General features: G+C 65.5%; 98 protein-coding genes and 2 pseudogenes (1 of these 100 running past the window's edge). 42 read left to right on the top strand and 58 right to left on the bottom strand.

Going from position 1 to position 115,343, the window contains the following annotated elements; translation table 11 throughout:
* Positions 1-487, top strand: partial view of a multifunctional CCA addition/repair protein gene (locus ABD002_RS12610; RefSeq protein WP_343791613.1) — the end only. 752 nt of this gene lie to the left of the window's left edge; the window shows 487 of its 1,239 coding nt (coding positions 753-1,239); its start codon lies beyond the left edge, outside the window; the stop codon is at positions 485-487.
* On the opposite strand, the gene ABD002_RS12605 is transcribed toward ABD002_RS12610, so the two are convergent.
* The gene (locus ABD002_RS12605) at positions 484-1,260 is read right to left on the bottom strand and encodes a YdcF family protein (protein ID WP_343791611.1); all 777 of its coding nucleotides are present in this window, start codon (positions 1,258-1,260) and stop codon (positions 484-486) included. The two genes, ABD002_RS12610 and ABD002_RS12605, sit on opposite strands and share 4 nt — an antisense overlap.
* A gap of 13 nt (positions 1,261-1,273) precedes the next feature.
* On the bottom strand, positions 1,274-2,452 hold the full coding sequence (locus ABD002_RS12600; RefSeq protein WP_343791609.1) for a class I SAM-dependent methyltransferase: 1,179 nt from the start codon (positions 2,450-2,452) through the stop codon (positions 1,274-1,276).
* Between the two features lie 81 nt (positions 2,453-2,533).
* Here ABD002_RS12600 and ABD002_RS12595 point away from each other — a divergent pair, with 81 nt between their 5' ends.
* Positions 2,534-3,280, top strand: a complete 747-nt coding sequence (locus tag ABD002_RS12595; RefSeq protein WP_343791607.1) for a pteridine reductase — start codon at positions 2,534-2,536, stop codon at positions 3,278-3,280.
* A gap of 30 nt (positions 3,281-3,310) precedes the next feature.
* Here ABD002_RS12595 and ABD002_RS12590 read toward each other — a convergent pair whose 3' ends face one another.
* The 3 genes from ABD002_RS12590 to folB are packed head-to-tail and all read right to left on the bottom strand — an operon-like array spanning position 3,311 to position 5,088.
* Positions 3,311-4,153, bottom strand: coding sequence for a DUF6159 family protein (locus ABD002_RS12590; protein ID WP_343791605.1), 843 nt, complete (start codon positions 4,151-4,153; stop codon positions 3,311-3,313).
* Positions 4,154-4,200: 47 nt separating this feature from the next.
* Positions 4,201-4,689: a 2-amino-4-hydroxy-6-hydroxymethyldihydropteridine diphosphokinase gene (gene folK, locus ABD002_RS12585; RefSeq protein WP_343791603.1), complete on the bottom strand. Its 489-nt coding sequence runs from the start codon at positions 4,687-4,689 to the stop codon at positions 4,201-4,203.
* 45 nt (positions 4,690-4,734) lie between these two features.
* On the bottom strand, positions 4,735-5,088 hold the full coding sequence (gene folB, locus ABD002_RS12580) for a dihydroneopterin aldolase (protein ID WP_343791601.1): 354 nt from the start codon (positions 5,086-5,088) through the stop codon (positions 4,735-4,737).
* A gap of 159 nt (positions 5,089-5,247) precedes the next feature.
* Between folB and ABD002_RS12575 the strand changes: the two genes are divergently transcribed.
* Positions 5,248-5,601 (top strand): hypothetical protein, encoded by a 354-nt coding sequence (locus ABD002_RS12575; protein ID WP_343791599.1) that lies wholly within the window; start codon positions 5,248-5,250, stop codon positions 5,599-5,601.
* Between the two features lie 377 nt (positions 5,602-5,978).
* On the opposite strand, the gene tsaD is transcribed toward ABD002_RS12575, so the two are convergent.
* Positions 5,979-7,064, bottom strand: a complete 1,086-nt coding sequence (gene tsaD, locus ABD002_RS12570; RefSeq protein WP_343791597.1) for a tRNA (adenosine(37)-N6)-threonylcarbamoyltransferase complex transferase subunit TsaD — start codon at positions 7,062-7,064, stop codon at positions 5,979-5,981.
* Between the two features lie 57 nt (positions 7,065-7,121).
* Here tsaD and rpsU point away from each other — a divergent pair, with 57 nt between their 5' ends.
* Positions 7,122-7,337 (top strand): 30S ribosomal protein S21, encoded by a 216-nt coding sequence (gene rpsU, locus ABD002_RS12565; RefSeq protein WP_131996031.1) that lies wholly within the window; start codon positions 7,122-7,124, stop codon positions 7,335-7,337.
* Positions 7,338-7,594: 257 nt separating this feature from the next.
* On the opposite strand, the gene ABD002_RS12560 is transcribed toward rpsU, so the two are convergent.
* A complete protein-coding gene (locus ABD002_RS12560) occupies positions 7,595-8,296 on the bottom strand; it encodes a YceI family protein (RefSeq protein WP_343791595.1) in 702 nt (233 codons plus the stop codon).
* 225 nt (positions 8,297-8,521) lie between these two features.
* Between ABD002_RS12560 and ABD002_RS12555 the strand changes: the two genes are divergently transcribed.
* From ABD002_RS12555 to ABD002_RS12535, 5 genes are all read left to right on the top strand, one after another.
* The gene (locus ABD002_RS12555; protein WP_343791593.1) at positions 8,522-9,496 is read left to right on the top strand and encodes a winged helix-turn-helix domain-containing protein; all 975 of its coding nucleotides are present in this window, start codon (positions 8,522-8,524) and stop codon (positions 9,494-9,496) included.
* 30 nt (positions 9,497-9,526) lie between these two features.
* Entirely contained in the window at positions 9,527-9,973 is a 447-nt protein-coding gene (locus ABD002_RS12550; protein WP_343791591.1) for a GatB/YqeY domain-containing protein, read from the top strand.
* Between the two features lie 17 nt (positions 9,974-9,990).
* Positions 9,991-10,482: a GNAT family N-acetyltransferase gene (locus ABD002_RS12545; protein ID WP_343791688.1), complete on the top strand. Its 492-nt coding sequence runs from the start codon at positions 9,991-9,993 to the stop codon at positions 10,480-10,482.
* Positions 10,483-10,505: 23 nt separating this feature from the next.
* Positions 10,506-12,338 (top strand): DNA primase, encoded by a 1,833-nt coding sequence (locus ABD002_RS12540; RefSeq protein ID WP_343791589.1) that lies wholly within the window; start codon positions 10,506-10,508, stop codon positions 12,336-12,338.
* Positions 12,339-12,822: 484 nt separating this feature from the next.
* Complete coding sequence (locus ABD002_RS12535; RefSeq protein ID WP_343791587.1) at positions 12,823-16,218, top strand: S8 family serine peptidase; 3,396 nt, start codon at positions 12,823-12,825, stop codon at positions 16,216-16,218.
* 368 nt (positions 16,219-16,586) lie between these two features.
* Here the strand turns inward: ABD002_RS12535 and ABD002_RS12530 are convergent, their stop codons facing one another.
* The gene (locus ABD002_RS12530; RefSeq protein WP_343791585.1) at positions 16,587-18,533 is read right to left on the bottom strand and encodes a hypothetical protein; all 1,947 of its coding nucleotides are present in this window, start codon (positions 18,531-18,533) and stop codon (positions 16,587-16,589) included.
* 192 nt (positions 18,534-18,725) lie between these two features.
* Positions 18,726-19,004: pseudogene (locus ABD002_RS19715) on the bottom strand (winged helix-turn-helix domain-containing protein); the annotation flags it as partial.
* Positions 19,005-19,560: 556 nt separating this feature from the next.
* Between ABD002_RS19715 and ABD002_RS12525 the strand changes: the two are divergent.
* The 3 genes from ABD002_RS12525 to ABD002_RS12515 all read left to right on the top strand — a co-directional run bounded on the left by ABD002_RS12525 (position 19,561) and on the right by ABD002_RS12515 (position 20,597).
* A complete protein-coding gene (locus ABD002_RS12525; protein WP_343791583.1) occupies positions 19,561-19,770 on the top strand; it encodes a cold-shock protein in 210 nt (69 codons plus the stop codon).
* Positions 19,771-19,931: 161 nt separating this feature from the next.
* Positions 19,932-20,114 carry a hypothetical protein gene (locus tag ABD002_RS12520; protein ID WP_343791581.1) on the top strand — a complete coding sequence of 61 codons (183 nt, stop codon included), beginning with the start codon at positions 19,932-19,934 and terminating at the stop codon, positions 20,112-20,114.
* Positions 20,115-20,147: 33 nt separating this feature from the next.
* Positions 20,148-20,597 (top strand): MarR family winged helix-turn-helix transcriptional regulator, encoded by a 450-nt coding sequence (locus ABD002_RS12515; RefSeq protein ID WP_343791579.1) that lies wholly within the window; start codon positions 20,148-20,150, stop codon positions 20,595-20,597.
* Between the two features lie 44 nt (positions 20,598-20,641).
* Here ABD002_RS12515 and ABD002_RS12510 read toward each other — a convergent pair whose 3' ends face one another.
* Both ABD002_RS12510 and ABD002_RS12505 read right to left on the bottom strand, forming a co-directional pair.
* A complete protein-coding gene (locus ABD002_RS12510; RefSeq protein WP_343791577.1) occupies positions 20,642-22,252 on the bottom strand; it encodes a phytoene desaturase family protein in 1,611 nt (536 codons plus the stop codon).
* 115 nt (positions 22,253-22,367) lie between these two features.
* A complete protein-coding gene (locus ABD002_RS12505; RefSeq protein WP_343791575.1) occupies positions 22,368-23,648 on the bottom strand; it encodes an MFS transporter in 1,281 nt (426 codons plus the stop codon).
* Positions 23,649-23,780: 132 nt separating this feature from the next.
* Between ABD002_RS12505 and ABD002_RS12500 the strand changes: the two genes are divergently transcribed.
* Positions 23,781-24,311: a protein tyrosine phosphatase family protein gene (locus ABD002_RS12500; protein WP_343791573.1), complete on the top strand. Its 531-nt coding sequence runs from the start codon at positions 23,781-23,783 to the stop codon at positions 24,309-24,311.
* A gap of 66 nt (positions 24,312-24,377) precedes the next feature.
* Here ABD002_RS12500 and ABD002_RS12495 read toward each other — a convergent pair whose 3' ends face one another.
* A complete protein-coding gene (locus ABD002_RS12495; protein ID WP_343791571.1) occupies positions 24,378-24,857 on the bottom strand; it encodes a glutathione peroxidase in 480 nt (159 codons plus the stop codon).
* A 136-nt stretch (positions 24,858-24,993) separates the two neighbouring features.
* Between ABD002_RS12495 and ABD002_RS12490 the strand changes: the two genes are divergently transcribed.
* On the top strand, positions 24,994-26,949 hold the full coding sequence (locus ABD002_RS12490; RefSeq protein WP_343791569.1) for a S9 family peptidase: 1,956 nt from the start codon (positions 24,994-24,996) through the stop codon (positions 26,947-26,949).
* A gap of 16 nt (positions 26,950-26,965) precedes the next feature.
* On the opposite strand, the gene cyoE is transcribed toward ABD002_RS12490, so the two are convergent.
* The 4 genes from cyoE to ABD002_RS12470 are packed head-to-tail and all read right to left on the bottom strand — an operon-like array spanning position 26,966 to position 30,376.
* Positions 26,966-27,880, bottom strand: coding sequence for a heme o synthase (cyoE, locus tag ABD002_RS12485; protein WP_343791567.1), 915 nt, complete (start codon positions 27,878-27,880; stop codon positions 26,966-26,968).
* On the bottom strand, positions 27,877-29,091 hold the full coding sequence (locus ABD002_RS12480; protein ID WP_343791565.1) for a COX15/CtaA family protein: 1,215 nt from the start codon (positions 29,089-29,091) through the stop codon (positions 27,877-27,879). The genes cyoE and ABD002_RS12480 overlap by 4 nt, the downstream gene beginning before the upstream one ends.
* Positions 29,088-29,639 (bottom strand): hypothetical protein, encoded by a 552-nt coding sequence (locus tag ABD002_RS12475; RefSeq protein ID WP_343791563.1) that lies wholly within the window; start codon positions 29,637-29,639, stop codon positions 29,088-29,090. The genes ABD002_RS12480 and ABD002_RS12475 overlap by 4 nt, the downstream gene beginning before the upstream one ends.
* A complete protein-coding gene (locus ABD002_RS12470) occupies positions 29,636-30,376 on the bottom strand; it encodes an SURF1 family protein (RefSeq protein WP_343791561.1) in 741 nt (246 codons plus the stop codon). Before ABD002_RS12470 ends, ABD002_RS12475 begins: the two co-directional genes overlap by 4 nt.
* Positions 30,377-30,438: 62 nt before the next feature.
* On the opposite strand from ABD002_RS12470, the gene ABD002_RS12465 reads away from it, so the two are divergent.
* Positions 30,439-30,648: a twin transmembrane helix small protein gene (locus ABD002_RS12465; RefSeq protein WP_343791559.1), complete on the top strand. Its 210-nt coding sequence runs from the start codon at positions 30,439-30,441 to the stop codon at positions 30,646-30,648.
* A gap of 141 nt (positions 30,649-30,789) precedes the next feature.
* On the opposite strand, the gene ABD002_RS12460 is transcribed toward ABD002_RS12465, so the two are convergent.
* From ABD002_RS12460 to coxB, 5 genes are all read right to left on the bottom strand, one after another.
* Entirely contained in the window at positions 30,790-31,659 is an 870-nt protein-coding gene (locus tag ABD002_RS12460; protein WP_343791557.1) for a cytochrome c oxidase subunit 3, read from the bottom strand.
* Between the two features lie 152 nt (positions 31,660-31,811).
* Positions 31,812-32,393: a cytochrome c oxidase assembly protein gene (locus ABD002_RS12455; RefSeq protein ID WP_343791555.1), complete on the bottom strand. Its 582-nt coding sequence runs from the start codon at positions 32,391-32,393 to the stop codon at positions 31,812-31,814.
* Positions 32,390-32,521 carry a hypothetical protein gene (locus ABD002_RS12450; protein WP_343791553.1) on the bottom strand — a complete coding sequence of 44 codons (132 nt, stop codon included), beginning with the start codon at positions 32,519-32,521 and terminating at the stop codon, positions 32,390-32,392. Before ABD002_RS12450 ends, ABD002_RS12455 begins: the two co-directional genes overlap by 4 nt.
* A 139-nt stretch (positions 32,522-32,660) precedes the next feature.
* Positions 32,661-34,268: a cytochrome c oxidase subunit I gene (ctaD, locus tag ABD002_RS12445; RefSeq protein ID WP_379989282.1), complete on the bottom strand. Its 1,608-nt coding sequence runs from the start codon at positions 34,266-34,268 to the stop codon at positions 32,661-32,663.
* Between the two features lie 308 nt (positions 34,269-34,576).
* Positions 34,577-35,485, bottom strand: a complete 909-nt coding sequence (gene coxB / locus ABD002_RS12440) for a cytochrome c oxidase subunit II (RefSeq protein ID WP_343791549.1) — start codon at positions 35,483-35,485, stop codon at positions 34,577-34,579.
* A gap of 318 nt (positions 35,486-35,803) precedes the next feature.
* On the opposite strand from coxB, the gene putA reads away from it, so the two are divergent.
* Positions 35,804-38,986: a bifunctional proline dehydrogenase/L-glutamate gamma-semialdehyde dehydrogenase PutA gene (putA, locus tag ABD002_RS12435; protein WP_343791547.1), complete on the top strand. Its 3,183-nt coding sequence runs from the start codon at positions 35,804-35,806 to the stop codon at positions 38,984-38,986.
* A 33-nt stretch (positions 38,987-39,019) separates the two neighbouring features.
* On the opposite strand, the gene ABD002_RS12430 is transcribed toward putA, so the two are convergent.
* The gene (locus ABD002_RS12430) at positions 39,020-40,048 is read right to left on the bottom strand and encodes a TolB family protein (protein ID WP_343791545.1); all 1,029 of its coding nucleotides are present in this window, start codon (positions 40,046-40,048) and stop codon (positions 39,020-39,022) included.
* 56 nt (positions 40,049-40,104) lie between these two features.
* Positions 40,105-41,160, bottom strand: coding sequence for an arginase family protein (locus tag ABD002_RS12425; protein WP_343791543.1), 1,056 nt, complete (start codon positions 41,158-41,160; stop codon positions 40,105-40,107).
* A 93-nt stretch (positions 41,161-41,253) separates the two neighbouring features.
* Between ABD002_RS12425 and ABD002_RS12420 the strand changes: the two genes are divergently transcribed.
* The gene (locus tag ABD002_RS12420) at positions 41,254-41,874 is read left to right on the top strand and encodes a CGNR zinc finger domain-containing protein (RefSeq protein WP_343791541.1); all 621 of its coding nucleotides are present in this window, start codon (positions 41,254-41,256) and stop codon (positions 41,872-41,874) included.
* 103 nt (positions 41,875-41,977) lie between these two features.
* Here the strand turns inward: ABD002_RS12420 and ABD002_RS12415 are convergent, their stop codons facing one another.
* Complete coding sequence (locus tag ABD002_RS12415) at positions 41,978-43,315, bottom strand: OmpP1/FadL family transporter (protein WP_343791540.1); 1,338 nt, start codon at positions 43,313-43,315, stop codon at positions 41,978-41,980.
* 236 nt (positions 43,316-43,551) lie between these two features.
* On the opposite strand from ABD002_RS12415, the gene ABD002_RS12410 reads away from it, so the two are divergent.
* Positions 43,552-44,442 carry a CE1 family esterase gene (locus ABD002_RS12410; protein WP_343791538.1) on the top strand — a complete coding sequence of 297 codons (891 nt, stop codon included), beginning with the start codon at positions 43,552-43,554 and terminating at the stop codon, positions 44,440-44,442.
* A gap of 21 nt (positions 44,443-44,463) precedes the next feature.
* On the opposite strand, the gene ABD002_RS12405 is transcribed toward ABD002_RS12410, so the two are convergent.
* The 5 genes from ABD002_RS12405 to ABD002_RS12385 form a co-directional block, all read right to left on the bottom strand.
* A complete protein-coding gene (locus tag ABD002_RS12405) occupies positions 44,464-44,697 on the bottom strand; it encodes a formate dehydrogenase subunit delta (protein WP_343791536.1) in 234 nt (77 codons plus the stop codon).
* Positions 44,694-45,542, bottom strand: coding sequence for a formate dehydrogenase accessory sulfurtransferase FdhD (gene fdhD, locus ABD002_RS12400; RefSeq protein ID WP_343791534.1), 849 nt, complete (start codon positions 45,540-45,542; stop codon positions 44,694-44,696). The genes ABD002_RS12405 and fdhD overlap by 4 nt, the downstream gene beginning before the upstream one ends.
* 1 nt (position 45,543) lies before the next feature.
* Entirely contained in the window at positions 45,544-48,519 is a 2,976-nt protein-coding gene (fdhF, locus tag ABD002_RS12395; protein ID WP_343791533.1) for a formate dehydrogenase subunit alpha, read from the bottom strand.
* A gap of 76 nt (positions 48,520-48,595) precedes the next feature.
* Positions 48,596-50,140 carry a formate dehydrogenase beta subunit gene (locus ABD002_RS12390; RefSeq protein WP_343791531.1) on the bottom strand — a complete coding sequence of 515 codons (1,545 nt, stop codon included), beginning with the start codon at positions 50,138-50,140 and terminating at the stop codon, positions 48,596-48,598.
* Positions 50,137-50,658: a formate dehydrogenase subunit gamma gene (locus tag ABD002_RS12385; protein ID WP_343791529.1), complete on the bottom strand. Its 522-nt coding sequence runs from the start codon at positions 50,656-50,658 to the stop codon at positions 50,137-50,139. Before ABD002_RS12385 ends, ABD002_RS12390 begins: the two co-directional genes overlap by 4 nt.
* Positions 50,659-50,840: 182 nt before the next feature.
* On the opposite strand from ABD002_RS12385, the gene ABD002_RS12380 reads away from it, so the two are divergent.
* From ABD002_RS12380 to ABD002_RS12365, 4 genes are all read left to right on the top strand, one after another.
* Positions 50,841-52,391 carry an alkaline phosphatase D family protein gene (locus ABD002_RS12380; protein WP_343791527.1) on the top strand — a complete coding sequence of 517 codons (1,551 nt, stop codon included), beginning with the start codon at positions 50,841-50,843 and terminating at the stop codon, positions 52,389-52,391.
* A gap of 95 nt (positions 52,392-52,486) precedes the next feature.
* Positions 52,487-53,632, top strand: coding sequence for a glycosyltransferase (locus tag ABD002_RS12375; protein WP_343791525.1), 1,146 nt, complete (start codon positions 52,487-52,489; stop codon positions 53,630-53,632).
* The gene (gene gpgD, locus ABD002_RS12370; protein WP_343791523.1) at positions 53,629-54,366 is read left to right on the top strand and encodes an N-acetylglucosaminyl phosphatidylglycerol deacetylase; all 738 of its coding nucleotides are present in this window, start codon (positions 53,629-53,631) and stop codon (positions 54,364-54,366) included. The genes ABD002_RS12375 and gpgD overlap by 4 nt, the downstream gene beginning before the upstream one ends.
* A complete protein-coding gene (locus ABD002_RS12365; RefSeq protein ID WP_343791521.1) occupies positions 54,363-55,364 on the top strand; it encodes a lysylphosphatidylglycerol synthase transmembrane domain-containing protein in 1,002 nt (333 codons plus the stop codon). Before gpgD ends, ABD002_RS12365 begins: the two co-directional genes overlap by 4 nt.
* A 76-nt stretch (positions 55,365-55,440) precedes the next feature.
* On the opposite strand, the gene ABD002_RS12360 is transcribed toward ABD002_RS12365, so the two are convergent.
* Entirely contained in the window at positions 55,441-57,222 is a 1,782-nt protein-coding gene (locus ABD002_RS12360) for a CocE/NonD family hydrolase (protein WP_343791519.1), read from the bottom strand.
* Between the two features lie 207 nt (positions 57,223-57,429).
* Between ABD002_RS12360 and ABD002_RS12355 the strand changes: the two genes are divergently transcribed.
* Entirely contained in the window at positions 57,430-58,026 is a 597-nt protein-coding gene (locus ABD002_RS12355) for a class I SAM-dependent DNA methyltransferase (protein ID WP_343791517.1), read from the top strand.
* A gap of 4 nt (positions 58,027-58,030) precedes the next feature.
* Here ABD002_RS12355 and ABD002_RS12350 read toward each other — a convergent pair whose 3' ends face one another.
* The 3 genes from ABD002_RS12350 to glk all read right to left on the bottom strand — a co-directional run bounded on the left by ABD002_RS12350 (position 58,031) and on the right by glk (position 64,736).
* Positions 58,031-60,412, bottom strand: a complete 2,382-nt coding sequence (locus ABD002_RS12350) for a family 20 glycosylhydrolase (protein ID WP_343791515.1) — start codon at positions 60,410-60,412, stop codon at positions 58,031-58,033.
* A gap of 437 nt (positions 60,413-60,849) precedes the next feature.
* Positions 60,850-63,606, bottom strand: coding sequence for a TonB-dependent receptor (locus ABD002_RS12345; protein WP_343791513.1), 2,757 nt, complete (start codon positions 63,604-63,606; stop codon positions 60,850-60,852).
* Positions 63,607-63,698: 92 nt separating this feature from the next.
* A complete protein-coding gene (glk, locus tag ABD002_RS12340) occupies positions 63,699-64,736 on the bottom strand; it encodes a glucokinase (protein WP_343791512.1) in 1,038 nt (345 codons plus the stop codon).
* A gap of 311 nt (positions 64,737-65,047) precedes the next feature.
* On the opposite strand from glk, the gene ABD002_RS12335 reads away from it, so the two are divergent.
* The 8 genes from ABD002_RS12335 to ABD002_RS12300 all read left to right on the top strand — a co-directional run bounded on the left by ABD002_RS12335 (position 65,048) and on the right by ABD002_RS12300 (position 72,416).
* Positions 65,048-66,334 carry a sugar MFS transporter gene (locus tag ABD002_RS12335; RefSeq protein WP_343791510.1) on the top strand — a complete coding sequence of 429 codons (1,287 nt, stop codon included), beginning with the start codon at positions 65,048-65,050 and terminating at the stop codon, positions 66,332-66,334.
* 65 nt (positions 66,335-66,399) lie between these two features.
* Entirely contained in the window at positions 66,400-67,437 is a 1,038-nt protein-coding gene (locus ABD002_RS12330) for a LacI family DNA-binding transcriptional regulator (protein WP_343791508.1), read from the top strand.
* 16 nt (positions 67,438-67,453) lie between these two features.
* On the top strand, positions 67,454-68,506 hold the full coding sequence (locus tag ABD002_RS12325) for an SIS domain-containing protein (protein ID WP_343791506.1): 1,053 nt from the start codon (positions 67,454-67,456) through the stop codon (positions 68,504-68,506).
* A complete protein-coding gene (gene nagA, locus ABD002_RS12320) occupies positions 68,506-69,648 on the top strand; it encodes an N-acetylglucosamine-6-phosphate deacetylase (protein ID WP_343791504.1) in 1,143 nt (380 codons plus the stop codon). The genes ABD002_RS12325 and nagA overlap by 1 nt, the downstream gene beginning before the upstream one ends.
* 146 nt (positions 69,649-69,794) lie before the next feature.
* Complete coding sequence (locus tag ABD002_RS12315) at positions 69,795-70,004, top strand: twin transmembrane helix small protein (RefSeq protein ID WP_343791502.1); 210 nt, start codon at positions 69,795-69,797, stop codon at positions 70,002-70,004.
* A gap of 43 nt (positions 70,005-70,047) precedes the next feature.
* Positions 70,048-70,785, top strand: a complete 738-nt coding sequence (locus ABD002_RS12310; RefSeq protein WP_343791500.1) for a c-type cytochrome — start codon at positions 70,048-70,050, stop codon at positions 70,783-70,785.
* Complete coding sequence (locus ABD002_RS12305) at positions 70,782-72,071, top strand: c-type cytochrome (protein WP_343791493.1); 1,290 nt, start codon at positions 70,782-70,784, stop codon at positions 72,069-72,071. The genes ABD002_RS12310 and ABD002_RS12305 overlap by 4 nt, the downstream gene beginning before the upstream one ends.
* A 30-nt stretch (positions 72,072-72,101) precedes the next feature.
* Complete coding sequence (locus ABD002_RS12300) at positions 72,102-72,416, top strand: hypothetical protein (protein WP_343791491.1); 315 nt, start codon at positions 72,102-72,104, stop codon at positions 72,414-72,416.
* A 542-nt stretch (positions 72,417-72,958) separates the two neighbouring features.
* On the opposite strand, the gene ABD002_RS12295 is transcribed toward ABD002_RS12300, so the two are convergent.
* The 9 genes from ABD002_RS12295 to ABD002_RS12255 form a co-directional block, all read right to left on the bottom strand.
* Complete coding sequence (locus ABD002_RS12295) at positions 72,959-74,206, bottom strand: cupredoxin domain-containing protein (protein ID WP_343791489.1); 1,248 nt, start codon at positions 74,204-74,206, stop codon at positions 72,959-72,961.
* A gap of 441 nt (positions 74,207-74,647) precedes the next feature.
* Positions 74,648-80,197: a beta strand repeat-containing protein gene (locus ABD002_RS12290; protein ID WP_343791487.1), complete on the bottom strand. Its 5,550-nt coding sequence runs from the start codon at positions 80,195-80,197 to the stop codon at positions 74,648-74,650.
* Positions 80,198-80,319: 122 nt separating this feature from the next.
* Complete coding sequence (locus ABD002_RS12285) at positions 80,320-80,619, bottom strand: DUF6916 family protein (protein WP_343791485.1); 300 nt, start codon at positions 80,617-80,619, stop codon at positions 80,320-80,322.
* Positions 80,609-81,088: a GNAT family N-acetyltransferase gene (locus ABD002_RS12280; protein ID WP_343791483.1), complete on the bottom strand. Its 480-nt coding sequence runs from the start codon at positions 81,086-81,088 to the stop codon at positions 80,609-80,611. The genes ABD002_RS12285 and ABD002_RS12280 overlap by 11 nt, the downstream gene beginning before the upstream one ends.
* A 13-nt stretch (positions 81,089-81,101) precedes the next feature.
* A complete protein-coding gene (locus ABD002_RS12275; protein WP_343791481.1) occupies positions 81,102-81,617 on the bottom strand; it encodes a phage tail protein in 516 nt (171 codons plus the stop codon).
* 8 nt (positions 81,618-81,625) lie between these two features.
* Positions 81,626-82,123, bottom strand: coding sequence for a phage tail protein (locus tag ABD002_RS12270; protein WP_343791479.1), 498 nt, complete (start codon positions 82,121-82,123; stop codon positions 81,626-81,628).
* Positions 82,124-82,137: 14 nt separating this feature from the next.
* Positions 82,138-82,650, bottom strand: coding sequence for a phage tail protein (locus ABD002_RS12265; RefSeq protein ID WP_343791477.1), 513 nt, complete (start codon positions 82,648-82,650; stop codon positions 82,138-82,140).
* A gap of 66 nt (positions 82,651-82,716) precedes the next feature.
* Positions 82,717-83,139: a hypothetical protein gene (locus tag ABD002_RS12260; protein ID WP_343791475.1), complete on the bottom strand. Its 423-nt coding sequence runs from the start codon at positions 83,137-83,139 to the stop codon at positions 82,717-82,719.
* 372 nt (positions 83,140-83,511) lie between these two features.
* Positions 83,512-84,606 (bottom strand): glycosyltransferase, encoded by a 1,095-nt coding sequence (locus tag ABD002_RS12255; RefSeq protein WP_343791473.1) that lies wholly within the window; start codon positions 84,604-84,606, stop codon positions 83,512-83,514.
* A 432-nt stretch (positions 84,607-85,038) separates the two neighbouring features.
* Between ABD002_RS12255 and bla the strand changes: the two genes are divergently transcribed.
* Complete coding sequence (gene bla, locus ABD002_RS12250; protein WP_343791471.1) at positions 85,039-86,064, top strand: class A beta-lactamase; 1,026 nt, start codon at positions 85,039-85,041, stop codon at positions 86,062-86,064.
* A 108-nt stretch (positions 86,065-86,172) separates the two neighbouring features.
* Here the strand turns inward: bla and ABD002_RS12245 are convergent, their stop codons facing one another.
* Entirely contained in the window at positions 86,173-87,489 is a 1,317-nt protein-coding gene (locus tag ABD002_RS12245; RefSeq protein WP_343791469.1) for a hypothetical protein, read from the bottom strand.
* Between the two features lie 578 nt (positions 87,490-88,067).
* Here ABD002_RS12245 and ABD002_RS12240 point away from each other — a divergent pair.
* Positions 88,068-89,318, top strand: coding sequence for an RCC1 domain-containing protein (locus tag ABD002_RS12240; RefSeq protein ID WP_343791467.1), 1,251 nt, complete (start codon positions 88,068-88,070; stop codon positions 89,316-89,318).
* Here the strand turns inward: ABD002_RS12240 and ABD002_RS19710 are convergent.
* Together ABD002_RS19710 and ABD002_RS12230 are read right to left on the bottom strand one after the other, a co-directional pair.
* Entirely contained in the window at positions 89,249-89,476 is a 228-nt protein-coding gene (locus ABD002_RS19710) for a sigma 54-interacting transcriptional regulator (protein WP_379989284.1), read from the bottom strand. The two genes, ABD002_RS12240 and ABD002_RS19710, sit on opposite strands and share 70 nt — an antisense overlap.
* Positions 89,477-89,615: 139 nt before the next feature.
* Positions 89,616-89,801, bottom strand: a complete 186-nt coding sequence (locus ABD002_RS12230; protein ID WP_343791465.1) for a hypothetical protein — start codon at positions 89,799-89,801, stop codon at positions 89,616-89,618.
* A 43-nt stretch (positions 89,802-89,844) separates the two neighbouring features.
* Here ABD002_RS12230 and ABD002_RS12225 point away from each other — a divergent pair, with 43 nt between their 5' ends.
* Together ABD002_RS12225 and ABD002_RS12220 are read left to right on the top strand one after the other, a co-directional pair.
* Positions 89,845-90,603, top strand: coding sequence for an SDR family oxidoreductase (locus tag ABD002_RS12225; protein WP_343791463.1), 759 nt, complete (start codon positions 89,845-89,847; stop codon positions 90,601-90,603).
* Positions 90,600-91,535, top strand: a complete 936-nt coding sequence (locus tag ABD002_RS12220; RefSeq protein ID WP_343791461.1) for a sigma-70 family RNA polymerase sigma factor — start codon at positions 90,600-90,602, stop codon at positions 91,533-91,535. Before ABD002_RS12225 ends, ABD002_RS12220 begins: the two co-directional genes overlap by 4 nt.
* Before the next feature lie 84 nt (positions 91,536-91,619).
* Here the strand turns inward: ABD002_RS12220 and ABD002_RS12215 are convergent, their stop codons facing one another.
* A complete protein-coding gene (locus ABD002_RS12215) occupies positions 91,620-92,348 on the bottom strand; it encodes a LytR/AlgR family response regulator transcription factor (RefSeq protein ID WP_343791459.1) in 729 nt (242 codons plus the stop codon).
* A 4-nt stretch (positions 92,349-92,352) separates the two neighbouring features.
* The gene (locus ABD002_RS12210) at positions 92,353-93,435 is read right to left on the bottom strand and encodes a sensor histidine kinase (RefSeq protein WP_343791457.1); all 1,083 of its coding nucleotides are present in this window, start codon (positions 93,433-93,435) and stop codon (positions 92,353-92,355) included.
* A 131-nt stretch (positions 93,436-93,566) separates the two neighbouring features.
* Between ABD002_RS12210 and ABD002_RS12205 the strand changes: the two genes are divergently transcribed.
* Together ABD002_RS12205 and ABD002_RS12200 are read left to right on the top strand one after the other, a co-directional pair.
* A complete protein-coding gene (locus tag ABD002_RS12205) occupies positions 93,567-94,643 on the top strand; it encodes a GlxA family transcriptional regulator (RefSeq protein ID WP_343791455.1) in 1,077 nt (358 codons plus the stop codon).
* An 84-nt stretch (positions 94,644-94,727) separates the two neighbouring features.
* Positions 94,728-95,126 carry a hypothetical protein gene (locus tag ABD002_RS12200; protein ID WP_343791453.1) on the top strand — a complete coding sequence of 133 codons (399 nt, stop codon included), beginning with the start codon at positions 94,728-94,730 and terminating at the stop codon, positions 95,124-95,126.
* Positions 95,127-95,249: 123 nt separating this feature from the next.
* On the opposite strand, the gene pdxR is transcribed toward ABD002_RS12200, so the two are convergent.
* Together pdxR and ABD002_RS12190 are read right to left on the bottom strand one after the other, a co-directional pair.
* Positions 95,250-96,725: a MocR-like pyridoxine biosynthesis transcription factor PdxR gene (gene pdxR / locus ABD002_RS12195; protein ID WP_343791451.1), complete on the bottom strand. Its 1,476-nt coding sequence runs from the start codon at positions 96,723-96,725 to the stop codon at positions 95,250-95,252.
* Between the two features lie 376 nt (positions 96,726-97,101).
* On the bottom strand, positions 97,102-99,795 hold the full coding sequence (locus ABD002_RS12190) for a beta strand repeat-containing protein (RefSeq protein WP_343791449.1): 2,694 nt from the start codon (positions 99,793-99,795) through the stop codon (positions 97,102-97,104).
* Between the two features lie 499 nt (positions 99,796-100,294).
* Here ABD002_RS12190 and ABD002_RS12185 point away from each other — a divergent pair, with 499 nt between their 5' ends.
* On the top strand, positions 100,295-100,930 hold the full coding sequence (locus tag ABD002_RS12185) for a hypothetical protein (RefSeq protein ID WP_343791447.1): 636 nt from the start codon (positions 100,295-100,297) through the stop codon (positions 100,928-100,930).
* Positions 100,931-101,230: 300 nt separating this feature from the next.
* Entirely contained in the window at positions 101,231-101,509 is a 279-nt protein-coding gene (locus ABD002_RS12180; protein ID WP_343791445.1) for a carboxypeptidase regulatory-like domain-containing protein, read from the top strand.
* Between the two features lie 289 nt (positions 101,510-101,798).
* Here ABD002_RS12180 and ABD002_RS12175 read toward each other — a convergent pair.
* From ABD002_RS12175 to ABD002_RS12145, 7 genes and pseudogenes are all read right to left on the bottom strand, one after another.
* Positions 101,799-102,050: pseudogene (locus tag ABD002_RS12175) on the bottom strand (hypothetical protein); the annotation flags it as partial.
* A gap of 455 nt (positions 102,051-102,505) precedes the next feature.
* Positions 102,506-103,600, bottom strand: coding sequence for a S41 family peptidase (locus tag ABD002_RS12170; protein WP_343791443.1), 1,095 nt, complete (start codon positions 103,598-103,600; stop codon positions 102,506-102,508).
* A 104-nt stretch (positions 103,601-103,704) separates the two neighbouring features.
* Positions 103,705-105,207 carry a M56 family metallopeptidase gene (locus ABD002_RS12165; protein WP_343791441.1) on the bottom strand — a complete coding sequence of 501 codons (1,503 nt, stop codon included), beginning with the start codon at positions 105,205-105,207 and terminating at the stop codon, positions 103,705-103,707.
* 5 nt (positions 105,208-105,212) lie between these two features.
* Entirely contained in the window at positions 105,213-105,596 is a 384-nt protein-coding gene (locus ABD002_RS12160) for a BlaI/MecI/CopY family transcriptional regulator (RefSeq protein ID WP_343791439.1), read from the bottom strand.
* 58 nt (positions 105,597-105,654) lie between these two features.
* Positions 105,655-106,047, bottom strand: a complete 393-nt coding sequence (locus ABD002_RS19705) for a DUF4158 domain-containing protein (RefSeq protein WP_425545129.1) — start codon at positions 106,045-106,047, stop codon at positions 105,655-105,657.
* Positions 106,048-106,375: 328 nt separating this feature from the next.
* Positions 106,376-108,715: a protein kinase domain-containing protein gene (locus ABD002_RS12150; RefSeq protein WP_343791437.1), complete on the bottom strand. Its 2,340-nt coding sequence runs from the start codon at positions 108,713-108,715 to the stop codon at positions 106,376-106,378.
* On the bottom strand, positions 108,712-109,344 hold the full coding sequence (locus tag ABD002_RS12145; RefSeq protein ID WP_343791435.1) for an ECF-type sigma factor: 633 nt from the start codon (positions 109,342-109,344) through the stop codon (positions 108,712-108,714). Before ABD002_RS12145 ends, ABD002_RS12150 begins: the two co-directional genes overlap by 4 nt.
* Before the next feature lie 230 nt (positions 109,345-109,574).
* Here ABD002_RS12145 and ABD002_RS12140 point away from each other — a divergent pair, with 230 nt between their 5' ends.
* The 3 genes from ABD002_RS12140 (at position 109,575) to ABD002_RS12130 (ending at position 113,895) form a co-directional block, all read left to right on the top strand.
* Positions 109,575-110,600 (top strand): Vgb family protein, encoded by a 1,026-nt coding sequence (locus ABD002_RS12140; RefSeq protein ID WP_343791433.1) that lies wholly within the window; start codon positions 109,575-109,577, stop codon positions 110,598-110,600.
* A gap of 920 nt (positions 110,601-111,520) precedes the next feature.
* The gene (locus ABD002_RS12135) at positions 111,521-112,573 is read left to right on the top strand and encodes a hypothetical protein (protein WP_343791431.1); all 1,053 of its coding nucleotides are present in this window, start codon (positions 111,521-111,523) and stop codon (positions 112,571-112,573) included.
* Positions 112,574-112,893: 320 nt separating this feature from the next.
* Complete coding sequence (locus ABD002_RS12130) at positions 112,894-113,895, top strand: hypothetical protein (protein ID WP_343791429.1); 1,002 nt, start codon at positions 112,894-112,896, stop codon at positions 113,893-113,895.
* An 85-nt stretch (positions 113,896-113,980) separates the two neighbouring features.
* Here the strand turns inward: ABD002_RS12130 and ABD002_RS12125 are convergent, their stop codons facing one another.
* Together ABD002_RS12125 and ABD002_RS12120 are read right to left on the bottom strand one after the other, a co-directional pair.
* Entirely contained in the window at positions 113,981-114,541 is a 561-nt protein-coding gene (locus tag ABD002_RS12125) for a hypothetical protein (protein WP_343791427.1), read from the bottom strand.
* 65 nt (positions 114,542-114,606) lie between these two features.
* Positions 114,607-115,197: a hypothetical protein gene (locus tag ABD002_RS12120; RefSeq protein ID WP_343791425.1), complete on the bottom strand. Its 591-nt coding sequence runs from the start codon at positions 115,195-115,197 to the stop codon at positions 114,607-114,609.
* Between the last annotated feature and the right edge of the window lie 146 nt (positions 115,198-115,343).

The raw sequence follows: 115,343 nt of genomic DNA, 5'->3' as shown, positions 1-115,343 counted from the left end.
GTGCGCACTTACCCACGATCTCGGCAAGGCGCTGACGCCGAAGGACGAACTGCCGCGCCATCACCGCCATGAGCACAACGGTATGGCGCCGGTACGCGCGCTGTCCGCGCGGCTGAGGGTGCCGGCCGAGCATGCGGCGCTCGCGGAGCTGGTCTGCCGCTGCCACCTCGATGCGCATCGTGCACTCGAGCTGCGCCCGGCCACCGTGCTCGAACTGCTGGAACGCCTCGACAGTTTTCGCCGCCCCGAGCGCCTGCACCGTTTCCTGCTCGCCTGCGAAGCCGACAAGCGCGGCCGCCTCGGGTTTTCCGACAGCGCGTATCCGCAGGCGGATTTCCTGCACTCGGCGCATGCGGCCGCGGTCGCGATCGACGCAGCCCCCTTCGTCACCCAAGGCCTCACCGGAACCGCGATCGGCTCGGCGATGCGCGAGGCGCGCGTGCGCGCGATCGCCGCGCTGCGCGCGCAACGCGTCGAAAACTCCTAGTCACCCACAGCGCTTCCGTACGCGGCGCGCCAGCGATATGCGATCTCGCCGGCCAGTTCGTGCAGCGCCGCCTCGCTGGCCGCGATCGCACCACCACGCGGCAGCAGGTCGGCGAATTCGCGGAACGGCGCCGCGCGGAAATCGACCGGGTGGGCGCAGGGCACGAAGCCGACGGCACGGAACGCGACCAGCGCGCGCGGCATGTGCAGTGCCGAGGTCACCAGCCAGATCCGCTCGGGGGCGGCGGGAGCGAGCGCGCGCACGTGCTGCGCGTTCTGCCAGGTCGTGCGCGAGCCGGTTTCGATGCGAATCGACACAGGCGGCACGCCGAGCCGGCGCGCGAGCGCGGCCATCAGCGTGCTCTCGGCGACATCGTCACCGGGGCGTATGCCGCCGCTGATCACGAGCTCCGTTCCCGGCGTGGCCAGTACCAAGGCCGCCGCGTCGATGGTGCGCTGCACGCTGGCCGCGTTCAGCGCGCCGACGTCGTCGGCATCGTGGGGCGGCCTCCGCACGCCACCGGCGAGCAGCACGACCGTGGCCGGCGCGGGCGCCGCACAGGCGATCGCCGGCGGCGCGCGCCGTTCCTCGAGTGCGACCAGCGCGTTGGCGCCGAGCGGCGCGGCGAGCAGCAGACAGAGCGCCTCGAGCGCGAATCCGGCGTACCAGAGTCCTCGCGACAGCCGGCGGCGCCCGAGCCACAGCGCCAGCGCCAGCAGCAGGCCGAAGCCGAGCGGCGAAAGCACGGCATCGATGAGTCGGGTCAGCGGCATGCCGTGCCCGACTTCACAGGCGCCGCGACAGATCGAACGCGCGCAGACCGGGCAGCGCCTCGGTCACGCCGCGTGCGAACGCGATCGCCTGGAAGCGCTCGCCCATATCGCCGGGCAAGGTCAGCCGCTTCGCCTCGGCGACGACACGCAGGCGTTCGACTTCGGGCAGATCCTGCGTGGCCTCGATCAGTTCGGGCAGGCCGCTGGCGAGCAGGAACTGCCCTTGCGGTGCGTAGCCGACGAAGTCGAGCCCGGCGCCGACGCCGGCCTCGGCGAGCGCTGTGAAATCGACGAACGCGGTGATATCCGCGAGGCCGGGCCAGTGCAACGGGTCGGCGTGCGCGCGATGCCGGTAGTGGCAGACCAGGGTGCCGTCGCTGCGTTCGGGCAGGTAGAACTCGCGACGCGGATAGCCGTAGTCGACGAACAGCGCGACGCCGGCTTCGAGCGAAGCGGTGACCGCCTGGATCCAGTACGGCAGCTGCGGCAGGACCTCCGAGCGGTAGCCGTCCGCGAATGGCGCCTCGAGCGAGCGCTCGACATGGCGCACCGCGTTCGCGACCAGCGTGTCGGCTGGCCGATCCACGCGCACGAAACGCGTAGCATCGAGCGTGATGTGTTCCTCGAACACCTCGCCCTCATGAACGGCGAAGCGCGTGGTCGGCAACGCATCGACCACCTCGTTCGCGAACAGCACGCCGCGCCAGTTCTGCTCCGGCGGACGCGAAACCCATTCGGCGCGCGCAGCGAGTTCAGGCGGCAGTTCGGCATGCACGCGCGTGCGCTGGCGTTCGCGCAGGTCGGCGCTGGGTTCGAGGATCTTGTAGCGCCGCGGCAGCGCACCAAGCGCGGCCAGCTCGCGCAACGCCGCGACCGCGAACGCGCCGCTGCCGCCGCCGAGTTCGAGGAAATCCGCGTCCGCGCCCAGTTCACGCAACGCTGGCGCGAGCGCACGCGCGACGCAACGCGCGAACAGGTCGCCGAGTTCCGATGCGGTCACGAAATCGCCGGCGGCGCCAAATTTGGTGCGGCCGGCGCTGTAGTAGCCGAGGCCGGGCGCATACAGCGCAAGTTCCATGAACCGCGCGAACGGCATCTCGCCGGTCGCGGCGATCTCGTTGCGGATGAGCGCGGCGAGTTCGTCGGAATGCGCGCGCTCGGCGGCGTCTGGTTCGGGCAGGGCGGTGTTCAAGGCTGGTTTGGCGCGCGCTTCTGCGGCACTCTGGGCAAGGGCAATGGCCGTCCAGCATAGCGCGACAGGGAGGGCACCACGATGACGAACGTGACCGAACGACCGGTCGTGCTGATCACCGGCGCCGCACGCCGGGTCGGCGCGACGATCGCGCGCACCTTGCATGCGGCAGGCTACGACCTCGCCCTGCACTGCTGGCGTTCGCGCAGGGAGCTCGATGCGCTCGTCGCAGAACTCGAACGCGCGCGCCCGCGCAGCACGCTCGGGCTGCAGGCCAACCTCGCCGATCTCGCACGCATGCCGGAGCTGGTGCTGAACACGCTGCTACATTTCCAACGCCTCGACGGCCTGGTGAACAACGCATCGGCGTTCCATCCGACCCCGATCGGCGCGATCACGCCGACGCAATGGGACGAACTGTTCGCGACCAACGCGCGCGCGCCGCTGTTTCTCGCGCAGGCAGCGGCGCCGCACCTGGCCGCGCGCCACGGCGCGATCGTCAACCTCATCGACATCTACGCCGAACGGCCGCTGCCGCGGCACAGTGTCTATTGCATGGCCAAGGCCGCGCTGGTGATGGCCACCAAGGCATTGGCACAGGAACTCGCGCCGGCGGTGCGCGTAAATGGCGTCGCACCGGGCGCGGTGCTCTGGCCAGAGGCCGGCAAGACCTATGCGGACCAGCAGGAACTGATCGCGCGCACGCCGCTCAAACGCAGCGGCACACCGGACGACGTCGCCGGCGCGGTGCTCTGGCTGCTGCGCGACGCGCCGTTCGTGACCGGACAGATCATCCGCGTCGACGGCGGGCGCTCGCTGGCGATGTGAGCGACGCCAGCGAGCGCAATCCGCGCGCGCTCAGGCCTTGATGCGGAACGCGTCGGCGACCAGCGCGCGCTCGAAGCCGACGCCGGCGTCGCCGGTTTCAGCATAGCGATGCAGCGCTGCCGCGTAGACGCCCTGCAGCGCACTTTGCACGAGGCTGAGCAGCAGGACGCCGAGCACCGCGAGCGCGCCGATGGCGAACACCAGGACGACAGCGTGCGCCTGCGCGGCAACGAACAGCAGCCCGCCCATGCCCAGCACCCAGGCGAGGAAGATCAGGCCGAACACGAAACCCATGCCGACATTGCCGACCAGGTTTTCGCCCCAGGTGCGCTTGAGCAGTTCCGTGCTGCGCTTGATCGCATCGACTGGACCGATGTTCTCGTTGACCAGCACCGGCACGGCGAGGAACGTCGCGACGGTCCAGGCGAGGCCAAGCAGGCCGGCGACCCAGCGCCCGATCAGGCCCGCGCGTTCCTGGATCGCGCGCAACACCATGCCGACCGTCGCCGCGATCGCCGCGTAACCGAGGATCTGCGGCCAGCGTGCCGCGGCGATGCGGAAGCCGTCGGCCAAAGTCGGATTGCCGCCATCGAGGCGGATCCGCGCGGCACCGACCAGCGCCGCGTTGAAGAAGAAGATCACGAAGTATTGACTGAGGTAGAACAGGAAGACGAGCGGCCACAGCCAGGCCGGTGTCGGACCGTCGTCGAGCTGCGCGAACGCGCCACCGAACGCGAGCGGCGCGATGAACGTGGCCGCGACGAGCAGCGTGCCGATAGCCGCCAGCAGCGGAAACACCAGTAATTCCCGATCCGAGCGCAGCACCGCAGCGCTCGCCTTGACCAAGGCCCAACTGCGTGCAAAACAACCCATGCTGACTCTCCCCTCGAGACCAGCGTCTGTTTTAGCACCGACGCGACTCAGACGTCGAGATCGACCCGTTCGTACTCGGCTGTCGCCGTCGGCGAAGCCGCCCGCAATTCGGCGAGCGTGCGTGCCGACTGCGGCTCGCGCACGTCCGGCGCGATCTCGGCCAGCGGCTTCAGCACGAACGCCTCGGCGAGTTCCTTGCGTGGCACCTGCAGGTTGCCGGGGCCGCTCAGCACGAGATCGTCGAACAGCACGATATCGACATCCAGCGTACGGCTGGAATAGCGGGGCACGTCGCGACGACGGCCGTGGCGATCCTCGAGCGCATGCAGCCAGTCATTCAATGCGAACGCATCGAGATCGGTATCAAGACCGATCGCGAGATTCAGGAAGTCCGGCCCGTCGAAGCCGACCGCGGGAAAGCGGTAGACCGGCGACACGATCAGCGCACCGAAGCTCGCGCGCAGCTCCGCGAGGGCCGCGCGCAGATGGCGCTCGGGTTCAAGATTGGAGCCGAGGCTGAGCCAGGCGCGGTGCATCGGAATGGGGATTGTTGGCCGGTAACGACGGGTACTTCTTTGCCCTCACCGCTCACCGCGTTCGATGACCACACCGACCGCACGCGCGCCAGTCACCGCGCCGGGCTTGGACAGCTTCAGGCGCAGCCAGCGCACATCGAACTCCACGCGGAGGATCTCGGCACAACGCTCGGCCAACGTCTCGACCAGCTCGAAATGCGAGGCCTCGACGAACGCGATCAGACGCTTGGACACCGCCTTGTAGTTCAGCGTGTCCTCGATGCGGTCCGTCGCAGCCGGCTTCGTGTTGTCGAATGCCATCTCGACATCCAGCGCGACGATCTGGCGCGTGGTGCGCTCCCAGTCGTAGATGCCGATGATCGTCTCGATGCGCAGGTCTTCTATGAAAACGAGATCCATGCAAAACCGATCAGTAAGGGGAGGGCGATCCGCAGCGGCGGTGGCGAAGTCGCGCGCTCATCGTCGCTGGATACGCGCAAGCGCATGGCGGCGCGAACGCCGAGTCTACCAGCTCACTTACCGGCGGATCAGGGACCGCACACTCCCATTGCACACACATTGCTGACGCAGTCCGAACTCGCAAAGCACATCTTTCCCGCGGTGCATTTCGAGCAGGTGGGTCCACCGCAATCGATATCGGTTTCCCCTCCGTTCTTGACGCCGTCAAAACACGTTGGGGCGGCGCAGGTTCCCGCAGTGCAGACGTGGCTCTGGCAATCGTTACCGACATTGCAACCTTTGCCGATGGCGCATGCCGCACAGGTGGGGCCGCCGCAATCGACGTCTGTTTCGTTTCCGTTCTTCACTCCATCGGAACAGCTTGCAGGCTGGCAAGTTCCCGCGCTGCAAACCCGGTTCTGGCAGTCGTTGCCGCTGGCGCAGATTTTCCCGTCCGCACACGGCTTGCAGTAATTGCCGCCGCAGTCGACATCCGTTTCGGTGAAGTTGACGCTGCCGTCGAAGCAGCTCGCGCATGGTCCCGCCGCGGGTTTCTCGTAACCATCGGCGAACAGATCGCAGATCGGCGTTGCGGTGTTGGCTACGGCGGTGTCGGGCGTGGTGGCCTCCCAGAGCAGACCGCGCGCAGCGCACGGCTCGGCGAGAAGGGCAGCCACGAAAATCAACGCGGTCGCAATCGGCAGACGCATGACATACCCCCGTAGGCAATCGCATTTCGTTATCCGGAATCGCGATGCGGATCCGGACTGACTCAGCGGCAGCTCGTGCACCATACATCGGGCGATGCGTCGCCGATAGCACAAGACCGGTTCAATCCGATCAGATCCGGATCACCCGACACCTGCGATGGGCACGCCAAGCGGTGGCAGGCTGGCCAAATCCCAGCGCGGCCGCACCAGGATTGCCGGCGTCTCATGCTCGCCGGCCTGCAGACGCAGCGCGCCGGCCAGCGCGATCATCGCGCCGTTGTCGGTGCAGAACTCCAGGCGCGGGAAGTGCGCACGGAAGCCCTCGCGCGCGCCGGCTTCGGCAAGCTGCGCGCGCAGGCGCCGGTTAGCGCCGACGCCGCCGGCGACGACCAGCGTGCGCGCGCCGGTCGCGGCCAGCGCGCGCCGGCACTTGATCGTCAGCGTATCGACGATCGCCTCCTCGAACGCGCGTGCGATGTCGGCCTTGGTCTGGTTGGACCTGTCGCTGGCCTGCCAGGCCAGCAGTACCTGCGTCTTCAGGCCCGAGAAGCTGAAATCGAGGCCGGGCCGGTCGGTCATCGGCCGCGCGAAGCGGAACGTGCCAGGGCGCCCCTGTTCGGCCAGCTTCGCCAGTGCCGGGCCGCCCGGATACGGCAGGTCCATCAGCTTGGCCGTCTTGTCGAACGCCTCGCCGGCGGCATCGTCGAGGGTGTCGCCGAGCAGCGTGTAGCGGCCGATCGCGGCGACCTCGATCAGCATCGAGTGACCGCCCGAGACCAGCAGCGCGACGAACGGCGGTTCCGGGGGGTCGGGCTCCAGCAGCGGCGCGAGCAGATGGCCTTCCATGTGATGCACGCCGATCGCCGGCAGTTCCAGCGCCCAGGCCAGCGAGCGCACGGCGGTCGCGCCGACCAGCAAGGCGCCAACCAGGCCCGGGCCGGCCGTATAGGCGACCCCACCGAGGTCGGCGACACGCAGTCCGGCCTGCGCCAGGGTCTCGCGGACCAGCGGCAGCAGCTTGCGCACGTGATCGCGCGAGGCCAGTTCCGGTACCACGCCGCCGTAGTCGGCGTGCATGCGGATCTGGCTGTACAGCGTGTGCGCCAGCAGGCCGCCGGCCGCGTCGCCGCGCGCCGGATCGAAGATGGCCACGCCGGTCTCGTCGCACGAGGTCTCGACCCCAAGCACCGGTCCGGTTGATGCCTGCTTTGCAAATGACGGATTCATCGCGATAGAATACACGGCTCGCCCGACAGCCCCGGGTGATTTTGCATTGGAGAGTTTATGCCCAGCGTCAAAGTTCGCGAAAACGAACCGTTCGAGTTTGCCCTGCGTCGCTTCAAGCGCACCTGTGAAAAGGCCGGCGTGCTGGCCGAAGTGCGCAAGCGCGAGTTCTACGAAAAGCCGACCCAGGAGCGCAAGCGCAAGCGCGCCGCCGCGGTCAAGCGTCACCTGCGCCGCGTTTCGCGCGATGTGACGAAGCGTCAAAGACTGTATTGATCGGCTGCGGACCTTCGGGTCCGCGCTGGATGACGGGCTGTTCATCGGCCGGCAGCGCGCAAGCGCTGCCGGCTTTTTGCGTTTGATCGGACCAATGCCGGGAAAGAAGCCGTGTCAGCCATTCCCGCCGCGCCAAGTCCTGCATGTCCGACCCGGTTTCGACGAAGCGAACGCTCGCGCTCGCTTCGTGCGAAGCATCGTGCAACACCTTGCCTTGCTGCAGGTCGATTCTATCCAGTCATTGAACGCCAGCGAGGTCAGTTCTTCGCTGCTTCCTTGACCGCCGGGGCTTTCATCGCCGCGGCCTCGACGACCGCCGCCTCATCCGCCGCTCTTTTGGCATCGACGGCTGCCGCCGCCGCGTTGGCTTTCAGGTGCTGCACATACGCTTTCGCTTCGTCCGCCTGGCAGGTCACGTGAACCTGGATCTCGTCGCTGACCTGGGGCACGTAGTTGCCGAGGCCAAATTCGGAACGCCTGAGCGTCGTCGTGGCCTCGAAGCCGATCGACGGCACGTTGTTCCTCGGGTTGACGCCGATCTTGTTGAGGGTGACATCGAGCACGACCGGCTTCGTTACGCCGTGCACGCTGAAGTCGCCGGTGACCTTGAGCTGGCCCGATGCACCGCCTTTCTCGACCTTGGTGCTCTTGAACGTCGCGGTCGGAAACTTGGGGACATCGAAAAAGTTGGCCGAACGGAAGTCGTCGTCGAGGTCGGGCAGGCCGCTGCTCATGCTGGTCAATGGAATCGCAACCGTCACGGATGACTTGGTCGGATCGGCCGGGTCGAATTCGAGGGTGCCTTCCACCTGGGTGAACTGCGCAGTCGGATTCGAGAAGCCCAGATGGCTCCAGCGGATCACCCCCTGGGTATGGTGCACTTCAAACGCGTAGGTGGTGGCATGGAGCGGGGCGGACGCGAGAGCGAAGGCGGCGGCAAAAGCGAAGCGGCAAAACATGGCATGACTCCTGTGGGGATGGCGCGGTCACAGTGCCCGAGCAGGGCCAGGAAAGTCCTGAAGCCGCTCTGAAACCCTCTGAAACGCGCCGAATACTTCTGAAAAGTGCACCGGGCCGAAGGCCGGGAGGCTCGGCCGGCGAGGCGCGGTCGTCGCTGGTTGCGCATATCGCTACAATCGATGCCCGCTATTCACCCTGAAAGACACCGTCGCCGTCAGCCACGTATGGACGAGCCCCTCGCAACACCGCTGCGCATCGGCGACTGGTGCGTGAATCCGATGTCGAGCGAGATATCTCGAGCCGGAGAGATCGTTCGGGTGGAGGTCCGCACCATGCGGCTGCTCCTGCATCTCGCTGCGCGCGCTGGCGAAGTCGTCAGCATCGACGAGTTGCTGACCCGGGTCTGGTCGGGCGTGATCGTCACGCCGGATTCGGTCTATCAGGCCGTGACTTCGCTGCGGCGTTCGCTCGGAGACGACCCTAGGCAGCCTGCTTATATCGCGACGGTGCCGCGGCTCGGGTATCGCATGGTGGCAGCGGTCAGCCGCTGGGACGACCGGGCTCCCATGCAAGCGCGGATTTCGCCGTCGTTGACCGGCACGAGGCGAGACGTGCCGGATATCAGTCTGCCGACGCTTGGCTCAAGCGGGAGATCGAGCGCCGTGATCGGCGCCGTCGCCGCGCTGATCCTGTTGCTGGTTGCGGGTTATTGGGTCTACGGCAATTTCGCGACGGGCCGATACGCCCACGCGGACGCCAGCGTGTCGGTTTCCCCCCAATCCATTGGCGTGCTGCCTTTTCTCGATCTGACCACGCAGGAGATGAACGAGGAATACTTCGCCGACGGCATGACCGAGGAACTCATCGATCACATGAGCAGGATCCTGGGGGTTCGGGTTCCGGGCCCCACATCGTCGTTCTACTACAAGGGCAAGCAGCTGCCGGTTGCCGACATCGCACGGAATCTCGGTGTCGCCTACCTGCTGGATGGAAGCGTGCGCAAATCCGCCGCCACGTTTCGCGTCGCGACCCGGCTGATCCGGGCACGTGACGGCTACGTCGTCTGGTCGGAAACCTACGATCGGCCTCTTGGGGACATCTTGACGATCCAGAAAGACATCGCGGCGCAGATGACGACGTCCCTGCGCGCGTCCATCGATGGCCTCTCTTCCGAGGCTTTGCCAAATACTGCCCGCTGAGCACTCGCTACCGGGCCTCAGGAGTTATTGATGTCACTCAAAGAACGACTCACCGAAGACATGAAGGCTGCGATGAAGGGCGGCGACAAGGACCGCCTCGGCGTGATCCGCCTGGTCAACGCCGCGATCAAGCAGCGTGAAGTCGACGAACGCATCATGCTCGACGACACGCAGGTGCTCAGCGTGATCGAGAAGATGCTCAAACAGCGCCGCGACTCGATCACGCAGTTCCGCGCCGCCGGTCGCGAGGATCTCGCGACCAAGGAGGAGTTCGAGGTCGGCGTGATCCAGGCCTATATGCCCGCGCAGCTCTCGGCGGCCGAGATCGAGGCGATCGTCGTGAAGGCTATCGCGGACGCCGGCGCGAGCAGCGCGAAGGACATGGGCAAGGTCGTCGGCCTGATCAAGCCGCAGGTCGCCGGACGCGCCGACATGGGCCAGGTGTCCGCGCTGGTCAAGCAGAAGCTCGGCGGCTGAGCGTGACCGCCCCCGGCATGCGCCTGCGCGCGGCAACGCGCGCGGACGCCGCATTGATCCTCGCATTGATCCGTGAACTGGCCGCGTACGAACACCTCTCACACGAAGTCGTCGCTGATGAAGCCATGCTTGCGGAACAATTGTTCGGCGAGCACCCGATCGCCGAGGTCGTGATCGCCGACGTCGACGGCGAGCCGGCCGGATTCGCGCTGTACTTCCACAACTTTTCCACCTTCGCCGGACGGCGCGGCCTCTACCTCGAGGACCTGTACGTGCGCCCGGCGTTTCGCGGCAATGGCGTCGGGCGGCGCCTGATGGCCTATCTCGCGAAACTTGCCGTGGAGCGCGGCTGCGGCCGCTTCGAGTGGTGGGTGCTGGACTGGAACAAGCCGGCGATCGACTTCTACCGCAGCCTCGGCGCGGTCGGCATGGACGACTGGACCGTGCAACGCGTCAGCGGTTCCGCGCTCGCTGCGCTTGCGGCGCAATGCACGGACACGGCGGGCTGAGCCGGCCGGTATCCTAGCGCTCCATGGCCGGCCGCATCCCCGAAAAATTCATCGACGACCTCCTGGCGCGCATCGACATCGTCGACGTGATCCAGGAGCGTGTGCCGTTGAAGAAGGCCGGGCGCGACTGGTCCGCGCGCTGCCCGTTCCACGACGAACGCTCACCGTCGTTCACGGTCAGTCCGGCCAAGCAGTTCTACCACTGCTTCGGTTGCGGTGCGCACGGCAGCGCGATCGGTTTCCTGATGAACTACGACCGCCTGGAATTTCCGGACGCGGTTGAGGAACTCGCGAACCGCGCCGGCCTCAAGGTGCCCTACGAAGGCGGCCGCGAGGCGCCGCGCGAGGATGCGAGCGACCTCTACAACCTGCTCGATGCGGCCGCGAAGTTCTATCGGCGCCAGCTGGGCGAGAACGAAACCGCTCGCGCGTATTTCGCAAACCGCGGCCTCGACGAGGCGATCCTCGCGCGCTTCAATCTTGGCTACGCGCCGGATGCCTGGGATGCGTTGAAGAACGCGCTCGGCACCAGCGCGCCGCGCATCGCGCTGCTCGAGAAGGCCGGCATGCTGACCAGCGGTGAGCGCGGCAGCAAGTACGACCGCTTCCGCGATCGCGTGATGTTTCCGATCCTCGACCGCCGCGGCCGCACGATCGCGTTTGGCGGGAGGATATTGACCAAACCGGCGGCAAAGTCGGCTCCTGCTCCCGTTGAAAAGTCCGGCGAAGGATCGCCGGTTCTTGATCCTCGCGTGCAGGACGCGCGGAAGGACAAATCCGACGGACCGAAATACCTCAACTCGCCGGAAACGCCGCTGTTCCACAAGGGCCGCGAACTGTTCGGTCTGTGGCAGGTGCGCGAGGCGCACGCGAAGATTCCGCGCCTGATCGTCGTCGAAGGCTACATGGACGTGATCAGCCTGCATCAATTCGGCGTCAACCAGGCGGTCGCCACGCTCGGCACGGCGACCACGCGCGATCACGCGGAAATTCTGTTTCGCCAATGTGCGGACGTTTACTTTTGCTTCGACGGCGATCGCGCCGGCCGCCAGGCCGGGTGGCGCGCGGTCGAATCCGTGTTGCCGCGCATGCGTGACGGTCGCCAGGCGTTGTTCCTGTTCCTGCCCGAGGGCGAGGATCCGGATTCGCTGATCCGCAAGGAAGGTCTCGATGGCTTCGAGCAGCGCCTGAAGGACGCGACGCCGCTCAGCGAATTCTTCTTCTCGGAACTCGGCAAGGACGTGAACCTCACGAGTCTCGACGGCAAGGCGCGCCTCGCCGAACGCGCGCGCCCGCTCCTCGCGCAGATTCCCGACGGCGCATTCCGCGACCTGATGCTGGCCGAGCTCGACAAGTTGACCGGCGTGCGCATACAGGTCGCCGCTTCGCCGGCCGAGCCCCAACAACCGCGCGCACGTCCGCAGCAACGCTCGCTGGTGCGCGCCGCGATCACGCTGCTAGTGCAGCGTCCCACGCTGGCATCCGCCATCGAACCGCCCTGGATGTTCGCAGAACTGCGTCAGCCGGGCATACCGCTGCTGATCGAGCTGATCGGCCTGTGCCGCGCTCGCCCGGACATCCTGACCGGAGCGCTGCTCGAGCATTTCGCCGAACGCGAGGAAGCGAAGGCGCTGCAGAAACTTGCCGTACTGGACTTTCCGGGCGGCGAGGACGAAGCACGCGCCGAGTTCCTCGACGCGATTCGACAACTCGATCGCCAGACCGAATCGCAGCGCCGCCTGGACCTGCAGCAGCGCCTGAAGGATCTCGAAGCGAAGGGTGCGACGGGGCTCACCGAGGAAGAGCGCAACGAGCTGCGCCAGCTGCTCGCCGTGAAGGGAACGCGGCCGCGATAACCACCGCCTAGGCCCCACCGCCGCCGTCGACCGATCAGGTCCTGATCCGACTTGCAGGCCATTCCGCTGTCCTGACGCTCAGGTGCGGACCAGCAATCTCTCCGCCCCCTCTTTGCTTCGCCCCCGCAGGCCCATGGCGGGCAGCCGGGGCAACAAAACGATCACCAAACGCGTTGCTTACGGTGACGGTTCGATGACGTCTTCGGCTCGGCGTTGCGTCATCGCGCGGTGATCCATTCCGAATGGGGAAAAGACATCGACGTGCCAAAGATTGCCGCTGCGTCCGTGTTCGTGTGTCGGCCTTTGCATGGTCGTAGCAGCGAGAGAGTTCACGCGGTCGTAATCAGGGGACGGCGGTCACTCAGCGTACCGAATGGCGGCGGCCTTGTGCGTTCGAGGCGGGGGCTTCACGCACGCAAGAGCGCCGACCATTTCGTTCCTCCATTCCATCGCGGATTTTCTACATCGAGAGGACTTCAGCGTTATGACATGCAAGATTCGACCATTGGCCCTGCACATCGGCCTCGCCCTGTCGATGGCGGCCAGCACCGCCACGCACGCCGTCGTCACGCCCAGCAACGACGTATCGCCCCTGAACGCCGACGCATCGCAACAGGATGCCGACGGGCGGCTGCGCTATATCGTGCTGCTGGAGCAACCGCCGGCCGCGCTCTACGACGGCAGCGATTCCCATTTCGCAGCCATTCCTCGCGTTATGCATAGAGAGAGTGCCGGCACCGGGGAGAGTGCCGGCACCGCCACCCGACAGCGCATCGATTTCAGCGGCGCTCAGGCCGAGGCCTATGTGGGGTATCTCGCGGCCGAACAGACCACCCTGCTGAACGCGATGGGTCAGCGCATCGCACGCCGGCTCACCCCGGTGTTCGCGCTGCAGCACGCACTCAATGCGCTGGTGCTCGATCTCACGCCGGAGGAAGCCGAAGCGATCCGTTCCCTGCCCAAGGTCGCTTCCGTCGCGCCGGATCAGACCCGCCAGCTCACCACCGAATACAGCACGGCGCTGATCGGCGCGCAGGGGATCGGACCCACGGTCCCGGCCGATGCGGTGTTCATCGACGGCTTCGATGGTTCGTCGACGCCGCGGTCCGTCCTGGGCGAGGGCACCGTTCTCGGTGTTCTCGATACCGGGATCAACCCCGCCAACGCTTCGTTCGCCGCCGTGGACGAATCCGGTTATCGCCACGTCAATCCGCTCGGGGCAGGCACCTACCGAGGCCTGTGCGCGCCGGGCCAGTCCCTGGCCGGGCGCTGCAACGACAAGCTGATCGGCATCTACGATACGAGCAGGACGCCGGTCGGCCTCGACGACCACGGCCACGGTTCGCACACCGCGAGCACGGCCGCCGGCAACAACCGCAAGGCCAAGTACTTCGGCTGGGACACGCATGTCACCGGTGTGGCGCCCCATGCCAACATCATCGCGTACAAAGTCTGCGTCGGTGGCGGCTGCGATGAATCCGCCATCGTTGCCGCGACCGACCAGGCGGTCCGCGACGGCGTGGTCGACAGTATCAACTTCTCCATCAGCGGCGGATTCACGCCCTGGAGCGACGCGACGTCCCAGGGCTTTCTGTCGGCGACCAATGCGGGCATCTTCGTCGCCGCCGCGGCCGGCAACACGAACGCGTATGCGAAAGAGGCCCTCGAAGGAACCGCCAATCATCTGGAGCCCTGGGTGACGACCGTCGCCGCGACGACGAGCGATCACGGCGTGGCCGGCATTTCGCTGCAAGCCACAGGCGGCGCCACCCCATTGCCGGGATTCGCGGTGCATATCGCCAGTGGAGTGGCCGATCCGGTGCCGGCGTCGGTGCCGCAGCTACCGTTGGCGATCAGCCCCAGCTATGGCACGGTCGGGGACGGCTGCACGGCGTTCGCCGCCCAGCTTTTCCAGGGCAAGGCGGCCCTCTTGAAAACGAGTTCCGGCACGGGTAGCTGCTATGCCTCGACCATGATCGACAATGCACACAACGCCGGCGCCGGCGTGGTCCTGATCGAGTCGGCAAATGCCACATCCTTCGGGAGCATCAGTGCCACCGGCAATGTGCTGGCGTTCGATCTGAAAGGCAACGACGGCGCAGCGCTGAAGCAGTACGGCGACGCGAATCCGGGCGCGCTCGTCCAGGTCAGCGCCGCATCGGGACGCAGCACAACCGAGCCCGATCACATGGCGTGGTTCAGCTTGCGCGGACCGGCGCCCTACGGCTTCGGCAAGCCGGATCTCGCCATGCCGGGCGTGGATATCCTCGCTGCCTACAGGGACGGCAGCGGCACCAATCCCGACGCCATTACGTTCATGAGCGGCACCTCGATGGCGACGCCGCATGCCGCGGGCGCGGGCCTGCTGCTGCGGGCGAAGCATCCGGACTGGACGCCGCTGGAAATCAAGTCCGCATTGATGATGACCGCCAAGGAGGGAGTGCTTGAATCCACCTCGAGCACTCCGGCCAATACCAATGCGCGGGGATCGGGGCGAGTGCAAGTGCCTGCCGCGGCGAGCGCCGGGCTCGTGCTCAATGAAACCGGCGCCCATTTCACAGCCGCGAACCCCTATCCGCTGCAGTCCTCGGTCGCGGCCGGCGATCCATCGACACTGAACCTCGCGCAGATCGCCATCCCGAACTGCGTCACCGTCGACCGGGTCGCGCGGACCAGTACGAAGAGCTGCAGCGTCAGCCGTGACTTCCGCAGCACGCAGAGCCACCCGGTGACCTGGACGCCGAGCGTGGCGGGCTCCGTCAACGGCGGCGTGCAATTCAATCCGGCCCAGCTGACGGTCGCCGGCGGCGCCAGCCAGCGCCTCACCGTCACCTTCGACAGCACGGCCTGGACCGGCCCGCAGAACGCAACGCTGGTACTGACACCCGATGATGCGAGCTTGTCGAAATTGCATCTGCCGATCACGGTCGACCTGCCCGTGCAGGACATCAGCGCCACACCGAGACAGCTCACGGTCGCTGCGGTGAACAACCAGGTCACCCGTGCAAGCCTGAAGATCGCCAACAGCGGCGGTGCCGATCTGGTCGTGAACAACACCAGCCTGGCCGATGGGAGCACCTACGCAGCGAGCCTGATCGACCAGAAACCATATCTCGGCTTCGGGCTGCAAGCGATGTACAGGGCGCCCTATGGCTATTTCTCCACTCCGATCCCCTTGCAGAGTTTTGTCGTCGACGCACCGGAACCGCTGGCGAAGATCGAAACCTATCTGGTGCGCGCCAAAGGGCTCTACTCAGCCTTGTTGGGCACACCCCAGAAGGTCAATTACTGGATCGTGCCGGACGTCAGCGGTCAACCCGCCAACCCGCTGCAAACACCGGCGAACGCGCTGTGGGCCAACGAGATCACCGAAGGATCGTCGGGATTGAGCATCGCCGGCAACAACGTGTTCGCGACCGACACGCTGGATTTCACCGCCAGCGGGGCGATCGCCGGTCCGACCTTGGCGCCGGGCAAGTATTGGCTCGGTATGGGGCGTGAGGGCGGTGGGCTGTATTCAATGTTCGGCCTCAGTGACAACACCTTGTGGCGGCCGACGCCGACCGGCAACGGGACCACGCCCTACACCATGACCAACAGGGCGGTGAGCGCAGAAAGCGGAACCGCCGGAGTCGCGCTGCGCATCGACCAGAAGGTGACGTGCAACGCGACACCCGCCTGGCTCAGCGTCGATCCCGCGTTCGCGTCGGTCACGGTCTCGGGGGGTCTTGTCGGCAGCTATGCCAAGTCCGTCGACGTGCTGGTGGATCCCTCGCAGTTCCCTGCCGGGGCGACCAGCGCAACAGGCTCGCTGTGCCTGCGCAGCAATGATCCCAACAATCCGGTCTACCGCGTGGTTGTGCACGCGACCCGGAGCTGACGTGTAGTTCCTGCCGGATCGGACCTCGTGGTCCGATCCGGCTTGAACTCCGAGCATCGATTTCACCGCTCGTCATGCCTGTCCGCAAGGGCTGTACGAGCCGTCCATTTCGCCGAAGCGTCGGCTCAGGGGCTTGCATGCAAGGTCAACCCTGCGCCGATACCGATGGCTCCCGAATCTCCAGCACCGTCACGTCCTTACGGAGCGGCCCCTTCGAAGGCGGCGACTTCTCATGCTGAGGCGACACCACCCCAAGAGCGCCCGGGGCGGTGCTGGAGACCTGTTCGACAGGCTGCCGAACGACACGGTACGAAGCCGATGCAGGCGCTGAAACGGCAGCGCACGCAGGCGACGGCAAGCTTCGAGGGTCAGACCGGCGGCAGCGGGCTCGGCCAGCTCGGCGCTTTTCTTTCGCCGAGCAGTGCGTTCATGCGCTTGCGTGCTTCGCGCGCTGCATCACCCTCGCCAAGCGCATCGTAGAAGCGGGCCTGCAGCAGCTGAGCGCTCGGGCTCTGCTCACCGAAGCGCGCCGAAACACCGACGATACTCTTGGCCTGCAGCACGCGACCCCGATCGATCAAGGTGTTGCCGTACGACACGGCGATGTCCACGATCGCGCTCGGCACGGCCGCCGTCTCGGCGATGTCGAAAGCCTGCGCGTAGAAGCGTAGCGACGTTTCCACGTCGCCGCGCACACCTGCCTGCTCGGCCTCGGCCAGCGTGGCATAGGCGCGCCCACCCGAGCCTGCATCGGTATCGCTCCACTGCACCAGCTGAGCGACCTGCTCGTCGACCTGTGCCGTTTGTCCGCTCGCCCGCAACGCGCCTATCAGATACAACCATGCCAAGGCACGCTCTCGCGCCACGAATGGCCGGCCGAATCGGGCAATGGCGCGACGCGCGTGCTCCTGGACGGCGGCATCGTCACCCCGCTCGGAGGCCAGCATCGCGCGCAGAAGATTGAGCTGCGTGTCGTCCTCGGCATCCTCGCCGCGAACCTGTTCGGCGTCGACGTGTTCGATCAGGTCGCTTGCCGCCTTGATTTGCCCCAGGCCCAGCAGAGCTCTCACACGGGCGCGCTCCAGCCCGTTGCGCGATCCGATCATGGCGACACGGAAACGCTCCGGCCATACCTCGTCGATCGCGGCGAGCGCTTCCCTCGGCTTCAATTGATCGAGATTCGCCTCGGCAAGATAGGCCTGGGCATTGATCACGTTGTCATAGGCGCCGAACTGGCGAAATCGCGGGACGGCATTCCGGAGCAGCTCGGAGGCCTCGATATAGTGCCCTTCCAATGCCGCCACCACGCCCTGGTTCGCCTCGACGCGCGCCAGCACGAAGCGGTCGCTCGCCAGCGTGGCGTCGACACGCGCCGCCGCCAGGTCGGCACGCGCCCCGTCGAGGTCCATTTCCCCCGACCGCACGATCGCACGCCGCAGGCGGACGTGCGCCAGCCCGGACCAGTCGCCGGCTTTCTCGTGCAACGCGATCGCAACGTCGTACAGATGCTCGAACTCGGCGTGGTTGCCCTTGGCCAGTTCCACCAAAGCCACGCCGATGGTTGCAAGGGCTTCGAGACCCGGGCGGTCGTCCGCCAGGCGCATGTTCAGTACACGTCGATAGCGGGCTTCGGCTTCGACGAGATTGCCGGATTCGCGCTCCGCGTCGGCGAGTGCGATCTGCACGCGTGGCGCTTCGCGCTGCTCGGGCGGAGCGGCTTCGATGATCTGCCGGACCTTGGCGTGGCCTTCATTTTCGTGGGCCGCGTAAATGCGCCCGGTCAGTTCCTCGATCGCCAGGTCCTGGCTATCCGGGTGGCGAGCAGTGACCGGCTTGCCTCTGATCAGCAGAATCCTGTCTGCTGCGCGCCTGCCGGCGTCGATGACGTTGTCGGAGACCGCTTCGAGTTTGCGTGTGGGTTTATCCGTCGAATCGAGGTTGACGGTCACGACCCATCCGGCTGCCGTCTTGCGCACGTAGACGTGCACCAGGTTGTCCGCACCCAAGGTCTCGCGCACTGCTGCGTCGGGAAGGGCCGGATCCTTGGCCGCCAGCATCAAGACATTCTTCGTCGGCACGACGGCCACACCGCCCTGGCGCAGCTGCGATGCAACGATCTCCATGAGGCCGATTTCCATCCAGGCCCAATCCTTGTCGAGCAGCTGCACGTCGACGGGCAGCACGGCGAAGGTATCCGCCGTATCCGGCGCCGTGGCCTTGGCGGGCAGACCATCGCCGCAGGTCGTGCAGGTCTGATGCCCCGTCAGCCACAACGCGGCCACGATGACGAGCACGAGCGCCGCGACGACGACCACAGGAGCAAACCGAGCGCGGCGCCGATTGCGTGCCTTCGCCGATGTCGCCGTTGCCGCGGGTGCAGATACCGGCTGCACGGCCGACTCGCGCTCGGGAACTGCGGCATCCCGCTCTGTCGCGTCCTGCTGCGGCGGCGCGCGCTCATCGGTTGCCGCTTCCTCGTGCACCGCGGCGACCCAGCGATAGCCGAAACGAGGCAGCGTCAGGATGACATCGCTGTCGCCGCTTGCATCAAGGATGCGACGAGCGCGCAGTATGGTCTGTGCGACCTGGCTGTCGCCGGCTGAGACGCGCCCCCAGACGGCAGCGACCAGCTCGTCCTTGCCGACGGCCCTCTCACGATTCTCGATCAGATAGACGATGCACTCGAACACCTTCGGCGGAATGCGGACCGCTGTCCCCGAGCGGCGCAGCTCACGCAGTGCAGGATCGATGCAGAACTCGCCGAATCGATAGGTCGGCCGCTTCATGTGCGTGCGCACGCCGGCCGGTTCATTCATGTTACTGGGCGGCTACCGAAGAGACACGCGAGCAAATACACCCCCGCACACCTGTGCAACCGATCTCAAACTGAAATCCAGTCCCCTGCTGAAGCACGACGGCATCCATCTTTAGCAGTAAAGATGGCTAATCATAGCAGAGCCGAAGTCTTCAGCCTGCCAGGACTGCTCTCCACAGGCGGAATGCGCTGCTCGCGATCCACCCATCCGAATCCTTCCTCCCAGACGAGGGCGATGCGGAGGCGGCCGCGTCAGAGTCCGGCCGCTGCGATCGCCGAGGGTGACTCCCAGGTCAAAACAACGTTGACTTCCGGGCCCGTTCAGCTACGGATTCGCTTTGCGCCCGATTCCCGTGTACAGTGCGCGTACTGTGTTTGCAGGGTCACTGTGAATCGTGACCTGATGCGGTCGATCTTCCGATTTGCTCCATCGCCTCACCTCGCTTTCTCCTTGCCAACCTCAGTCTCGGCCCGGGATGTCCTCGCGGCCGCGAATTTCTTGTTTTCGAGTTGCAGGAGTCAAAGTCATGGCAAATCGCCAGAACGGTACCGTCAAGTGGTTCAACGATGCGAAGGGTTTCGGTTTCATCACGCCGGAGAGCGGCCCCGACCTTTTCGTGCACTTCCGCTCCATCCAGGGCGCGGGTTTCAAGAGCCTGGCCGAAGGCCAGCGCGTGAGCTTCATCGCCGTGCAGGGCCAGAAGGGCATGCAGGCCGACGAAGTGCAGCTGGCGTAAGCCACGTCGCGCAACAGCGTCAAACGAACCCCGGGCGGCAACGCCCGGGGTTTTTTTGTTGATCGTTTCTGCCATCGTCCCTGATGGTGAAGACAGACCGGCCTTGCTGGCCGGATTTCTCATGAACAGTCCGGCGCACCATGGCGCCGACGGAGAACGCGATGGCCATCAAGCCCAACTACAAGTTCGACAAGCGCCAGCGCGATCTGGCCAAGAAGAAGCAGCAGGACGAGAAGCGCCTGAAGAAGCAGTCGAAGACCGAAGTGAAGGGCACCGGCGACGCCGGCCCGACCGCACCGGCGCAGACTTCCGGCGGCCCGGAGGCCGAAAACGCAGGTCCATGAAGTGCACTCCGCCGGTGATCGCCCGCGCGCGCCATGCGCGAACGCCCGGAACTGGATGTCTCGCCCATGGCGGTTGTTGGCCGGATTCTCAACCTGGGGCGAGCCCTTGAAGCCAGGGCGAACAACTCGTTGAAGGGAACGGGCCTGAACTACACCGACCTCGACGTTCTGGCGACGCTGCGACGCACGGGCTCGCCCCACGAGCTTGCTCCAACGGCCTTGAGGCGGTCGGTTCTGATTACGTCCGGCGCGATGACCGCCTGCCTCAATCGCCTTGAGAAGGCTGGTTTGATCTCGCGCAGGCCGGAGGACAACGATCGTCGTTCGCTCATGGCGGCGCTCACGCCGAAGGGACGCGCACTGATCGACAAGGCCATCGGCATCCGGTTCGCGGAGGCGCACGAAGTGGTCTCCGGACTAAGCCGGGCCGAGCAGGCCCAGCTTGCGGAACTGCTGAAGAATCTCGGCGCTTCCTTGAAATGACGGGCTCGCGCTGTCGCGGCCAAGGCTTGTACGGGTAGCGCGACTTAACGCAAGTCGCGGATCAGCACCTGTGCCGCGTTATGCCCCGGCGCGCCGGTCACGCCGCCGCCCGGGTGAGTGCCGGCGCCGCACAGGTACAGGCCCGGCAGCGCGCCGCGGTAGTCGGCCTGACCGAGCATCGGACGCGCGCTGAAGAGCTGGTTGAGCGAAAGCGCGCCGTGGAAGATGTCGCCGCCGAGCAAACCGAAATCGCGTTCGAGGTCGAGCGGGCTCTTGATCTGGCGGCCGAGCACCGAGGCCTTGAACCCCGGCGCCCAGCGGTCGACGGTCGCGATCATCAGGTCGGCGACCTCGTCACGATGGTCATCCCACGACCGTCCCTGCGGCAAAGTCGGCGCGACGTGCTGGCAGAACAGGCTGGCGACGTGCTGCCCCTTCGGCGCGAGCGAATCGTCGAGCGTCGACGGAATCAGCATCTCGACGATCGGCTCGCGCGACCAGCCGTGCGCACGCGCATCCGCGTACGCGCGATCCATGTAGTCGAGGCTCGGCGCGATGATGATGCCGGCGGTCAGGTGATCACCCGGTTCGGGCAACGCGCTGAACCGCGGCAATTCGCTCAGCGCGACATTCATGCGGAACGTGCCGGAACCGCAGCGCCAGTTCGCCATGCGTTCGCGCGTCGGCGCCGGCACCACGGCCGGATCGAGCAGGCGCTCGTAGAGCAATTTCGGATTCACGTTCGCGACAACGCTGCGCGCGCGCAGCACCTCGCCCTTCTCGGTGACGACGCCGACGGCGCGGCCCGGCTTTCCATGGGAATGTTCGACAATGATCTCGCGCACGCCGCAACCGGTGCGGATCTCGACGCCAGCTGCCGCCGCCGACTTCGCCATCGCCTGCGTGATCGCGCCCATGCCGCCGAGCGCATGGCCCCAGGCGCCCTTCACACCGTTCACTTCGCCGAACACGTGGTGCAGCAGGACATACGCGCTGCCCGGCGTGTATGGGCTTGCGTAATTGCCGACCACGCCGTCGAAGCCGAACACCGCCTTGATCGGTTCGCTCTCGAAGAAGCGGTCGAGATATTCCGCGGCGGAAATCGCGAACAGATCGAGCAGGTCCGTGCGTAGCGTCGCGTCCAGTGATTTCACGCGCTTGCCGAGCCGGCCCGCGCGCAGCAGTTCCGGCAAGGCCTTCAGCCAGCCGCCATCGGTCAGGTTCGGCGGTGGCTCCAGCGCGAGCGCACGCAGCACGTCGGCGATCGCGTCGAGGCGACGCTCATACTCAGGCAGGCGCTCCGCGTCGCGGCGCGAGAACTTCGCGACCTCGGCCTGCGTGCGCCCCGCGCCGATCGCAAGGTATCGGTGGTCCGGCAGCGGCAGGAAGTTGTTGAGCCGGCGCTGCACGATCTTCAGGCCGTGTGCGGCCAGATCGAGATCGCGGATCACTTTCGGCTGCAGCAGCGATACCGTGTACGCCGCGACCGAGTTGCGGAATCCCGGATGGAATTCCTCGGTCACCGCCGCGCCGCCGACCACGTCGCGGCGTTCGAGCACGGTGACTTTCAATCCGGCCTTCGCGAGGTAAGCCGCACAGACGAGGCCGTTGTGGCCGCCGCCGATCAGGATCGCGTCGCGCATGTCTTGGCTCATCCGGCGATTATCGCGGGACACCCGACACCGCGCCATCGCTCACGGAGCGCGATAACCTTCGCGCACGGCCCCTCCGCCGATGCGCTCCAAGTCGACGGGATGGCGCAGGTCGAACTCAGGCAATCGCCGTGCGGCGGGTCGCGAACGCGACCACGACGCCGAGCACGCACAGCGCGGCAACATAGTGCGCCGGTGCAAGCGGCTGCACCTTCATGAGCACGGTCACGAACAACGGCGTGAGGCCGCCAAAGATCGCATAGGCCACGTTGTACGCGAATGAGATGCCGGAGAAGCGCACCGGCGGCGGAAATGCGCGCACGAGCAGCACCGGGATCACGCCGACCACACCGACACAGAAACCGGCGACCGCGTACAGCGCGAACAACGCATCGGGCATGCGCGCGAGACCGAGGTACAACGCATACGTGGCCAGCAACAGCGCGACGCAGCCGATCTTCAGCGCGCGCAGCGCACCGATGCGGTCGGCGAGCACGCCGAATACGACGCAACCGATCGAAAGGAACAGCGTCGCGACGCTGTTCGCCGCGAGCGCACGCGCCGGCGCAATCGCAAACAGCTTTTGGATCAGGGTCGGCGTCATCAGGATCACGACCACGATCGCCGCGGTCAGCAACCACGTCAGCAACATCGAGAAGACAACCGCACGGCCGTATCCGGCCAGCACGACTTTCAACGGCAGACCGCGCACGAGTTCGTGCCGACGGCGCATTTCCTCGAACACCGGCGTCTCACTGAGCAGGCGGCGCAGGAACACCGCGAGAAAGCCGAACACGCCGCCGACCAGGAACGGGATGCGCCAGCCGAACGCGAGCACCTCGTCCGCGCTGAAATGCGTATTGATCGCGGTCGCGATCAGCGAGCCGAGCAGGATGCCGGCGGTCAGGCCCGCGGTCAGCGTGCCGCAGGCGAAACCGACCCGCCGATCCGGCACATGTTCGGCGACGAAGGTCCAGGCGCCCGGCACCTCACCGCCGACCGCCGCGCCCTGCAGGATGCGCAGGCCGAGCAACGCGAGCGGCGCCGCGTAGCCGATGCTCGCCCAGGTCGGCAGCAGGCCGATCAGCAGGGTCGGGATCGCCATCATGAACACGCTCAGCGTGAACATGCGCTTGCGTCCGCTGCGGTCGCCGAAGTGCGCCATCAGGATGCCGCCCAGCGGACGTGCCAGATAACCGGCCGCGAACAACCCGAACGCCTGCAGCTGGCGCAGCCAGTCCGGTGTGTCGGGCGGGAAGAACAGCTGCCCGATCGCGTTGGTGAAGAACACGAAGATGATGAAGTCGTAGAACTCGAGCGCGCCGCCGAGCGCGGAAAGCGCGAGCGTGCGCAGGTCGCTGCGAACCAGGGAGGTGCGGGGAATCGCTGCTGCGTTCATGGAGCGCGGGAATGTCGATGCGGATCGCGCAGATATACCATCCGCGCGCGCCGCCGCCTACGGTGCTTGCCGCTGCTCGGAAGCGGCGGCGATATTGCACGCCTTGCGCTCGACACCCACAGGTTCTCCCGTATGTCGCACAGCCTGCGCGTCCTCTTGATGCTGCTCGCAACCCTCGCCGTGCTGCCATCGGCGCAGGCGGACGAACATGCGCCGTTCGCGCAGCCACGTGCCGGCCTCTACACCGGCGGTCAACCGGATGCGCAGCAACTCGAGGCGCTCGCCACGGAAGGCTTGCGCACCGTGATCGACCTGCGCAAGCCGGACGAGACGCGTGGTTATGACGAAGTCGCGCTCGCCGCGCGGCTCGGCCTGCACTATGTCGCCCCGCCGATCGCCGACGCGGCGGCGCTGACGCCGGCGAATGCCGCTGCGCTCAAGCGCGCACTCGCTGCCGGCGAAGGACCGGTGCTGCTGCACTGCGCGTCCGGCAACCGCGTCGGCGCGCTGCTCGCGCTGATGGCGGCGGATCAGGAGGGCATGCCGCCGCAGGCGGCGCTCGACCTCGGCAAACGCGCCGGGCTGAAGTCGCTGGAGCCGGTCGTGCGCAAGCAGCTCGGGCTGGAGGCCGCGGCGATGCCCGCGCCGGAGCGGGCGCACTGACGTTCGCGCGCCACGGCGACATGGACGATACGCAATCGCGCCTGCCCGCCGACGCGGGCGCGGGCGCTAAAGCTGCGCGGCGAGATCCTTGCCGATCGCCTCGGGCGTATCGGTGGGCGCGTAGCGCTTGATGACGTCGCCACTCTTCGCGACGAGGAACTTGGTGAAGTTCCACTTGATCGCCTCGCTGCCGAGCAATCCCTTGGCCTCGTGCTTGAGGTACTTGTACAGCGGATGCGTGTTCGCGCCGTTGACCTCGATCTTCGCGAACAGCGGGAACTTCACGTCGTAGTTCAGCGAGCAGAAGTTCTTGATCTCGGCTTCGTCGCCCGGCTCCTGATGCCCGAACTGGTCGCAGGGAAACCCGAGCACGACCAAGCCCTGCCCTTGGTATTTTTCGTAGAGCGCCTCGAGACCGGTGTACTGCGGCGTGAATCCGCATTTCGAGGCGACGTTGACGATCAGCATCGTTTTGCCGCGGTAGGCATCGAGCTTCTGGTCCGCACCGTCGATGGTCTTCGCACTGAAGTCATAGACACTGGCCATATCCGCCTCCGGGGTTGTGGGGCGTCTACGGTAATGCGGGTCACCGGCGCAGGGAAGCGGATCGTGACTTTTCGGCCGTGCCGTCGCACCCTGTTGCGCTAACCTCCCGGACCAACCCCGATTTCGGAGAGTCTCCGTGCGCTCGATTCCGCTCGCCGCCGCCGTCTGCTTCCTCGCGCCATTCTTTGCGGTTGCCTCCGAGGTGCAGCGCATCGAAGCCGACAATCGCATCAGCGAGAACATTCCGGAGGCTCCGGCAGCACTGACCGACTCACTGCAGCGCTACGCGAACACGCGTGGCGCCGCGCTCGGCGGCTGGATCGCGGACGGCTCGGGCCTGCTGATCACCACGCGCTTTGCGAATACCGCGCAGGTACATCGCGTGAAGATGCCCGGCGGCGCGCGCGAACAGTTGACCTTCTACGACGAACCGATCGCGGGCCTCGCCGCGAATCCGAAGCGCAACGGCTTCGTGTTCGGCAAGGATGTCGGCGGCTCGGAGTTCTGGCAGCTGTACTGGTTCGATCTCGCCACGCGCGAAACGAAATTGCTGACTGACGGCAAGTCGCGCAATGAGAACCCGCTGTGGTCGCACGATGGCACCAAGCTCGCCTACAGCAGCACCGAACGCAACGGCAAGGATACCGACATCTGGGTGCTCGATCCCGCCAGCGGCGCGAAGAAGGCGGTCGTGACGCTCGGCGGCAGCTGGGACGCGAATGATTTTTCGCCGGATGGCAGCCAGTTGCTTGTCGCGCAGTACGTGTCGATCAACGAAACGCATCCGGCGGTGGTCGATCTCGCCAGCGGCAAGGTTCGCCGACTCGACGACGGCAAGCGCAAGATCGCGTTCGGTGACTTCCGCTTCGCGCACGACGGCAAGGGCGCGTACTACGTCTCCGACGAGAGTGGCGAGTTCCGCGAGCTGCGCTACCACGATTTCGCGAGCGACCGCATCACCCGCCTCAGCGCGCGGATTCCATGGGACATCGAGGAGTTCGCGCTATCCGATGACGGCACGCGCCTGGCCTTCGTGGCCAACGAGGACGGCTTCGGCACACTGCATCTGCTGGACACCGCGACGCGTGGGGAAATCGCGCTGCCTGTGCTGCCGAAAGGCGTGCTGTCCGGCGTCGCGTTCAGTCCGGACGGACGGCGTCTCGCGTTCGCAGTGAATTGGGCGACCTCGCCGAGCGATGTGTACTCGATCGATCTCGCCGCCGGCGAGTCCGGCCAGCCGGCGCTTGCGCGCTGGACCGAGAGCGAGGTCGGCGGCCTCGATGCCTCGAGGTTCGCCGCACCGGAACTCGTTCGCTTTCCGACCTTCGACAAGGTCAACGGCAAGCCGCGCACGATCCCGGCGTTCTACTACAAGCCCGCCGGCGCCGGTCCGCATCCGGTCGTGATCCAGATCCATGGCGGCCCGGAATCGCAGGCACGCCCGGTGTTCAGTGCCGAGACCCAGTATCTGGTCGACCGGCTCGGCATCGCGGTGCTGGTGCCGAACGTGCGCGGCTCGGCCGGCTACGGCAAGAGCTATCTGCTGCTCGACAACGGCTTCAAGCGTGAGGATTCGGTCAAGGACATCGGCGCCCTGCTCGACTGGATCGGCACGCGGCCTGAACTCGATGCGAAGCGCGTCGCGGTCTACGGCGGTTCCTACGGCGGCTACATGGTGCTGGCCGCGATGACGCGCTACAAAGCGCGTCTGCGTGCCGGCATCGACATCGTCGGCATCTCGAACTTCGTGACCTTCCTGACCCACACCGAGAGCTACCGCCGCGACCTGCGCCGCGCCGAATACGGCGACGAGCGCGAGCCGAAAATGCGTGCGTTCCTCGAGAAGATCTCGCCGACCACGAACGCGAAGAGCATCTCGATCCCGCTGTTCGTCGCCGCGGGCGCGAACGATCCGCGCGTACCGGCATCGGAAGGCCAGCAGATCGCGAACACCGTGCGCGGCAACGGCGGCGATGTCTGGTTTCTCGAGTTCAGGGACGAGGGCCACGGCTTCCGCAAGAAGCCGAACGTCGACTATTTCCGCGCCGCGACGATGCGGTTCTGGCAGAAGTACCTGCTTGGCGAATCGTAGGCCGGCAGTCGCGCGCCTAACCGACCTTTTGCAGGACCAGGCCACCCGGCTCGAATGCGGCCGGCAGCAGGTAGTGGTCGACCAGCAGGAACGCGAACAGCGCCATCAGGTAGATGATCGAGTAGTTGAACACGCGCATCGCGAAGAACTCGTCGGGCGGATTCAACAGGCGGATCGCGTAATACAGGAATGCGCCGCCGAGCACGAGCGCACCGCCGAGATAGAACAGGCCGCTCATGCCGGTCAGCCAGGGCAGTACGGTGATCACCAACAGCAGCACCGTGTAGAACAGCACGTGCCAGCGCGTGTATTCCACGCCATGCGTGACCGGCAGCATCGGCACCTGCGCACGCGAGTAGTCGTCGCGGCGGAAGATCGCCAGCGCCCAGAAGTGTGGCGGCGTCCAGATGAAGATGATCAGGAACAGCAGCAGCGCGTACGGATGCACATGACCGGTCACCGCGGCCCAGCCGAGCACCGGCGGTGCGGCACCGGCGGCGCCGCCGATCACGATGTTCTGCGGCGTCGCGCGCTTCAGATACGCGGTGTAGACCACCGCGTAGCCGATCAGCGAGGCGAACGTCAGCGCCGCGGTCAGCGGGTTGACCAGCGCGATCAGGATCGCCATCGACAAGGTGCCGAGGATCAGCGCGAACGCGAGCACCTGGGTCGGCGTCAGCGCGCCGGTCGCGAGCGGCCGCTGCGACGTGCGCGCCATCATCTTGTCGATGCGCTGGTCGATCAGGTGGTTCAATGCGGCAGCCGAAGCCGCGGCGAGCCAGATGCCGACGCAACCGGCCACGGCTTGGCGCAACGGCGGCAGGCCCGGCACCGCGAGGAACATGCCGATGACCGCGGTGAACACGATCAGCGCGACCACGCGCGGTTTCGTGAGCTCGAAATACTGGCTGGCCAGGGAACGTTCTTTCACGGCGTCACACTATCCGAGCCGTCATTCCGGCGATAGCCGGAAGCGCTTCGCCGGAATGACGAAATGTCCGGTTGATCGTCGCCGTGCGGCGGCTGCGTGCGCACCAGCAGCGCGATCAACGACAGCAGCAGCAGCGCGGCGACGCCGTTGTGAGCGGTCGCGAGCGGCAGCGGCAGCAACAGCTTGACGTTGGCGATGCCGAGCGCGACCTGCGTGCAGACCAGCACGCCCGCCAGCACGCCGGGCATGCGCAGGCCGCGGCGCCACGCGAGCACGGCGGTCGCGAGGATGTGGCCGAACACGACGACCGCGCCGATCCGGTGCGTGATCTGGATCGCCGCACGCGCGGCCGCGTCGAGCACGCCGCCTTCGTAGTTCACCCCGATGCCGCGCCACAGCACGAACGCCTCACGGAAGTCGGTCATCGGCCACCACGAACCGGCGCACTTCGGGAAATCCACGCCGCAGGCGAGCGCCGCATAGTTCGCGCTGGTCCAACCGCCGAGCGCGATCTGGATCGCCAGCAGCACGAGCGCGACGATGACCATCGGTTGCAGGCTCCGCTGGTCTGCGGTCGGCACGCGTGTATCCGTCAGACGCAGCGCGACATAGCCGAGCAGGGAGAACGTCAGCAGACCACCGAGCAGATGGCCCATGACGACCACCGGCTTCAGCAGCAGCGTGACCGTCCACATGCCGAGCATGGCCTGGAAGATCACGACCGCGAACGCGACGACCGCGATGCGCCACGGCCCGCCGCGATCGAGCCGCAGCGCCGCGAACAGCGGCAGCGCGATCGCGACCAGGGAGAGCGCGGCCGACGCCGCGTAGGCGCCCTTGATGTAGAGAAACACGCCGAACGCCGCGGCGACCGCGGCGGTGAGCAGCATCGCCGGCAGCCGACGGCGCCGCCCTACCGCGACCAGCGCGAGCGCGAACACCAGCACGCCGAGCGTGCCGGCGATCATCCGATGCACCTGTTCGCGCCACGCCTTGTGCGTCTCGAACGGGCGCTCCGGAAATGCCTCGTTCGCGCGCGCGATGTCCTGCTCATGGCCGGGCCAGGTCGCCTTGCCGTAGCAAGTCGGCCAGTCCGGACAGGACAGTCCCGCGTTCGAAAGGCGCACGAACGCGCCGAACACGATCACCAGGAACGCGAATACGGTCGCGAACACGGCGAGGCGTGCTGGAGTGAGGCGTATGGGGTTCATCCCTTCACCAGCTTGGCGAGATCCTTGCGCAGCTTGTTGGCGTCGTAACCGACCGCATAGCGCAGCACGAGGAAGCCGTGCGGATCGGCGAACGCGACCGCGACCTGGTCGGCCGCGGTCGGACGCAGGCCGGCGAGCTTCGCATCGGCATCGCGCGCGACCTCGACCGGGCTCAACGCCGCCAGCGTCGCCGCCGGCAGGCTGTCGTCCAGCACGACCACGCGCACGCGATAGGCATTCTGGTTCAGCGTCAGCCGCGCGCGACGCAGCTCGTCGATGCGCGCGATGCATTGCTGCGCACAGCCGGGGCCGGTCAGCGCGAAAACGGTCCACGACCAGTCGGCATCTTTCCATTGCAGCGGCCTGCCATCGGCGAGCACGAAGCGCGCGGCGGTCAGGTCTTGCGGCGGTTCGATCATCTCGCCGTAGTTGCGCGTGCCGGCCGGACGCCAGCCGACCGCGTTCAACACGTACGCGGTGAGCAGCGGCGCGGCGAACAGCAGCATGATCAGGACCAGGCCGATGCGCTTGCGGGTGTCAGGGGTCATTTCCGGATTTCTTCCTTGCGCCAATGCCGTATCACGAAGATCGCCACCGCAACGGCGGCGAACATGAACCAGGTGAACGCGTAGCCGTAGTGGCGCTCGGGAGGGAACACCTCGGGGCGCCATTCGCGCACGAAGGCGCTGCCGGGCACGCCGTTGTCCCCGGGCACCAGCAGCAGCACGCGTGGGTCGAGACGGCGGCCGAGGTCGGCCGCAACCTCACCGAGGTCGATGTAGATGCTGGTCTTCGGCCAGGTCTTCTGGCGGGGCAACGCGTTGCCGCCGAGATGCAGGCCGGAACCGGGCGGTGGCGCATACAGCGCGGTCACGGTCTGCTCGCCCGATGGCGGCGGTGGAATCGGCGGCGGCTCGCCGCGCGCGTCGCGAGCGAGGAAGCCGCGGTTCGCGAGCAGCGGCGTGCTGCCGTCGGACGGTTCGAACACATCGAACACCATCACGCCGGGGCGGCCTTCGCGCACCTGGTTGTCGAGGACGTAGGCGTGGTCGGGGTCATAGCGGCCGCCGACGCGGACCCGCGGATAACGCGCCGGATCCGCTTCGCGGCGCGCCTGCTCGAGCGCGATCGGCTCTTGGGCAGCGGCGGCATCGAACGCGGCGAATAGCTGCAGCTTCTCGTGCGCGCGTCGGACTTGCCAGGTGCCGAGCCAGACGAACAGTGCGACACCGGCGAGCGTCAGTACGATCGCGAACGCGCCCGGGCGATGCCAGCGCCTAGCCACGGCGGCGCGGCGATATACTCGCCCGTGCCGCCGGCCGGCCGCACCCTTGGGGACGATTGCACATGCTCAGCACGGTCCTGATCCTGGTCTTCTTCGCAGCGATCATCTACAACCTCGGCGCCGGCCTCTACTTCATGATGACCGACAAGGGCGGCACCGACCGCACGCTGAAGGCGCTGACACGGCGCATCGCGCTGTCGGTGCTGCTGATCCTGCTGGTCATCATCGGCATCTGGACCGGGATCATCCGGCCGCATGGGATCGGCGGCTGACGCTGCAGGGAATCGGGAATGGTGAATCGGGAATAGTCCGAAGCCGCATCCGCAGCGCGCGCATACCCGACCCCATTCCAAGCCCGTGGAAAGCGTCGCCGCTTCCCGCTTTTACGATTCCCTACTCCCGATTCCCGGCTCTCAAAGCACGTACACGAACAGGAACAGGCCGAGCCAGACCACGTCGACGAAGTGCCAGTACCAGGCGACCGCTTCGAACGCGAAGTGGTGATCCTTGGTGAAGTGGCCCTTCGCGCAGCGCAGCCAGATGATCGTCAGCATGATCGCACCGAGCGTGACGTGCAGGCCGTGGAAGCCGGTCAGCATGAAGAACGTGCTGCCGTAGACGCCGCTGCCGAGGGTCAGATTCAGGTGCTCGTAGGCTTCGATGTACTCGTGCGCCTGGAACGTGAGGAAGGTTACGCCGAGCAGCACGGTCGCGGCGAGGAAGATCAGCAGCTGGGTGCGATGGCCGGCGCGCAGCGCATGGTGCGCGATCGTGACCGTGACGCCGGACGACAGCAGCAGCAGCGTGTTGAGCAGCGGGATGCCCCACGCCGACATCGTCGAGAACGCGCCACCGACGGCGCCGGGACCGTTGGTCGGCCACGCCGGCGAGAAATGCGGCCACAGGAAATAGTTGGTCAACGCGCCATGGCCTTCACCACCCAGCCACGGCACCGACAGCGCGCGCGCATAGAACAGCGCGCCGAAGAACGCGCCGAAGAACATGACCTCGGAGAAGATGAACCACAGCATCCCCATGCGGAACGAGGTGTCGACCTGCTTGTTGTAGGCGCCACTCAGGGATTCGCGGATGACCGTGCGGAACCAGCCGAACATCATGAACAGGAGCAGCGCGACGCCGATCGCCATGATCGGCTTGCCGATGGTGTCAGCCTCGTTCAGCCAGAGTCCGGCGCCGCCGACCGTGCCGATCAGGCCGAACGAACCGATGATCGGCCAGTGGCTGCCGTGGGGGACGTAGTAAGCACCTTGTGTTTGCGCCATGGCGGCTGATCTCTTTGGTCGTCATCGCAAAACCGGGCATCCTGCCCCGGTTTGCTTACACATGGTCGCGGCACAGCCGCGCCACCTTTGTCGTGCCACACGCTCGCGCGCATGTCACGGCGGCGCATCCATGCGCCGGGGTGCAGTTTGAATCAGCTCGCCGGTGGCACGGGCGAGCCGGTTTCGGAAAGACGCCGGGTAGCGACGTCGTTCGCGTAGAAAGTGTAGGACAACGTGAGCTCACGGACGTCTTTCGGCAAGCGCGGATCGACGAAGAACCGTACCGGCATGCGCCGCGATTCGCCCGCCTTCAGCACCTGCTCGGTAAAGCAGAAGCATTCGGTCTTGTTGAAGTACGGCGAGGCATTGCTCGGCGCGATGCTCGGCACCGCATTGCCGACGATCGCCTCGCCGCCGTGGTTGGTGGCATCGAACCAGGCCTCGGTCAGCTTTCCCGGATGCACGTCGATACGGGTCGCCTCCGGCGCGAACGCCCAAGGCAACTTGCTGTTGACGTTGCTGACGAACTGCACGGTGATGGTGCGGCTGTCGTCCTCGACCATCCCGGCGACCGCGCTCTGGTCGACCGCGCCCTGCGCGAGCTTGATGCCGAGTACGTGTTCGCAGACGATCCGATAGACCGGCACCATCGCGAAGCCGAACAGGAACGCGCAGGCGCAGACGATCGCGCCGACCTTCAGCACACCGAGATTGCGGTTCACCGGATCGCTCATCGCCTCAGCACGACCTCGAGGATCGACACCAGGTAGATCACGAGCGCGATGCCGCCGACGACCCACGCCGTGCGCCGCGCAATCGCGCGGTGGGCGTTCTGGTCGTTGCTGGCGGAGTGTTCTTTCATCAGTTCTCGTGGACTACATGGAACATGTGCTGTTGGTGGGAAGTGCGACCATGGATGGTCGCTTCTGGTGCAGCAACAGCGGCGAACTCCGGATGATCGCTCCTTACATCGAAGCAACGATCAAGGACGATCGCACAGGTCAGTGCGTCACGTCGCCATGCGCCAGCATGCTCGAGGTGATGACCGGCGGCACCGTGAACGTGTGATGCGGCGCCGGCGACGGCAGCGTCCACTCGAGGCCATGCGCACCTTCCCAGACCTGGCTGGTCGCGCGCTGCTTCGAGTAGTACACGGCATGGATGATCACGCCGACGAAGATGAGCTGGCTCGCACCGAACCAGAAGCCGCCGATCGAGCTGATCATGTTGAAGTCCGCGAACGCGACGTTGTAGTCGGGAATGCGGCGCGGCATGCCGGCCAGACCGAGGAAGTGCTGCGGGAAGAACAGCACGTTGACCGAGATCACGCTCGACCAGAAGTGGATCTTGCCCCACTTCTCCGAGTACATGTTGCCCGACCACTTCGGCAGCCAGTAGTACACCGCAGCCATGACCGCGAAGATCGCGCCGGTCACCAGCACGTAGTGGAAGTGCGCGACGACGAAGTAGGTGTCCTGGTACTGGAAGTCGGCCGGCACGATCGCGCACATCACGCCGGAGAAACCGCCGATCGTGAACAGGATCACGAACGCGACCGCGAACAGCATCGGCGTCTCGAACGTCATCGAACCGCCCCACATCGTCGAGACCCAGTTGAACACCTTCACGCCGGTCGGGATCGCGATCAGCATCGTCGCGTACATGAAGAACAGCTCGCCGCCGAGCGGCATGCCGACCGTGAACATGTGGTGCGCCCAGACGATGAACGACAGGAACGCGATCGAGGCCAGCGCGTAGACCATCGCCTGGTAGCCGAACAGCGGCTTGCGGCTGAAGGTCGGGATGATCTCCGAGATGATGCCGAACGCCGGCAGGATCATGATGTAGACCTCGGGATGCCCGAAGAACCAGAAGATGTGCTGGTACATCACCGGGTCGCCACCGCCGGCCGCGTTGAAGAAGCTGGTGCCGAAGAACTTGTCGGTGAGCAGCATGGTGACCGCGCCGGCCAGCACCGGCATCACCGCGATCAGCAGGAACGCGGTGATCAGCCAGCTCCACACGAACACCGGCATCTTCAGCAGGTCCATGCCGGGCGCGCGCATGTTGAGGATCGTCGCGATGATGTTGATCGCGCCCATGATCGAGCTGATGCCCATCAGGTGAATCGAGAAGATCATGAAGGCGACGTTGTTGCCGCCCTCGACCGCGAGCGGCGGGTACATCGTCCAGCCGCCCTGCGGGCCGCCGCCGGGCATGAAGATCTCGGAGATCAGCAGGAGGAACGCGAACGGCAGGATCCAGAACGACCAGTTGTTCATGCGCGGCAGCGCCATGTCCGGCGCGCCGATCATCATCGGGATCATCCAGTTGGCGAGACCAACGAACGACGGCATGACCGCGCCGAAGATCATGATCAGCGCGTGCATCGTGGTCATTTCGTTGAAGAACTCCGGCTGCACGAGCTGCAGGCCCGGCTTGAAGAGTTCGGCGCGGATGACCATCGCGAAGCTGCCGCCGATCAGGAACATCGTCAGCGAGAAGATCAGGTACAGCGTACCGATGTCCTTGTGATTCGTCGTGAACAGCCAGCGATGCAGGAAGCCTTCCGGCTTGTGATCGTGGTCGTCGTGCGCGTCGTGATCGATGGCGGGATTGACTGCGGCCATGGCCTTGGAACCTCGGTAATTGAAAAGTGCGGCCACGGATGGCCGCTTTTTCTTTTGCTCCGCGTTCAGGGATGAACGCAAAAACCCAACTCAGTGCAGCCAATGATGGCCGCTATTTCTCTTGCTTTGCGTTCAAGGACGAACGCATAAACCAATTTCAGTGCGGCCACGGATGGCCCTGTTTCTGTTGCTTTGCGTTCACGGATGAACGCAATAACCAAATCCAATACGGTCAGGGATGGCCGCTTTTTGCTCTCGCGTTCACGGATGAACGCACGAATTGCGGATCAACCCTGCGCCGCAGGCGGTGCGGCTGCCTGCGCGGTCGCGGTGTTCTTCGCGGCGGCGGCTTCCGCTTCCTGCGCACTCAGCCACTGCTCGAAATCGGCCTTCGGCAGCGCGCGGATGACGATCGGCATGAAGCCGTGGTCCTTGCCGCACAGTTCCACACACTGGCCGCGATACGTGCCAGGGGTATCGATCTGCGTCCAGTTGTCGTTGATGATTCCGGGGATCGCGTCCTGCTTCCAGCCGAGCACCGGGACACCCCAGGAGTGGATCACATCGTCGGCGGTGACCACGAAGCGGATCTTGACGCCGACCGGCAGCACCAGCGGCTTGTCGACGTTGAGCAGGTAGCTCTGGTAGCCATCGTCCTGACTGTCCTTGACCGCGTTCGGATCGAGGCCGGAACCGAGCTGGCGCACGCGCGCCGATTCGGCATCCAGGCTGGAGACGAAATTGACGCCCGGGGCCTTCTTGAAATACTCGACGTACTCGTAGCGCCACTTCCACTGGTAGCCGGTGACCTTGATGGTCATGTCCGAGTTCTCGACATTCGCCATGTCGACCAGCAGCTTGGTCGCCGGCCACGCCATCACGATCAGGATCATGACCGGCACGGTCGTCCAGATCGCCTCCATCATCGTGTTGTGGCTCCAGGTCTGGGCGACCGCGCCCTTCGACTTCCGGAAGCGCACCATCGCGTAGATCATCGCGCCGAACACGACGATGCCGATGGCGACGCAGACCCAGAACGCGAACATGTGCACGTCATGGATGCGCCGCGAGATCGACGTCACGCCGACCGGCAAGTTGAGCTGCCACGGCGTCGGATTCGCGAACGCCGCTCCGCTCGCGAGCAGCGCGAACAGCGCAAGGGCGCGGCTGGCGCGCTGGACCCCGGAAGAAATCATCGCCATCACCTGGTTTTCGAGTATTCGGATTCGCAATCGTGTCGCCGTCGCCACCGACGCGGCAGCCCGCCGCGATCGGAGTCGCGGGAGGCTATCGGGAACGCAAGCAGGGAATGATAGTGGACCGCGCGCGGCAGCGGCAACAATCACGATCGGCAAAAACCTGCCGCGGAGTGCGACAATCCGCCGCAAGATGGCCGCGCACGGGATTCCGCGCGCGTCGTCGCGCGGGTCCTTGGCCCCCGCCATCCGCCTCACTACACTACGCGCCTTTGCGCGACCGGCCCGCCCGGCGCCCCCTTCGTCCCGAGACCCGCCTTGAGCGAACGCCTGATTCCCGAACTGCCGCCCACCGCCGAACCGACCTGGGCACGCATCACGGCCGCCTGGTCGCGCAACGAGACCGAAGCCGTCGACGAACTGCTCGCGCAGGCGAGCCTGCCGCCGGCCGAGCGCGAACTCGTGCTGGCACGCGCGTCCGAGCTGGTCGCGCGCGTGCGCGCCAAGGCCGGCGAACAGACCGCGGTCGAATCCTTCATGCGCCAGTACGATCTCAGCAGCGAGGAAGGCGTGCTGCTGATGTGCGTGGCCGAGGCGCTGCTGCGCATTCCCGATACCGCGACCGCCGACAAGCTGATCCGCGACAAGCTCGGCGAGGCGGACTGGAAGAAGCACCTCGGCAGCAGCGACTCGGTGTTCGTGAACGCTTCGACCTGGGGCCTGATGCTGACCGGCCACCTGGTCAATCTCGCCGATGACACCCGCCGCGATTTCACCGGTGCGCTGAAGCGCCTGGTCGGCCGCGCCGGCGAACCGGTGATCCGCCTCGCGGTGCGCCAGGCGATGCGCATCATGGGCCACCAGTTCGTGATGGGTCGCACCATCGACGAGGCGCTGGACCGCTCCGCCGAGAAGAGCAACGCGGCGTACCGCTATTCCTACGACATGCTCGGCGAAGCCGCGCTGACCCAGCCCGACGCCGAGCGCTACCACCGCGCCTACAAGGACGCGATCGCGGCGCTCGGCAAGCGCGGCCCGTTCGTGAGCGTGCTCGACGCGCCATCAATCTCGGTCAAGCTGTCCGCGCTGCACCCGCGCTACGAAGTCGCCAAGCGTGTCCGCGCGCATGCGGAACTGACGCCGAAGCTGCTCGAGCTCGCGCAGCTCGCGATGCGCAACGGCATCGGCATGACCGTCGACGCCGAGGAATCGGACCGTCTCGAACTCTCGCTCGAGGTGATCGGCGCGGTGTTCGCCGATCCGTCGCTGGCCGGTTGGAACGGTTTCGGCCTCGCCGTGCAGGCTTACCAGAAGCGCTGCCCGTTTGTGATCGACTGGCTCGCCGAGACCGCGCGCAAGGCGCAGCGGCGCTGGTGCGTGCGCCTGGTCAAGGGCGCGTACTGGGATTCGGAGATCAAGCGCGCGCAGGAAGGCGGCTTCGACGGCTATCCGGTCTACACGCGCAAACCGAACACCGATGTCTCCTATCTCGGCTGCGCGAAGCGTTTGTTCGCGGCCGGCAGCGACACGATCTACCCGCAGTTCGCGACGCACAATGCGCACACGATCGCGGCGATCCACCATCACGCGCAGGGTCGGCCATTCGAGTTCCAGCGCCTGCATGGCATGGGTGCGGACCTCTATGGCGAAGTGATCGGCGCGAAGAATCTCGGCGTGCCGTGCCGCGTCTACGCACCGGTCGGCAGCCATGAGGACCTGCTGCCCTATCTCGTGCGCCGCCTGCTCGAGAACGGTGCGAACACCTCGTTCGTCAATCGCGTCGTCGACGAGAACGTGTCGATCCGCGACCTCGTCGCCGACCCGTGCGAAACGGTGCGCGCCAATCCCTCCAAGCCGCATCCGCGCATTCCGTTGCCGGTCGGCTTGTATGGTGAAGATTCTGTGCGTGCGCAGAATTCAAATTCGGTATCCAGGAAGAACTCCATGGGCGTCAATCTCGCCAACGACAACGAACTGAAAGCGCTCGCCGACGCGGTCAACGCGCCGCACGCCGCGTGGATCGCGGCCCCGCTGGTGCCGGGCGCGACGACCAACGAAGCCGCGCGCGACGTGACCAATCCGGCCGACCGCCGCCAGGTGATCGGACAGAGCCGCAATGCGGATGCCGCGACGATCGAGAAGGCGCTGGCCAACGCGGTCGCTGCGCAGGCCAACTGGGACCTGCTGCCAGCGGCCAGCCGCGGCGCGATCCTCGAACACGCGGCCGACCTGCTCGAAGCGCGCCGCGGCGAGTTCATCGCGCTGTGCGTGCGCGAAGCCGGCAAGACCATCCCGGCCGCGATCTCGGAAGTGCGCGAAGCCGCCGACATGTGCCGCTACTACGCGGCAATGGCGCGCAAGCTGTTCGGCCAGCCCGAGAACCTGCCCGGCCCGACCGGCGAATCGAACCAGCTGTTCCTGCGCGGCCGCGGCGTGTTCGTCTGCATCAGCCCGTGGAACTTCCCGCTGGCGATCTTCATGGGCCAGGTCGCGGCCGGACTCGCCTCCGGCAATGCGGTGATCGCGAAACCTGCCGATCAGACGACCCTGGTCGGCTACGCGGCAGTGAAGCTGCTGCACGAGGCCGGCGTGCCGGAAGCGGTATTGCAGTTCGTGCCGGCCAAGGGTTCGGTAATCGGCAACACCTTGCTGACCAAGCCCGACGTCGCTGGCGTCTGTTTCACCGGTTCGACCGAGACCGCGTGGACGATCAACCGCACGCTGGCCGCGCGCAATGCGCCGATCGCGGCGCTGATCGCCGAGACCGGTGGCCAGAATGCGCTGATCGCCGATTCGTCCGCGCTGCCCGAGCAACTGGTCAAGGACGTACTCGCCTCCGCGTTCGATTCCGCCGGCCAACGCTGCTCGGCCGCGCGCGTGCTGTTCGTGCAGGAGGACATCGCCGACAAGGTGATCGCGATGCTGGCCGGCGCGATGAACGAAATCGTGGTCGGCGACCCGGCGCTGCTGTCGACCGACGTCGGCCCGGTCATCGACGTGCCGTCCTGCAAGTTCCTCGACGACCATGCCGCGCGCATGGACCGCGAGGCGAAGCTGATCAACATCGCCAAGCCGGTCGCCGGCACCGAGCACGGCACGTTCTTCGCGCCACGCGCGTACGAGATTCCGTCGCTGTCGTTGCTGACCCAGGAAGTGTTCGGCCCCGCGCTGCATGTCGTGCGTTGGAAGGCGAGCGAACTGGACCAGGTCATCGACGCGATCAATGCGACCGGCTTCGGCCTCACGCTCGGCATCCACAGCCGCATCGACGCGACCGTCGAGCACATCGCCAGGCGCGCGAAAGTCGGCAACTGCTACGTCAATCGCAACCAGATCGGCGCGGTCGTCGGCGTGCAGCCGTTCGGCGGCGAGAACCTCTCGGGCACCGGCCCGAAGGCCGGCGGTCCGCACTACCTGCTGCGCTTCGCGACCGAGCGCACGCTGACGATCAACACGACCGCCGCGGGCGGCAACGCGTCGCTGCTGACCTTGGGCGAATAGTCGCCGTCACGACCATGCCTGGGCGCGGCGAGATCATCGCGCCCAGGCCGCCACGTCGGCGGGTTCGATGCCGAGCACCGATGCGTCGATCTGGAAGATGTCGCACAAGCCGTTGCCCGAACTTCGATACAGGCGCATCAAACCGGCATAGTCGAGTCGCTTCGGCAACGGAGCGTGGGTAAACCCGTTGCGCGCACTGGTCCAGAAGAAATATCTGCCGTCCGGCGAAATCTTCGGCGAGTATTCGTGGCCATCGGAATTGATCTTGGGTCCGAGGTTCTTTGGCGGCGTCCAGGCGCCGTTCTTGTTGCGGCTGAGATAAAGATCGCAGCCGCCGTAGCTGTCGGCCCTTCCGCAGGCCATGAATATCAACAGGCTCTGGTCGGGCGCGATCCAGGGTTCGTATTCGTCCTCCGGCGTATTGATCGCATCGCCCAGATTCTCCGGTTCGGCATAGTGCCCATCGACATAGTGCGCACGGTACAGATCGGTCTTGCCGTGCCCGCCGCTGCGGTCGGAGCCGAAGTAGATCGTGCCATCGCGTGCCACGGTCGGATACACCTCGTCGCCGCCGCTGTTGACGGGCGCGCCGAGATTTTTCGGCTCGCTCCAGCCGGTCGCGGTCTTGTCCATCACCCAGATGTCGGTGTCCTCGCGCGGTTTGCCGGCAACGGGGCGTTTTGAAATGAAGAAGAAGCGCGAACCGTCGGCCGTGATGAACGGATCGGCGTCGGCATACTGCCCCGAAAACGGCGCGACCTCGGGCTCGCTCCATTTTCCGCGCTCGAAATGCGAGACGAGAATCGCCCAGAAGCGGAAGTTCGGCGCGCTGCGCACGAAGTAGACCGTCTTGCCATCGGGAGTGAACGCGGGGTGCGAATCGAAATCGCCTCCCGAAATCACGCCCGGAGCGAACACGGTCGCGTCCTGCATCGGCTTGTCCGATGCATAGGGATGTCGGCTGGCGAGGTCCGCTGCGCGCGTGGACCCGAGGCTCATGGGTGCACCGAGCATTGAGAGCAGCCCCAGCGCTGCGGCGATCGGCAACGACAACTTCTTCATCGGCGGCTCCTTGGGAATTGCGGGCGAGACCTGAAAATTTCCTGCAGCGTTCGCGATCAGCCGGTGGCGGGCTTGCGCACATCAATCAATCCCGCGCGCGCAAATGCCCGCTCCAGTATCGCGATCAGTCGTTCGGCGAGTTTTCCGTCCGCGTCGAGATCCGGATCGTAGATCGTCAGCTCCATGCCGACGACGCGCGATGAAGCGAGCGCGATCGCCAGCGCATCTTCGAGTTCGGCGAACTGCATGCCGCCCGGATCGAACGAATCCACCGCCGGCATGATGCCCGGGTCGAGTACATCGACGTCGACGTGGATCCAGAATCCGTCGAGGTCCGGGCGCTCCAGCGTGCGCAGGGCATCGCGCATGGCTGCCGACGTGCCGAGCGACCGGACACGCTCCAGCGGATACCGCGCGAACGCGGCGCGTAGGAAGCGTTCGGTATCGACGACATCCGGTGCGCCGTAGTCGCGATAACCGAACACGACGGCATCTGCCTCGCGGACATACGGCGCACGCGCCTCGATATCGACCAGTGCGGCCGGGCCATGTCCGGTGGCCAGCGCGAGATCCGTGCCTGCCGCAGTGGACGTCTGCGCATGGGGAGGAAAGTAGAAGTCGGTGTGGCCGTCGACGAACAGCAAGCCGTAGCGGCCGCGACGTTTCAACGCCAATGCGCTGCCGAGCAGGACGCTGCAATCGCCACCCAGCACGAGCGCGAGGCGTCCGCCGTCCAGCACCGCACCGATCTGCTGGGCGAGCAATGGCGTGTACGCCACGAGCCCCGCGCCGTTGCGATAACCGGTGGCGGGATCACGTACCGGCGTGTAAGCCGGTGCCGGCACGTCGCCGCGATCAGCCGCGCCGAGACGGTGCGCTAGACCATGCGTGCGCAGCACCTGCGGCGTGCGCCAGGCGCCGGGAACGTGGCCAGGGCGCAATGGACGCAAACCGAGATTGGACGGTGCGCCGACGATCTCGACGCCGCGTTGCGGCCGCGGCGTGGCGACACTCCAGTTCGCCGCGCCCACGCAGGCGATTCCCGCCATCGCGGCACCGAGGAGGTGGCGGCGTGTGGCGTCCACAGGAGCGTCGCGGTCGGCGGCTGGCATGAGGCGTTTACCCATCTAAATGCATTTAGATGGTTAGTGTGCTCTGGAATATGAAACCTGTCAAAATGATTTTGATGGTTACGGCGCATTCGCATGAACGTTGACATCGACGCGATCGAACGGGTCGGCGGGCGTCTGTGCCTGGACTTCGTCAATACGCGCGCCTCGCACTTCGCCTCCGATGCCCAGGACTACCTGCATGACTACATCGACCTGGTGCGCTGGATGCGCGGCTGCGAGGGCGGACTCGGCGCAGACCAGGCCAGGCGGCTGACCGCGGCGGCGCGCGCGCACCCGCGCCGCGCGGCCGCTGTGTTTGCACAGGCCCGCGACCTGCGCGATCTGCTCTATCGGGTGCTGAATGCCGCTGCGCGAGGTGACGCGCCGACGCTCACGGATGTCGACATCCTCGATCGCGAACTCGCACAAGCGCTGGCGCAGCGCCGATTGGTGCCGGGCCCCAGCTGGCGCTGGTCCTGGGCCGACTCCGATGCGCTCGCGCTGCCGCTCTGGCAGGCGCTCGAATCCGCCGGCGAACTGCTGGTGAGCGACGACTTGGCGCGCCTCAAGCAATGCCCGGCGCCGGACGGCTGCGGCTGGCTGTTCTACGACGTCAGCAAGAACAGCACACGGCGCTGGTGCAGCATGCGCATGTGCGGCAATGGCGCCAAGGCGCGACGTTTCCAGAGCCGTCAACGCGATAGAGCGGGCTGACGATCGACGTCGACGCGATTGACGGCGGCGCCTCGCACCCAAACCCCCGAAAAACGACGGGCACCCGAAGGTACCCGCCGGGTCCTCCCCAAAACGTGAAGCGTCAGAACATGAACTGGCCGGATACAGCGAAGAGGTTGCCGTAGCTCTTGAAGTAGCCGTTCAGGTTGTCGAAGGTCGCGGCGGTGTCATTGACCCGGCCGTTCGAGACGAACAGATGTGCGTAGCTGGCGTCGAAGCGCAGCGTGTCGCTGACCTTGTAGCCGACGCCGAGCGCAAGCCAGCGACGCGAACCGTCGGGAATGCGCGGATCGCGGTGCGCGTCGACGGTCGGGGTCTGGTCGTAGGCGAGGCCGCCGCGCAAGGTCCACTGGTCGTTCAGGCGATAGTCGCCACCGATCGAACCGTACCAGGTGCTCTTGAAATCGAAGATCGCCGGCGAGTTGTAGGGCGCCTGCGCCGGATTGGCGTAGGTGACCACCAGATTCTTGAAGCTCGACCAATGCGTGTAGCTGACATCGACGCCGAAGCTCCAGCGTTCATCCATCGTATGCCACCAGCTCGCGCTGGTGACCGACGGCGTGTTGATGCTCGTGTCGCCTCTGGTATTGGTGAACGCGCCATTGAACAGCGGCAGCACATTCGACGGAATCTCGAATTTGGCGTTGCCCGAAATGTGATGGTCGATCTGCGAGTGGAAGTTCAGGCCGATGCGGTCGGCATCGGTCGGCTTCCACAACAGACCGAGGCCGAAGCCCCAGGCCCAGTCGTTGCCCTTCAGGGTGCCACGGCCATCGGCTTCCTGCGGCAGCAGCTGGCCGTTGGTTGGGCCCATCAGGATCGTGCCGAGGTTGATCGCCTGCTGCAGCGTGGCGCTGGTGCGCTGGGCGATCACGCTGGCGCCGATCGAGAACTCGTCGGAAATCTTCCACGCACCGGCGAAGGTCAGCGCCGGCGACTGCAACTTGGTCTTCTGCGCCTGGTAGCGACCCATCCAGCGGTCGTTGTACTCGGTCTGGAATCCGTACGGCACGTCAAGCGATGCGCCCAACGCGAACTGGCCGGCCACCGGCAGGATGTAGTGGAAAGCCGGCACCGGCAGGGTCGTGCCACCATTTCCGCCGCTGTCGCCGCTGATCGGCCGGCCGAGCGCATCGGTGCCGCTGCCATGGAAGTGGGTGCCGAAATTGATCGCGGTGACGTCGGCCTGCAGGCACGAGACATTGAATTCGGTCATGGCCGCCGGGTTGTTGGCGACGACCGCGCAATCACCGGGCGCTGCGGATGCGCCGGCGTACGCTCGGCCCATCCCGACCGCGTCGTTTTCCTGCAATTGGAAGCCGGAGGCCCGTGCTTCCTGCCCGGCCAAGGCGGCCACCAGCGCCAGAGGAAGCGCGGCGAGCGCGGGCAGAAGCCGGTTATGACGAGGTTTACGCAGCATGTGGCACTCCTTGTTCTTGAACGGCTTCTTTGCGGGTTTATAACAAATTTCCGGCGATCTTAGCCTCAAGTTCCACGATCTGGCCATCGTGCGCTGCCGCAATTCGCGGCTCCGCCCGGGCTCGTGCGGCACTTCGCACATGTCCACCCTACGAATACGTACGGTATGCCCTGCAACCGAACGCTTCCAACCTTTCGCTAATCCCCCTTTAACGAACGCATAGGGATCATCCGCGGATGCGTGCATTTCCCCTGCTTCTGCTTGGCCTGTGCCTGGCCGCTCCCGTGCGATCAATCCCGGCAGCGAGCACATTCCGGTTGCCTGGCGCGATGTGCCCGGGCTCCGATCCGATCTTTCGCGACGGCTTCGAAGCGGCTGCACCGATTCCGCACAATCCATCGAACGGCAGCGGCGGCGCGTTTCCCGGCAATGTCACGCGCACGATCAACGTGACCGGCGTCGGCACGCGCAGCTATTACCTGCACCTGCCACCAAACTACGCGCCAGCGCAGGCATGGCCGGTCCTGTTCGTCTTCCACGGCGCCAGCGGATCGGCCGCGACGGCACCGGCCGCTGCGCAACAGGTGCGCAGCGACTGGTCGAGCTGGGCCGACAGCCAAGGGTTCATCGTTGTGGCCTTTGTTGGCAACCAGGTCCAGGGCGGCTGGGGCGATCCAGCCGATGGACCGGAAATCGATGCCGTGCAGGCGGACGCGTTCGCGGCATACAACGTCGAGCAAAGCCGCGTATATCTCTGGGGATTCTCGGCGGGCGCCCATTTCGGACACGGGGTTGCGCTGAACAACACGACCCTCTTCGCGGCGTACGGGGTCAGCGCAGGTTCGCTCGAGCAATACGCCTGCACGGACAACGGCTCGTATCCGCCGACCTGCGCCGCCTTGCTGTCGGGCGCGCAGCCGAAGATCCCGGTCGACATCCATCTCGGCAACAGCGATCGGCTCTACACCCAGTACGGCGCCGGCAATGACCCGCTGCGTTTCCAGAACGGCGGCTGGGTCAGCGGGCAGGACCTGTTCTACACGCTGTTCAACGGCGGCCATGCCTACACCGTCGCGCAGCTCGGCGAGATCTGGAACAACCTGTGTCCGTTCGCGCTCGGGCCGTGATGCACCGGCCGCTTCGATCGCTCAGCGCGCGGCCGCGTGTTCCGCGTCGGCCAGCTGGCGCACGGCCTCACGCGCGAGGTCGCTGAGCCCGGCCCCGCCCGCATCGAGATGCGCATGGATCTGCCGGCGCATGCGCGGTTCCCAGTAGCGGCGGATATGCGTCGCGACACCGCTGACCGCCGCCGCGTGATCCGGATCCGACGCGAAGAAGTTGGCGATATCGTTCGCCATCTGCACGAGACGCTCGACGCTCACGATGTGCTCTCCGGCAGCGCACCGACCATGCGCTGCGCGTGGCTGTAGACGACGTGGCCCTCGCGGCGCGCGAAGCCGATCAGGGTCAGGCCGGTTTCCTCGGCGAGATGAATCGCCAGCGCGGTCGGCGCCGAGATCGCCGCGAGCAGCGTGATGCCGACCGTCGCCGCCTTCTGCACCATCTCATAGCTGGCGCGGCTGGTGACGATCAGGAAACCCTGCTGCACGTCCTCGCCGGCGCGCGACATCGCACCGATCAGCTTGTCGAGCGCGTTGTGGCGGCCGACGTCCTCGCGCAGCAGCGCGACATCGCCGTCCGCACGCACCCAGGCAGCCGCATGCGTCGCGCCGGTCGCGACGTTCAGCGGCTGGCGCTCGTGCAGCTGCGCGAGTGCGCGCTGCAGTGTCGCCGGGTCGATCCGCGGGCCTCCGGCAACCGGTGCCGGCTGCCGCACCGCATCCTCGAGGGCTTGCGCGCCGCACAGGCCGCAGCCGGTGCGGCCGGTGAGGTTGCGCCGGCGCGCTTCCAATGCCTCAGCGCACACCGGCGGAATGCGCAGGCGCACCTCGATGCCTTCGAGCAGGGTCTGCGTCCCGACCGCTTCGAGTTCGTGCGCCTGCGCGATCACCGCCTCGCTCAGGCTGAAGCCGAGCGCGAAGTCCTCGAGGTCGCGCGGTGTCGCCATCATCACCACGTGCGGGCGTTCGTTGTAGACCAGCGCGATTGGCACCTCCTCGGCGATCGCATCGGTCAACTGCGCAACTTCGCCGCCGCGCCAGCGCCGGATCGGCCGGTGTACATAGCCGGCATGCAGATCGTCCGTCGTGGCGGTCGGTGTGGACATCTCAGGCCTGCTGCGCAGCGACGACATCGCGCGCCTGCTCGAGCAGCTCCTGCTGCTGCTCGTTGAACGCGTGGAAGCGCTTCTGCCACTCCGAGGGCTGGCTGACGCGCGTGACCTCGACCGCGGTCACCTTGTACTCGGGACAGTTCGTCGCCCAGTCCGAGTTCTCGGTCGTGATCACGTTCGCGCCCGAGCCCGGGAAGTGGAACGTCGTGTACACGACGCCCGGCTGCATGCGCTCGCTGAGCGTCGCGCGCAGCACGGTTTCGCCGGCGCGGCTCTCGATGCCGACCCAGTCGCCGTCATGGATGCCGCGGTCCTCGGCGTCCTGCGGGTGGATCTCGAGCCGATCCTCGTCGTGCCAGACCACGTTGTCGGTGCGCCGCGTCTGCGCGCCGACGTTGTACTGGCTGAGGATGCGCCCGGTGGTCAGGATCAGCGGATATTTCGCGTTGACTTTCTCGGTGGTCGGCACGTACTCGGTGAGCAGGAAACGTCCCTTGCCGCGCACGAACTCGTTTACGTGCATGGTCGGCGTGCCCTGCGGGTGCTCGGCGTTGCACGGCCACTGGATGCTGCCGAGCTCGTCGATGCGCGCGAAGCTTATGCCGGTGAAGGTCGGCGTCAGCCGCGCGATCTCGTCCATGATCTCGGACGCATGCGTGTAGTGCATCGGATAGCCGATCGCGTTCGACAGCAGTTGGGTGATCTCCCAGTCCGCGTAACCCCGCTTCCCATCGGAGTTTCTCGGCGCCATGACCTTGCGCACACGCGACACGCGGCGCTCGGCATTGGTGAACGTGCCGTCCTTCTCGAGGAACGAGGAACCGGGCAGGAAGACGTGCGCGAACTTCGCGGTCTCGTTGAGGAACAGGTCCTGCACGACGATGCATTCCATCGACGTCAGCGCGGCGGTCACGTGCTGCGTGTTCGGATCCGACTGCGCGATGTCCTCGCCCTCGATGTAGAGCGCCTTGAATTCGCCGTCGAGCGCGGACTCGAACATGTTCGGGATGCGCAGGCCGGGTTCCGATTGCAGGTGCACGCCCCAGGCCTGCTCGAAGCTCGCACGCACCGCGTCGTCGGAAACGTGCCGATAGGCGGTGAACTCATGCGGGAACGAGCCCATGTCGCACGAGCCCTGCACGTTGTTCTGGCCGCGCAGCGGATTCACGCCGACGCCCTCGCGGCCGATGTTGCCGGTCGCCATCGCGAGGTTCGCGATCGCCATCACCGCGGTCGAGCCCTGCGCGTGCTCGGTCACGCCGAGGCCGTAGTAGATCGCCGCGTTGCCGCCGGTCGCGTACAGGCGCGCCGCCGCGCGCACGTCGGCCGCCGGCACACCGGTCACCGCTTCCATCGCCTCCGGCGAATTGCGTTGCTGGGCTACGAACGCGCGCCAGCGCGCGAACGCTTCCGGCTCGCAGCGCTCACGCACGAACTCCTCGGCGACCAGGCCTTCGCTGACCACGACATGCGCAAGCGAGTTCAGCAGCGCGACGTTGGTGCCGGGCCGCAGCTTCAAGTGAAAATCAGCCTCGACGTGCGGCGTGCGCACCAGCTCGATGCGGCGCGGATCGGCAATGATCAGACGCGCACGATCGTGTCCATTTCCCTGGCGCAGCCGACGCTTCATCTGTGAGGCGAACACCGGATGCGCGTCGGTCGGATTCGCGCCGATCACCAGGATCACATCGGCCTTCATCACCGAATCGAAGTTCTGCGTGCCGGCCGATTCGCCGAGCGTGTTCTTGAGCCCGTAGCCGGTCGGCGAATGGCAGACGCGCGCGCAGGTGTCGACGTTGTTGTTGCCGAAGCCGGCCCGCACGAGTTTCTGCACCAGATAGGTTTCCTCGTTCGTGCAGCGCGACGAGGTGATGCCGCCGATCGAATCGCGGCCGTACTTCGCCTGGATGCGCCTGAATTCGGAAGCGGCATGGTTGATCGCCTCCTCCCACGATACCTCGCGCCATGGATCGGAGATCTTCGCGCGGACCATCGGCTTCAGGATGCGGTCCGGATGCGTCGCATAACCGGTCGCGAAACGGCCCTTGACGCAGGAATGGCCGTGGTTCGCGTGGCCGTCCTTGTTCGGCACCATGCGCACCAGCTGCTCGCCCTTCATCTCGGCGCGGAACGAGCAGCCCACGCCGCAGTAGGCGCAGGTCGTGACCACGCTGTGTTCGGCCTGACCCATCGCGATCAGCGATTTCTCGGTGAGCGCCGAGGTCGGACAGGCCTGCACGCAGGCGCCGCAGGACACGCATTCGGAGTCGAGGAACGCCTCGTCCTGGCTCGCCGCAACGCTGGACTGGAAACCGCGGCCCTGGATCGTCAGCGCCAGCGTGCCCTGCTGTTCGTCGCAGGCGCGCACGCAGCGCGAGCAGACGATGCACGCGGCCGGATCGAACGTGAAATACGGGTTGGATTCGTCCTTCGCACGAAACAACGGATTGCTGGTGTATTCATGCGATCGTCCCTGATCGCGAGAATCAAGAAGCGGCCTTTCCTGGTCGCGCTTCTCGATTTCCTCCGGGCGCACATGGTTTGCCCCATGAAAACCGTAGCGGACCTCGTGCACGCCGACCATCTCGGCCATCGCTTCGAACTCGGTGCGCGCGGCTGGCGCATCGTCCAGTGGGTAGTCGGACAGGTAGAGTTCCATCACGCCGCGGCGCAATTCGGCGAGTTTCGCGTTCTGCGTGGTCACCTGCATGCCGGCTGCGACGGGCGTCGTGCACGAAGCCAGATAACCCTTCATGCCGTCGATCTGCACGAGGCAGAGCCGGCACGAGCCGAACGCGTCGAGCAGCTCGGTCGCGCACAGCTTCGGGATCTGGATGCCGATTTCCGCCGCCGCGCGCAGCACCGAGGTGCCGGCCGGTACGCTGACGTCGCGGCCATCGATGGTCAGCGCGACCTGCTCCCGCGCGACCGAGATCGGCGTGCCCAGATCGGTTTCGGCTATCGAACGCATTTCAACCTCCGGCGCGCGATGACGGCGCGCGACAACTCGTCGTCATTCCGGCGAAGCAAAAAGGGAGCGAACATGCTCATGCGCGCACCGCGAAGTCTTCCGGAAAATGCTCCAGCGCGCTGCGCACCGGATCCGGTGTCAGCCCACCGAGCGCACACAGCGAACCGAAGCGCAGCGTCTCGCACAGGTCTTTCAGCAGCGCGAAGTTCTTGTCACGCTCGATGCCGGCGCGGATGCGATCGAGCACTTCTACACCGCGCGTCGAGCCGATCCGGCAGGGCGTGCACTTGCCGCAGGATTCGACTGCGCAGAATTCCATCGCATAGCGCGCCTGTTCGAACATGTCGACGCTGTCATCGAACGCGACGATGCCGCCGTGGCCGAGCATCGCGCCGATCGCCGCGAACGCCTCGTAGTCGATCGGCGTATCGAATTGCGATTCGGGCAGGTAGGCGCCGAGCGGGCCCCCGACCTGCACCGTACGGATCGGCCGTCCTGAGTACGAGCCGCCACCGTAGTCATAGAGCAATTCACGCAAGGTCACGCCGAACGCACTCTCGACCAGTCCGGTGTGCTTGAGGTTGCCGGCGAGCTGGATTGGCAACGTGCCGCGCGAGCGGCCGATGCCGTAGTCGCGGTAGAACGCGGCACCCTTGTCGAGGATGATCGGCACCGACGCGAACGAGATCACGTTGTTGATCACGGTCGGCTGGCCGAACAGGCCCTTGACCGCCGGCAACGGCGGCTTGAAGCGCACCTGGCCGCGCTTGCCTTCGAGACTGTCGAGCAGGGAGGTTTCCTCGCCGCAGATGTACGCGCCGGCGCCGAGGCGGACCTCGAGATCGAAGCGGCGCGCGCTGTTCCTGATGTCCGCACCGAGGTACCCGGCCGCGTATGCGTTCGCGATCGCCGCATCCAGCGCACGATGCGCGTGCGGATATTCGCTGCGCAGATAGATGTAGCCCTGGGTCGCGCCGACCGCCAGACCGGCGATCGTCATGCCTTCGATCAGGCACAGCGGATCGCCTTCCATCAGCATGCGGTCGGAAAACGTGCCGGAATCGCCCTCGTCCGCGTTGCAGACGATGTACTTCTGCATCGCGTCGGTATCGTGGACCGTCTTCCACTTGATCCCGGTCGGAAACGCCGCGCCGCCACGTCCGCGCAGGCCCGAGTCCGTGACCGCCGCAACGATATTCGCAGGCGCCATCGACAGCGCCTGCGCGAGCCCGCGGAAACCACCCTGCGCGACATAGTCGGCGACGCTGAGTGGATCGGTGATGCCGACGCGTGCAAAGGTCAGGCGGTCCTGCTTGCTGAAGAACGGAATCTCGTCGACCGCTCCGAGCTTCAGTGCGTGCGCGCTGCCGGTCGCGAAGCCGGCGTCGAACAACGCCGGCACGTCGGTCGCGCGGACCGGACCGTAGGCGACGCGCCGGGCCGGCGTCGCGATCTCGACCAACGGCTCGACCCAGAACATCCCGCGCGAACCCGTGCGCACGATCTCGGCCGCGAGGCCGCGCGCGCGCGCTTCCGCCGCGATCGCGTTCGCAGTCGCATCGGCGCCAAGCGCCAGCGCGGTCGCGTCGCGCGAAACGTAGACCTTCAACGCGTCGCTCATGCCGCGACTTCCCTCGCGCGCCGCGCCAGCGCATCGAATGCATCCGGCGTCACGCGCGCATGCAACTCGTCCGCATCGACCAGAACGGAAGGTCCGCAGCCGCAGTTGCCCAAGCAGTAGACCGGCTCCAGCGTGATCGCGCCGTCACGCGTCGTCTCGTGGAAATCGATGCCGAGCACCTGCTTCGCATGGCGCTCGAGCGAGCGAGCGCCCAGCGCCTGGCAGGCCTCGGCGCGGCACAGGCGCACGATGTGCCGACCCGGCGGCGTCGAGCGGAAATGGTGATAGAAGCTGACCACGCCATGGACTTCGGCGCGTGTAATGTTGAGTTCGTGCGCGAGCAGCGGCAGCGCGCCGGGCGGGATGTAACCGAGCGCGTCCTGTACGGCATGCAGGATCGGCAGCAGCGCGCCGGGGCGCTCGCAATGTGTGTCGATCGCACGTCGCACCGCCGCGAGCTGCGCCGGCGGGAGGTTCGCGCCGGGACGCGCCTGGGGGTTGGCGATGGCTCGCTTCATCGTGAATTCCTCATGTGTCGGATCGACTTTGCACCACGCCGCCGCTGCCCACAATAGGCGCGATCGAGGCGCTTTTCGTCGCGATTCACGCGACCGCTGACTTCAATCCGCAACGCGCGAGCCATCGTGCTGCCATGCAGGATCGCGATGCTGGTCGCCGCCATCCCCGGATCCGCTGGCGCATGCAGAACGCGACGCGCAACCGCGACGGCTGGTCGCGGCGACAATTCCTGCTGGGCAGCGCCAGCGCGCTTGGCGTCGCGTTCGGCGGCGGCCTGCTCGCGCGGCCGCGTTTCGACGCGTATCCGTTCGCGCTCGGCGTCGCCTCCGGCGATCCGTCCTCCGATGGCTTCGTGCTGTGGACGCGCATCGCTCCGGAGCGCAGCGACGCCGCGTTCCTGCCGCCCCACGACATCGCGGTCGAATGGCTCGTCGCCGAAGACGAGCGGTTCGCGCGCGTCGTGCGTCGCGGCACCGCGGTCGCGCGCGCGGACTGGGCGCATTCGGTGCACATCGAGGTCGACGGCCTCGACGCCGACCGCTGGTACTGGTACCAGTTTCGCTGCGGTGGAGAAGCCAGCGCGACCGGCCGCACGCGCACCCTGCCTGCCGGCGGCGCCGCGGCCGCGCGCCTACGCCTCGCGGTGGCCTCGTGCCAGCATTACGAACATGGCTATTTCGCCGCGTACCGGCACATGCTCGGTGACGATCTCGATCTGGTCTTGCACGTCGGCGACTACATCTACGAAGGTTCGTGGGGAGCGCAGCTGCGCCGCCACGAGTCCGCACGCGGCGCGGAAACGCTGGCCGACTACCGCAATCGTCATGCCTGCTACAAGTCCGATCCGGACCTGCAGCGCGCGCACGCGGCCTATCCGTGGCTGGTCACCTGGGACGACCACGACGTGTCGAACGACTACGCCGGCCTCGTCTCCCACTACGGCGAACCGGCGCCGCAGTTCGCGGCGCGCCGCGCCGCTGCGTACCGCGCGTACTACGAGCACATGCCGCTGCGCGCGCGGCATCGGCCGAACGCGGGCGGGATGCCGCTGTACCGCGATTTCCACTTCGGCGACCTCGCCGCGATCAGCCTGCTCGACGATCGCCAGTACCGCTCCGCTCACGCCTGCTCCGAGCGCGGCGAGATGGTCGACGACTGCGCGCAACGCTGGTCACCCGCGCAGACGATGCTCGGCGCGACGCAGCAGCGCTGGCTCGAAGACAAGCTCGCCGGCAGCGATGCGCGCTGGAACGTGATCGCTCAGCAGACCCTGATCGCACCCTTCGTGTCGCGCGGTGACGACGACTGCGAGCTGGTCTGGACCGACGGCTGGGACGGCTACGCCGGCGCGCGCGCCGAACTGCTCGGCTTCATCGCCGCGCGCCAGGTTCCGAACGTGGTCACGCTCGGTGGCGACATGCACGCGTTCTACGCAGCGGACCTCAGGGCCGATTTCCGCGATGCGGACAGCCCGGCCATTGCGAGCGAATTCGTCGGCACCTCGATCAGCGCGGAAGGCGACGACTATGCGGAGCGCGCACGCCACCTGCCGCTGAATCCGCACATCCGCTATTTCGAGAGCCGCTGGCGCGGCTACCTGCGCTGCGAGATCACCCCGCAGCTCTGGCGCAGCGACCTGCGCATCGTCGACGACGTCGGCGATCCGCACTCCTCGGCGCGCACCTTGCTCACCCTGCACGTGGAAAACGGGCGCGCCGGCGTGCAGGTGTGAACGAAGCGCCGGCGACGACCGTCATACGCCGGTAACGCACGGCCGGCTAAGTGCTGCGATAACCGGTGCAAATCCGCTCCGCCGCTGGCTCAACGATGCACATCGTCGACGTGACCCTGTTCTTCGCGCCGCACAGTGGCGGCGTCAAGCGCTACCTGCTCGCCAAGCAGCGCCATTTCGCCACGCGCACGGACGTGCGGCACACGCTGCTCGTGCCGGGCCCGCACACCGGCGCGCCTGCACCCGGCCTGATCGAGCTGGCGAGTCCGCGCATTCCGTTCGGTGGCGGCTACCGGCTGCCGCTGCATGTGCGCGAATGGGCGGCGACGCTGCAGGGACTGAAGCCGGACCTGATCGAAGTCGCCGATCCCTATCATCTCGCCTGGATCGCGCTTGGCGTCGCCGAGCGGCTCGGTGTGCCGGCAGTCGCGTTCGCGCATTCCGATCTCGCGCGACTGTTCGGCGACCGCTTCGCGCCGAGCATCGGGCGCGCCGCGGGCATCTACCTGCGCAACCTGTATCGCCGCTTCGACTGCGTGTTCGCGCCGAGCCGCCTGATTGCCGAACGCCTCACCGATCTCGGCGTCGCGAATATCGCGGTGCAGCCGCTCGGCGTCGATGGCGAAGCGTTCCATCCACGCCGCACCGATCCCGGGTTGCGCCGCGAACTCGGTCTCGCCGATGACACGCGCCTGCTCGTGTTCGCCGGCCGCATGGCGCGCGAGAAGGAGATCCCGCTGCTGCTGAAAACGTTCGAGCGGCTCGGCGCGCCGTATCATCTGCTGCTGGTCGGCGGCGAACGCCACGAGCCGTTGACCGCGAATGCGACGATGCTGCCGTACCAGCAGGACAGCATCGGCCTCGCCCGTCTGCTCGCAAGCTGCGATGCGCTGATCCACGCCGGCCGCCACGAGACCTTCGGCATGATCGTGATCGAGGCGATGGCCTGTGCACGTCCGGTCGTCGCGGTGCGCGCCGGCGCGATCACCGAGCTGGTCGGCGCCGACGTCGGCGAGGTCGCCGAACCCGATGACGCGGCCTCGCTCGCCGACGCGGTGCGCAGGCTCTACGGGCGCGACCGCGTCACGATGGGCGCGTGCGCGCGCGAACGCGTGCAGGGCAGTTACCTCTGGGAACGCACCTTGTCCTGCCAGCTGCAGCGCTACACGGATCTCGTGCATGCGCACGCGCCGAGCGCCGCGATCGACGCGCCATCTCGCGAAGTCGTCGAGGCGTCGTGACACGTCGCCTGTGCATCGCGATCCACGACGTCGCACCGGCGACCTGGCCGCAGTGCATGCGCCTGCTCGCGCTGCTGGACGAGTTCGACGCACCGCCGCTGACCCTGTTGGTCGTACCCGACTACCACCATCGCGGCCGTGTCGATACCGACACCGGCTTCAGGAGCGGCATCGACGCGCGCATTGCGCGTGGCGACGAAGTCGCCCTGCATGGCTATTTTCATCTCGACGACGCGCCGCCGACGCGCCACCCAGCGCAATGGATGCGCCGGCGCCTGCTCACCGCGGGCGAGGGTGAATTCGCCGCGCTCGCGCAGGAGCAGGCCGCGGCGCGCCTCGCCTCGGGCCTCGAACTGTTCGGCCGACTCGGCTGGAACGCGCGCGGCTTCGTCGCGCCGGCCTGGCTGCTCGGCCGCGGCGCACGCGCCGCGCTGCGTGCCTCGGCGCTTCGCTACACGAGCACGCATAGGTACTTGGAGACGACAGCGGATGGGCGGCGCCATCCGGCACCGGCGATTTCCGCGTCGGTGCGCAGTGCGTGGCGACGCTGGAGCAGCCGGCGCTGGCTGGCGGCAGCGCCTGCACTCACCGCGGACACGCCGCTGCTGCGCCTCGCCTTGCATCCGGCGGATGCGCTGCATCCGGATATCCTCGACGCCTGGCGCGGTGTGCTGCGCCAGGCACTCGCGGGGCGCACCGCGCTGACCAAATCCGCCGCGCTGGGCCTCACGTGAAGCGCCCATTGCTCTGGCTGGCCGGGGCGGCGGCGGTCGCTGCCGGCATTATCGTTCCGCTTGCTCTCGGTGGCCGTGGGGCGCTGGCGGCAACGGCTTCGATTCCGCGCATCGACGCGGTGGCGCTCGGCGCTCTGGTGATCGCCAGCGCGGTCGCGCGCGCGATCAAGCTGCGCGTGCTGGCGATGCGGCTCGGCCATCGCGTCGGCGTCGGCCGCGCGCTGATCACCGCATTTGCCAGCGACGCCGCGTTCCAGGCCACGCCGGCCGGCGCCGGCGGCTATCCGGCCACGGTGCTGCTGCTGCGCCGCGGCGGCATGCCGGCGGCTGCCGGCGTAGCGCTGTCCGCAGCCGACCAGGCGCTCGACTCGCTGTTCTTCGCGCTGGCGCTGCCGCTGGCCTGCGTGTTCGACCTCGGCAATGCGGTGCCGGCCGCCTGGCATGCGTTCGCATGGTTGCCGGCGGGGATCGTGCTGGTCGCGATGGCCACCGCTGCCGGCGCATGGCGACTGCGCGCGCGCTGGTGGCCGCCGCTGCGCGGCCAGCTGCTGCGCCTGCGTTGGCTGCGCGAGCGGCGCGAACCCCTGCGCGCGTTCTGCATGGGCGTGCTTGCGGATCTCTCACGATTGCGCAACGGCTCGCCGCTGGTCACGCTGGCTCTCGTGCTTGCCGTGGCCGCGCAGTGGGTCGCGCGCTATGGCGTGCTCTGGTTCGCGCTCGCTGCGCTGGGTCATGCATTGCCGTTCGGCCTGGTGTTCGTGGCGCAATCGGTCGCGCTGCACGCGGCGCAATGGACCGGCGTACCGGCCGGCATCGGCGGTGGCGACGTCGCGCTCGCGGCCGCGCTGTCGCCGTGGGCGCCGCTCGCCGTGCTCGCGCCGGCCTTGCTGCTGTGGCGTCTGGCGACGTTCCACACGGTGCTGCTGCTCGGCGCGATCGCGCTCGCCTGCGATCGCCGCCACGTCGCGGTACCGACGGTGGCCGCGTCCGAAGCCTGACCTTGCCGCGCATTGCAACCACGGCACTCGACAGGGAGCCGCTCGAATCGCAGTACCCGATCTGCCTGCCTGCGTCCTATCTGGCGTCGGCGACGGATCGCGCCAGCGGCACGTACAACGCGCTCGCGTGCTCGCGGTCGTGATACAGGTTCACCGTGACCGTTCGCGCGTCCTTGCCGGATTCTTCGGCGACGATGCCGCCGCTGTTGTAGTTCTTTTCCGCGTGCAGCGAATTGACCGGCCCGATCACCGTACGCAGGCGGCTGCCTTTGCCCAACACGCGCGAGGTGAACGTGAAGCCGTCGAATGTGTAGCGCTCGATCTTGCCGGGGACAGCGAACCGGGCTTCGCGCGCACTTTCGCGATAGCGCGCGCGCAGACGGTCGGAACTCAACAGCACGCTGCTGCCGTCGGGCGCGATGGCGTAGATGCCGACGGCGAAGTCGGTATCCGCCTGGTCGATCGCGATCCAGGCATCGAGCTTGAAGAAACCCGAAATTTCGGTGTCCTCGGCGAACGGTTCGCTGTGATAGACCAGATGTTTGCCGCGATCGGCGAGCACGCGCCGCTGGTCGATCAGTTCCCGGTCCGTTGCCTCCACGACGTCGACGTCGGCGCTGCTGACGTCGAGCGGATCGTAGCGATAACGATCGCTGCCACCGCGCACCACGGAAGCGTCCGCGACCAGATCGCCGGACGCGAACGCGCCATTGGCACGCCCGCCGCCGGAAGCAAGATAGAGCACGCGCTGCGCTCCGGTGATCGCCTCCAGCGAATCCGCGTGGCGCCACTGCTCCAGCCCGGCGACGTAGTACGCGACCGGCTTCTCGAGGAAGGCCGGCTTGGGACCGTTCTTCAGCGTCCAGTCGTACCACTCCCGATGCAGCGCGTTCATGTCGACCAGGCTGCGCGGGCCGAAGGTCAGGCCGCGTATCTGCGCGCGCGGTTCCGCGGTGCCGGCGTGATCCCAGGGGCCGATGACGAGATAGTGCCTGGATCTCGCCGGCGCCGACGCATGCGCCCTGTGCGAGCGATAGTAGGCCAGGGCGCCGGGCTGATCGGCGTCGTACTGGCCGGTGATGGTCAGGATCGGCAGATCCATGCGCGCGTATTGCTGTTCGGTCGGACGCAGGCTGTCCCAGTACGCGTCCTGATGCGGATGCGCGACCCACTCTCGAAAGATCGGTGATGGATTGCCGAGCCGTACATCGAGCGTCACCATCGGTGCGTGCGCATCGAAGCCCTGGCGGAACCGGCGCGCCCACCAGGCCAGATCGCCGAACATGGTTTCCTGCGCCGTGTGTCCGCTCACGAAGGTCAGCCAGCGCATCGCGTAAGGGCGGAACATGTTGCTGCGCAGGGGGAAGTCCAATCCAGGCTGGACCGGCGCGGTCGGCGCGATGCTGGCCAGATGCGGCGGAGATTCCTTGGCCGTCGCCCATTGGGTGTAGCCGAGGTAGGACGCGCCCCACATGCCGACGCGGCCATTGCAGTAGGGTTGCCGTGCAAGCCATTCGACCGCGTCGTAACCGTCCTGCGCTTCCTGCCGGAACGGGCTGAACTCGCCGCCGGAATTGCCGCGGCCGCGCACGTCGACCGCGGCGAACACGTAGCCGTGCGTGGCGAAGTGCGCAGCCGCCTCGTGTTCGGCCTGCGCGGTGTACGGCGTGAGCGTGAGCAGGCACGGCAGCGGCGACGACTGCCCGGCCGGGCGATACAGCATGGCCTGCAACTCCACGCCGTCGCGCAGCGGTATCTTCGTACCCCATTGGAAATCCGCGAGCGCCGGTTCGGGTCTGGCGACCTCGGTGCCGATGGCGTTGCTCGCAGCGAGCACGAACACGACCGCCCAGCACATCCACTTCGATACCTGCGATCCCGCCCGGCGACCGTCGTCAGTTCCAGCCGGACGTCGAGAGATGCTCGGCCTGGACGTGCGTCTGACTGTCGCCATCGAATGGACCCTGGACCGGAGTGCGCTCGAGCTTATCATCCGCGTCCGTCCCGAATTCGGCGAAGATCACGCCGGCGAGGGAGAACCTGCGGATCCTGGGTGAACATGCCAATGACGAAGCAATACGACCACGCGTATTTCGAGAAGTGGTACCGCGACGCACGCCATCGCGTGGGTTCGCGCGCGGAACTCGCGCGCAAGGTCGCGATGGTCGTGCACCTGGCCGAGTACTACCTCGCGCGACCGCTGCGCAATGTGCTCGACGTCGGCTGCGGCGAGGGGCTGTGGCGCGCGCCGCTGCTGAAGCTGCGACCCGGCATCGAATACCGCGGCCTCGATTCGAGCGCGTATGCGGTCGCGCGCTACGGGCGCAGGCGCGACATCGGCCTGGCGACCTTCGGCCAGCTCGGCGACCTGCGCTTCGACACCCGCTTCGACCTGATTGTCTGCAGCGACGTGCTGCACTACGTGCCGGCGCGCGAGCTGCAACGCGGGCTGTCGGGTTTCGGCGATCTGCTCGAGGGACTCGCGTTCCTCGAGGTGTTCACCTCGCGCGACAACGCGTCCGGCGACACCCACGGTTTCATCGCGCGCGCACCCGCGTGGTATCGCGCACGCTTCGTCGATGCCGGCCTGCTGCCGTGCGGCTCGCATTCGTATCTGTCGCCGCGGCTGTTGCGCTCAGTCGCGGCCCTGGAGTGCCTGTAGCGGATCAGCGCGACGCAGGAACCAGCTGCACGCTGTCGATCGCCCACAACGGATCGTGGCCGCGGCCGCTGAACACGAGGCAGAGGTCGTGCGCGCCGGTGTGCGGCGGCAGGCGCGCGTGGAGTGTGGTCACGGCCGGATTCGCGAGCGCGGGATCGAGCGGCAACGTCGCGATCGTCGCGCCAGCGCAGGAGTCGAGCTTCACGAGCAACTCGCCGTGAGCAGATGCCGGCGCCGGGCGCGGCACGATGTTCTCCGTGTCGTGCGCGAGCTGGAAGTTGTACGGCAACCGGCCGACCGCGACCGCGATCGCATCGATGCCGTCCAGCGGCGCGCGTTCGTAGATCCAGCACGGATCGAACAGATCGACGTCGAAGAACGCGCGCGGACCGCTGGCCGGCGCGTCGTGCTCGAGACGCAGGGTCAGCTTGCCGCTGCACTGTTTGAGCGCATCGCTGGATCGGCGCAGCAGGGAATCGGGCGTGTAGTCGCGTGCCTGCACTGCACCGACGCGGTGATCGCCGAGAAACGTCGCCGCGCGCAGCGCTGCGGGGACCGGCAGCTGCAACGCCTCTCGATACAGCGGCGAGGTCGCGGTCGGCTCGCGGCCGTCCGTGATGTAGCGGATCGGCAGCGCGACCTGGTTCGACAAGGTGATGCGCATTCTGCCGTGTTCGCGGTCATGATCTTCCGCGAAGCGCACCTCGAACGCGCTGTCGGCTGCGGCGATCCCGAGCGCGCGCCAGCGCTCCATCTGTGGCACGAGGCGAGCGACGAAACCTGGCCAGTCATGTCCCGGCGGTGGCGACCACAGCGCCTCGGCGAGCGCGGCGAGTCGCGGAAATGCCGCATGCTCGACCATCGCGGTCGTGCGCATATGCTCGGTCCACAGGTTTGCCTGCGCACCGAGCACGTGCTTCGTCGCAGCGGCGTCCATGCTGGCCGGTGCCGGCTGGAACGCGTAGATGTCCGCGAGCGTGCGCAGGTCCGGGCGACCTGAAGGTTCGTCGGCGGCATCGCTCTGCAGATGATCGAGATAGAGGTCCGGCGACGGCGCCATCACGACGTCGTGGCCTGCGCGCGCGGCATCGATGCCGCCCTGAGCGCCGCGCCAGGACATCACGGTCGCATCCGGCGGCAGGCCGCCTTCGAGGGTCTCGTCCCAGCCGATCAACTTGCGGCCATGCGCGGCAAGGTACTTCTGCAAGCGTGCGATGAACCAGCCCTGCAGATGATCCTCGTCGGCGATTCCCAGTTCGTGCATGCGCGCCTGCACGCGCGGCGACGCCTTCCATTGGTCCTTGATCGCCTCGTCACCGCCGACGTGGATGTACGCACCGGGAAACAGCTGCATGATCTCGTCGAGCACGTTCTGCATGAACGTGAATGTCGCGTCGTCGGTATTGAGCAGATAGCTGTGTACGCCCCAGTCCGGCGAGACGACGGGTTTGTCGCCGATGCTGCCGAGCTCCGGATACGCCGCGATCGCGGCCTGCATGTGGCCGGGCATGTCGATCTCGGGAACGATCGTGATGTTGCGCTCGGCCGCGTAGCGCACGATGTCGCGGATCTGATCCTGCGTGTAGAAGCCGCCGTAGCGGACCGGCTGGCCGTTCGCATCGGTGCCCGCCGCGCCGGCCGGGCGCCGCCACGCGCCGACCTCGGTCAGGCGTGGATAGCGCCTGATCTCGATGCGCCAGCCCTGGTCGTCGGTCAGGTGCCAGTGAAACGTGTTGAGCTTGAGCAGCGCGAGCTGGTCGATGAAGCGCTTGACGAATTCGGGCGGCTGGAAATGACGCGAGGAATCGAGCATCGCGCCGCGCCAGGCGAGACGCGGTTCGTCGACGATGCGCAGCGCCGGTACGTCGATCGATGCGACTGGCGTCGTTTCCTGCGTCAGCAGTTGCCACAGCGTGACGCCGCCGTAGAACAGGCCGTGCGCCTCGCGTGCGTTGATGCGCATGTGTTGCGTGTCGACGAGCAGCTCGTAACCCTCGCCGGCCGGCGCCAGTGTGTCGTTCGCGTCGAGCGAGAACACGATCGCATCGCGTACGTCGCCGTCGCCGTCGCCGAACGGGCGCACGTCGAGATGGATGCCGCGTGTGCTTGCGAGCAGGTCGGCGAAGCGACGCGCGATCGCGGCGGCTTCGGCGTTATGCGAGGCGACGATCAGTGGCGCGCCTTGGCGCAGGTGGAATGTGCCTGGACGTGGTTCGATGCGCGCCGGTTGCGGGATCAGCGACAGCGCGGGATGGTCCGGCGTGCGCGTCGGCGTGGTCGTGCACGCGACGAGGATGAGTGGGACGAGCAGAGTGAATGCGGCTCGCACGAATGTCGTGCGGGGACCGGCGGCTTGAAACGCACTGCTGTTCCGGATCGGCGACATGTTGACCTCTACCTCAGCCTTAAATGTTGTACGCCCCTCTCCCTCCGGGAGAGGGGTTGGGGTGAGGGTTCGGGCGGAGTACGACACCCAAATTCTCGAGTGACATGATGCGCACTACTTTGGCCGAACCCTCATCCGGCCCTTCGGGCCGCCCTCCGGTCGCCGGAGGGCGACCGTCGATCCCGGAGGGAGAAGGGCAGGCAGGTGCTGCGGTTCGACACCAATCGCGTACAGAAAACAGCGGGCCCGGACATGCGTCCGGACCCTCCTGCACATCGCTTGCCGAGGGCGACGTCAGAGTTGTCTGCAAAACTGGGCATCCTGCCGCCGTTTGCAAACAAACGGTCGCGGCATAGCCGCGCCACCTTTGTCACGACGAGCACTTGCGTGCTCGTCGCGGCGGCACATCCCTGTGCCGGAGCGGTTTTTCAAACCGCTCAAAAATCGAAATGCACGGTGGCCATGTAGCGGCGGCCGCTGTCGTATTTGCCGGCGAGCAGATTCTTGGTGCCGAGGTACTCGAAGTAGGTCTCGTCGAGCAGGTTCATCGCGTTGACGGTGACCGACCATTGGCGGTTGAGGCGCCAGGTCGCCGACGCGTCCAGCTCGGCATAGGAGTCGACCGATGCCGGCGGCGCGCCCGCGACATAGCCGCCAGCGAGGTAGTGGCTGCGCCAGCCGTAGGTGATGCGCGCACTGAACGGGCCCTTCTCGTAGTACGGGCTGATATTGATCGCGTTCTTCGAGTTGTACGGCAGGTCCTGTCCGCTCTTGGTGTTTGCGTCGGTGATTGTGTAGTTCGCGGACAAGCCGAAGCCGGTGTCGCCGAACGGCTGCTGGTAGCTAAGGGTCAGGCCCTTGACCTTGGCCTTGCCGCCGTTGAGCGGACGCAGCACGCTGTAGTCGCAGAAGCCGTTCGCGTCGCAGTTGCCGAGGTGGCCGTCGACGTAGATGCGCTGGTAAGTCGCCGGATCGGTCGTGTGCATCGAGTTGAACTGGCGCTCGATGTGCGAATCGGTCGTGATGTAGTTCAGCACGTTCTTGTAGAACACCGACGCGGCCAACACCGACTGCTCGGCGAAGTACCACTCCAGCGACACGTTGAAGTTGATCGACTTGTACGGGTCGAGGTTCGCGTTGCCGCCGGAGCCGGTCAGCACGGTGTCGTTGAGGAACGTGTTGTGCACTTCCTGGTTGTACGGCGCCCAGGCGATGACTTCGGCGGCGGCGCCGCGCAATATGAGGTCGGGGGCAAGGTCGTAGGCGACGTTGAACGACGGCAGCACGTTGTTGTGCGAGACGTTCACCGTCTGGTAGCTGCCGGCCGGCGGCGGATAGCTCGGCGCGCCGCTGTAGCTGTAGCCGGAGCTGTCGATCTCGGTGCGCACGAAGCGCAGGCCGACGTTGCCGCGCAGCGCTTCGGTGCCGAAGTTGCCCTGCACGTAGGCCGCGTCGGACTTCTGCGTGATCGCATATGAGTTGTTGAGGAACGACCCGGCGTCCGGCGTGGTGCCGAGCGGGCTGCCGAGCACCCAGTTCCGCACATTGTCAAAGCTGGTCTGCACGTGGTGCTGTTGGTCGCTGGACCAGCCGTCGAAGCCGGACAGGATGTCGGTCAGGCCGTTGTAGCCGATCGTCGCGAGATTGCCGGTGCGCACGCCGCCGAAGATGTAGAGGGTGCGATCCTCGTCGTGCTTGGCGTAGCGCACGCCGGCGAGCAACTGGTTGAAGAAGCCGTCGAAGTCCTTGCTGAAGTCGAGCTGGGCGTAGGTGTCCTTCGCGTTCGCCGGCCATTTCGCGTAGTTGCCGCCCCAGCCGCCGCCCGGCGTGTCGCCGTCATGCCAGTTGGCCGGATTGGCTGCCGCCGACGGGCTGTCGAACTTGATGCCGCTGTTCACGTTCCACGTATAGCCGCCGTTGTAGTACGGCTCGATGAAGGCCTGCGAGTTGTCCTTGTTGTCGGCCTTGCTCTGCCCGATCGCGCCGCCGAGGCGCCAGCCGTCACCCTTGTAGAGGCCGTTGAGGTCGAGTCCCTTGGTGGTGACGGTGGACGTGCGCACCTGGTTGTCGATGTAGGTGTTGACCGCGCCGTTGCCGCCGTTCGCGGGCAAGCCGGGGCAGGTCGGCGTGTCGTTGCCGCAGGAATGGCCACTGGTGACCAGGCCGTTCACCGCCGAGGACAGGCCGGTGATGTTCTGCGGCGTCTGCGTGGTGAAGCCGTACATCGACTGGTTGAAGTTGTTGAAGTTCTCGCGGACGTACAGGCCGTTGAGGCCGATCTCGAACTGGTCGCTCGGCTTCCACTGCAGGTTGATCGTCGCGCTGTTGCGCTTGCGCGTCTGCTGGAAGTACGCCGCGTTGATTTCCTGCGGAATGACGTCGGTCGGCTTCAATTGGCCCGAAGCGATGGCGGCCGCGACTGCGGGGCTCGCGGACGCCAGGCTCGACACCGGGCTGTAGCCGAACGTTTCGATGCCCTGACGATCGACCTTCTCCTCATAGTGCTGCGCGGATACGGCGACGCCGAACGTGCTGTCGGCATTCTTCCAGCTGTACAGCGCCGACGCGTTCGGCTTGGTCGCGTCGGACTGGTCGCCGTAGGTCGCGCCGAGCGACGCGCTGAACGTGTTCGCGTCGAGGTCGAGCGGATTGCGCGTGTGCATGATCACGGTGCCGCCGATGCTGCCCTCGGGCAGGCGCGCCTCGGGGCTCTTGTAGACCTCGAGCTTGCCGAGGATCTCCGGCGCCAGCAGCGTGTAGTCGAAGCCACGGTTCGGCTGCTCGCCGTACAGCCAGTTGGTCTGCGCGACCGGGTGGCCATCGAGGAAGGACAGGTTCAGGCTCGGATCGGTGCCATCGATGCTGACGCGCTCGCCCTGACCGAAGCGGCGGTCGATCGTGACGCCCGGAATCTGCGACATCGCCTCGGCGACGTTCGTGCTCGGGAACTTGCCGATGTCCTCGGCGGTGATCGCGTCGACGACTGCGTTCGCATCGCGCTTGGTCTCCAGCGAGCGCTTCAGGCTCTCGCGGATGCCGTGCACGACCACGGTTTCCATCTGCTGGCTTTCCGTGCCGGAGGTGTCCTGCGCCGCCGCTGCATCGGGCGCAGCCGCATCGCCGGCCTGCACGGCGCCGACGAAACCGAATGCGGCGAGGATGCTCGCCGCAAGAATCGTTCTCGGGTACTTCATGATCTTTCCCCTCCTCAAGTAATGGGCCGAGGACGTATCCGCTGCACGTCGCTCGTCAGCTCGTATGGATCCCTAGGTCGATACAACTCCAGTCATCTCGTGAGCGCCCGCGCGCTCGGGTCCGAGTCGCGGGCGAAATACCAGCTGGCCGCGCCGATCACGCCTAGTTGGGCGTGATCGACCAGGCGTACGGGCGTGCGTGCGAGCGCCTCGCGCATCGCGCCCTTGTCCAGGAAGCGCTCGACGAACGTGCTGCGCATCAACAGATCCCTGATCTGCGGCAACACGCCGCCAGCGAGATAGATGCCGCCCTGCGCGCCGTACAGCAGGGCGAGGTCGCCCAGCACGCCGCCGAACCAGCCGCAGAACACCTCGACGGTTTCCAGCGCGAGCGGATCGGAGCCGGCAAGCGCCGCGGCGCTGATCTGCGCGGGCGTCATCGGCATGGCCGCTGCGCCGTGCAGTGCACGGATCGCCGCGTGCAGATTCATCAGGCCGGTGCCGGAGAGCACGTGCTCGATCAGCACGCGCGAGCCGCGCCGGCGCAGCTCGCGCAGCACATCGATCTCGAAATCGGTATTCGGCGCCAAGGTCGCCTGCCCCGCTTCGGTGGCGAGGATGAGCGGATGATCGCCATGCGGAATGCGCACCGCGGCGCCGAGACCGGTGCCGGGGCCGACCACCAACACCGGACCCTGTGGCGCGATGGACGGTCCGCTCAGCAGCGTGGTGTCGGCCATATCGACATGGCCGATCGCATGCGCGACGGCCTCGAAATCGTTGACGATCGCAAGATCGCGCACGCCGAGCGCGGCACGCAGGCCGGAAATCGACACCGCCCACGGCAGGTTCACGTTGACCACGGCGTCGTCGACGACATAGCCGGCGATCGCAAGGGCGACACGGTCGACCGGCACCTGCGCGACGCTCTGGCGGAACTCGCCGATGATCGCGGCCAGGCTGGGAAAGTCCGCGCAGGCGTACTTGCGGTAATGCGAGATCGAAAAGCGGCCGTTGCGATCCGCGCCTGCGCCGATCAGTCCGACGCGCGCATGCGTGCCGCCGACGTCCGCTGCGATCAGCGGTACGTCCTGTCCACGCGGCAGGATTTGCTGGCGGCTGGTGCCCATTCCTTCCCTCGTCGCTGCAAGCGCCCCGCGCCCGCAACACTTGTGCGGACACGACGCGGCGCAGTCTCGACACGTCTGACAACGTTGTCAATGTGCACTGCAAAATGACCAGGCCTGGCCTCGAGCCTATAGTCTGGCTCTGCCACGGATGCAGCGCGTCGAGCCGGAACACCTATGGAAACCCGCTTCAAATAGGCAGATGGCTGTTCCGGCGGCGGCATGCCGCGTAAATGACAACGTTGATACGAATTCGCACCGAACCGGCGCCGCAAGCGCGTCGCCGCGGACCCGCACCGCAAGGGGAGTCGCTGATGCAAGCCGCCGTCGCCGCCACGTCGAGAACCCGGGACTACCGCACGCCGATGCTGATCATCGGCCTGCTGTTCTTCATCTTCGGCTTCGTGACCTGGCTCAACGGGCCATTGATCCAGTTCGTCGAGCTCGCGTTCGAGCTGAACACGGTCAACGCGTTCCTCGTGTTGATGGTGTTCTATCTCTCGTATTTCTTCCTCGCGCTGCCGGCGTCGGCGATCCTGCGTCGCACCGGCATGAAGCGCGGCATGGCGATCGGCTTGCTGGTGATGGCGGCCGGCGCGCTCGTGTTCGGCGAATTCGTGGTGCGGCGCTGGTATCCGGGCGCGTTGGCCGGCCTGTTCGTGATCGGCGCCGGACTCGCGCTGCTGCAGACCGCGGCGAATCCGTACATCAGCATCCTCGGACCGATCGAGAGTGCGGCGCAGCGCATCGCGTTCATGGGCATCTGCAACAAGGTCGCCGGCATCCTTGCGCCGCTCGTGCTCGGTACGCTGGTGCTGCATGGCATGGGCGACCTGAAGACGCAGGTGCAGGCCGCCGACCCGCTGACGCGCGCCGCGCTGCTCGACGCGTTCGCCGCGCGCATCCACATTCCGTATCTGGTGATGGCTGCCGTGCTCGGCCTGCTCGGCGTCTGGATCGCGCGCTCGCCGCTGCCGGAAGTCCGTCCCGCCGAAGCGAATCGCGCGAGCGCCGACACGCGCTTCCACCGCGACAGCCTGTTCGCGTTCCCGCACCTGTGGCTCGGCGCGCTTTGCCTGTTCGTCTACGTCGGCGTCGAGGTCATGGCCGGTGACGCGATCGGCACGTACGGCCGCGGCTTCGGCCTGCCGCCGGACGAGACCAAGTTCTTCACCTCGTTCACGCTGACCGCGATGCTGGTCGGCTATGTGGCGGGTCTGCTGACGATTCCGCGTTTCATCTCGCAGTCACGCTATCTCGCGCTGTCGGCCATGCTCGGCGGGCTGCTCTCGATCGGCGCCTACCTCAGCCACGGCTACGTGTCGGTCGGCTTCGTCGCCGCGCTCGGTTTCGCCAACGCGATGATGTGGCCGGCGATCTTCCCGCTCGCGATCGCCGGACTCGGCCGCTTCACCGAGATCGGCTCGGCGCTGCTGATCATGGGCATCGCCGGTGGCGCGATCATTCCGCAGAGCTTCGCCTTGCTTCGCGAAAGCCACGACTTCCAGCTCGTGTTCGTGGCGATCATGCTGCCGTGCTACCTGTACATCCTGTTCTATGCGCTGCGCGGGCACCGCGCAGGCATGGCGCACGCCGGATGAGACGGCGTCACCCGCGTGCAGGAGACGTCGGCTACGATGGTGCGAAACCCGGAAGGCAGGCCCAGGTGAACCGACCCACGATCAAGGATGTCGCGCGACGCGCGAACGTGTCGCTGAAGACGGTCTCGCGCGTCATCAACAACGAAACCTCAGTGCGTGACGACACGCGCGATCGCGTGCAGCGCGCGATCGACGAGCTCAACTACGCACCGGACCAGGCAGCGCGCAACCTGCGCAGCGCGACGTCGCACGCGATCGGACTGGTCTATGACAACCCGAACCCGTACTACGTGATCAGCGTGCAGAACGGCGTGCTCGCGGCCTGCCACGACCAGGGCTTCGGCCTGCAGATCCATCCCTGCGATTCGACGGTGCCCGATCTCGCCGACGAACTGCGCGACCTCGTGCAGCGCACGCGCCTGGCCGGACTCGTGCTCGCGCCGCCGATGTCCGAGCGCATGGAACTGATCCGCTATCTCGCCGCCAACGGCATTCGCTTCGTACGCATCATCTCGGCCGCCGAGGACCCCGACGACGGCTACCCGTGCGTGTATGTCGACGACCGCGACGCGGCCTATGACATCACCGAACACCTGATCCAGCTCGGCCACCAGCGCATCGGTTTCCTCTGGGGCGGTGCAGCACACCGCTCGAGTCCGGAGCGCTTCAAGGGCTACGAGAGCGCGCTGAAGGACTACGACATCCCGCTCGACAAGAAGCTGGTGATTCCGGGCGACTATTCGTTCGATGACGGTTTCCGCGGCGCGCGCCGGCTGTTCGCGCTGCGCGACCGGCCGACCGCGATCTTCGGTTCGAACGACGAGATCGCCGCCGGCGTGCTCGCCGCGGCCAAGGCGAACGGCATCGACGTACCCTACGAACTCTCGATCGCCGGCTTCGAGGACAGCCCGTTCTCGAAGCAGTCGTGGCCGGCGCTGACCACCGCGAAGCAGGCCACCGAAGACATCGCGCGCCACGCGGCGCTGCGCCTGATCGCCGAATTGAAGCCGTCCGGCAGCGGTGTCGCACCGGTCAACCGCGGCTTCAGCCCGCAGCTGGTGATCCGCGACTCGACCGCGCGTGCGCACAAGCCGGCGACGTGAACACTCCGAGCAACACATGACCCCACAGAATCCCGAGCGGCGCGCACCCGAATTGACGCGCATGTACCAGGAAATCCGCGAGTCGGCGCCGGCGATCGCGCGCCAGCTCGAAGCAAACCGCACCTGCATCGGCGAACTCGCCGCGGCGCTGCGTCGTGATCCGCCGCGCCTGGTCGCAACCGGCGCACGTGGAAGTTCGGACAACGCGGCGACGTTCGCGAAATACCTGTTCGAGACGCGGCTCGGCGTGACCACGACCTCAGCCGCGCCGTCGGTGCAGTCGATCTATGCAGCCGCGCAGGATCTCCGGGGCGCGCTGTTCCTGGCGATCTCGCAGTCGGGCAAGAGCCCTGATCTGGTCGGCCAGGCCGAGGCCGCGAAGCGCGCCGGCGCGAGAGTCGTCGCGATGGTCAACGTCGAGGATTCGCCGCTCGCGCACGCGGCCGAGTTCGTGGTGCCGCTGCGCGCAGGCCCGGAACTCAGCGTCGCTGCGACCAAGAGCTTCCTGTGCTCGTTGTCCGCGATCCTGCAGCTGGCCGCGGAATGGAAAGGCGACGCGGCGCTGCGCAACGCACTCGATGGTGTGCCGGCCGCACTCGAAGCCAGCTGGCCGCTGGACTGGTCGCCGCTCGTCGATGGACTCGTCGACGCGCAGAACCTGTTCGTGGTCGGCCGCGGACTCGGTCTCGCTGCCGCACAGGAAGTCGCGCTCAAGCTCAAGGAGACCTGTGGCCTGCACGCCGAGGCGTTCAGCGCGGCGGAAGTGCAGCACGGCCCGATGGCGCTGGTCGGCGCCGGCTTTCCGGTGCTGTTCTTCGCGCAGGCGGACGATACGCTCGAAAGTACGCTCGGCGTGGCCGCGAAGTTCCGCGCGCACGGCGCACGCGTCTGGGTCGCCGGCGACGACGCGGGCGATCACGCTCTGCCGCTCGCGCCGGATCTCGACCCGGCCTGCGCACCGCTGGTCGCGGTGCATCGCAGCTACGGCGCGATCAACGCGCTGGCGGTCCGACGCGACCGCGATCCGGACCAGCCGCCCCATCTCAACAAGGTCACCGAGACAATCTGATGGCGACCGCACTGATCAATGGCCGCGCGCTGACCGATACGGGGTTCCGCTACGATCTCGCTGTATTGATCGTTGGCGATTGCATCGTCGCGCTGGCCCCCGCGATCGATCCTCGCGTCCGCGCTGCGCAGGTTGTCGATCTCGCGGGGAACATGCTGTTGCCCGGCTTCATCGATTGCCAGGTCAACGGCGGCGGCGGCGTGCTGTTCAACGACGCGCCGACGGTCGAGACGATCCGGCGCATCGCGGGCGCCCATCGGCGCTTCGGCACGACCGGCTTCCTGCCGACCCTGATCAGCGACGACACCGACGTGATGCGCGCCGCGATCGCCGCGGTCGATGCCGCGATCGAGCAAGGCGTGCCCGGCGTGCTCGGCATCCATCTCGAAGGCCCCTACATCGCGCCGGCGCGACGCGGCGCGCACGACGCCTCAAAGTTCCGCGCGCTCGACGACACCGAACTCGAACGGGTCTGTTCGTTGCGCAACGGCAGGACCGTGCTGACGCTCGCGCCCGAGCGCGTGACACCGGAGCGGGTGCGTGCACTCGTCGCGCGCGGCGTGATCGTCTGCGCCGGCCACACGGCGGCGACCTACGACGAAACGCGCGCTGCGCTCGCCGCCGGCGTGCGCGGCTTCACACACCTCTACAACGCGATGTCGCCTTTGCAGGGACGCGAGCCCGGCGTCGTCGGCGCCGCACTCGAGGATCGCGAAACCTGGTGCGGCGTCATCGTCGACGGCCACCACGTGCATCCGGCCAGCTTGCGCGTCGCGCTCGCGGCGAAGCCGCGCGGCAAGCTGATGCTGGTCACCGATGCGATGCCGCCGGTCGGCTCCGACACGGATACCTACACGCTGGCCGGCGCAACGATCACCTGCCGCAACGGCCGCTGCGAGACGGCCGATGGCGTGCTCGCCGGTTCCGCGCTGGACATGGCGGGCGCGCTGCGCAACACGGTCGCATCGCTCGGCTTATCGCTGGACGAGGCGGCGCGCATGGCCTCGACGTACCCGGCCGAGTTTCTCGGCATCGCGCACAACCATGGCCGTATCGCGCCGGGATTCCGCGCGAACCTGGTCGAGCTCGATGCGGATTTCGCGGTCCGGCGCACCTGGATCGCCGGCGCCGCGTCCGCCTGATCCGCGCCGACACGCTTCGGGCCCACAGCGCAAGGCGGGCAGGTGCGACGAAGCGCCACTGTTCCCTTCGACGCATCCGGCCGCATCATCGGCCGGCACGCCACGTGCCCCGCACGACGTCGCCGCACCCGTTTCCGGAGATCACCATGCTTGGCAAGCTCATTGTCGTCGCGGCGTTCGCCGCGATCCTGTACAACCTCGGCGCCGGCCTGTACTACATGATGACCGACAAGGGCACGACCGATCGGACGCTGCATGCGCTGACGCGGCGCATCACGCTGTCGGTCGCGTTGATCATGTTGGTGATGGCCGGCATCTGGGCCGGCTGGATCCATCCGCACGGCGTCAACGGCTGAGTCGCCGATTCCCGCAGCCGGGATGGCGCACACCCTGTCCATGATGCGACGCCGCCGTCGACTCGCCGCAGAATTTTGCGCACGTGCATGGGTGTGCCTCGCGCTGCTGCTCATGGCCGCCTCGGCGAACGCAGCGGCGGACGGACTCGACGAACGTCTGGCTGCCTGCGCGGCCTGCCACGGCACGCACGGCGAAGGCGTCAGCGGCGCCGAATACGTTCCGCACCTCGCCGGCAAGCCGGCCGGCTATCTGCTCGAACAGCTGAAGAACTTCCGCGACGGTCGCCGCGTCAACGCGCAGATGACCTGGCTGGTGCAGTTCATGGACGACGCATACATGGAAGAGATCGCCGCGTTCTATGCGGCGCAGCCACCGCGCACGCGCGCTGCCGACACGGGCGCGTCCGATCTCACCGCCGCGATGCGCGCGACTGCGGAACAGCGGGTCACCCACGGCGATGCGGCGCGCAACGTACCCGCTTGCAGCGCCTGCCACGGTAGCGAGCTGAGCGGGCTCGAGCCCGGCATCCCGGCGCTGGTCGGACTGCCTGCGGAATACCTGATCGCACAGCTCGGCAATTGGCGCAACGGCATCCGCCACGCGACCGCGCCGGACTGCATGGGCGAGATTGCGCGCAGCCTCGCACCGGAGGACATCCGCGCGATCTCGGTCTGGCTGTCGCAGCAGTCGCATGCGGATGCGCAGCCTCCCGCACCCGCGGGCGCGTTCGTGCTGCCGCGCGCATGCGGAAACCTGCCGCATGCGGAGCCCGCGCGATGAGCCGGCGCTTCGGCGTTGCCTGGTTCGCGCTGGTGCCGTTGCTACTGGCCGCGCTCGCAGTCGGCGGCGTGCTGTTCCTGCGCCAGGGCGGTTTCGCGCCGTACCGCGTTCCGGCCGGTGCCACGCACCCGCTCACGGCGACACCGGAGCAGGTCGGGCGCGGTGAATACATCGCGCGGCTCGGCATTTGCGCCACCTGCCACACCACGCGCGGCGGCGTGCCGTTCACTGGCGGGCGCGCCTTCGCGACCGGCTACGGCACGATCCACAGCACGAACCTGACGCCGGATGCACAGACCGGACTCGGTGGCTGGTCGGTCGAGGAGTTCCGCCACACGATGCGCAACGGCGTCAGTCGCCACGGTGTGCTGTATCCGGTGTTTCCGTACGCGCATTTCGCATTGCTCCGCGATGACGATCTCGATGCGCTGTTCGCCTACCTGCAGCAGCTGCCGGCGACCGCGCGGGCGCCGACGCCAAACCGGCTCGAGTTCCCGGCAAGCTGGCGGCCCGCGCTGGTGGCTTGGCGCATGCTGCATTACCAGCCAGCAACGCCGGATGGCGGCGCCGGCGAGTCGCCGCAGCAGCGGCGCGGCCGTTATCTCGTCGATGGCCTCGGCCACTGCGCGATGTGCCACGGTGCGCGCCGTTCGATGGGCTCCCTGCCGGCCGCCGGCTATCTTGCCGGCGGACGCATTCCCGGCCTCGGCTGGTACGCGCCGCCGCTCGATGCGCAGCAACTGCGGCGCTATTCGACCGCGGAACTCGCGGACTACCTGCGCTCGGGCACTTCGCCGCATGGAACGGTCTATGGGCCGATGGCCGAGGTCGTCTATGGCAGCCTGCGCCATCTCACGCCGGACGATGCGCTCGCGATGGCAGTGTTCCTGAAGTCCGTGCCCGCGCATGTAGCGGTGCCGAACTCCGCTGAGCCGGCTGCCGGACCCAACAGGGATGCAGACAGCGGCGCGGACCTCTACAAGCGTCATTGCGAGGACTGCCACGCACGCGACGGGCGCGGCACGGACAAGGGTCCGCCGCTGGTCGATGCGGTCGCGGTCACTGCGCCGGATCCGGCGAACGCGGTGCGCATGATCCTGTACGGCGCGATGCCGCCGACGACCGCTGGCAATCCGCGCCCGCACTCGATGCCGCCGTTCGTGCAGCAGCTCGACTCCGCGGAAATCGCCGCAGTCGCGAACCACATCCGCATGACCTGGGGCGATCGGCACTCGAACCTATCCGCCGGCGACATCGACGCGCTGCACGGTATCGACGTCGACTGACGCCGACCTCACGCACAGGCCCTCTTCACCATGAATCCGCATATCGAGACCGGACTCGCGTTCCTGCTGTTCCTGCCCTGGTTCGCGATCCTCGGCGCGCTGTACTGCATGTTTCCGCGGCAGCCACGCACCGCACTGCGCGGACTCGCCGACGCCGCGGTGCTGATTGCGGCGGCAGTGTTGAGCATCGTCGCGATGCGCTGGGGAATCGGCGCGGCGGCCGGCAAGGGCGGCCACCTGTGGCCGCAGATTCTCGCGACCTTGCTCGCCTATGGGGTGTTTATGGCCGTCGTCTGCGTCGCGCTCGTGGTGCGTAGTCGGCTGTTGCGTCTGCAAAATCCATAGTCCCGATAGTATGGTCTGAATGCGGCAGCAGTCCCCGATCCCTCGACGGGTCGAACAGCGGAACTGCCATCGTTGCACCATTCGAACGCCCTCACGGCGACGCGCGATCGCCTCCGATTGCGTCGATACTGCGATGGGCAGTCGCCGCGCATCGCCTTGCTGGTGCCACGGATCTCGGCGTCGACCGATCCCGACTATCCCGGGGACGAGGTGTGGATCGAACTGCGCCTCGGCGGCAAGCGGCAACGGCTTGGCACGCACCGCTGGTACGAGGGCCTGCCCGATGTGATCGGCGCGCGGGATTATCTGGTCTGGGCCGGCGACCTGGACAGCGACGGCAAGCTCGACCTGCTGATCAACTGGTGCGACTACGACATCGGCCAGACGCTGTATCCGGAAGCGGAAACGAAGCCGGACCCGGATGCAGGTCGCGCATCCGGATCCGGATTGGGCGCAGGCTGCGCACCGTGCTGTCTGCTGCGATCAAGCCTCTCGAGGCTGACGGACCACGATCGCGGGCCGGTCGACAGCCCCGAGATCACTCACAGCGTGCAGCCTGTCGGCGGCGCGACGATTCGTGCCAGATTGAGCGTGCCGTTCCTGCCGGCGTTCGGGCCCCCGTTGAAACTGAAGGTCATGGTCGCGGAACTGCAGCTATGGAAGACCAGGCTCGCGGTGCCGACCTGGTTGGTCGCCGTGGTCGCCGCGTGATCGAACACGCCGCCGGTGGTGTCGTAGATGCCGATGTTGGTCAACGAACTGGTGCTCGGCGTCACCAGCGCCTGCAGCGTGTACCAGTGCTGGCCGGCGGGACCGCTGGCCGAACTGGCGTCGGCAAGGAACGTGTACCAGGCGGCGAACAGCACGCCCTGCACCGGGTTGATGTCGATCACCAGGCCTTGACCGCTGGTGGCAAAATCGGCCCAGGCGCCGGACAACAGGTAGTTCTTTCCGGCAGTGCCGTTATTGCCGGTCGCTCCACAGGTCACGTTCTGAAGCAAACGCGTAAGCGGAATGGTGCCGGTTCGGCCGCTGCCATCGGAGAACGTGTAGGCCAGTGTGCCGTGCATGCAGTCGCTGAGTTGGAGCGTGGCCTGCCCGACCGGCATGGTCTTGGTCGCCTGCGCAGTATCGAATTGGCCACCGTCGGTGAGATAGATCGGCAGCGTCGCGGAGGCACTGCCGCTGCTGACCTGACCCTGGATCGTGTACCAGCGCTGGCCGCCTGCCGCTGTCGTGTCGTAGGTGAACCAGCCGGCGAACACGTTGCCGGAGCCGGGACCGAACAAATCCGCGTCGGCCTCCAAGACGAAGCCTTGGCTGTTGGTGGCCGGATTGGCCCAGGTGCCGGTCAATCCCTGCTGGTCGAGGTTGACGCTCGCAGGCGGCGGCGGCGGACCTTGCACCGTGATGCTGCCGGTCATGCCGAGGTAGCCGTGATTGTCGCAGTGATAGGTGACCGTGCCGGGCTTGGTGAACGCGACCGTCGCGGTCCAGCTCGTATTAATGGGATTGCCGTTGCCGCCTTGGCCGTCGCAGCCCTGCGCGCAGCGGAACGAATTGTCGTCGGCGTGCGCATTGTGCGGTCCACCGGCGTTGGTCCAGGTCACCGTGTCGCCGACGTTGATGGTCAGGTTCGCCGGGTTGAACATCAGGATCGGAGTACCGCCGCCGTAGTAGCCGCCGGGCGAAGTGCCGCCGACGATGACCAGGTGGTCCATCGCCGACGCGGACGCGGCGAGCAGCAGCAACAGCCAGACTGGCCAGGTTCTTACATAGTGCGATCGCATAGGTACCTCCTGCCGATCGGCATTTCACACACCGGCCGTTCGAGGGTGTCGACCTGCGCGTCGTCTGCACACCGCGCACGCATCCGGCCACGAAACGGATACACCGCTCTGAAGATTCAGATGAAGCGCTCCATGTCGCGCGATCGCCATGCCGCCGGGAAGTGCTTCCCGGGACGGACGTCAGTGGCCTCTCCGATGACTTCCTCGATCGGTTCCGCCGCGACGCGCGTTGCCCGTAGCGTTCCGGCTCAGGCAGCGGCGATCGCGCCTGGATATAGGTACCGTGCGAGTAGTGAAAGGTTGCGTGCAGGTTGGGCGCCCGACACGCGTGCGGGTCGTCGGGATGGCCTCGACGCGCCTCGCCGGCGATGCGGCAGCCGGCGACCTGCCGGCCTGCGCTGCATCGCTGCGTCCGCGTCGTAGCGCGGACGCAGCGATGGTCTACTGGCAGGCGCCTTCGGACATGGGTTGGGTCTGGATGCGAAACGTGCTCGTGATGCCGGCGGGCAACGGCATCACGAGCGGGGACGCAGCACCCTCGAGCAACAGCACGCGACCGCCATCGGCTGCATTGGCCGTGGCAACAGCCAGCGCTGCGCCTGCCGTGGTCGTCGCCCATGCGCTGGCATGCTCGCTGCCGTCCTGCGCGATGACCACCAGCCGCACACGCGGCGTGGCGCCAAAATTGAGACGCTCGACGCGGAATCCGGCGACGGTGCCGGTGCGCGCAACGAGCAGCGCATCGACCGGCGCTTTCGCCAACGAGGTCGGCACGGTCAGGACGCGCATGCGGGTGTCATCGAAGATCTCGGGCGCTGGGTCGGCAGGACAGCTGGCGAACATTGCCGTCGGCGACTCGGCGGTCCCCGTACCGTCTCCGTAGGGCACGTCGAAGCCGTCGCGGAAGATCACCAGGATGTCGCTGTCGGTGGCGCTCACGCTGGATCCGGCGCGGCTCGCGCTCACGCTGTAGTCGACGGTTGCGCCAACCGCGTCGACGCGCACCGGCGCGGTGACCTGCCAGGTCAGGCTGCGCCCGGCCGGAATCACGACGCCGCTGTCGGCGAGCGCGCCGGTGCCGGTGGCACTGCAGGTCGCGCCACCGCCACCGCTGTCGCAGATCCAGGTGGTGTTGACCGCATCGAGCTGTGCCGGGACCGTGTTGGCAAGGGTCACACCGGCGGCATCGCCGCCGCTGTTGGTAACGGTCACTGTGTAGTTGAGCAGCATGCCGTAACGCGCATGGGTGCGGCGGTCAGTGACGGTGATCGCGAGCACCGGCAGCGCGTCGGCCACGAACTTCGCCACGACGCTACAGTCCGCGGTGATGTTCGCGGTGGTGTACGTGCCACCACTCAAGGTACCGCCTGGGCAGGTCGTGGCTGGATCGATGAGCGCGTGGTAACCCGCGCTCGGTACCAGCGTCAGGCTGGCTGGCGAACCCGCATCCACCGACTGCGTGGTGGGCGAAATCGTGCCGTTGCCGCCGTTGACGCTGGCGCTGACCACATACATCGGCTTGACCACGATCCCCATTTGCGCGCCGGCGATCGTCCCGCTGGCCGTATCGGTCGCGGTGATCGACTGCGTGCCCGCCGTCTTCAGCGTCGCATTGAACACATGGACGCCGTTGTCGATGGCGGCGAAGCCGTAGTCGGCCGGCAGGACGGCCATGCCATCACTGCTGGTGAGATGGACCGTGCCGGCGTAGCCCGTTGCCGTGTTGCCGAACGCATCCTTGGCGGTCACCGTGAACGGATTGGACGATCCCTGCTTGACCGGCGAGGGATAGCCGCTGACGTTGAGCGTGCTCGCCGCCGCTGCATTCACCGTGATGCTTGCCTGCGTGCCGGTGATCGACGCGGTGGCCGTGTCGGTTGCCGTGATCGATCGCGTGCCTGCCGTCTTCAGCGTGGCCGTGAACGCATGCGTGCCTGCATCACCCACTGTGAACAGGTAGTCGGCGGGCAATACGGCTTGCGCGTCCGTGCTCGTCAGGTGAACCGTGCCCGTGTAACCCATCGCGACATTGCCGAACGCGTCCTTGGCGGCCACGGTGAAGCCGTTGACCGTGCCGGCCGTGACCGGTGACGGATAACCGCTGACCGCGAGTGTGGTGGCAGCGCCCGCATTGACCACGATGCCCGTTTGCGCGCCGGTGATCGATGCGGTGACCGTGTCGGTCGCCGTGATCGACTGCGTGCCGGAAGTCTTCAACGTCGCCGTGAACGCGCGCACGCCCGCATCCCCCGCCGTGAACACGTAATCGGCAGGCAATGCGCCTTGCGCGTCCGTGCTAGTCAGGTGGACCGTGCCCGTGTAACCCGTTGCCGTATTGCCGGACGCATCCTTGGCGGTCACGGTGAAGCCGTGCGAGGTGCCGGCCGTCACCGGTGACGGATACGCATTGACCAGGAACGTGGCCGCGGCACCCGGGTTGACCACAATGCCGGCCTGCGTGCCGGTGATCGACGCGGTAGCCGTATCGGTCGCGGTCAACGATTGCGTGCCCACCGTCCTGAGGGTCGCGTTGAACAAGCCGATGCCGTTGGTCAGCGGCGCATCGGCCGGCAGCACCGCGGCCGAGTCGCTGCTCGTGAAGTGGGCCGTGCCCACATAGCCCGTCGCGGTGTTGCCGAACGCGTCCTTGGCTATGACGCTGAAGCCGTTGGACGTGCCCGCAGCAACCAACGACGGATAACCGCTCACGATGTACTTCGTCACTGCTCCCGCGTTGACCACGATGCCCGTTTGCGCGCCGGTGATCGATGCGGTGACCGTATCGGTCGCCGTGATCGATTGCGTGCCCGACGTCTTGAGCGCCGCGCTGAACGTGCCGACGCCATTGGTCAGCACGCCGTTGGCGGGCAGCACGCCCGCCGTATCGCTGCTGGTGAAGTGCACCGTGCCGGTGTAACCCGTTACGGTATTGCCGTACGCATCCGTGGCGGTCACGCTGAAGGTGTTGGAGGTACCTGCAGTGATCGGTGACGGATAACCGCTGACCGCGAGCACGCTCGCCGCGGCTGCATTGACCACGATTCCCGTTTGCTTACCCGTGATCGACGCGGTGACCGTGTCGGTCGCGGTCAGCGACTGGGTACCGGCGGTCTTGAGCGTTGCGCTGAACGTGCCGACACCGCTGCTCAGCGTTGCATTCGCAGGCAGCACGGCCGAGCCGTCGCTGCTCGTGAAGTGCACCGTGCCCGTATAGCCCGTCGCCGTGTTGCCGGACGAATCCTTGGCGGTCACGGTGAAGCTGTTCGATGTGCCGGCCGTGACCGGCGACGGATACGTGCTCACCGTGAACGTGGCGCCGGCGCCCGGGTTGACCACGATGCCGGTTTGCGTTCCCGTGACCGACGCGGTGGCCGTATCGGTCGCGGTCAAGGACTGCGTTCCCACGGTCTTGAGCGTCGCGTTGAACAGGCCGACACCGTTGGTCAGCGGCGCATTGGCCGGAAGCATCGCGGCCGAGTCGCTGCTGGTGAAGTGGACGATGCCCGCGTAGCCTGTCGCCGTGTTGCCGAACGCGTCCTTGGCGGTCACGCTGAAGCCGTTGGATGAGCCCGCGGCAACCGGTGACGGATAGCCGCTCACCATGAACGTGGCAGCCGCCGCGGCGTTCACCACGATGCCGGCTTGCGTGCCGGTGATCGACGCGTTGCCCGTGTCGATTGCGGCGATGCCTTGCGTACCCGCCGTCTTCAGCGTCGCATTGAACGTGCCGACACCGCCCGCCAGGCCGCTGTTGGCCGGTAGGATCGCAGCGCCGTCGCTGCTGCTGAAATGCACAGTGCCCGCGTAACTCACGGCCAGATTGCCGAATGCGTCCCTGGCGGTCACCGTGAAGCTGCCGGACGTACCTGCAGTGGCCGGTGACGGATAGCCGCCAGCGGTGAAGCCGGTGGCCGCGCCCGCATTGACCACGATGCCGCCTTGCGTGGCCGTCAGCGCCCCGTTGAGCGTATCGGTCGCGGTGATCGACTGCGTCCCGGCCGTCTTCAGCGTCGCGTTGAACGTGCCCACGCCGTTCGCCAGCGTAGAGTTCGCTGGCAATGCGACTGCGCCGTCGCTGCTGGTGAAATGAATCGTGCCGGCATAACCCGTCGCCGTGTTGCCATACGCATCCGTCGCGGTGACCGTGATCACACCCGAGGTGCCCGCGGTGACCGGCGACGGATACCCGCTGAGAGCAAGCGTTGCCGCCGCTGCCGGATTCACGACGATCCCGGTCTGCGCGCCGGTGATGCTGGCGGTCACCGTATCCGTGGCGGCGATCGACTGCGTACCGGCCGTCTTCAGCGTCACGCCGAGCGCGTGAACACCGTTGTCGCCCGCAACGAATGTGTAGTTGGCGGGCAGCACTGCCGCGCCATCGCTGCTGGTGAGATGCACGGTGCCCGTATACAGGTTGGCGACGTTGCCGAACGTGTCTTTCGCGGTGACCCTGACGTTGTGCGCGGCACCCGCGGTCGTCGGTGACGGGAACGAATCGACGACCAGCGTCGATGCCGGGCCGCCATTGATCACGAGCGTGTAGGCCTTGCTGCCGGTGTTCTTGAGCTGATCGGTGGCCGTGATCGTGAAACTGAGGATTGCGGCGACGGTGCTGGATCCGCTGATCGCACCCGTCGCGCTGTTCAGCGTGAACGGCGCGAGCGAGCCGCTGGTGACCGCATAGGTGGGGATGCCTTGGCTCGCCGCGACACCCACCGTCACACCATAGGCAATGCCGGCGGTCGCTGGCGGCAGGACCGCTGGCGTCAGCGCAAGGTCGAAGCGCTCGTAGGCGCCGAGATCGCAACGGTTGCCCGGATCGGGCCGCTGCGAACCGCGCTGATCGGTGGTCAGCGTTGCGCCCGCGTCATCCTTGCAGCCGGCCGGATCGCCGGTGTTGATCGCGGGGCTGCCCGACGCGGGCACCTGGGTCGGGGTTGGGCCGCCATTGCTGCCGAGCGCGCCGAGGTTCGGATTCTGACCCGTGGTGACGGCGACTTTCGTGCCGGTATAGGTCACCGAGGCATCGTTGTCGACCAGGGCGTACTCGGCATCACTGATCGGGCCACCGATATTGGGACCGGCCGCATCCGAACCGTTCGCATTCGCGACGATGCTGTTCCTGAGCGTGAACGGAAAGCCGGTGCTCGAGGCATTGCCGTTGTGCAGATTCGCCGCATGCACGGCCGTGTTGTTGTCGATCGTGCTGTTGAGGATGGTCGCGGTGCCAAACGCGAACTCCACGCCGCCGCCAGTCGGCACGCTACCGTTGGCGGGATCGACCGCCGCATTGCCGGTGATCGTGCTGTTGATGATGGTCAACGCGTTGCCGTTCGACGCAACGCTGCCATTGCTGTAGCTGCCCGTCGCGAGCACGCCGCCGCCGTTGGCGCTGGGGCCGTACGACGTATTGCCGCTGATCGTGCTGTTGGTGATCCGCAGCACCGCGCGCTGGCTGTAGATGCCGCCGCCTTGTGAATACGTGGTGTTCGCGGTCGTGCCGGCCGTGCTGCTCTGGATCGCGAGGCGATCGAGGTTCACGTTGAGCACGGCGGTGTTGCTGTTCGGCTTGCTGATGAACACGGCGCCGCCGCTGGTGTCGACGCCAGCCCCGCCATTGCTCAGCGTCAAGCCCGAGATGCTGACCGTCATGATCGGCGGCGCGGTCGACGAAGCGATGTTGAAGATGCGCGACGCGTGGTTGCCGCTGATGGTGAGCAGATTCGCGCCGATGCCCGAGATCGTCAGGCTTTTGTCGGTGATCGAAAGTTCGCCGCGGGTGAGCGCGATGGTTGCCCCGGCCAGGCTCGGATCGAAGGTGATCGTGTCGCCGGAAGCCGCCTTGTTGATCGCATCGCGCAGCTCGCAGAGGCCGACGCCGCAGGTCGTGCCTCCAATGTCGCCACGATCGTTGACCGTCCATGTGGTGGCGGCGACCGCCAGGATCGGCGCCAGCAAAGCGACGAACAATGTCGCAACGGCCAGCGTCATGCGCATGCGCGCCGACGGCCGACCGCTTGTCGCGGTCCGGGAAAGCAAACGACGGATCATTGCAACGCCCCTGTATCGAACCCTGTGAGTGCAGCACCCGCGCAGCGCGGTCACACCAACCTTCAGCCGAAAACAACCTCGTAGCGCATACCCGCCTCGTCGTTGCCGAGCGGCACGATGAAGATCTCCGCACGGCCCATCTGCGGGTGTTCCACCGTATACGTTCCCTGCCGGAGATAACCTTCCTTTGGACCATGGAACAACAGCGAAAACGGCGCCCGTCCCGGATGGCGTGCGCCAGGCTGGAAGTCATCGACCTGGCTCAGCCTGACCGTCAGCGGCAGTTCGCCGCTGTAATGGATGCGGAATTCCTCGCCCAGATGTGGCCTGAAATCAGCGCTGGTCAGCTGGTCAAGCTGCATCGGCTCTCCATTCCATCAGCAGGTAAACGCCGTCTTCCTGGACCGGGCGGAAACCCATCCGGTCGTACAGACGTCGCGCCGGATTGAACATTTCCACATGGATGCGCACCGCGCGTCCGGCCTGCTGCGCTTCCTCCTGGATGTCGCGCAGATATCGCGACCCGATGCCGCAATTGCGGTATTCCGGCAGCAGCGCGATATCGAGGATCCGGATCTCGTCCGCACGCCGGTCGGTGTACAGCCGTCCGACCGGCACGCCATCGAGCAGGATGACCTCGTAGGCCGCATCGGCGAACTGCTGGCGGTAGTAGGTGTGCTGCGCATCGAACTGCATGCGCACGAACGCCTGCTTCTGCTCCGCGCTCCACGGCGTCCGCGCCAGTTCGTCCGCACGCGTGCCGGCATAGACCTCCTGCAGGAAGCCCAGATCCTCCGGTCGCGTCGGGCGCAGCGCAGTCGCCATCGTCATGTTTCCGCCTGCGTCAGCCGCGCGACGGGTAGACGCCCTGCATCGCGATGCAGTAGTTCAACGTCAGGTACGGCATCATGTTGTTGTGCGGCTGGTTGCCTCCGGCCACGCTCGTCGACATCGGGTGGGTGCTCGTATTCGCCAATCCGTTGAGGAAGGCCAGGCCCGCGGAATTGCCGATGAAGTTGTTGGTCGGATCCGCCACCGCGCCGTCGCCGTCCTGCGCGCTGACCGTGTGGGTGTGCGCGGGCATCTCGCTCTGCAGCAAGGTCACGGTCTCCGAGCCACCGGTTTCACCGAGGTTGTGCAGGCTCAAGCCCAGCCCCTGGCCAGGATGCATCGCCGCACAGCCCTGCAGGTTCGGCAGCGCGAAGTTGGACGTGCCATTCCCGCCGTAGGTGGTGCCGAGCAGCGAGAACAGCGCGGTGTTCTGACTAATGGGGTAAATCTGGCCAGCGCAGAACGCCCACCCCTTGGGTGGAAAGTTGAAGGGCAGCAGCCGGATTTCCGCAAGGAAGGGATTCGCCATGGTGCTTCTCAGGTTTGAGACGGGAAAATGCCGAACAGCGAAATGATGTAGTTGACGCACAGGTACGGCTGCATGTTGGTGTGCGGCTGGCTGCCGCCGGAGGACTGCGTCGGAGGCATCGCGACCGGCGTCGCCAGCGAGTTGGTGTACATGGTGACGCCGCCGGCCGCGAGCATGTTGCCGGCCGGATTGACGCTGGATGTGCCGCCGCGCGACGCCTGTGGTGCGTGGCCGTGCGCCGGGATCTGGCTGGTGGTCAGCGTGACGCTCTCGGCGCCGCCGGTCTGGCCGAGCGCGAATCCGGGTCCGACGTGGATCGGCAACCGGCCGCGCAAGTCGGGCAGCGCGAACGTGGTCTGGCCATCGCCGCCGTAGGCGGTGCCGATCAGCTGGAACAAACTTTGGTTCTGATCAATCGCCTGCACCTGCCCTTCGCAGAATGCCCAGCCGACCGGGGCGAAGTTGCCACCGAACATGCGGATCTCGCCGATGAAGGGTTGTGACATGCGCGTGGCTCCGGTCAGGTCTGCGAGGGGAAAATGCCTTGCAGCGCGATGCAGAAATTCAGCACGAGATACGGCTGCATGTTCTCGTGCGGCTGGCTGCCGCCGGTGTTGCCGACAACCAGGTGGCCGCTATTGGAGCTGCCCATCGTGACGGGCGTCGCCGCACTTTCGTAGTTGGCCGCCTCGGCCTTCGCGAGCACGTTGCTGCCCGGCCGGCTCACGTTGGCTGCGCCACTGTTTGCCGAGAGACCGTGGCCATGCGCCGGCAGCTCCGAGATGTTGAGCGTGTGGCTCGTCTCGCCGCCGCGCTCGCCGAGGACATGGTTTCCCGAACCGAGCGACACCCGCCCCTGCAGGTTCGGCAGCCCGAACGTCTGCCGGCCGTCGCCGCCGTAGGTGGTGCCGAGCAGCGAAAACAGCCCCTGGTTCTGGTTGATCGGCAGCAGCTGGCCGTTGCAGAACGTCCAGCCCTTCGGCGGGAAGTTCCAGGAAATGATCTTGATTTCACCCAGGAATGATTCAGACATCGAGCCTCCGCGAAACTGCGTGGTACGGAATCGCGGCCATCCGGCGCATTCCACCCAGGACCATCATCACACCAGATGCCGATCGAGCCAGCGCTTCGCGCCGGTCCAGTCCGCATGGTCGGCCGCATCCAGCACCAGCACCGAATAGCTGCGCTTCGCATGCAGCGTCGTGAACTCGGCGAGCGCGCTGCCTTGATCATCGCCGAACACGATGACCGTCTTGACGGACGTGCTGCTTCGTGCGAACTGCAATGCCGCGCTGACGCCCGCGCCCGCTCCGATGACCGCAACGCTGCCGGGTCCGCCACTGGCGATGCCCGCGATGGCGTGCGCGTCCTGCAGGCTTTCCGGCGCCGTTGACGCGAAGCCCTCCGCCTTCAGGCGATCAATCAGGGTTGGAGCACCCGCTCCGGCGAAGACCAGGACATGGCCGGGCTTTCGTGCAGCCGGCGATGCCGCTGCGGTCGCGCCCTGTGCGAATACGGACAAGACGGCACTTCGAGCAAGGATCGGCGCAGAGACAATGCCGCTTGCCAGCAAGGTCAGCCGATTGAGGAATTGACGCCGCGAACCCTCGGACCCGCGCTTTCGCGCTTCGCCGACATCTGTATCGACCATCATGCCACGCCCCCTGAGCGAAACCGCATGCGTATACACCTATCATAGTGCGGAACGTCGACGGCGCGGAAGGGTTGACGGCGCCCGAGACCAAAAGGGGCATGGCGATGACGGGACGCCTCGCACGATCCGCGAGGCTCCCCGATGGCTACGGCCCGCTGATCACATGCCGATGCCTGCCGGCTTTCCCGCGCATCTAGGGATGACTGCGGCCGCAGATGTCTGGCAAATGGCGTATGGCGGTCAGCGCGATGTGGCGGCAAGCGCCGTCGTGGTCGCCGCGATGTTCTCGTTGACGCGTGCACGCTCGGCCGGCGGCAGCGAAGGATCGGCCAGCATCTCGCGACAGGCCACAAGGCAGCCCTGGTAATCTTTGAGGGCGAACAGCGCGCCCGCCAGCGCGTTGCGTGGAAGCCATCCGTAGGCGGAGTGGTTGACTTGCAGGCCCTGCGCCGGCACCGGCGTCGCGCTGGCGATGCGCGCATAGTCTCGGGCTTGCTCGTAGTGCTGCTTCTCGAGCAGGTAGCTCGCGAGATGGCACACCGGTTCGGCGCGCTGCGGTTGGGCGCGCCAGGCAGCGAGATAGGCGGACGTCACGTCATCGAAGGCATGGCCAAGGCGCTGCTTGATCAACGCAATGCAATATTTCGAGAAGAACACTTCTTCCTCCCAGCCGCCCAATTCGACGCGCCGCTGGTAGGCCGCCAGGGCCTCCTCCATCAGGCCGGCGTCGCGCAGGCTCTGCGCGAGGTAGAACGCATAGCGGGTGTTGTCAGGTTCGTCGGCCAGCGCGCGGCGCAACAGTTCGGCGTCATGCAGATACTTCTCGCGAAGTCCGGCCCGGCTGCGCGCGCCGCCGCCGATGACGCGGATGCGCAGGCCGCCGAGCCGGGGCACATCGTCCATGCGCGAGCAGGTCGGATATTCATGCACCACGCCCTTCCAGACCCAATCGACGTCGAGCCGCAGCAGCGTGTCGCGCCAATAGTTCGACGTGGGGCCGGCGATCTCGATCGCATACCCCGGCAGGTCGAGGCCGGCGAACGAGCGGCGAGGGGCGACCTCGAGCACGTCGTCAGCGTCGATGATCAACGCGTAGTCGCCGTACCTGCGCGCCAGATCCAGCGCCTCGTTGCGGTTGGTCGCGAAATCCACCCAAGGCCGCTCGATCAATTCGCCAGGCAGGCCGCCGAGCAGTCGCCGTATCGTGTCCTGCGTGCCGTCGTCCGACCCGGTGTCTACGATGGACCAGCATTGGATATGCGGCAGCACAGACCGGATGCAGCGCTCGATCACGGGCGCTTCGTTCCTGACGATCATGTTGAGGCAGAGACGCATCGGAATCCGTTCCTCAGTCCATGCGCACGGCGACTTGGTCGAAGCCACACCGGCTCCTTGGCAAGCGCCCGCTCAAAGTCAGGTTGGCAGAGGCGATGACCGCGCGTTGATGAATGAAGGTGGTCGTACTGCTGCTCGTCATGGCCTTTTTGATCTGCTTCGGTTAGCGCTGCTGCTCAGTCGTTGGAATTGACGGGCCGCGAGCGGGGCCTCTTCTCCTTCTCGACCTCGGACATAGCTGCCCGACAAGTGGCCGGCGGCGCCCGCGATGATATAGCCGGAGAAAGCCACCTCATAGAGTGTTCGGCGTAGCGGCGGCATCTTCGATTCCTACGGTCGCCAAGTGGCCTCGAAATCATCAGAACTCGTCCATAACCCTGCCACCCTGATATGCGAACTAACTACATTGCAAACTCGGCAGGGAAGAGTCCGATGAAGTCTCCACATGGCCTCCGCACGATCGCTGCTGCGATCGTCCTCGGTCTCTCGCTTGCATGGCTTCCCCTGCCGGCGGGCGCCGCCAACGGCGTGGCCATGACGGCCGCTCAGACCGGGCTCCAGAAATCGCTGGAAGTATTGGCGCAGCGCGCGCGTCCGGGCCTTCTTGGAGTGGCCATTCTTGATTTGAAAACCGGCGCCCAGGCGCGAGTCAATGCGAGCCAAGCCTACCCGATGATGAGCGTGTTCAAGGCTCCCGTTGCCGCCGCAGTCTTCGCGCAAATCGATGAAGGCAGGCTCTCCTTGAAACAGCACGTCACGCTGACTCGCGCAGACCTTCGATCCGGTTCCGCAGTGCCATCAATCGGCGGCAATTTCCGTGGCGAGCACATGACGTTTACGGTCGAGCAGCTGCTCATCGCGGCGGTCAGCGAAAGTGACAACACGGCCGCTGACGCCTTGGTCAAACTCGCAGGTGGGCCGCCAGCCGTTACGGCGTTTCTCCGGTCGCATGGCATCGATGGGATGCGTGTGGACTTGGACGAAGCTGGGGTCGGGCGTGTATTTGAAGGTCTCCGGTCGGGAGAAGGGATCTCTCCCACCGAGTCGTCACAGGAAGCGCATCAGCGACTCCGTCGCGGTTACGAGGCATTTCTTGCCGATCCACGGAATCGGAGCACGCCGGATGCCGCCATCGAATTCCTTCGCCAACTCTGGAAGGGTGAATTACTGCCACCCTCGTCAGCCCAACGCTTGCTACGCCTAATGGACGGGCAAACGGTTCCCAACCGCCTGAGGGCTGGTCTACCCAACGGCGTCCACCTGGCCGACAAATGCGGCACGTCCGATTCATTGGACGGTGTGACGGCGGCCTATAACGACATCGGCGTTCTTACTTCGTCCGACGGTCACACCGTTCTCGTCGCTGCGTTTCTCACGGCTTCGCGCGCATCAAAGGCAGAACGGAATGCCACATTTGCCGACCTGACGCGAAGCATCGCCGCTGCTCTCCATCCTTAGCTCTGGTTTTCCAGGCCGACGCGTTGAGTGGACTGCCCTACCCCTCCAGCACCAATGGCTTGCGGCCAGGCAAGCTCAGAACGTCTGCTTTCGACTGCGCCCTCCGCTTCATGGCTCGCTGGCCGACCCAACGACGAAATCACCTTTGCGGGATCCGACCCGGACGCTCCAGCCGGGTTTGAGCGTCAAGTGCCATCCTGCGCCCTTGAGGCCCGCGGGATCGATCGCAGCCGCCGAGACCGCCGTCGTCTTCATGTCCTTGGCCATCAGCGCACCGTCCTCGACCTCCAGCACGCCCCAGTCGTCGACCAGACGCAGCGTCGGATAGACCGTGCCGAGGTCGCCCAGCGGCTGCAGGGTCTGCGGGTTGAACTGACGGTTCGCGTGCTTCAGCGGGAGCGTCAGGACCGGACCGTCGACGAACTTGGCGTGCTGCGCGGCGGCGCGTGCCTTCATGACCTCGTCGCGCTTCACCTCGGTCGCGCGCAGCGTCCCGTCGTCGTAGGCCGCCGCCCGCGCCTTCACGGTGGCGAGATTCGACGCCGGCAGGCGCAGGGCGGCGCGCAGCAGCTGATCGAACCTTTGGCCGGAGGCGAGCTTGCTGCGCCAAGCGGGATCGGCCCGATCCAGGAGGAGCCCGTAGGCGCCTCCGGTGGCGTAGGCGAACGACCGCACGAAGGTGGCATCGGGCGTGTAGGGCTTGAGGCTGTCGATCGCGAAGGCGGTGCGGGCCTCGGGCGTCGCCAGGCCCAGTCGCACGCCGGTATATTGCGCCACGCCCTCGTTCGCCTCGAGCGCGCCCTCGTTGGCCGCCGCGTCCGGGAAATTCGCGTAGCGCTGGCTGCGAAACAGCAGCGCGTCGGCCACCGCGGCCCGGCGCGCGGTGGCCCCCGGCGCCTGCAACGCACTGGCCAGCGCCCGCCATTCGAGCTGCAGGAGGTAGCGCCCTTCGAGCGTATCGAGGTGGCCGTTGTCGCCGCCCTCAGGCTGGGCGACCGGGAGCTCCGGCTGGATACGATGGAAGAGCTCGTGGGCGAGCATCGCGTGGCGCTTGTCCAGCTCCTCCGGCAGCATCTGCCAGACGAGCTCGGTCCAGCGGATCCCCGACCATTGGGTCGACGTGTTGGCGATGTTGTCGGCTTGGGGCAGGACGCCGATGAAGACCGCACCGGAGGGTTTCAGGGAGCCCAGGGTGTCGGCCTGGTTGGCGATCACCGACCGGTCATCCGGATCGACCAGCAGGATCGGGCCGCAGAGCGAGTGGCCCCACAACGCGCCATGATCGCGTTCGCAGATCGTCTTGGCCTCGCCGAAGATCGCGGCCGCCTTGTCCGGAGGGACGACGGCGAAGGCCGGCGCGGTGAAGGCCAGGGACAGGATCAGCGCCGGGACCAGCCGGGCGGGGATGCGACGTGGGGACTTCATCGGGTTCACTCCGTAAGACCTGGTGAGTCGCGCGCGACGGGGCAACGATTGTGCTCCATGGGCCGAGGGATATTCATTCCCCTACGGACTATAGAGGAAGTGAATGGCCTCGGCTTTCGTAGATATTTCGAATGTTCGGAACTGGCCGAAAGCGGCGTGTAACTGCCGGGGCACTTTAACCTAACCGCAGGTGGAGCACTTTCGGGGCGGGCCTCAGGGCTCGAACGGCTGATATTCGCATCGAGCTGCGGCACCGATGCTCAGCGGAATCGCCGTGTGCAGCTGGACCTCGGTCGGCAAGGACCTCCCGAGCGGCCGCGGCGATCACGGCCTCGGCAGTTCCGTAACGGCCGCGTGACTCGCGACGTTGCGCGCGGCGGCGGCCGCAAGAGCCGCCCGCGGCCGATCCGGCACCGACCCGAAAGTCCGGCAACACGTTGTTCGTATCGTCACCTCCCGTTCGTTTTCATGCCTGCCACACACGGCCGGATCTCCGTCATCGGGCGGGTGGGCGCGCGCGAACGAAGCCGCCAATGGCCCGGCAATTCCCTTCCACCAATCTCGACAAAGGCAATCACATGATCAGACCCGACAAAGCCAAGGCCGGCTCCGCGCTGGCGGTTCTTGTATGGATGGGCGGCCTGTTGGCGTGCGGCAACGCCGAGGCCATTTATCGCCCGACGCCGACTGCCGTGGCAGCCGGTGCCTACCATTCCTGCGTGTTGTGGAACACCGGCGGCGTGTCGTGCTGGGGCAACAACTATTACAGCCAGTTGGGCAACCCGAATGCCGGCATCAATAGCAACACGATGTGGTACGTGACAGGCCTGCAAGCAACCGTCAAGCAGGTCGTCGCCGGCGACTGGTTCACCTGCGCGTTGCTGACCACGGGCGGCGTGCAATGCTGGGGCAACAACGGCTACGGCGAGCTCGGCGTAGCGCCGGGCGGCGTGTATTCGACGCCGGTTGCGGTGCCGGGGTTCGGCTCGAGCCATCCGATCGTGCAGCTCGCCGCGGGCGGCTCCCATGTCTGCGCGTTGGACTCGACCTCGCACCTCTACTGCTGGGGTTCGAACGTGAACCTGCAACTCGGCTACACGCCGAACGGCTTTACTTCGCAGCCGCAGCTGGTCTCGCTGCCGGCGACCCCCGTGTCGATCACGGCCGGCGAGGCCATGAGCTGTGCCGTGACGAGTTCGTCGTTCTACGCGCAGTTCAACCAAATGTACTGTTGGGGCAACATCGGCGGCGGTACGCAGTACTGGGGCGACAACAACAGTACGCCGACCCTGATCAACAACAACCTGGCCAACTTCTACCCGGTGTCGATATCGGCCGGCGTCGACACCGTGTGCGCCTACGGCGGCTACAGCCTGTTCGGCAACGGCGGCGGCGTGACCGGCTGCTTCGGCGGCAACGACTACGGCCAGCTCGGCGCGGGCGTCGCCGTTTACTACGATTCCTACGATCTTTCTCCGCTGAGCCCCCATTCGGGCAGCACGGCGTTGTCCGGGGTCAATGTGTTGGCGACCGGTCCGGCGCGCAACGTGAACTGCGCGAACGTGCCGAACAAGGGCCTCTATTGCTGGGGCAAAAATGACTACGGCCAGCTCGGTGACTACAAGAACGAGAATGTCGCCAACACCGCCCAATTGATCGTGTCCGCGCCCTGGTCCGCGCTCAGCGTGGCGGCTGGCGACAGGCACACCTGCGCAGTTCTCACTTACCCGAACTACGGCAACTATTTGTACTGCTGGGGCTACAACCAGGACGGCGAGCTGGGCGACGGCACGTACACGGAAAGGGACTGGCCGGTCCGCATCTGGTGACAGCGGCAATTTCCGCCGGCGGCCGTGCGCGACGACGGCCGTCCGGTGAGACCGAGCGCGAGACCCGCGCGATCGCTACCCGCGCCGGCATAGGCACCCTTCACGTGGCCGAACAAGGTGCTCATGGCGCCATCGCCGCGCAACGTGGCGCAGTTCAGGCAGTCACTTCAATCGAGCAGCCCCACTTGCATGCTCGCCTAAGCGATAGATCAGACGGCGAGCAGGATGGACAACGACTCCCGCCGTATCGGCGTGAGCGAGCGGCGGGGTGGTACGGCGACGCACCGCGTAGCTCGGTCAGCGGCCGATGACGGCCATGTTCCCTTCGTCGTGGCGCTCGCGGACGGCCGGCGTGAGCTTGTTCAGCCGCTCGATCTGCTCGGCGTTCATTTCAAGGCGGTCGGCGGCGGTGTTCTCATCGACCCGGGCGACCCGCTTAGGATCGCGGACCCTCGCGGCGGCATTGATTGACTCCTTTTCCAAGCCTCGATCGTCTTAGCTACACCTAAACACTGGAGCAGACCTGATGAGCCTCAAAGACAAGAATGTCGTCGTCACCGGCGGAAGTCGCGGCCTTGGCCTGGGACTGGTCGAGGCCCTGGTCGCGCACGGCGCCAGGGTGACGGTCGTCGCCCGCGCCGCCGATGCGCTCGAGTCCGTCCGCGCCCGGCTGGGCGTTGCCACGATCTCCGCCGACGTGACGGACGAGACCGCAGCCCACCGCATCCTTGCCGAGGTTCGCCCGGACATCCTGGCGCTGAACGCCGGCGCGAAGCCGCGGATGGGTCGGTTGGACGAGCTGAGCTGGGCGGATTTCACCGCGCCCTGGGAGCACGACGTCAAGGCCGGGCTCTATTGGCTGCAGGCGGCGCTCAACCTGCCGCTCAAACCCGGAAGTCGCGTACTGGTGGGATCGAGCGGCGCGGCCGTGAGTGGATCGCCGATGTCGGGCGGTTATGCCGGCGCCAAGCGCATGCTCTGGCTCATGGCCAAGTACGCCAACGGCGTTTCGGAGCAGAAGGACCTAGGGATCCGCTTCCAGGCGATCGTGCCACGACAGATCGTCCGAGGCACGGGAGTGGGTGACGAGGCCGCCAATACCTACGCGCGCGCCATGGGCATTACGCCCGAAGAATTCGTGGCCCGCTTCGGCGCGCCGATGCCGCCGCGGCAGTTTGGCGAGAACGTCGTTTCCGTGCTGGACGACCCGCAACATGCCGAGGGCTTCGCCTTCGGGCTCAAGGGCGACACCGGTGTCACCCTGCTCGAGGAAGCAACGCCTTGAGCGCAGGACCGCCCTCGCCGAACGAGGACCGCAAGGCGCAACTCTTCGCTCTCGCCGGTGAGCTGCGGCCCGAGCTGCACCGCTATTGCGCGCGTCTCATGGGATCAGTCATCGACGGCGAGGATGTCGTGCAGGACACGCTCGTCCGGGCTTTCGCAGCGTTGCAGGACCTGGAGGAGACGCCGCTGCTTCGACCCTGGTTATTCCGGATCGCTCACAACCGCACCCTCGACCTGCTGCGCAGTCGGGCGGTGCGCATGGCCGAACCGATCGACGCCGCCTCGGACATCGCCGACTCGCCCAAGCCTGATCCCGTGGAGATGCTGATGCACCAGGAAGCGGTCAAGACCGCGGTGTCGCGCTTCGTGGAGCTCCCCATCCTCCAGAGGAGCGTTGTCATCCTGAAGGACGTGCTCGACGAGTCGCTGATGGAGATTGCCGCCCTCCTGGACCTCACCGTCGACGCCGTGAAGGGCCATCTCGCGCGGGGTCGCGCGCGTCTTCGGGAGATCAATGCGCAAGCCGACCCACTTCCGGACGCGCGACCAGCGTCCGCTGCGGTGGCTCGCTATGTCGCGCTCTTCAACCAACGGAACTGGGACGGCCTGCGAGCGCTTCTGGCCGACGACGTCAAACTCATTCAGTCCTCATACCCGCTCCGCGTCGGCTCCGCAGACGTTGGTTCGTTTTTCACCATCTACGCCAAGAGCGATGGTGTGCGGCTCGCCCCTGCCTGGCTCGAGGGCCGGGAGGTGGTCGCGGTCTTCGAAGACCGCGCCGATCCGAAGCCCAGCTACATGATGTGGCTCGAGTGGCACGACGGCCGGATCAGCTTCATCCGCGACTACCGCTATGTCCGCTATGCCGTCGCCGACGCAGAGCTGGCGCTGGCGCCGGACGCCAAGCCCGCGGGCGACGGCGCCGCGCACTGACTCGACGAGACCGCAGATCGTGCTTTCGTCTGCCCTTAAAAAGCGGAGTCCAAAAACGGAGTCCGGTTCACTTCTCGGAGGAACTCAACATCCAAGCCGCGCAAGCACGTCGCGCCTGTGACGCCTGCTCACTTTCAACCGCGTGCCGTCGTGCAACGCGATCTCGTAGTCACCATCGGGACCTGGTGCCAACCGCCGCACGCGGTCGAGGTTCACGATGGTGGAACGGTGGATGCGCGCGAATCCCACGCCGCGCATATCAGCTTCGAGCTCGGTGAGGCTGCGGCGCAGGATGTGCGTCGTCGCGCCGACGTGCAGGCACGCGTAGTAGTCTGCAGACTCGATCCAGTCGATCGCTGCCACGTCGATGAACACGACTTCGCCCGCGCTCCGAATCGCGAGGCGCTCGCACGTTGCCGGCACGGCGCGGATCGCGGCCATGCGCTCGATGACGCGGGCGAGCATCTTGCCGAATCGCGTGTCGTCGTACGGTTTCAGCAGGTAATCGAGCGCGCCGGCTTCGAACGCGCGCAGCGCGTACACGTCGTAAGCGGTCACGAACACAATGACTGGCGGCAACCGTCCGCCGAGGCGCTCGAGCACCTCGAAGCCGTCGCATTCGGGCATCTGCACGTCGAGAAACACCAGATCGGGGGCGAGTTCCTTGATCGCGGCAAGCGCCTCGAGACCATTGCCACACTGCCGCACGACGTCGATCTGCGGGTATGTGCGCAGCATCCGGCACACGTCGCTGCGCGCGAGCGGCTCGTCGTCGACGACGAGCGCGCGAATGGGGACTAGGTCCGTATTCACGCGCTCACTCCGCGCGGTACGGCAGCGACACGTTCGCCTCGACGCCTGGGTTCGCGTTGCGCAGCGCGAAAGCAAACTCGTCGCCGTACAGGCCGCGCAGGCGCGCGCGCACATTGGCGAGGCCGACACCGGAATCTTCGTGCACGTCGCCAAGCTGCGGGCCGTCGTTGTAGACGCTGAGATCGAGCCGCCCGTTGGCGCGCACGGCCGCGATACGCACGCTTCCTCCGCCTGCGTGCTTCGCGATGCCGTGCCGGATCGCATTTTCGACGAGCGGTTGCAGCACGAGGCACGGCACGCGGGCCGATAGCAGCTCGTCCGCGATGTGGATCTCGATGCACAGGCGGTCGGCGAAACGCACCTTCTGGATTTCGAGGTAGCGATCGAGGAACCCGAGTTCTTCGGCAAGCGCGACTTCCTGCCGGCCGGAGCTGTCCATCAACCCACGCAACACATCGCTCAGTGCAACCAGCGTGCTGGCGGCCGTGTCGGCGCGGCCTTCGCGGATCAGCGCGACGACGCTGTTCAGCGCGTTAAAGAGAAAATGCGGTTCGATCTGGCGCCGCAACGCTTCGAGTTGCGCGCGCGTCAGCGCCTCGCCCAATACCGCCGTATCAATCTGCTGCTGCGCCAAACGTTGCCGCGACAAGACGATGTATCCAGCGGCGAGGATCGCAGCGTACAGAAACACCGACTGAAAAATGCCGTTGTACACATGATCGAACCACAGTGGCATGAACCTCCCGGGCGAAGCGTTGATCGCCCACGGGTTCAGCCACACTTCGAGCAGCGCCGTCCACGCCGACATGGCGAGGTCGATTGACCCGCACGCAATGACGTGTAGTCCGAACGTGATTGGCGTCGGCCTTTCGATCGGGAAACGCTGCGCCAATGCCAGCACGGGCGGCGTCGCGATCGCCCACGGCAACCACATCAGCACCTGCACGACGTACAACGCCGCCCACGCGTGATGCATGCCCTCGGCACGCATCACGAACACGGTCTGCGTCGCGCTGAATAGCGCGATCACGAGCCAGATCGCCGCGTTCCAGCGATGCAACGCCGCTTTGTTCGTCCCGGTCGTCATGGTGCAAGGTTAGCGCAGGCACAACATTGCAGGGGTCCGTTTGCAGCCGAGTGTCGGACACGTGCAGTGAGCGGCATCGCGTTCGAGTTGTCTCGGGACCATGCTTGAGTCTCACCGTTGAGGAACATCCCATGCCCCGCACGATCCCCTTCTTTCTGTTTGCAGCTCTTTCTGTTAACGCCATCGCGGCCGAGCCGACTGCGCGCACGAAACTCTCCGCACCGGAGCACGGCTCGATTCCGGTCGCGTTCGTCGTGACTGAAGGCGCCGCGATGATCGACTTCGCCGGTCCGTGGGAAGTGTTTCAGGATGTCATGGTGCCAGCGCGAGGCAGCGCGATGGCCGATCAGCACGTGTTCAAACCGTATGTCGTGTCCGACAGCATCCAGCCGCTGCGCGTCTCCGGTGGGATGACCGTGACGCCGGACTACACGTTCGACAACGCGCCGGTCCCGAAGATCGTCGTCGTTCCGGCGCAGCGAGGCGACTCGCCGAAGATGATGGAATGGCTGCGCAACGCGGCGGCGCACAGCGATGTCGTGATGTCAGTCTGCACCGGCGCGTTCAAGCTCGCGAAAGCGGGCCTGCTCGATGGCAAGCCGGCAACGACGCACCACGGCTACTGGGTCCAATTTCAGCACGAGTTTCCAAACGTGCGACTGCAGCGCGACATGCGCTTCGTGCAGAGCGACAGCGTCGTCTACACCGCCGGTGGACTCAGCTCCGGCATTGATCTCGCACTGCACATCGTCGACGGATACTTCGGCCGTGACATCGCCGCGGCGACGGCGCGGCGGCTCGAATACGAAAGCGCCGGTTGGATCGGAGGCGGCACGTCGGCCATCAAGTATTCCGAGCCGGTCGCCGTGCACTCGCCGGCCGACCGCTATCGCGAAGGCGCTTTCGGCAACTGGCGCGGCAATCTCGCCTCTTCGGACGGCACGTTCCGCGTCGCCGTGCATCTTTGGCCCGACGCGCAGGGCAAGCCTACCGGCACGGTCGATGGCATCGACGAGGACATGAATGGAACGCCGATCGATAGCGTAAAGATCGATGGCGACGCGGTGACGTTCGCCAACGGAGGATCCGAGGGCCGCTTCACCGGGAAGCTCGACGCGAAGCACGATGCGATCTCCGGTACATGGACCCAGAATCAAACGACGCTGCCATTGAAGCTGACGCGCGTGCAAGGCAATTCATTGGACTAGGGTGCGCGATGGACCGCGGATCTTTGCGACGGCACCATCATCGCGTAGCGTAGGGTCGTTAGCAGTCCCAATACGGAGAGGCACATGGCTGGAACCCATATCGCAGTGAATCCGATTCATCTCGGGCTCGGGGCGGCTGCGACCATTGAACCCGCCTTCACGGGATCCATGGACTGGTACGCCGGCTACGCCGAGCGACACTATTCAGACGGTGTCGAAGGTCGATTGGTCAGCACGTTTACCTTCAAGGATTCGTGGAGCATGTGGGAAATGCATCCAAACGGGGCCGAGGTAGTGCTTTGCCTTGCGGGCAGCATGACGCTGCACCAGGAGCGGCCAGATGGATCGAAGCAATCTGTCGTTCTGGGACCCGGGGAATATGCGATCAATGAGCGCGGAACCTGGCATACGGCCGACATCATCGGCGAGGCAACGGCACTCTTCATTACCGCTGGTGTGGGCACGCAGCATCGTCCGCGTTGAGAGGCCGGCGGTCGGGAATGGGCCCAGTAAATGAGCCTGGCAGTTGACCCGTGGTTGTCGTCCACGAGCCTCTGTCTGGCGCCCAGGGCACCGAGCGTGGGTCTGTCCAGGCGCCATGCGGCCTCATTGCACCAGCACCCCTCGTAGCGCAGCGAGACCGCGTTCGATCTCGGGCAGATCAACCGCGCCGTAGCCGAACACGAGTCCCGAGCGGGGCGACTGCCTCAAGTGATAGCGTCCGAGCGTATGGATCTTCACGGAGCGCCCCGCAAGGGCTTGAATAGCAGCGTCCAGATCGACTCCGTCCCGAGCCCAGGCGGCAACGTGCATGCCGTACAGCGAGGGAATCGGCTCCAGCCAGTCCGAAAAGTCTCGCCTCAGCAGCGCATACAGCAGCTGGCGTCGCCTGCTGTAGATCTGGCGCATCTTACGGACGTGGCGCGCCAGATGCCCTTCTGCGATGAACGCGGACACGCCGGTCTGCAGTGGCGTCGAGCAATGCCAGTCGAGACAGTTCTTCGCCGCAACCAAGGTGCGTCGCGCCCAGTCCGGCACAACGACGAAACCGAGACGGAGGGACGGCAGCATGCACTTCGAAAAGGTGCCCACGTAGAACACGACATCCGCCGCATCGCTGGCGCGCAGCGATTGCAGCGGGTTGTCGCCAAACCGGAACTCGCCGTCGTAGTCATCCTCGACGATGACCGACGCGTGCCGGCGAGCGAAATCCACCAATGCGGCGCGACGGCGCTTCGACATGGTGATGCCCAACGGAAACTGATGCGATGGGCAGACGCAGATGACTCCAACACTAGCCGGCAAGCCGTCGACGACCAGCCCCTCTTCATCCACTTCCACCGGCACGATCCGCGCGCCGGCGGCAGCAAAGGCGACGCGCATCGGCGGATAACCGGGGTCCTCGACGGCCACCACGGTCTCGCCCGGCGTCACCAGGATGCGCGCCAAAAGATCGAAGGCCTGCTGTGCGCCCGCTGTGACAACGACGTCGTCGGAACGACAGACCACGGCGCGGGTCAGGGCGATATGGTTGGTGATGGCCTCCCGCAGATGAAAATTGCCCTGATTGCCTTGCGGACTTTTGTACGCAGCGGGCTTCTTCTCCAGACCGCGCAACTGCTTGGCACTGACGCGACGATAGACGTCGAACGGGAACAGGCGGGGATCGATCAAGGCGGGACGAAAGTCCATCACCGTCTCGGCGCGCGGGACGACCGACAAATCGTCGCGCCAGAACCCCATGGCCGTGGTCACATCCTCTTGGAGCCAGAAGGTATTCAGCCGGTACGTGCTGGCCGGCGAAGGTAACGATGCGGGTTCCGGGGGTAGATCGGCGACATAGGTGCCCGAGCCATGGCGGGCGACGACGAGGCCCTCATTCGACAATCGGTCATAGACTTCGGCCGCGGTGTTGCGTGAAACGCCGAAGAATGCAGCCGATTTGCGGCCTGCGGGCAGCTGGGTACCGGCAGCGAGGCGGCCATCTTGGATGGCGTCCTTCAATTGACGATAGAGGAAGCGGCCGGCGTCCCGCGATCCCGGGATGGGGCGTTCCATCTCGATCTCGAACAACGGATCCATAAAGCGCCCCACCCATATTTCTACAAGGTGGCCCTTTTAACATGGGCCACTTGCAGAATACCTTGGAAGGGTATGCCGACAAAACCGAGGTGGATCCGATGAAATGGGCAGCGCCGAAGCGCCCGGGGGTGTTGGGGAAGAAGCTGTGGGGCCGTTCGCCCCCGCTCTGGTCAACGCCTTGTTTGCAGCGACCGGCCGTCGCATTCGTGAGCTTCCGCTCGTCAAGGCAGGGTATCTGCTCGCGTAGTCACACCAGCTGACCTGCACGCCGTTTCCGCCGCGCTTGTCCGCGGCGCGGCGCATGGTCGACCCGGGATCGAGCGCATCGCGAGCGCCGCCAATTCATCCTCGCGCCGCGCCGGAACTGCCCGCCGAATTATTCGAATCCGTTCGCGAAAATGTAGTCGTGCACGATGGTGCCGGTGGCCGGACTTGCTGAGGGAATCCCTAGATACTGTGCATTGAGCAGCACCGAAACGGTGGTGTCGGCATAGTTCGCCGCGATCAGGTCGGGCTTGCCGTCGCCATTGACATCGGCGACGACGATGGAGTTGGGAGACGCGCCCGTGGCGAACGTCTGCTGGGTGGCGAAGGTCGGTGTGGCGGCCCCGGGGGCGGTGGTGTTGAGTAGCACCGAAACGGTGTTGTCGTTGTCGTTTGCCACGATCAGGTCGGGCTTGCCGTCGCCATTGACATCGGCGACGGTGACGGAGAAGGGAGCCAGTCCGGTGACGAACGTCTGCTGGGTGGCAAAGCTCGCCGTGGCCGCACCGGGGGCGGTGGTGTTGAGCAGCACCGAAACGGAGTTGCCGCCGAAGTTCGCCGCAATCAGGTCGGGTTTGCCATCCCCGTTGATATCAGCAGCGGTCACAGAAGCAGGAATCGATCCTGTGGCGAACGTTTGCTGCGTGGCGAAGCTCGGCGTCGTGGCGCCCGAGGCGGTGGTGTTGAGCAGCACAGAGACCGCATGGTCGAGGCGATTTGCCACAACGAGGTCAGGCTTGCCGTCGCCGTTGACGTCGGCAGCGGCAACAGAATTCGAACTCGATCCCGACGCAAAGGTTTGTTGGGTAGCGAAGCTCGATGAGGCGGCGCCCGGCGCGGTGGTATTGAGCAGTACCGAGACGGCGCCGCTGTAGTTCGCCACGATCAGGTCGGGCCTGCCATCGCCGTTGACATCGGCGGCGATCACGGATTCGGGACCACCGCCTGTGACGAACGTCCGCTGGGTGGCAAAGCTCGGCATGGCCGAACCGGGGGCGGTGGTGTTGAGCAACACCGAAACCGTGTTGTCGTCGGTGTTCGCCACGATCAGATCGGGTTTGCCATCACCATTCACATCAGCGGCGGTGACGGAGTGGGGAGCCACGCCGGTGGCGAATGTCTGCTGGGTGGCAAAGCTCGGTGTGGCCGCACCGGGGGCGGTGGTGTTGAGCAGCACCGAAACGGTGTTGTCGTTGCCGTTCGCCACGATCAGGTCGGGCTTGCCGTCGCCGTTGACATCGGTGGCGGTGACGGAATTTGGATGCGTGCCCGCGGTGAAGGTTTGCTGGGTGGCAAAGTTTGGCGTGGCCCCGGGGGCGGTGGTGTTGAGCAGCACCGAAACGGTGTTGTCGTTGCCGTTCGCCACGATCAGGTCGGGCTTGCCGTCGCCATTGACATCGGTGGCGTTGACAGAAACGGCGCCTGCTCCGGCGGCGAACGCCTGCTGGATGGCAAAGCGCGCCGTGGGGGCGCCAGGGGCGGTCTTGTTGAGCAGCACCGAAACGGAGTTGCCGCCGTAGTTCGCCACGATCAGGTCGGGCTTGCCGTCACCGTTGACATCGGTGGCGGTGACGGAAATGGGACCCGATCCCGCGGCGAACGTCTGCTGGGCGCCAAAGCTCGGCGTGGTCGCGCTGGAGGCGGTGGTGTTGAGCAGCACCGAAACGGTGTTGCCGTTGTTGTTCGCCACGATCAGGTCGGGCTTGCCGTCGCCGTTGACATCGGTGGCGGTGACGGAATAGGGGGCCGCGCCCGTGGCGAACGTCTGCTGGATGGCAAAGCTCGGCGTGACCGCACCGGAGGCGGTGGTGTTGAGCAGCACCGAAACGGAGTTGCTGCCGTAGTTCGCCACGATCAGGTCGGCCTTGCCGTCGCCGTTGACATCGGTGGCGGTGACGGAAAAGGGATGCAAGCCCGCGGCAAACGCTTGCTGGGTCGCAAAGCTCGCAGTGGCGGCGCCGGGGGCGGTGGTGTTGAGCAGCACCGAAACGGAGTTGCCGCCGGAGTTGGCCACGATGAGGTCGGGCTTGCCGTCGCCGTTGACATCGGTGGCGGTGATGGAAAAGGGATGCGCGCCCGTGGCAAACGTCTGCTGGGTCGCAAAGCTCGGCATGACCGCGCCGGGGGCGGTGGTGTTGAGCAGCACCGAAACGGTATTGTCGCCGTAGTTCGCCACGATCAGGTCGGGCTTGCCGTCGCCGTTGACATCGGCGACGGCGACGGAATAGGGAAGCGCCCCCGTGGCGAACGTCTGCTGAGTGGCAAAGCTCGTGGCGGCGCCGGGGGTGGCGGTGTTGAGCAGCACCGAAACGGTGTTGCCGAAGTTGTTCGCCACGATCAGGTCGGGCTTGCCGTCGCCATTGACATCTACGCCAGTGACGAACAGGGGACGCGCTCCCGCGCCGAAGGTCTGCTGGGCAGCAAAACCGGGCGTCGGCCCAATACCGGTCGCAGAGTCCGGCACCACCTGGAACGTTCTGTCGGGCCCGCCAGAAGGATAGGCGGCGATGGTCACCGGAATGTTGGCGCTGGATCCTGCGGGGACTACAACGCTGCCTGGGGTTGCGGCGTCGTAGTCGAGCCCCGCCGCCGCAGTGCCATTGACCGTGTGGTAGCTCAGTACTGCCTCGTAGCCAATGTCGCCGCTGCGCGTCACCGGAAACAGCATCGTGACGGGGCTGCTGCTCGTACCCTTGGTGGCGGCTGCGACCGTAAACGCGGTGGTATCCGCGAGGGATGACAAACTCGCGCAAAGGCCTAACGCCAGTGTGGATAACTGGCGCCACATCCGAAACTCGATTTCCATGGACACCCCTCTCGAAAGCGCGTCGCAGTTCATTGTTTGTGATAGGTACGATCTTTCAGCGGCCGGAAAAACGCAAGGTCGCCTGGCAGGGTTCCTAAGCAATTGATTCCCCGACAGCAGCCGGTCACGAACTTCCGCACCGGGTCGGTTGTAAGCTGACGCTCGCTGCGGCCGCCGCCGCTTAGCTCGATCGTTATGCCGCGCGAGGACGCCATGAGGCGCACGTGGACGATCATCGAGGTTGGCGATGTGCCTAGTAGCTTCAGATGGTACCAGTCACTACTTGGCCTGCCGGAGACGGCTCCCGCCCATGACGACTTCGGTCAAATCCTCGACTCGGATGGAACGGTTTTGCTCTGCCTTCACGAGTGGGTGCCCACGAGCATCCCTCCCTGATGAGCCCCGATCACGCGCAGCCTGGCAACGGTCTCCTCCTAGCGCGCAACATTGAGTACCCACGGTGCGCAGATTTCACACTGATTCCTTGAATGAGGTCGTCATGAAGAAATTCCTGCTGCTACTCGTACTCACCCTGCCGCTAGCGGCGCATGCGGCGAAATCCGACAAGCCTTCGCGCGCGGCCGACAAGGACTGCAAGTGGGAGCAGATCAACGACGAAAAGCTGGGCCTGGCGCTGTGGGTGGAGCGCTGCGGCTACCACGATCGCAAGATTGACCATTTCGTCAAAGGCAATGCCCTGATGGAGCGCTTTTCCGACGGCGGCGAGCCGGCGGCACTGATCGAGACGTTCGATCTGAACAAGGACGAGTCGATCGAGGCGGGCCTCAAGCGCATTTTCGACCAACACACGCCGGACAAGACCCTCGTCAAGCGCTGCGAACTGAAGCCGTATCACGGCTATCAGGAAGTCGTGCCCCCAAGTGTAAAAAGGTATACCTTTCTGCCGAATGCCGCTTATCAGAAGGAAATGGACAAGAAGAACGCCGCCGATGATGGCGTGCCCGACCCTGCGTGCGGCGACTGGGGCGACGCACCCGACGGCATTCAGTATTTCGAGACGCAGCCGGGCAACAACGCGCACCGCGTGATGTTCGTGCGCGTGGGACAGGACGATCCGCTATTTGACGAGAAAACGCTGCGGCTGCTGCCGACGGGGCCCAATAGCGGACGCTGACGAATGTTGGCAGGGGGTCGACAACGGAAGCTCATACCTACCATCACTAACGCCAGCGGTGGAGCATTTTGACCCGGCCACAGGTGGCGCACTTTAAGGTGGCCGCCGGGGCTATGAGAAATGACAATGATTGCAGCATAAGGTTGTGCGCGGCGTTGGCGCGTCGCCATCCCAACTACCGGAGTCGATCTCATGTGGCATGGAATGCGCGTGTATGTGCTAGGCGCCGGCGCGATGGCTGTGTTGGCATTGCCCTGCATGGGTGCGAGTAACTTCACTGGAGTGAGCGGAACGGTGAGCATGTCGCCCGCTCGCCCTGGGCCGCAGCGTGCCGGCGAGCCGGACGCAGTCCCCTATCGGGGCGTGATGGTGCAGCTACGCGACGTCCAGGGTAGCGTCGTGGCTCACGCGACCACCGATGCGCAAGGGCAGTTCACGGTGGCTGTGCCCGCGGGCACATATGAGATCCGGGTCGATGTTCAACGCGCCGTGTTGCCGCGTTGCGAAGCGGTCGAGGCCACGGTCCGCGCGAACCAGATCGCCCGCGTGGCGATCATTTGCGATTCTGGGATGCGGTAGCCGGCGCTCGCACACCATGCCCAGTCGAGATACGCCATACAAGAGTTCATGACATTTGCCACGGAGATTCTGCGTCGCGCCAGCATTTGATCTGGGTTTGCTGTCCTCTCGGACAACTTATGCCTCGTAGTCAACGCTGTGCGTGAAGGCATAAGTTGGCCGCGGTGTGAAGGCATAAGTTGGCCAAACTTGCTCCTTCGCACTTTCGACCTGACGCCAGAACCGACTGAAAACCCTCTCTCGGCCCGACGGCTATAGCTGATGCAAGTGAGGGTGAATGCTTGGATGTTTATACAGTCGGGGCTGGCTTCCGCTGTCGACCCATACCAGCCGCTCTCAACCGGCACGAACGAACGCTAGCCGCACGATCTGGATCGGTGATTGCTTCCGTGAGGACCCGTGGCGTGATCTGCCACGACCGGCGCCACTTGTCCTTGCACCAGCCGCGAGCGCTTCCTGGCCGCCGTTGCTGACGATCGCGTCCCACAGGCGATCGGTTTCCGCCTGCCTGATCGTCGGTCGCAACCTGAAATGAGAAGGCCTCATTGTGCCTAGGCGAATTGTGTTCTTGCTAACCACTATCGTTCTCCAACTCATGATGGGTACCTGCAATCGAGCGACGAAGGCAAGCTGACCCCCGGCGGCCACCCAAAGTGCTCCGCTTGTGGCCACCCCAAAGTGCTCCCCTTACCGTCGACAGTCTGATCTCTTGGTCTGCCGGCTTGCGCCGTCATCGGTCCGCAGTCGGCCAACTCCTGACGGACGTTACCCCAAACTGGCTTCCCGCAAGCGGCGCTCCAAATAGTGGCGAATCTTTTCACAACAGCAACTCTAGAATTGACGCGTCGCGCGGTGCGGTGCGGGTGGGACGATTGGCGACGGTTTCGCGGAGTCCATGATGGTCCGAATGCTCACCACGAGGCCGAATACCTACCTGCGCCCTGCTGGGTGGGTTCCTCCGCCTTGGCAGAATCGGCCGAGGCGGAGGAACGGTGCCTACTGGTGCGGCAAGTAGTTCGGCGGATCGCTTTCCCCTCTTTCCGCATTGGCCAGATCGTGCTGGAGTTCTTCGCGTTGCTCCGAATCAGTCGAGCTGGCAAGAAGTGTGCGGAGGATGGCGGCATAGGCGGTTTGCTCGGCCTTTGCCGCAGGGACGGCGATGTCCGGTTTCACACCGGCATGTTCCCAGTTGGTGTGGGTCAGGGGATTGATCGCCCTCCCACTCGGGATGAAGGCCGCAAAGCCGTGCCCAAGTGCGACCGGTAGTCCCGGATTGGCGCCACCGCCGGTGGTTTCGCCAACCAGGATCGCGCGCTTTTGCGTCTGAAAGTCGTAGGCGCATTCCTCGCCACCGGAATAGGTGCGGGCGGAGGTCAGCACATAGACCGGCTTGACGTAGCGTTCGCCAACGCTCGGATTGGTCCAGTACTGATGCGTGGTGTTTTCCGGGCGCGAGTAGATATCGTTGAGGTGGCGCTCGTCACCCTCGGCAAAGAAGTGACTTAGCAGGTTGGCCACACTGTTCGGCTCGCCACCACCATTGCGGCGCAAATCGATGATGAGCGCATCCGTGCCCGAGAGCAGCGACATTGCCGAAGAGTATGCGGCGCCAACGAATTCCGTCGGACCAAAACTGCGCAGCTCCAGATAGCCGACGTTGCCCGGTAGTCGCTCCAGCCGCTGAATACCGAAAGCGGCGTCGGTGATCTCCTTGCGCTCCCGGGCGACTTCCTCTTTGCCTGGGGTCGAGGCTTGTGCTGCTGGGGGGTGAAACTCAGGATCAAAGCCCACCACGAAATGGCCGTCCTTGCCCAGGTCGCGCAGGTCATGCGTCAGCGCTTCGGCGAACGTGTTTGCGGTTTTCGCCGCCGCGTAGTCGCCTTTCGCTTGCTTGTCTGCAAGCGTTGTCGCCAGTCGTTTCGCCACGTCCGGGAAGACGTAGTTGGTTCGCAATTGTCTGGCCAGGGCTTCGATGACTTCCTTGCGCTCAGTGTTGCCGATGGCGGGGGGAGTCTGATCCTCTGCCAGGGCGACGCTTGCGCGGCTGAGCCCCAGCAGCAAGGACGCTGTGAGAAATTGAAACTTGTTCATGGGTATCCCTCGAGTTGACTACTAATACGTTAGTAGTTCTGATTAAAAAAAAGCAACGGCGCATCGCCACTGTCGTTGGATACAGTGCTGTCTCGTTTTCGCCCTCATTGAGCAGCGCCGACGGCTGGGTTGATGCTTAGTGTTGAAACTTGCCAGACGCCATCGTGACGCTCGCCGGAGAAACTGACCCGCGCGCGGCCTTTGGGACCGGACACGATGACGGTAAGCCCGGCTTCGCCGCTGGAGTTGTCCGCTCCCCAGACATCCAGGTTGCCGTGCACCGAATCCGCCGAGACCTCGATCGGACTTCCCAACATCGCCGTCACGCGCGCATCCGAAGTGACCTTATCGAACAAGCCCTCAGGCATCACCGGCATGATTGGCATTTCCGGGGGAGCACTCAACTTCGTTACTTCACTCAGCCAGGTGCGCACCTTGCCATCGATAGGTTTGGCCTGCTGGTCTTCCGTGTAGATCTCGATGGGGCGATCTTGCCCATCCATACTGATCCGATAGTAGCGCCGCTTGTCGAGGCCATCGGCGGTGATCGCGCGAAAGTCCCCTGGAGCGAGTGCACCATCGGTCGACGACTCGATTTTCAGATTGGGCAGCTTGTGGTTTGGCAGAACAATGCCAGCGGCAAGCAAGGTGCCGGAGCACAGCAATACGAACAGACCAACCGGCACACGCCAGCGAGGGCGTGAAGGTGGTCCGGACAACAGACGGGTGATGCGTTGCATGAGTGAGCCTCCATGGGCTGCGAGTACAAGTTGCGGAAAAGGGAGACGTTGACGCTCCAATGCTGCGAGCGCCTCGGCCAAGGCAATGGCGTTCCCATTTGCGCCCACTGCCAGATCATCACAGGCATGTTCGCGTTCCTGCCGAATGCGCCGACTCAACCACCACGCAGCCGGATGAAAGAACAGCAAGGACTCGGCTACGCATTGCAGCCCGTTCCACAGCCAATCCGCACGGCGGATGTGCGCGAGTTCATGGGCCAGCAAGGCCTCGACCTGATCCGGCGCCAACTGCGTCAGCATCGACACCGGCAGCCAGATGACCGGACGGAAAAAGCGGGCGGAAAACGGCGAGACCACGTTGTCCGCCAGGCGAACCGCCACCGTGCGCGAAATGCCCAGGACTTGCTGCAAGGCCTGGACACGGCGCTGCCAAACGGGCGGCAGCTCATGGAATGCTTGCCGGTCAAGAGTTCTGATCAGCCGCAAGCCACCCAGCTGTCGCACGAGCATCAGCGCCGCGCCCAGCAGCCACAGCAGCGACATCGCAACGGCAACGCCATTGGATTCCTGCAAGAAAACACCGGTCGTCGCATTCAGTCGCGGCCCGGACACGGCTGGGAGGAAGCCGATGTTCAGCGTCGTCCCAGGTTCCTCCCAGGAAATCGCAAAGCTCAGAAACGGTGCTACCACCATGGCCAGCAGAAAGACCATTCCCACGACATGACGAAGCGCTGCGCTGCGTCGTTCGAGCACGGAAAAACTCGCTGTCGCGAGCAACGCGAGCAGCGCGTCTTGCCACAGCGAATTCAGAAGTGCATTCGCGAAGGCCGGGGCAATGGCGTATTGGGCGTTCCACAGCGTGTCCATCTATCTCACTTCCGCTTTGCCTTGGCTTTGGCGATAAGCTTAGCGATCGCGTCGAGCTCTTCGTCGCTGGCGGTGTCGTCGTCCAGGGCCCGCTGCACGAGTTTCAATGCCGAACCAGAGAACGCGCGGCGCATCAGGTCCTTCAACAGGGATGACTGCACCACCGGCTCGGCATGCACGGGGACAAAACGGTGCATGCGTTCGGATTCGTCCCGACGCACCAGTCCCTTCTCGCTCATGATGGTCAGGATCTTCAGTACGGTCGTATAAGCCGTATCCTTGTTGCGCAAAAGAACGTCGTGAACCTCGTGTACGGTAGCCGGTGTATTGCGGCTCCACAGCACGCGGAGGATCGCCAATTCGCGTTCAGTTGGATGAGGGGCGGACATCAATGGACGCTCTCTAGGCCTTCTACTGCAATATTAGTACTATAGTATTAGTATTTTGTCAACAGACGCCTGCCAACAGGTCGCGGATGCGCTGGCGAATGGGACTTCGCGCGATGCGCAAGTCCGACGACCGAACTGAATCCCTTGTGAGCACCGGCAGGTCGGACAGGATCCCGCGCAGACCAACGCGTTCTGCCGTTAGCTTTCGCGAAACCTGCCGTTCGTGAACGGCAGAAAGGGGTCGAGAGTTCGCGTTCGCTAACGAGAATGCGATCTCGGCTTTGTAGTCCACTTTCGAGTGGAGCAGTTTGGGGCGTAGCGGCTTGAGGATCTTGTAGTCGTCGTCGCTCAGGTGGAAATATCGCTCGAGCTCTTCACGGCTTGGCGCGTCGACATAACGCCCGAAGCCATCGCGTTGTTCTTGGGTCAGAAACGCTATTTGAAGTGACAAAGTCGCGCCGGCGTTCTGTAGCCGGTGCGGAGATTGCCGTCCGTGCTCTTGCGAGTGCCGCGATCATTGGGCTCAAGAGCAGACAGAAAACCGGATAGAGAACGCCCGCCGCCAGCGGAATGCCCTCAACGAGGGCATGCTGCATCGCCTCTTCACTCGCGAGCTTCGCCTGACGACTGGTCGGGCATCTGCGAAACCAATCGCAGCGGCTGACCCTCTTTCACCTGCCCGAAAACCAGACTCGCCTGCGTGGTCTGGCCCGGAAATGGTTCGCGTACGGTGAAGTACAGGTGCGGCGCATCCCAAGCAAATGTTTGAGACTGCCCTGCTATTTGCCAGCACTCAGTTGCTTTTGGGTGTGTGTCCGCTCCGGTGCGTGTTGGGCTTGGGCTTGGGCTTGGGCTTGCGCTTGCGCCAACGTGGCACGGGCGCGCTCCGGATAGTGTGGATCGACGGTTTCTGCCTTGGCGTATAGCGCCAATGCGGTGTTGGCCTGTTCGATAGCGCTTGCGGCATCGTTGGTGGCCATCGCCACCCGTGCGGCAGCAGCATACGTGTTGGCCAAGGCAACGCGATCGGGACCGTAGGCCTTGGTGGCGTGGGCCAGTGCCTCGGCAATCATCGTGCGCGCTTCATCGTGCTGGCCGCTGTCTGCCAAAAACACCGCTAGATTGGTTTGCGCTTTCACCGTCATTGAGTTGTCAGCACCGGCAAACGCGCGGCGAATTTCAAGCGAGCGGCGAAACGCCGCCAGCGCTTCATCGCGGCGGCTAGCGGTTTGCAGCGCCATCGCCAGATTGTTGAGGCTGACGGCAATATCCGGGTGCACTGACGGTAGCGCCTGCTCAAATGCGTGCAGCGCTGCCGTGTGCGCGCTGATGGCCGCATCGACCTGGCCCAATCCATCGCGGGCATAGCCCAGATTGCCCAGCAAGCCGGCGCGTTCGCGCGCGCTGATCGGTGCACCGGCGTCGATCAGTCGCTGCGTGCGTTCAATGATCGCAATCGCATCGTTGAAGCGGCCCATATCATTGAGCAGCGCGGCGTAGGTGTTCAACGCGCTTGCCAGCGCATCGCTGGTTTGGGGATTGGCGTCCAGAAGCGAAATCGCAGATTGCATCTTGCGCTCGGCCTCGGCGTCGTGCCCCGCCCACCAATCCAGAATGGCCAACTGCATCTGCGCGTCAGCGTACGAGGGGCACGCACAGGTCTTTAGCAGCGCTTCGGCCGGCCGCAGTTGCGCGCCTGCGGCGTCCAGTTTCTCAAGCGACAGATAGGCGTGGCCCAGCGCCAGGCGCACCTCGCCCTCCAGTTGTGGTTGGCCGGCCAGACGCTCGGGGATCGTTGGCGCGGCGCGATCCAATGCATCCATCAGGCTGGGCATGTGGCCGCTGACCAGCAGATCGGCATTGCCAATCATGTCGATCAAAAACCGGTTGGCGAGCCGCGCGCTGTCGGCCTGAGCGCGGGCGATTCTCGCCTGCTCGGCGGCCAGCAGCAGGCCAATCGACAGCGACAACAGAATGGCGGCAGCGGCGCTCACGGCCAGCCGATTGCGTTTGACAAACTTGCGCGCTCGATCCAGTGTACCGGCGGCGCGTGCCGCCACCGGTCGGCCATCCAGCCAGCGCTGCAGGTCATCGGCAAACACCTGCGCCGAACCATAGCGTTGCGTCGGTTCGGGTTCCAATGCTTTTAGCAGCACGCGATCCAGATCGCCCGCCAATCGTCGTCGCCAGTCACGCTGCTCGCGTTGGGAGATCGACAACTTCTGCGCATCCAGATTGCCCGAAGGCAGCGACGGCGGCTGCGAAGTAATAGCATGTTCGATTTCCGCGAGCGTGCGATGAGTGCGCACATGCGCACGGTGGCCGGTCAGTAGTTCGTACAACACCAGACCCAGCGAATAGACATCGCAGGCGGTGGTCAGTTGACGGCCCGCAAGCTGCTCGGGGCTGGCGTAATCCGGCGTCAGCGGCCCGCGCTGACCCTGCGTTGCACCGCCTGCAACGCTGCCGTCGAGCGATTTGGCAATGCCGAAATCCAGCAGTTTGGTCTGGCCTGCGTGGGTCACCAGAATGTTGCCGGGCTTGATGTCGCGATGCACGATCAGCGCGCGATGGGCGGCCTCCACTGCTGAGAGCACCTGCAAAAACAGCAAAATGCGCGCGCGCAAATCCAGCCGCTGTGCCTGGCAATACTGATCGATGGGCTGGCCATCGACGTACTCCATCACCACGTAGGGCTGGCCCTCGGGCGTGCTGCCGCCATCCATGATGCGAGCGATATGCGGATGTTCCAGTCGCGCCAGAAAATTACGCTCGGCCTCGGCGCGGCGCACCGAATCGGCGTCGGCAAGCGTGCTGGCCAGCACCTTGATCGCCGCCTGCTGATCGAACGCGCCATCGGCGCGCTCCGCCAGATAAACGCGGCCCATACCGCCCGCGCCAAGCGGTTTCAGCAACCGATAGGCACCCAGTGTGCGTTGCTGAAAAATCTCTGGAACGGACTCTAGAAATCCGACGCTGGCCTGGTGGGAGGCCAGCAATGATTCGACCTCGATCAGCAGTGCCGCGTCGTCGGCGTGCGCGTGCAGAAATGCCTCGCGGTGATCCGGTGGCAGCGCCAGTGCGGCCTCAAACAGAGCCAGCGCACGCGACAGAGTCATGTCAGCGCCCGGTACAAAAAGCTGCGTGCGACTTCCCAATCGCGCTGCGCGGTGGCGCGTGAAATCTGCAACTGTGCGGCGATCTCATCCATCTCCAATCCGGCGAAATAGCGCAGCTCCACCACATGCGCCTTGCGTGCATCCATCGCTTCCAGTTGCGTCAACGCCTGATCCAGCGCGAGCGAATCGATGCCAGCGCTGCTGCCCAGTTCATCCAGCGCCGACCAGGTGACGCGTTGCAAATCGCCGCCGCGCCGCTCCGCATCGCGATGGCGTGCGTGATCCACCAGTATCTGCCGCATGCGGCGTGCGGCCACGGCATAAAACTGACGACGATCGGCTGGCGCGAATGATTCATCGTCTGCAAAACGCAGGTACACCTCGTGCACCAACGCGGTGGGCGACAGCGTGTAGCCCGCGCGCTCGGATCGCAGGCGCTGCGCCGCCAGCGCGCGCAATTCGGCATACACCAGTGGCAACAGTTGTTCGTTCGCGGACACGTCACCAGCCGCCAACTGGCGCAACAGCTGGGTGATGGGGGTGGTTTCAGTCATTGCCGTCACTTTAGAGAAACGCCATGAAGCCCCGTGCGCGCTGAGCTTATCGAAGACAGAGGCTGGGCAGGTCATCGATTTGTCCGATTCGTGTCGAACCGCAGCCGCAAGATACCCCGTCATAGCGCTACATCGCAGCGGATTCGGACCGCCCGCTGCCCATGCTGATGTAGATGACTCGCCCTCCTCGCAAGGACGGCTTCGCCAATCTCCTCTCCTTCTTCCGATTTCTGTCCTGTGCATGACACACGGCGGCGCGGTTTTGCGCCATGTGGGTAACCCCCCACATATATTGGAGAACTGCCATGCAATTGCTGCGCTGGGTTCGATTCAGTCCGTTTCTCGTACTGGTGTCGCTGTGTTTGCTGTCCGGCGTCGCGCAGGCGTACGTCGTCACCGAGTTCAGCCTCAGCATGGGCGCGTACCCTGACGGCATCACGGCCGGCCCCGATGGGAACCTTTGGTTCACCGAATATAACGGCAACCGGATCGGTCGGATTACCCCGAGCGGCGTCGTCACCGAGTTCAGCGCTGGCATCAGCGCCAGCGCATATCCTGACGACATCACGGCCGGCCCTGATGGCAACCTGTGGTTCACGGAATATGGCGTCGACCGGATCGGTCGGATTACTCCGAGCGGCGTCGTCACCGAGTTCGGCGCCGGCATCACCTTCGGCGCGGGTCCTGACGGCATCACGGCCGGCCCCGACGGCAACCTGTGGTTCACGGAAAATAACTTCTTCAGCGGCAACCGGATCGGTCGGATTACCCCGAGCGGCGTCGTCACCGAGTTCAGCGTCGGCATCAGCGCCAGCTCAAGTCCCATAGGCATCACGGTCGGCCCCGATGGCAACCTGTGGTTCACGGAACAGAGCGGCCAACGGATCGGGCGGATTAACCCGCTAAGCGGCGATGTCACCGAGTTCAGCGCCGGCATCAGCGCCGGCGCGTACCCTGAGGGCATCACGGCTGGCAACGACGGCAACCTGTGGTTCACGGAATACCTCGGCGACCGGATCGGGCGGATTACCCCGCTCGGCGTCGTCACCGAGTTCAGCGCCGGCATCGCCTCCGGCGCAAGTCCCAGGGGCATCACGGCCGGCCCCGATGGCAACCTGTGGTTCGCAGAATCCAACTCTGGCTCTGGCAACAAGATCGGTCGGATTACCCCGCTCGGCATCGTCACCGAGTTCAGCGACGGTATTAGCGCCGCCGCGCAACCTGTCGGCATCACGGTCGGTCCCGATCGCAACCTGTGGTTCACGGAAAATGGCGGCAGCCGGATCGGGCGGATTGATTTGATCTTCGCCAATGGCTTCGACGGTCCGTGATTCCGAGTTATCGAATCACGGGCCCCGTCAATGCTCGCACGGGGCGGCGTCACCGTGTGTTCGCGTCGAGCATGTTAGGCCAGCCCAATCACATGAAGGAGATTTTCAGATGAACACGCAGGTCGTTACTCGCTGCACTTCTAGTGTGCAAAGCTACGCCGACGCAGCATTTGAGAGAGATAACGTCAAAGCGCCGGGTATAGATGGAGTTATTGCCGACGAATCGTCGCCGCCGCTTCGGTGCGGATACCAAGCATGCTCTAAATCCGGATGTAACTGCCAAGGATATGAGGGCAGCGCCTCCACATGTGGTAACCCGGGGTGCGGCCACAGTTTTTCTGATCACTGGTAAAGCTCTCGACGGAAATCAACAGGTTGTGCTCAATCAGCACTGCGCTCTCCGTGCAGACCCTGGGGCAGAGGGGTTGCGCGCACTGAATCGCCCGCCGAAAACTGCCTGCACACACAAGTGTGCGTGAAGGCATAAGTTGGCCACGGTGTGAAGGCATAAGTTGGCCAGGGCGGTGACCGGTTACGCCTTTAACAGGGCGCGGTGCCAGACCCCGCCAACGTTGCGCTTTGACGTAGTCGGGTGGCGCCGCTATCGCCGCATGTAGTTGGAGTTACCCGCTGGATTGGCGGCAATGGTACAGGTGCTCGCGGCGCCCAGGGAGACCGTGCAGACACCGGGGTTTGGCTGCTGAAAACTGACGGGCAACTCTGAAGAGGACGCTCCGGGATTGCCACCGGCTCTGTTAACGCTGACCAAGTCGGTCCGTAACGACATGGGGCTTCCCAACCGCCGCCTCCCGGCCAACCCCGGTCGGTTGGTGGTCATATCATGCGTCGAGAAGCTGCCATTCGCCTTGCCTTTTACGGTAATGTGGGCGCTTCGAATAACGGAATGTAGCGCGACCGCAATGAACGGAAACGTGCGATTGGTGCTTGGGCTTGCTCTGCTCGCTATCGTACTGGTCGGCTGCGATCGGTTGCCTAGCCTTCTTCTTGGCTTTAATGACCATCGCATCGTGCTTTCCGACAAGCCAATAGTGCTCGACACGAAGCCTACACGCCTCTCGACAGATGGATCAATAAAGGTGCTGGGTGTAACGACTGACTTATGCGTTACGCTTTCGAACGACGCCAAGGATGCGACGGACGCGAAGGATGTGAACGACTTCAACGCGGAGTACGCGAAGCTGAAAGGTGGCGCCCATCTTTTGGCTGTGCTGCACGCACGCGACGGCAAGGACTACGAGTGGAAGTGCGGCGGGTGGTCTTTCAGCCCGAATGGGGCCGGCCGAGGCACAATGTACTCGTGCCTGAAATGGGAGTGCAATCAAAGCCCGCCGAAGGGCACCGAGATCGCCTCAATCGATCTGAGCTCGGACCGCCCCCTGCGGGTTCTCGGAGCCCATTGGAGTTCGACGGATGCTTTCGATCATGTGTCGCAGCCACCGCCGGACCCGGTAGCCGTGCCCTCTGCGGAATATAAAGACTTGGAGCGCTCGTTTGGCGGCCAATCGGCTTGGCCATCGACGGAAAAACTCGCGCTGCAGGTGACGTTGAGCAGCAATCATGGACAAATTTCATTGAGCCATTTCAATTCGACGCTTTCGCTTCGAATGAGTGACTCCGGCATACAACTGCAGCCCACTTCCAACGCAGTCGGAATGAGCGTCGTGACGATCCCGACGAGTGCGATCGAGTCGTGCAGCGTGAGCTGTTTTAGCAACCTCGCACGTGAAACCGATCTGTTGCTGCCTGGCTCGGGCATTCAGCTGGGAGTTCTCAACACGCCCGAACTCATCGACTGGTGCTGGAGCCAACACCTACCAATGGCCACTTCAGCATCGAGTAGGGCGTGGCTTTATAAAGGAACACCCTTGCCGCCTAAGGACAGCTACACCGCCCAATTCGAGTCGCGAGCCGCCTACGACCATCAGGCCCATCAGAGTTGCATGGGGTATTGACCAGGCAACGCCGGCGGACGCACGCGACCGCACGTAGCTCGACGTTAGCTGCCGAAGACCATCGCTGGACTGAGAAATTCCTTCGGCGATATCTCGATAGCCATCCCAGAGCATCCGCCAGAAGCGGCCTAGGTCGTTAGAACCCTCTTGAGGGCATTCGACCCAATTGCGGAAGCTGAGAGCAGCGCCGTCATTCTCGATGGTGGTGCGTGGCCGAACCTCCACTATGGCCTTCCGTCCGCGCTGCTTGCCTTCCTATGCTTTGATCTGGCGGCGGCTGTGGCGACGGGTTACTGTCAGATTACAACGATGAGTCTTGCTTGCAGCAGATCATGATCACTATTCGCACAGTTTTGATGTTCTTGGCTTTGCTTGTGCCCGTCGCCGTGGCGGAGGCGAGAGACAACGCCCTTCCGGCAGATGCGAGTCGGGCACTCGAATCCGCCAAGCAAATCGTTCTCTATTCCCTCGAGCCATGGGAGCGACCGAGCAAAGTCGAAGTCACGTTCCACGGTTACAAGGTACTTGGGAAAACGGAACTCGATGAATCACACACGGCGACCGCACGCGGCGCGTTCAAATCGGCGACCGCTGCCTGGGATGGCCGAATCGCAACGTGCTTTGATCCACGACACGCCTTGAGGATCGTTTCAGACGGGCACGTTTACGATTTTCTCCTGTGTTATGCGTGTCACCAGCTTGAGGTGTATCGCGACGATGCTCAGGTCGCCTCGATTGGCGCCACCGGGTCTGCAAGCGTACTCAACAAGCTGCTTGCTGATGCAAATGTACCGGCGTCTCAATCCTGGTCGGAAGATAAGGAGCGAGAACAGGCCGCTCGACGGACTGCTGCCGAAAAGCGTTGGGTGGACGCGATCCCAAAAGCAATCCGTCCCTACTGGGTGACGATGACGTTACCGATGGGACCAGATCTGGCTGCGATTCGAGAGGCTTTCGAGAAAGAAGTCGGCGACGAGCACACGCGCATATTGCAGCTGCTCGAGTGGTATGGGTCAGGAGCAGGTCCGTGGTCTGGATTCCCGGCATACGAGGAAGTCGCTGAGAAGCTGCTGCTGGACTATTCGACAGGAGACATTGTCGCAACGGTGCAGTCGACCAATCTGGATGCGAATCAGCTCGAAGGAGCGGCGCGCCTCGTCGGTGGGTGGACGTTTCACCAGAAACGGCCAGCAGACGCGGGCCTTATTCCAACGGCCCTTAAGAAGAAACTGCTAGAGCATGTGCTACAAACGCCGCTGAACCCTGCGGAATATACGCACCAGGATCGGATTGATCGAGCTACAAGAGCGTTCGGGGGATAGTTTCGCGCTATGAGGCTTCGAAAACTTGCTGTACCGACATTCGCCCTACCGCAGCCCATCCGCAGCGGTCCGCTTGAGCGAATAGTTAGGCAGCACTTTCGGAAGCTTCTGGCAGTTGCAGGGTTGCAGTAAAAGCAACTGCAAGCTCCTCAAGGCGTGCGGCTGGATTTGCCCACGGCTTGAGATTGAAAGCCTCCGTTATGCTCTTGAGCAGCCGGCGCTCCTTCTCTTCTTGCTCCGGATCAAACTGACCAGTGGCAAGCTCCCTAATGGTGCGCTCGCGATTGTAGATAAGTTGCTCAAGTGCAAAGTAGCCGAACCGACAACCAAGGGACAGGAACTCTTTCAAGTTCGCGCCTACGATGAGGTTTGGTGTGTCGCACATAGGGACCGTCATTACAACAGGCGAGAAATCTGTGAACCCGCTACCTGTGTTCACAAGGCCGTAGTGGACCCCATCACCGCCAGTTGCGGCAAATGTAAAAGAGTTAAGAGGCGTGCACCAATAGTTGTTCTTTGCTGCCGGGGCCAGCAGGATGAGCCCAATTGGATCGAAGAAGTGATTCCAATCCGCAGCCGAGTGGGAGGGGCTGCGACCCGTAAGGCTCCATAGCTGTAAGAGAGTTGCAGGAAGAGAAGCAGTCATGCGCTGCCTAACGTCTGAACTAAGCCACGCCGCGAAGCGGCGTCGGCTTGAATGAATTGTTGGACCTAGTATGGGGCATTGGCATGAATGTCGGTGGCAAGAGCCTTTAGTTGATTCGCTATTGTGGTGAATCGCCCCTGCCGCTTTAGCCAAGATCCGCTTGACGAGAGCCTCGTTGCACCAATTGCCTCTATAGCGGCGCGCTTAGAAGAGCTGCTTTCATGGGCTGCAAAATTGCGTAGAGTTGTAAGCTGCTCTAGGGTGGTTTTGTATGCAGGCTTCTTTACCGCAGTAACTAAATAGTGTGCATCTGGGACAAACGACTTGAGAGTCTTGATGAGACCAGAGCGTCCCTTGAAGTCGAAGTACCCGGTGCCGGTTATCAGGAACTCGCACACTTCGTCCGTTAGGTGCTGTGGAAACTCCACGTCTGTTGTGGCCGCCAGCGTTGAGGTGTCGTTATTTACGGCCCCGACGAGCGCGTCGAGCATTAGTCCCTCGAACTCTTTGTATAGCCGGATGATGGCGTAGTTGTGAAGCCAAGTCACATGCTCGTCTGTTTGCCCGGTGGATACAGATGCGAGGAAACTAGTGATCTTATTGACCTCAGTCTTGAAATCGTCAGCCGAGTGTTTGACGCTTTTCTTTCGTGGCATAGGGATGCTTGGCCTAGGTCTAACGGCCTGCGCTAAGCGGCGGCGGCCGCGGTGCGCAACATGCTAACGCAACCGACCCGCAGTCGGAGAGTTCCTACGAAAAAGTGGACACTCGTTGGTTAGGCGCACTGGGCTTCAAACTCGGC

This window comes from Dokdonella soli (assembly GCF_039523175.1).
In the GTDB taxonomy this organism is placed as follows: Bacteria; Pseudomonadota; Gammaproteobacteria; order Xanthomonadales; family Rhodanobacteraceae; genus Dokdonella_A; species Dokdonella_A soli.
Note: the sequence above shows the minus strand (reverse complement) of the source record. Positions and strands in the feature narration are given on the sequence as shown.

Coding starts and splice junctions, on each gene's coding strand:
- ABD002_RS12355 (WP_343791517.1), top strand. CDS start 57,430: ATGACGAAGCAATACGACCACGCGTATTTCGAGAAGTGGTACCGCGAC.
- ABD002_RS12335 (WP_343791510.1), top strand. CDS start 65,048: ATGCAAGCCGCCGTCGCCGCCACGTCGAGAACCCGGGACTACCGCACG.
- ABD002_RS12605 (WP_343791611.1), bottom strand. CDS start 1,260: ATGCCGCTGACCCGACTCATCGATGCCGTGCTTTCGCCGCTCGGCTTC.
- ABD002_RS12275 (WP_343791481.1), bottom strand. CDS start 81,617: ATGGCGAATCCCTTCCTTGCGGAAATCCGGCTGCTGCCCTTCAACTTT.
- ABD002_RS12140 (WP_343791433.1), top strand. CDS start 109,575: ATGCAATTGCTGCGCTGGGTTCGATTCAGTCCGTTTCTCGTACTGGTG.
- ABD002_RS12560 (WP_343791595.1), bottom strand. CDS start 8,296: ATGTTTTGCCGCTTCGCTTTTGCCGCCGCCTTCGCTCTCGCGTCCGCC.
- ABD002_RS12145 (WP_343791435.1), bottom strand. CDS start 109,344: ATGACCTGCCCAGCCTCTGTCTTCGATAAGCTCAGCGCGCACGGGGCT.
- ABD002_RS12345 (WP_343791513.1), bottom strand. CDS start 63,606: ATGAAGTACCCGAGAACGATTCTTGCGGCGAGCATCCTCGCCGCATTC.
- ABD002_RS12425 (WP_343791543.1), bottom strand. CDS start 41,160: ATGCCAGCCGCCGACCGCGACGCTCCTGTGGACGCCACACGCCGCCAC.
- ABD002_RS12240 (WP_343791467.1), top strand. CDS start 88,068: ATGATCAGACCCGACAAAGCCAAGGCCGGCTCCGCGCTGGCGGTTCTT.
- ABD002_RS12265 (WP_343791477.1), bottom strand. CDS start 82,650: ATGTCTGAATCATTCCTGGGTGAAATCAAGATCATTTCCTGGAACTTC.
- ABD002_RS12505 (WP_343791575.1), bottom strand. CDS start 23,648: ATGAACGCAGCAGCGATTCCCCGCACCTCCCTGGTTCGCAGCGACCTG.
- ABD002_RS12380 (WP_343791527.1), top strand. CDS start 50,841: ATGCAGAACGCGACGCGCAACCGCGACGGCTGGTCGCGGCGACAATTC.
- ABD002_RS12430 (WP_343791545.1), bottom strand. CDS start 40,048: ATGAAGAAGTTGTCGTTGCCGATCGCCGCAGCGCTGGGGCTGCTCTCA.
- rpsU (WP_131996031.1), top strand. CDS start 7,122: ATGCCCAGCGTCAAAGTTCGCGAAAACGAACCGTTCGAGTTTGCCCTG.
- ABD002_RS12305 (WP_343791493.1), top strand. CDS start 70,782: ATGAGCCGGCGCTTCGGCGTTGCCTGGTTCGCGCTGGTGCCGTTGCTA.
- ABD002_RS12170 (WP_343791443.1), bottom strand. CDS start 103,600: ATGAACAAGTTTCAATTTCTCACAGCGTCCTTGCTGCTGGGGCTCAGC.
- fdhD (WP_343791534.1), bottom strand. CDS start 45,542: ATGTCCACACCGACCGCCACGACGGACGATCTGCATGCCGGCTATGTA.
- coxB (WP_343791549.1), bottom strand. CDS start 35,485: ATGATTTCTTCCGGGGTCCAGCGCGCCAGCCGCGCCCTTGCGCTGTTC.
- ABD002_RS12360 (WP_343791519.1), bottom strand. CDS start 57,222: ATGTGCTGGGCGGTCGTGTTCGTGCTCGCTGCGAGCAACGCCATCGGC.
- ABD002_RS12455 (WP_343791555.1), bottom strand. CDS start 32,393: ATGAGCGATCCGGTGAACCGCAATCTCGGTGTGCTGAAGGTCGGCGCG.
- ABD002_RS12255 (WP_343791473.1), bottom strand. CDS start 84,606: ATGCGTCTCTGCCTCAACATGATCGTCAGGAACGAAGCGCCCGTGATC.
- ABD002_RS12165 (WP_343791441.1), bottom strand. CDS start 105,207: ATGGACACGCTGTGGAACGCCCAATACGCCATTGCCCCGGCCTTCGCG.
- fdhF (WP_343791533.1), bottom strand. CDS start 48,519: ATGCGTTCGATAGCCGAAACCGATCTGGGCACGCCGATCTCGGTCGCG.
- ABD002_RS12415 (WP_343791540.1), bottom strand. CDS start 43,315: ATGCTGCGTAAACCTCGTCATAACCGGCTTCTGCCCGCGCTCGCCGCG.
- glk (WP_343791512.1), bottom strand. CDS start 64,736: ATGGGCACCAGCCGCCAGCAAATCCTGCCGCGTGGACAGGACGTACCG.
- ABD002_RS12465 (WP_343791559.1), top strand. CDS start 30,439: ATGCTCAGCACGGTCCTGATCCTGGTCTTCTTCGCAGCGATCATCTAC.
- ABD002_RS12325 (WP_343791506.1), top strand. CDS start 67,454: ATGACCCCACAGAATCCCGAGCGGCGCGCACCCGAATTGACGCGCATG.
- ABD002_RS12540 (WP_343791589.1), top strand. CDS start 10,506: ATGGCCGGCCGCATCCCCGAAAAATTCATCGACGACCTCCTGGCGCGC.
- ABD002_RS12310 (WP_343791500.1), top strand. CDS start 70,048: ATGCGACGCCGCCGTCGACTCGCCGCAGAATTTTGCGCACGTGCATGG.
- ABD002_RS12295 (WP_343791489.1), bottom strand. CDS start 74,206: ATGCGATCGCACTATGTAAGAACCTGGCCAGTCTGGCTGTTGCTGCTG.
- ABD002_RS12535 (WP_343791587.1), top strand. CDS start 12,823: ATGACATGCAAGATTCGACCATTGGCCCTGCACATCGGCCTCGCCCTG.
- ABD002_RS12460 (WP_343791557.1), bottom strand. CDS start 31,659: ATGGCGCAAACACAAGGTGCTTACTACGTCCCCCACGGCAGCCACTGG.
- ABD002_RS12475 (WP_343791563.1), bottom strand. CDS start 29,639: ATGACCCCTGACACCCGCAAGCGCATCGGCCTGGTCCTGATCATGCTG.
- ABD002_RS12150 (WP_343791437.1), bottom strand. CDS start 108,715: ATGACTCTGTCGCGTGCGCTGGCTCTGTTTGAGGCCGCACTGGCGCTG.
- ABD002_RS12350 (WP_343791515.1), bottom strand. CDS start 60,412: ATGTCGCCGATCCGGAACAGCAGTGCGTTTCAAGCCGCCGGTCCCCGC.
- ABD002_RS12125 (WP_343791427.1), bottom strand. CDS start 114,541: ATGACTGCTTCTCTTCCTGCAACTCTCTTACAGCTATGGAGCCTTACG.
- ABD002_RS12595 (WP_343791607.1), top strand. CDS start 2,534: ATGACGAACGTGACCGAACGACCGGTCGTGCTGATCACCGGCGCCGCA.
- ABD002_RS12225 (WP_343791463.1), top strand. CDS start 89,845: ATGAGCCTCAAAGACAAGAATGTCGTCGTCACCGGCGGAAGTCGCGGC.
- ABD002_RS12135 (WP_343791431.1), top strand. CDS start 111,521: ATGAACGGAAACGTGCGATTGGTGCTTGGGCTTGCTCTGCTCGCTATC.
- pdxR (WP_343791451.1), bottom strand. CDS start 96,725: ATGGATCCGTTGTTCGAGATCGAGATGGAACGCCCCATCCCGGGATCG.
- ABD002_RS12510 (WP_343791577.1), bottom strand. CDS start 22,252: ATGAGCCAAGACATGCGCGACGCGATCCTGATCGGCGGCGGCCACAAC.
- ABD002_RS12270 (WP_343791479.1), bottom strand. CDS start 82,123: ATGTCACAACCCTTCATCGGCGAGATCCGCATGTTCGGTGGCAACTTC.
- ABD002_RS12210 (WP_343791457.1), bottom strand. CDS start 93,435: ATGACGACCGGGACGAACAAAGCGGCGTTGCATCGCTGGAACGCGGCG.
- ABD002_RS12315 (WP_343791502.1), top strand. CDS start 69,795: ATGCTTGGCAAGCTCATTGTCGTCGCGGCGTTCGCCGCGATCCTGTAC.
- ABD002_RS12190 (WP_343791449.1), bottom strand. CDS start 99,795: ATGGAAATCGAGTTTCGGATGTGGCGCCAGTTATCCACACTGGCGTTA.
- ABD002_RS12590 (WP_343791605.1), bottom strand. CDS start 4,153: ATGGGTTGTTTTGCACGCAGTTGGGCCTTGGTCAAGGCGAGCGCTGCG.
- ABD002_RS12245 (WP_343791469.1), bottom strand. CDS start 87,489: ATGAAGTCCCCACGTCGCATCCCCGCCCGGCTGGTCCCGGCGCTGATC.
- ABD002_RS12550 (WP_343791591.1), top strand. CDS start 9,527: ATGTCACTCAAAGAACGACTCACCGAAGACATGAAGGCTGCGATGAAG.
- ABD002_RS12300 (WP_343791491.1), top strand. CDS start 72,102: ATGAATCCGCATATCGAGACCGGACTCGCGTTCCTGCTGTTCCTGCCC.
- ABD002_RS12285 (WP_343791485.1), bottom strand. CDS start 80,619: ATGCAGCTTGACCAGCTGACCAGCGCTGATTTCAGGCCACATCTGGGC.
- nagA (WP_343791504.1), top strand. CDS start 68,506: ATGGCGACCGCACTGATCAATGGCCGCGCGCTGACCGATACGGGGTTC.
- ABD002_RS12545 (WP_343791688.1), top strand. CDS start 9,991: ATGCGCCTGCGCGCGGCAACGCGCGCGGACGCCGCATTGATCCTCGCA.
- tsaD (WP_343791597.1), bottom strand. CDS start 7,064: ATGAATCCGTCATTTGCAAAGCAGGCATCAACCGGACCGGTGCTTGGG.
- ABD002_RS12160 (WP_343791439.1), bottom strand. CDS start 105,596: ATGTCCGCCCCTCATCCAACTGAACGCGAATTGGCGATCCTCCGCGTG.
- ABD002_RS12515 (WP_343791579.1), top strand. CDS start 20,148: ATGCGCGAACGCCCGGAACTGGATGTCTCGCCCATGGCGGTTGTTGGC.
- ABD002_RS12200 (WP_343791453.1), top strand. CDS start 94,728: ATGGCTGGAACCCATATCGCAGTGAATCCGATTCATCTCGGGCTCGGG.
- ABD002_RS12495 (WP_343791571.1), bottom strand. CDS start 24,857: ATGGCCAGTGTCTATGACTTCAGTGCGAAGACCATCGACGGTGCGGAC.
- ABD002_RS12375 (WP_343791525.1), top strand. CDS start 52,487: ATGCACATCGTCGACGTGACCCTGTTCTTCGCGCCGCACAGTGGCGGC.
- ABD002_RS12205 (WP_343791455.1), top strand. CDS start 93,567: ATGCCCCGCACGATCCCCTTCTTTCTGTTTGCAGCTCTTTCTGTTAAC.
- ABD002_RS12410 (WP_343791538.1), top strand. CDS start 43,552: ATGCGTGCATTTCCCCTGCTTCTGCTTGGCCTGTGCCTGGCCGCTCCC.
- folK (WP_343791603.1), bottom strand. CDS start 4,689: ATGCACCGCGCCTGGCTCAGCCTCGGCTCCAATCTTGAACCCGAGCGC.
- ABD002_RS12280 (WP_343791483.1), bottom strand. CDS start 81,088: ATGACGATGGCGACTGCGCTGCGCCCGACGCGACCGGAGGATCTGGGC.
- ABD002_RS12180 (WP_343791445.1), top strand. CDS start 101,231: ATGTCGCCCGCTCGCCCTGGGCCGCAGCGTGCCGGCGAGCCGGACGCA.
- bla (WP_343791471.1), top strand. CDS start 85,039: ATGAAGTCTCCACATGGCCTCCGCACGATCGCTGCTGCGATCGTCCTC.
- ABD002_RS12420 (WP_343791541.1), top strand. CDS start 41,254: ATGAACGTTGACATCGACGCGATCGAACGGGTCGGCGGGCGTCTGTGC.
- ABD002_RS12500 (WP_343791573.1), top strand. CDS start 23,781: ATGTCGCACAGCCTGCGCGTCCTCTTGATGCTGCTCGCAACCCTCGCC.
- ABD002_RS12290 (WP_343791487.1), bottom strand. CDS start 80,197: ATGACGCTGGCCGTTGCGACATTGTTCGTCGCTTTGCTGGCGCCGATC.
- ABD002_RS12390 (WP_343791531.1), bottom strand. CDS start 50,140: ATGAGCGACGCGTTGAAGGTCTACGTTTCGCGCGACGCGACCGCGCTG.
- ABD002_RS12385 (WP_343791529.1), bottom strand. CDS start 50,658: ATGAAGCGAGCCATCGCCAACCCCCAGGCGCGTCCCGGCGCGAACCTC.
- folB (WP_343791601.1), bottom strand. CDS start 5,088: ATGGATCTCGTTTTCATAGAAGACCTGCGCATCGAGACGATCATCGGC.
- ABD002_RS12185 (WP_343791447.1), top strand. CDS start 100,295: ATGAAGAAATTCCTGCTGCTACTCGTACTCACCCTGCCGCTAGCGGCG.
- ABD002_RS12525 (WP_343791583.1), top strand. CDS start 19,561: ATGGCAAATCGCCAGAACGGTACCGTCAAGTGGTTCAACGATGCGAAG.
- ABD002_RS12120 (WP_343791425.1), bottom strand. CDS start 115,197: ATGCCACGAAAGAAAAGCGTCAAACACTCGGCTGACGATTTCAAGACT.
- ABD002_RS12480 (WP_343791565.1), bottom strand. CDS start 29,091: ATGAACCCCATACGCCTCACTCCAGCACGCCTCGCCGTGTTCGCGACC.
- ABD002_RS12450 (WP_343791553.1), bottom strand. CDS start 32,521: ATGAAAGAACACTCCGCCAGCAACGACCAGAACGCCCACCGCGCGATT.
- ABD002_RS12520 (WP_343791581.1), top strand. CDS start 19,932: ATGGCCATCAAGCCCAACTACAAGTTCGACAAGCGCCAGCGCGATCTG.
- ABD002_RS12555 (WP_343791593.1), top strand. CDS start 8,522: ATGGACGAGCCCCTCGCAACACCGCTGCGCATCGGCGACTGGTGCGTG.